The organism is Gordonia aurantiaca (genome assembly GCF_039939235.1).
Lineage (GTDB): Bacteria > Actinomycetota > Actinomycetes > Mycobacteriales > Mycobacteriaceae > Gordonia.
On sequence record NZ_JBDUUF010000010.1, the window covers coordinates 57672 to 171908 of the forward strand.

The 114237-nt window shown below is 69.4% G+C and carries 110 protein-coding genes and 1 pseudogene (2 of these 111 running past the window's edge); 69 read left to right on the forward strand and 42 right to left on the reverse strand.

Annotated features, from left to right (window positions below; genetic code table 11):
* The 4 genes from dtd to ABFT43_RS18185 all read right to left on the reverse strand — a co-directional run.
* On the reverse strand, positions 1 to 297 hold the 5' portion of the coding sequence (gene dtd / locus ABFT43_RS18170) for a D-aminoacyl-tRNA deacylase (RefSeq protein ID WP_347961702.1). It extends 153 nt beyond the left edge of the window; the window shows 297 of its 450 coding nt (coding positions 1-297); the start codon lies at positions 295 to 297; its stop codon lies off the left edge, out of view.
* A 69-nt stretch (positions 298 to 366) separates the two neighbouring features.
* Positions 367 to 873: a hypothetical protein gene (locus ABFT43_RS18175; protein WP_347961809.1), complete on the reverse strand. Its 507-nt coding sequence runs from the start codon at positions 871 to 873 to the stop codon at positions 367 to 369.
* Between the two features lie 190 nt (positions 874 to 1063).
* The gene (locus ABFT43_RS18180) at positions 1064 to 1822 is read right to left on the reverse strand and encodes an SIMPL domain-containing protein (protein ID WP_347961703.1); all 759 of its coding nucleotides are present in this window, start codon (positions 1820 to 1822) and stop codon (positions 1064 to 1066) included.
* Positions 1819 to 2211 (reverse strand): phage holin family protein, encoded by a 393-nt coding sequence (locus tag ABFT43_RS18185; protein WP_347961704.1) that lies wholly within the window; start codon positions 2209 to 2211, stop codon positions 1819 to 1821. The genes ABFT43_RS18180 and ABFT43_RS18185 overlap by 4 nt, the downstream gene beginning before the upstream one ends.
* Before the next feature lie 133 nt (positions 2212 to 2344).
* Here ABFT43_RS18185 and ABFT43_RS18190 point away from each other — a divergent pair, with 133 nt between their 5' ends.
* The 9 genes from ABFT43_RS18190 (at position 2345) to truA (ending at position 7770) form a co-directional block, all read left to right on the forward strand.
* Positions 2345 to 2701, forward strand: coding sequence for a hypothetical protein (locus tag ABFT43_RS18190; RefSeq protein ID WP_347961705.1), 357 nt, complete (start codon positions 2345 to 2347; stop codon positions 2699 to 2701).
* A 302-nt stretch (positions 2702 to 3003) separates the two neighbouring features.
* Positions 3004 to 3225 (forward strand): translation initiation factor IF-1, encoded by a 222-nt coding sequence (gene infA / locus ABFT43_RS18195; protein WP_005170487.1) that lies wholly within the window; start codon positions 3004 to 3006, stop codon positions 3223 to 3225.
* Between the two features lie 114 nt (positions 3226 to 3339).
* Positions 3340 to 3453: a 50S ribosomal protein L36 gene (gene rpmJ, locus ABFT43_RS18200; protein WP_005207978.1), complete on the forward strand. Its 114-nt coding sequence runs from the start codon at positions 3340 to 3342 to the stop codon at positions 3451 to 3453.
* 200 nt (positions 3454 to 3653) lie between these two features.
* Complete coding sequence (gene rpsM, locus ABFT43_RS18205) at positions 3654 to 4022, forward strand: 30S ribosomal protein S13 (RefSeq protein WP_347961706.1); 369 nt, start codon at positions 3654 to 3656, stop codon at positions 4020 to 4022.
* Complete coding sequence (rpsK, locus tag ABFT43_RS18210; RefSeq protein ID WP_006899651.1) at positions 4022 to 4429, forward strand: 30S ribosomal protein S11; 408 nt, start codon at positions 4022 to 4024, stop codon at positions 4427 to 4429. The genes rpsM and rpsK overlap by 1 nt, the downstream gene beginning before the upstream one ends.
* 24 nt (positions 4430 to 4453) lie before the next feature.
* Positions 4454 to 5059 carry a 30S ribosomal protein S4 gene (gene rpsD, locus ABFT43_RS18215; RefSeq protein ID WP_347961707.1) on the forward strand — a complete coding sequence of 202 codons (606 nt, stop codon included), beginning with the start codon at positions 4454 to 4456 and terminating at the stop codon, positions 5057 to 5059.
* A 94-nt stretch (positions 5060 to 5153) separates the two neighbouring features.
* Complete coding sequence (locus ABFT43_RS18220; RefSeq protein WP_347961708.1) at positions 5154 to 6206, forward strand: DNA-directed RNA polymerase subunit alpha; 1053 nt, start codon at positions 5154 to 5156, stop codon at positions 6204 to 6206.
* Between the two features lie 81 nt (positions 6207 to 6287).
* Positions 6288 to 6875 (forward strand): 50S ribosomal protein L17, encoded by a 588-nt coding sequence (gene rplQ / locus ABFT43_RS18225; RefSeq protein WP_347961709.1) that lies wholly within the window; start codon positions 6288 to 6290, stop codon positions 6873 to 6875.
* Positions 6876 to 6891: 16 nt separating this feature from the next.
* Positions 6892 to 7770 (forward strand): tRNA pseudouridine(38-40) synthase TruA, encoded by an 879-nt coding sequence (truA, locus tag ABFT43_RS18230; RefSeq protein ID WP_347961810.1) that lies wholly within the window; start codon positions 6892 to 6894, stop codon positions 7768 to 7770.
* 37 nt (positions 7771 to 7807) lie between these two features.
* Here the strand turns inward: truA and ABFT43_RS18235 are convergent, their stop codons facing one another.
* The 3 genes from ABFT43_RS18235 to ABFT43_RS18245 form a co-directional block, all read right to left on the reverse strand.
* Positions 7808 to 8578, reverse strand: a complete 771-nt coding sequence (locus ABFT43_RS18235; protein ID WP_347961710.1) for an NINE protein — start codon at positions 8576 to 8578, stop codon at positions 7808 to 7810.
* Positions 8579 to 8644: 66 nt separating this feature from the next.
* Entirely contained in the window at positions 8645 to 9175 is a 531-nt protein-coding gene (locus ABFT43_RS18240) for a hypothetical protein (RefSeq protein ID WP_347961711.1), read from the reverse strand.
* A 52-nt stretch (positions 9176 to 9227) separates the two neighbouring features.
* Positions 9228 to 10292 (reverse strand): alpha/beta fold hydrolase, encoded by a 1065-nt coding sequence (locus tag ABFT43_RS18245; RefSeq protein WP_347961712.1) that lies wholly within the window; start codon positions 10290 to 10292, stop codon positions 9228 to 9230.
* A gap of 190 nt (positions 10293 to 10482) precedes the next feature.
* On the opposite strand from ABFT43_RS18245, the pseudogene ABFT43_RS18250 reads away from it, so the two are divergent.
* Positions 10483 to 11084, forward strand: a pseudogene (locus ABFT43_RS18250) (DedA family protein); the annotation flags it as partial.
* 17 nt (positions 11085 to 11101) lie between these two features.
* On the opposite strand, the gene ABFT43_RS18255 reads toward ABFT43_RS18250, so the two are convergent.
* Positions 11102 to 12739, reverse strand: coding sequence for a MinD/ParA family ATP-binding protein (locus ABFT43_RS18255; protein WP_347961713.1), 1638 nt, complete (start codon positions 12737 to 12739; stop codon positions 11102 to 11104).
* 440 nt (positions 12740 to 13179) lie between these two features.
* On the opposite strand from ABFT43_RS18255, the gene ABFT43_RS18260 reads away from it, so the two are divergent.
* From ABFT43_RS18260 to ahcY, 12 genes are all read left to right on the forward strand, one after another.
* Positions 13180 to 13566: a hypothetical protein gene (locus ABFT43_RS18260; protein WP_347961714.1), complete on the forward strand. Its 387-nt coding sequence runs from the start codon at positions 13180 to 13182 to the stop codon at positions 13564 to 13566.
* A gap of 8 nt (positions 13567 to 13574) precedes the next feature.
* Positions 13575 to 13889, forward strand: coding sequence for a YbaB/EbfC family nucleoid-associated protein (locus ABFT43_RS18265; RefSeq protein WP_347961811.1), 315 nt, complete (start codon positions 13575 to 13577; stop codon positions 13887 to 13889).
* A gap of 57 nt (positions 13890 to 13946) precedes the next feature.
* Positions 13947 to 14255 carry a type VII secretion target gene (locus ABFT43_RS18270; protein WP_347961715.1) on the forward strand — a complete coding sequence of 103 codons (309 nt, stop codon included), beginning with the start codon at positions 13947 to 13949 and terminating at the stop codon, positions 14253 to 14255.
* Positions 14252 to 15634, forward strand: a complete 1383-nt coding sequence (locus tag ABFT43_RS18275) for a hypothetical protein (protein ID WP_347961716.1) — start codon at positions 14252 to 14254, stop codon at positions 15632 to 15634. Before ABFT43_RS18270 ends, ABFT43_RS18275 begins: the two co-directional genes overlap by 4 nt.
* Positions 15631 to 15942 (forward strand): PE family protein, encoded by a 312-nt coding sequence (locus ABFT43_RS18280; protein ID WP_347961717.1) that lies wholly within the window; start codon positions 15631 to 15633, stop codon positions 15940 to 15942. Before ABFT43_RS18275 ends, ABFT43_RS18280 begins: the two co-directional genes overlap by 4 nt.
* Positions 15943 to 16015: 73 nt before the next feature.
* Positions 16016 to 17089, forward strand: coding sequence for a PPE domain-containing protein (locus tag ABFT43_RS18285; protein ID WP_347961718.1), 1074 nt, complete (start codon positions 16016 to 16018; stop codon positions 17087 to 17089).
* Positions 17086 to 17874 (forward strand): ESX secretion-associated protein EspG, encoded by a 789-nt coding sequence (locus tag ABFT43_RS18290; RefSeq protein ID WP_347961719.1) that lies wholly within the window; start codon positions 17086 to 17088, stop codon positions 17872 to 17874. The genes ABFT43_RS18285 and ABFT43_RS18290 overlap by 4 nt, the downstream gene beginning before the upstream one ends.
* Before the next feature lie 121 nt (positions 17875 to 17995).
* Positions 17996 to 18394: a hypothetical protein gene (locus ABFT43_RS18295; protein WP_347961720.1), complete on the forward strand. Its 399-nt coding sequence runs from the start codon at positions 17996 to 17998 to the stop codon at positions 18392 to 18394.
* A gap of 29 nt (positions 18395 to 18423) precedes the next feature.
* A complete protein-coding gene (locus ABFT43_RS18300) occupies positions 18424 to 18729 on the forward strand; it encodes a WXG100 family type VII secretion target (protein ID WP_347961721.1) in 306 nt (101 codons plus the stop codon).
* A gap of 213 nt (positions 18730 to 18942) precedes the next feature.
* Entirely contained in the window at positions 18943 to 20523 is a 1581-nt protein-coding gene (locus ABFT43_RS18305; protein ID WP_347961722.1) for a sodium-dependent transporter, read from the forward strand.
* On the forward strand, positions 20520 to 20699 hold the full coding sequence (locus tag ABFT43_RS18310; RefSeq protein WP_347961723.1) for a methionine/alanine import family NSS transporter small subunit: 180 nt from the start codon (positions 20520 to 20522) through the stop codon (positions 20697 to 20699). The genes ABFT43_RS18305 and ABFT43_RS18310 overlap by 4 nt, the downstream gene beginning before the upstream one ends.
* A gap of 145 nt (positions 20700 to 20844) precedes the next feature.
* Positions 20845 to 22320 carry an adenosylhomocysteinase gene (gene ahcY, locus ABFT43_RS18315; RefSeq protein ID WP_347961724.1) on the forward strand — a complete coding sequence of 492 codons (1476 nt, stop codon included), beginning with the start codon at positions 20845 to 20847 and terminating at the stop codon, positions 22318 to 22320.
* 126 nt (positions 22321 to 22446) lie between these two features.
* Here the strand turns inward: ahcY and ABFT43_RS18320 are convergent, their stop codons facing one another.
* Positions 22447 to 23202, reverse strand: coding sequence for a hypothetical protein (locus ABFT43_RS18320; protein ID WP_347961725.1), 756 nt, complete (start codon positions 23200 to 23202; stop codon positions 22447 to 22449).
* A gap of 282 nt (positions 23203 to 23484) precedes the next feature.
* Positions 23485 to 24117: a dTMP kinase gene (locus ABFT43_RS18325; RefSeq protein WP_347961726.1), complete on the reverse strand. Its 633-nt coding sequence runs from the start codon at positions 24115 to 24117 to the stop codon at positions 23485 to 23487.
* Positions 24118 to 24214: 97 nt separating this feature from the next.
* On the opposite strand from ABFT43_RS18325, the gene mtrA reads away from it, so the two are divergent.
* From mtrA to lpqB, 3 genes are read left to right on the forward strand one after another with little or no spacing between them, the layout of a single operon-like run.
* Positions 24215 to 24892 carry an MtrAB system response regulator MtrA gene (mtrA, locus tag ABFT43_RS18330; protein WP_006899673.1) on the forward strand — a complete coding sequence of 226 codons (678 nt, stop codon included), beginning with the start codon at positions 24215 to 24217 and terminating at the stop codon, positions 24890 to 24892.
* Positions 24889 to 26652: an MtrAB system histidine kinase MtrB gene (mtrB, locus tag ABFT43_RS18335; RefSeq protein WP_347961727.1), complete on the forward strand. Its 1764-nt coding sequence runs from the start codon at positions 24889 to 24891 to the stop codon at positions 26650 to 26652. Before mtrA ends, mtrB begins: the two co-directional genes overlap by 4 nt.
* Before the next feature lie 5 nt (positions 26653 to 26657).
* A complete protein-coding gene (gene lpqB, locus ABFT43_RS18340) occupies positions 26658 to 28415 on the forward strand; it encodes an MtrAB system accessory lipoprotein LpqB (protein ID WP_457590180.1) in 1758 nt (585 codons plus the stop codon).
* Positions 28416 to 28451: 36 nt separating this feature from the next.
* On the opposite strand, the gene ABFT43_RS18345 is transcribed toward lpqB, so the two are convergent.
* Positions 28452 to 29144, reverse strand: coding sequence for a ComF family protein (locus ABFT43_RS18345; RefSeq protein WP_347961728.1), 693 nt, complete (start codon positions 29142 to 29144; stop codon positions 28452 to 28454).
* 388 nt (positions 29145 to 29532) lie between these two features.
* Here ABFT43_RS18345 and hpf point away from each other — a divergent pair, with 388 nt between their 5' ends.
* From hpf to ABFT43_RS18390, 9 genes are all read left to right on the forward strand, one after another.
* A complete protein-coding gene (hpf, locus tag ABFT43_RS18350) occupies positions 29533 to 30348 on the forward strand; it encodes a ribosome hibernation-promoting factor, HPF/YfiA family (protein ID WP_347961729.1) in 816 nt (271 codons plus the stop codon).
* A 188-nt stretch (positions 30349 to 30536) separates the two neighbouring features.
* Entirely contained in the window at positions 30537 to 33350 is a 2814-nt protein-coding gene (gene secA / locus ABFT43_RS18355; RefSeq protein WP_347961730.1) for a preprotein translocase subunit SecA, read from the forward strand.
* Positions 33351 to 33467: 117 nt separating this feature from the next.
* Positions 33468 to 34133, forward strand: coding sequence for an Rv3235 family protein (locus tag ABFT43_RS18360; protein ID WP_347961731.1), 666 nt, complete (start codon positions 33468 to 33470; stop codon positions 34131 to 34133).
* Between the two features lie 73 nt (positions 34134 to 34206).
* Entirely contained in the window at positions 34207 to 35778 is a 1572-nt protein-coding gene (locus ABFT43_RS18365; RefSeq protein ID WP_347961732.1) for a wax ester/triacylglycerol synthase domain-containing protein, read from the forward strand.
* A gap of 57 nt (positions 35779 to 35835) precedes the next feature.
* Positions 35836 to 36408 (forward strand): DUF6912 family protein, encoded by a 573-nt coding sequence (locus tag ABFT43_RS18370; protein ID WP_347961733.1) that lies wholly within the window; start codon positions 35836 to 35838, stop codon positions 36406 to 36408.
* Positions 36409 to 36575: 167 nt separating this feature from the next.
* Positions 36576 to 37691, forward strand: a complete 1116-nt coding sequence (locus tag ABFT43_RS18375) for a ferredoxin reductase (protein ID WP_347961734.1) — start codon at positions 36576 to 36578, stop codon at positions 37689 to 37691.
* A 136-nt stretch (positions 37692 to 37827) separates the two neighbouring features.
* Positions 37828 to 38946, forward strand: coding sequence for a GNAT family N-acetyltransferase (locus ABFT43_RS18380; RefSeq protein ID WP_347961735.1), 1119 nt, complete (start codon positions 37828 to 37830; stop codon positions 38944 to 38946).
* Positions 38947 to 39181: 235 nt separating this feature from the next.
* Positions 39182 to 40513 (forward strand): fatty acid desaturase family protein, encoded by a 1332-nt coding sequence (locus ABFT43_RS18385; protein WP_347961736.1) that lies wholly within the window; start codon positions 39182 to 39184, stop codon positions 40511 to 40513.
* Positions 40514 to 40666: 153 nt separating this feature from the next.
* Positions 40667 to 41875 (forward strand): fatty acid desaturase family protein, encoded by a 1209-nt coding sequence (locus ABFT43_RS18390; RefSeq protein ID WP_347961737.1) that lies wholly within the window; start codon positions 40667 to 40669, stop codon positions 41873 to 41875.
* Here the strand turns inward: ABFT43_RS18390 and rsgA are convergent.
* The 5 genes from rsgA to ABFT43_RS18415 form a co-directional block, all read right to left on the reverse strand.
* On the reverse strand, positions 41817 to 42863 hold the full coding sequence (gene rsgA / locus ABFT43_RS18395) for a ribosome small subunit-dependent GTPase A (RefSeq protein ID WP_347961738.1): 1047 nt from the start codon (positions 42861 to 42863) through the stop codon (positions 41817 to 41819). The genes ABFT43_RS18390 and rsgA overlap by 59 nt on opposite strands.
* A gap of 60 nt (positions 42864 to 42923) precedes the next feature.
* Positions 42924 to 44189: a 3-phosphoshikimate 1-carboxyvinyltransferase gene (gene aroA / locus ABFT43_RS18400; RefSeq protein ID WP_347961739.1), complete on the reverse strand. Its 1266-nt coding sequence runs from the start codon at positions 44187 to 44189 to the stop codon at positions 42924 to 42926.
* Positions 44190 to 44238: 49 nt separating this feature from the next.
* Complete coding sequence (locus ABFT43_RS18405; protein WP_347961740.1) at positions 44239 to 44622, reverse strand: VOC family protein; 384 nt, start codon at positions 44620 to 44622, stop codon at positions 44239 to 44241.
* The gene (locus ABFT43_RS18410; RefSeq protein ID WP_347961741.1) at positions 44622 to 44879 is read right to left on the reverse strand and encodes a hypothetical protein; all 258 of its coding nucleotides are present in this window, start codon (positions 44877 to 44879) and stop codon (positions 44622 to 44624) included. Before ABFT43_RS18410 ends, ABFT43_RS18405 begins: the two co-directional genes overlap by 1 nt.
* A gap of 71 nt (positions 44880 to 44950) precedes the next feature.
* A complete protein-coding gene (locus ABFT43_RS18415; protein ID WP_347961742.1) occupies positions 44951 to 46648 on the reverse strand; it encodes a nucleobase:cation symporter-2 family protein in 1698 nt (565 codons plus the stop codon).
* 76 nt (positions 46649 to 46724) lie between these two features.
* On the opposite strand from ABFT43_RS18415, the gene ABFT43_RS18420 reads away from it, so the two are divergent.
* Positions 46725 to 47222, forward strand: a complete 498-nt coding sequence (locus ABFT43_RS18420; protein WP_347961743.1) for an NUDIX domain-containing protein — start codon at positions 46725 to 46727, stop codon at positions 47220 to 47222.
* A gap of 156 nt (positions 47223 to 47378) precedes the next feature.
* On the opposite strand, the gene ABFT43_RS18425 is transcribed toward ABFT43_RS18420, so the two are convergent.
* The 10 genes from ABFT43_RS18425 to ABFT43_RS18470 form a co-directional block, all read right to left on the reverse strand.
* Entirely contained in the window at positions 47379 to 47996 is a 618-nt protein-coding gene (locus tag ABFT43_RS18425) for a TetR/AcrR family transcriptional regulator (RefSeq protein WP_347961744.1), read from the reverse strand.
* Between the two features lie 39 nt (positions 47997 to 48035).
* On the reverse strand, positions 48036 to 49892 hold the full coding sequence (locus ABFT43_RS18430; RefSeq protein WP_347961745.1) for a hydroxysqualene dehydroxylase: 1857 nt from the start codon (positions 49890 to 49892) through the stop codon (positions 48036 to 48038).
* A 145-nt stretch (positions 49893 to 50037) separates the two neighbouring features.
* Positions 50038 to 51567, reverse strand: a complete 1530-nt coding sequence (locus ABFT43_RS18435) for a PH domain-containing protein (protein ID WP_347961746.1) — start codon at positions 51565 to 51567, stop codon at positions 50038 to 50040.
* Positions 51554 to 52087 carry a PH domain-containing protein gene (locus ABFT43_RS18440; protein ID WP_347961747.1) on the reverse strand — a complete coding sequence of 178 codons (534 nt, stop codon included), beginning with the start codon at positions 52085 to 52087 and terminating at the stop codon, positions 51554 to 51556. Before ABFT43_RS18440 ends, ABFT43_RS18435 begins: the two co-directional genes overlap by 14 nt.
* Positions 52088 to 52146: 59 nt before the next feature.
* Complete coding sequence (locus ABFT43_RS18445; RefSeq protein WP_347961748.1) at positions 52147 to 52908, reverse strand: SDR family NAD(P)-dependent oxidoreductase; 762 nt, start codon at positions 52906 to 52908, stop codon at positions 52147 to 52149.
* Between the two features lie 65 nt (positions 52909 to 52973).
* Complete coding sequence (locus ABFT43_RS18450) at positions 52974 to 54749, reverse strand: acyl-CoA dehydrogenase (protein WP_347961749.1); 1776 nt, start codon at positions 54747 to 54749, stop codon at positions 52974 to 52976.
* 317 nt (positions 54750 to 55066) lie between these two features.
* Positions 55067 to 56206 carry a LuxR C-terminal-related transcriptional regulator gene (locus ABFT43_RS18455; RefSeq protein WP_347961750.1) on the reverse strand — a complete coding sequence of 380 codons (1140 nt, stop codon included), beginning with the start codon at positions 56204 to 56206 and terminating at the stop codon, positions 55067 to 55069.
* Between the two features lie 32 nt (positions 56207 to 56238).
* Positions 56239 to 57621 carry an FAD-binding oxidoreductase gene (locus tag ABFT43_RS18460; protein WP_347961751.1) on the reverse strand — a complete coding sequence of 461 codons (1383 nt, stop codon included), beginning with the start codon at positions 57619 to 57621 and terminating at the stop codon, positions 56239 to 56241.
* Positions 57622 to 57892: 271 nt separating this feature from the next.
* The gene (locus ABFT43_RS18465; protein WP_347961752.1) at positions 57893 to 59104 is read right to left on the reverse strand and encodes a methyl acetate hydrolase AcmB; all 1212 of its coding nucleotides are present in this window, start codon (positions 59102 to 59104) and stop codon (positions 57893 to 57895) included.
* Positions 59105 to 59142: 38 nt separating this feature from the next.
* Positions 59143 to 60369, reverse strand: a complete 1227-nt coding sequence (locus tag ABFT43_RS18470; protein WP_347961753.1) for an aminotransferase class I/II-fold pyridoxal phosphate-dependent enzyme — start codon at positions 60367 to 60369, stop codon at positions 59143 to 59145.
* A gap of 121 nt (positions 60370 to 60490) precedes the next feature.
* Between ABFT43_RS18470 and ABFT43_RS18475 the strand changes: the two genes are divergently transcribed.
* The gene (locus tag ABFT43_RS18475) at positions 60491 to 60964 is read left to right on the forward strand and encodes an NUDIX hydrolase (RefSeq protein ID WP_347961754.1); all 474 of its coding nucleotides are present in this window, start codon (positions 60491 to 60493) and stop codon (positions 60962 to 60964) included.
* Between the two features lie 111 nt (positions 60965 to 61075).
* Positions 61076 to 61273 (forward strand): hypothetical protein, encoded by a 198-nt coding sequence (locus tag ABFT43_RS18480; protein ID WP_347961755.1) that lies wholly within the window; start codon positions 61076 to 61078, stop codon positions 61271 to 61273.
* Between the two features lie 7 nt (positions 61274 to 61280).
* On the opposite strand, the gene ABFT43_RS18485 is transcribed toward ABFT43_RS18480, so the two are convergent.
* The gene (locus ABFT43_RS18485) at positions 61281 to 61946 is read right to left on the reverse strand and encodes a hypothetical protein (protein WP_347961756.1); all 666 of its coding nucleotides are present in this window, start codon (positions 61944 to 61946) and stop codon (positions 61281 to 61283) included.
* Between the two features lie 262 nt (positions 61947 to 62208).
* Between ABFT43_RS18485 and ABFT43_RS18490 the strand changes: the two genes are divergently transcribed.
* From ABFT43_RS18490 to malQ, 7 genes are all read left to right on the forward strand, one after another.
* Complete coding sequence (locus ABFT43_RS18490) at positions 62209 to 63582, forward strand: oxygenase MpaB family protein (protein WP_347961757.1); 1374 nt, start codon at positions 62209 to 62211, stop codon at positions 63580 to 63582.
* A 153-nt stretch (positions 63583 to 63735) separates the two neighbouring features.
* Entirely contained in the window at positions 63736 to 64602 is an 867-nt protein-coding gene (locus tag ABFT43_RS18495; RefSeq protein WP_347961758.1) for a ParA family protein, read from the forward strand.
* Positions 64603 to 64736: 134 nt separating this feature from the next.
* Entirely contained in the window at positions 64737 to 65174 is a 438-nt protein-coding gene (locus ABFT43_RS18500; protein ID WP_347961759.1) for a lipoprotein LpqH, read from the forward strand.
* Between the two features lie 193 nt (positions 65175 to 65367).
* Complete coding sequence (locus tag ABFT43_RS18505) at positions 65368 to 65640, forward strand: GlsB/YeaQ/YmgE family stress response membrane protein (protein ID WP_347961760.1); 273 nt, start codon at positions 65368 to 65370, stop codon at positions 65638 to 65640.
* 140 nt (positions 65641 to 65780) lie between these two features.
* Positions 65781 to 66434 (forward strand): SDR family oxidoreductase, encoded by a 654-nt coding sequence (locus tag ABFT43_RS18510; protein ID WP_347961761.1) that lies wholly within the window; start codon positions 65781 to 65783, stop codon positions 66432 to 66434.
* Between the two features lie 4 nt (positions 66435 to 66438).
* Positions 66439 to 67869, forward strand: coding sequence for an FAD-binding oxidoreductase (locus ABFT43_RS18515; RefSeq protein ID WP_347961762.1), 1431 nt, complete (start codon positions 66439 to 66441; stop codon positions 67867 to 67869).
* Positions 67870 to 67980: 111 nt separating this feature from the next.
* Positions 67981 to 70113 carry a 4-alpha-glucanotransferase gene (malQ, locus tag ABFT43_RS18520; RefSeq protein ID WP_347961814.1) on the forward strand — a complete coding sequence of 711 codons (2133 nt, stop codon included), beginning with the start codon at positions 67981 to 67983 and terminating at the stop codon, positions 70111 to 70113.
* Between the two features lie 27 nt (positions 70114 to 70140).
* Here malQ and ABFT43_RS18525 read toward each other — a convergent pair whose 3' ends face one another.
* A complete protein-coding gene (locus ABFT43_RS18525) occupies positions 70141 to 71358 on the reverse strand; it encodes an MFS transporter (protein WP_347961763.1) in 1218 nt (405 codons plus the stop codon).
* Between the two features lie 132 nt (positions 71359 to 71490).
* Between ABFT43_RS18525 and ABFT43_RS18530 the strand changes: the two genes are divergently transcribed.
* Both ABFT43_RS18530 and ABFT43_RS18535 read left to right on the forward strand, forming a co-directional pair.
* The gene (locus ABFT43_RS18530) at positions 71491 to 72681 is read left to right on the forward strand and encodes an ATP-grasp domain-containing protein (protein ID WP_347961764.1); all 1191 of its coding nucleotides are present in this window, start codon (positions 71491 to 71493) and stop codon (positions 72679 to 72681) included.
* A 192-nt stretch (positions 72682 to 72873) separates the two neighbouring features.
* The gene (locus ABFT43_RS18535; protein ID WP_347961815.1) at positions 72874 to 74385 is read left to right on the forward strand and encodes a flavin-containing monooxygenase; all 1512 of its coding nucleotides are present in this window, start codon (positions 72874 to 72876) and stop codon (positions 74383 to 74385) included.
* Between the two features lie 41 nt (positions 74386 to 74426).
* Here the strand turns inward: ABFT43_RS18535 and ABFT43_RS18540 are convergent, their stop codons facing one another.
* From ABFT43_RS18540 to ABFT43_RS18550, 3 genes are all read right to left on the reverse strand, one after another.
* Positions 74427 to 75044: a TetR/AcrR family transcriptional regulator gene (locus ABFT43_RS18540; protein ID WP_347961765.1), complete on the reverse strand. Its 618-nt coding sequence runs from the start codon at positions 75042 to 75044 to the stop codon at positions 74427 to 74429.
* 87 nt (positions 75045 to 75131) lie between these two features.
* Positions 75132 to 75803, reverse strand: a complete 672-nt coding sequence (locus tag ABFT43_RS18545; RefSeq protein WP_347961766.1) for an ABC transporter ATP-binding protein — start codon at positions 75801 to 75803, stop codon at positions 75132 to 75134.
* Entirely contained in the window at positions 75800 to 76924 is a 1125-nt protein-coding gene (locus tag ABFT43_RS18550; protein ID WP_347961767.1) for an ABC transporter permease, read from the reverse strand. The genes ABFT43_RS18545 and ABFT43_RS18550 overlap by 4 nt, the downstream gene beginning before the upstream one ends.
* Positions 76925 to 77066: 142 nt before the next feature.
* Here ABFT43_RS18550 and ABFT43_RS18555 point away from each other — a divergent pair, with 142 nt between their 5' ends.
* Positions 77067 to 78095, forward strand: coding sequence for a zinc-binding alcohol dehydrogenase family protein (locus ABFT43_RS18555; protein ID WP_347961768.1), 1029 nt, complete (start codon positions 77067 to 77069; stop codon positions 78093 to 78095).
* Between the two features lie 46 nt (positions 78096 to 78141).
* Here ABFT43_RS18555 and ABFT43_RS18560 read toward each other — a convergent pair whose 3' ends face one another.
* Both ABFT43_RS18560 and ybaK read right to left on the reverse strand, forming a co-directional pair.
* Positions 78142 to 78909, reverse strand: coding sequence for an SOS response-associated peptidase (locus ABFT43_RS18560; protein ID WP_347961769.1), 768 nt, complete (start codon positions 78907 to 78909; stop codon positions 78142 to 78144).
* A gap of 31 nt (positions 78910 to 78940) precedes the next feature.
* Positions 78941 to 79435, reverse strand: a complete 495-nt coding sequence (gene ybaK / locus ABFT43_RS18565; RefSeq protein ID WP_347961770.1) for a Cys-tRNA(Pro) deacylase — start codon at positions 79433 to 79435, stop codon at positions 78941 to 78943.
* 194 nt (positions 79436 to 79629) lie between these two features.
* On the opposite strand from ybaK, the gene ABFT43_RS18570 reads away from it, so the two are divergent.
* Positions 79630 to 80511 (forward strand): sigma-70 family RNA polymerase sigma factor, encoded by an 882-nt coding sequence (locus ABFT43_RS18570; protein ID WP_347961771.1) that lies wholly within the window; start codon positions 79630 to 79632, stop codon positions 80509 to 80511.
* Positions 80508 to 80819 carry a mycothiol system anti-sigma-R factor gene (gene rsrA / locus ABFT43_RS18575; RefSeq protein ID WP_347961772.1) on the forward strand — a complete coding sequence of 104 codons (312 nt, stop codon included), beginning with the start codon at positions 80508 to 80510 and terminating at the stop codon, positions 80817 to 80819. The genes ABFT43_RS18570 and rsrA overlap by 4 nt, the downstream gene beginning before the upstream one ends.
* A gap of 157 nt (positions 80820 to 80976) precedes the next feature.
* On the opposite strand, the gene ABFT43_RS22710 is transcribed toward rsrA, so the two are convergent.
* The gene (locus tag ABFT43_RS22710; protein ID WP_109239415.1) at positions 80977 to 81051 is read right to left on the reverse strand and encodes a 50S ribosomal protein bL37; all 75 of its coding nucleotides are present in this window, start codon (positions 81049 to 81051) and stop codon (positions 80977 to 80979) included.
* Between the two features lie 266 nt (positions 81052 to 81317).
* Between ABFT43_RS22710 and ABFT43_RS18580 the strand changes: the two genes are divergently transcribed.
* Both ABFT43_RS18580 and ABFT43_RS18585 read left to right on the forward strand, forming a co-directional pair.
* The gene (locus tag ABFT43_RS18580) at positions 81318 to 81545 is read left to right on the forward strand and encodes a biotin/lipoyl-binding carrier protein (RefSeq protein WP_347961773.1); all 228 of its coding nucleotides are present in this window, start codon (positions 81318 to 81320) and stop codon (positions 81543 to 81545) included.
* Between the two features lie 59 nt (positions 81546 to 81604).
* Complete coding sequence (locus ABFT43_RS18585; protein ID WP_347961774.1) at positions 81605 to 83110, forward strand: sensor histidine kinase; 1506 nt, start codon at positions 81605 to 81607, stop codon at positions 83108 to 83110.
* Positions 83111 to 83231: 121 nt separating this feature from the next.
* On the opposite strand, the gene ABFT43_RS18590 is transcribed toward ABFT43_RS18585, so the two are convergent.
* Positions 83232 to 83486: a WhiB family transcriptional regulator gene (locus tag ABFT43_RS18590; protein WP_006899723.1), complete on the reverse strand. Its 255-nt coding sequence runs from the start codon at positions 83484 to 83486 to the stop codon at positions 83232 to 83234.
* A gap of 439 nt (positions 83487 to 83925) precedes the next feature.
* On the opposite strand from ABFT43_RS18590, the gene ABFT43_RS18595 reads away from it, so the two are divergent.
* Positions 83926 to 85239 (forward strand): MFS transporter, encoded by a 1314-nt coding sequence (locus ABFT43_RS18595; RefSeq protein WP_347961775.1) that lies wholly within the window; start codon positions 83926 to 83928, stop codon positions 85237 to 85239.
* On the opposite strand, the gene ABFT43_RS18600 is transcribed toward ABFT43_RS18595, so the two are convergent.
* Positions 85158 to 86093: a diacylglycerol/lipid kinase family protein gene (locus tag ABFT43_RS18600; RefSeq protein ID WP_347961816.1), complete on the reverse strand. Its 936-nt coding sequence runs from the start codon at positions 86091 to 86093 to the stop codon at positions 85158 to 85160. The two genes, ABFT43_RS18595 and ABFT43_RS18600, sit on opposite strands and share 82 nt — an antisense overlap.
* Positions 86094 to 86237: 144 nt before the next feature.
* Between ABFT43_RS18600 and ABFT43_RS18605 the strand changes: the two genes are divergently transcribed.
* Together ABFT43_RS18605 and ABFT43_RS18610 are read left to right on the forward strand one after the other, a co-directional pair.
* Positions 86238 to 86690, forward strand: a complete 453-nt coding sequence (locus ABFT43_RS18605) for a hypothetical protein (RefSeq protein WP_347961776.1) — start codon at positions 86238 to 86240, stop codon at positions 86688 to 86690.
* A gap of 120 nt (positions 86691 to 86810) precedes the next feature.
* Complete coding sequence (locus tag ABFT43_RS18610) at positions 86811 to 87605, forward strand: ParA family protein (RefSeq protein ID WP_347961777.1); 795 nt, start codon at positions 86811 to 86813, stop codon at positions 87603 to 87605.
* Positions 87606 to 87608: 3 nt separating this feature from the next.
* Here the strand turns inward: ABFT43_RS18610 and ABFT43_RS18615 are convergent, their stop codons facing one another.
* Positions 87609 to 88883 carry an Rv3212 family protein gene (locus ABFT43_RS18615; RefSeq protein WP_347961778.1) on the reverse strand — a complete coding sequence of 425 codons (1275 nt, stop codon included), beginning with the start codon at positions 88881 to 88883 and terminating at the stop codon, positions 87609 to 87611.
* A gap of 12 nt (positions 88884 to 88895) precedes the next feature.
* Positions 88896 to 90566 (reverse strand): DEAD/DEAH box helicase, encoded by a 1671-nt coding sequence (locus ABFT43_RS18620; protein ID WP_347961779.1) that lies wholly within the window; start codon positions 90564 to 90566, stop codon positions 88896 to 88898.
* A 315-nt stretch (positions 90567 to 90881) separates the two neighbouring features.
* On the opposite strand from ABFT43_RS18620, the gene ABFT43_RS18625 reads away from it, so the two are divergent.
* Entirely contained in the window at positions 90882 to 91574 is a 693-nt protein-coding gene (locus ABFT43_RS18625) for a ferritin-like fold-containing protein (protein ID WP_347961780.1), read from the forward strand.
* Between the two features lie 124 nt (positions 91575 to 91698).
* Positions 91699 to 91929, forward strand: a complete 231-nt coding sequence (locus ABFT43_RS18630) for a DUF3107 domain-containing protein (protein ID WP_347961781.1) — start codon at positions 91699 to 91701, stop codon at positions 91927 to 91929.
* A 120-nt stretch (positions 91930 to 92049) separates the two neighbouring features.
* Here the strand turns inward: ABFT43_RS18630 and ABFT43_RS18635 are convergent, their stop codons facing one another.
* Positions 92050 to 92748: a TetR/AcrR family transcriptional regulator gene (locus ABFT43_RS18635; protein WP_347961782.1), complete on the reverse strand. Its 699-nt coding sequence runs from the start codon at positions 92746 to 92748 to the stop codon at positions 92050 to 92052.
* Between the two features lie 66 nt (positions 92749 to 92814).
* On the opposite strand from ABFT43_RS18635, the gene ABFT43_RS18640 reads away from it, so the two are divergent.
* The 8 genes from ABFT43_RS18640 (at position 92815) to ABFT43_RS18675 (ending at position 102829) form a co-directional block, all read left to right on the forward strand.
* The gene (locus ABFT43_RS18640) at positions 92815 to 93858 is read left to right on the forward strand and encodes a DUF3152 domain-containing protein (RefSeq protein ID WP_347961783.1); all 1044 of its coding nucleotides are present in this window, start codon (positions 92815 to 92817) and stop codon (positions 93856 to 93858) included.
* Positions 93859 to 93944: 86 nt separating this feature from the next.
* The gene (moeZ, locus tag ABFT43_RS18645; protein ID WP_347961784.1) at positions 93945 to 95123 is read left to right on the forward strand and encodes an adenylyltransferase/sulfurtransferase MoeZ; all 1179 of its coding nucleotides are present in this window, start codon (positions 93945 to 93947) and stop codon (positions 95121 to 95123) included.
* A gap of 66 nt (positions 95124 to 95189) precedes the next feature.
* The gene (locus ABFT43_RS18650) at positions 95190 to 96044 is read left to right on the forward strand and encodes a TIGR02569 family protein (RefSeq protein ID WP_347961785.1); all 855 of its coding nucleotides are present in this window, start codon (positions 95190 to 95192) and stop codon (positions 96042 to 96044) included.
* A gap of 243 nt (positions 96045 to 96287) precedes the next feature.
* The gene (locus ABFT43_RS18655; RefSeq protein ID WP_347961786.1) at positions 96288 to 97781 is read left to right on the forward strand and encodes a nitrate/nitrite transporter; all 1494 of its coding nucleotides are present in this window, start codon (positions 96288 to 96290) and stop codon (positions 97779 to 97781) included.
* Between the two features lie 60 nt (positions 97782 to 97841).
* Positions 97842 to 100439, forward strand: a complete 2598-nt coding sequence (nirB, locus tag ABFT43_RS18660; RefSeq protein ID WP_347961787.1) for a nitrite reductase large subunit NirB — start codon at positions 97842 to 97844, stop codon at positions 100437 to 100439.
* Positions 100436 to 100843, forward strand: coding sequence for a nitrite reductase (NAD(P)H) small subunit family protein (locus ABFT43_RS18665; protein ID WP_347961788.1), 408 nt, complete (start codon positions 100436 to 100438; stop codon positions 100841 to 100843). The genes nirB and ABFT43_RS18665 overlap by 4 nt, the downstream gene beginning before the upstream one ends.
* Before the next feature lie 8 nt (positions 100844 to 100851).
* Complete coding sequence (locus ABFT43_RS18670) at positions 100852 to 102042, forward strand: uroporphyrinogen-III synthase (RefSeq protein WP_347961817.1); 1191 nt, start codon at positions 100852 to 100854, stop codon at positions 102040 to 102042.
* A gap of 25 nt (positions 102043 to 102067) precedes the next feature.
* Complete coding sequence (locus tag ABFT43_RS18675; protein WP_347961789.1) at positions 102068 to 102829, forward strand: sirohydrochlorin chelatase; 762 nt, start codon at positions 102068 to 102070, stop codon at positions 102827 to 102829.
* Positions 102830 to 103524: 695 nt separating this feature from the next.
* Here the strand turns inward: ABFT43_RS18675 and ABFT43_RS18680 are convergent.
* Both ABFT43_RS18680 and ABFT43_RS18685 read right to left on the reverse strand, forming a co-directional pair.
* Positions 103525 to 103824 carry an MGMT family protein gene (locus tag ABFT43_RS18680; protein WP_347961790.1) on the reverse strand — a complete coding sequence of 100 codons (300 nt, stop codon included), beginning with the start codon at positions 103822 to 103824 and terminating at the stop codon, positions 103525 to 103527.
* 14 nt (positions 103825 to 103838) lie between these two features.
* Complete coding sequence (locus tag ABFT43_RS18685) at positions 103839 to 104633, reverse strand: alpha/beta hydrolase (protein WP_347961791.1); 795 nt, start codon at positions 104631 to 104633, stop codon at positions 103839 to 103841.
* A gap of 125 nt (positions 104634 to 104758) precedes the next feature.
* On the opposite strand from ABFT43_RS18685, the gene ABFT43_RS18690 reads away from it, so the two are divergent.
* The 4 genes from ABFT43_RS18690 (at position 104759) to nudC (ending at position 113697) form a co-directional block, all read left to right on the forward strand.
* Entirely contained in the window at positions 104759 to 108166 is a 3408-nt protein-coding gene (locus tag ABFT43_RS18690; RefSeq protein ID WP_347961792.1) for an ATP-dependent helicase, read from the forward strand.
* A complete protein-coding gene (locus ABFT43_RS18695; RefSeq protein ID WP_347961793.1) occupies positions 108159 to 111560 on the forward strand; it encodes an ATP-dependent helicase in 3402 nt (1133 codons plus the stop codon). The genes ABFT43_RS18690 and ABFT43_RS18695 overlap by 8 nt, the downstream gene beginning before the upstream one ends.
* A 60-nt stretch (positions 111561 to 111620) precedes the next feature.
* On the forward strand, positions 111621 to 112700 hold the full coding sequence (locus tag ABFT43_RS18700) for a potassium channel family protein (protein ID WP_347961794.1): 1080 nt from the start codon (positions 111621 to 111623) through the stop codon (positions 112698 to 112700).
* A gap of 73 nt (positions 112701 to 112773) precedes the next feature.
* A complete protein-coding gene (gene nudC, locus ABFT43_RS18705) occupies positions 112774 to 113697 on the forward strand; it encodes an NAD(+) diphosphatase (protein WP_347961795.1) in 924 nt (307 codons plus the stop codon).
* Positions 113698 to 113787: 90 nt separating this feature from the next.
* Here nudC and ABFT43_RS18710 read toward each other — a convergent pair whose 3' ends face one another.
* Positions 113788 to 114072, reverse strand: a complete 285-nt coding sequence (locus ABFT43_RS18710) for a mycoredoxin (protein ID WP_347961796.1) — start codon at positions 114070 to 114072, stop codon at positions 113788 to 113790.
* Between the two features lie 116 nt (positions 114073 to 114188).
* Between ABFT43_RS18710 and ABFT43_RS18715 the strand changes: the two genes are divergently transcribed.
* On the forward strand, positions 114189 to 114237 hold the 5' end (the start) of the coding sequence (locus ABFT43_RS18715; protein WP_347961797.1) for an ATP-dependent DNA helicase UvrD2. The gene runs 2072 nt beyond the window's last position; only the first 49 of its 2121 coding nucleotides appear in the window; the start codon lies at positions 114189 to 114191; its stop codon lies off the right edge, out of view.

Genomic DNA, 114237 nt, shown 5'->3' on the forward strand with positions numbered 1-114237 from the left:
GGCGTTCCACGACGGCCGACGCCCCTTCTGGGTGTTCGCATACAGCGTGAACTGGCTGATGACGAGGATCGGGGCGTCAACGTCCGCTGCGGCCTTCTCGGGGCCCTCGTCGCCATTGAAGATCCGCAGGCGCCAGATCTTGTCGGCGAGTTTCGCGGCGTGTTCGGGGGTGTCGTCGTGGGTGACGCCGACGAGCGCGACGATGCCCGACCCGCCGTCCGGGATGTCGAGCTCACCGACGACCTCGCCGTCGACACTCACGCGGGCTTGGCTGACTCGCTGGATGACGGCTCGCACCGATCCAGCATGCCAAAACCGACCGGCGTGGCCGAGCGGGAGGTGAGGTCGCCGGATGCCGGTCGCCCGCTACTTGATCTCGATGTCGCCGTCGAAGTCGAAGGGGGTGGCCGCGGGCTTGCAGCCGTCGAAGGAATCGGTCGGGGCCGGTCCGTTCACGCCGACCTTGTCCTGGACGCCCTTGCGTACGGTGATCTGCACGGCGAACGCGTCCTTCAGCGCACCGGGCACGAGGTTCGGCACCGTGGAACTGATCGGGTAGACCAGCGATGCGACGTTCTCGCCGGTGTGGATGCAGGTGATCGGGCCCTTGACCTTGACGGGCAGTGGGTTGTCGTCGTCGCCGGCCAGCAGGGTCGCCTCGTAGGTGCCCGTGGTCTTGCCGTCCGCGTCCGTCGTTGCATCGGCCCTGATCTCCAGGATCTCGAGATCAGGGGCGATCTCCAGTTCACCGGAGATCTCGAGGGCCACCGGTTCTGCGGCTCCCGCCGGGGCGGTCACCCCGAGCCCTGCGAGAACCGCGGCGGCAGCGAGGCCGGAAGCGGGCAGGGTACGTGTGCGGGTTTGTCTGGTCATCTTGTTCTTCGACACCGGTCCGTCTCCTTCTGATCGTCCCCCGTACGGTCACCCCGACCGGGTCACCATAGGTCCGGCATTGCCCCGCGACGAGGCGTTGAAACCCAGTCGTTGTGGGTCTGTGGCGAACAGGGTTCGCGCTCCGGGCAATTCAGGCGCGGTGTCGGAGTGCGGTGCGCGGGTGCGCCGCTCAGTCGAGCGCGAAGGTGACCGTGACGGTGAAGGTCAGCTGTTGTTCGCCCGGTTCGACCGGCACCGGCGCCGCGGCGACGTCGCGTTCGTAGGCGCCGGGTGCGGCCGGCTGCTCCTGGCCACTCGTCGTCTCCTTGATGGTCAGCACCTTGCCGAGGGAATCGCCTGCCAGCGAGGCGTACTGCCCGGCCCGGCCACGTGCGTCGTCGAAGGCGGCCTCCCGGGCCTGTTCCAGTAGCTCGGAATTGTCGTCGATCGCGAACGAGACGTTGCTGATGCGGGTGCTGTCGCCGCCGGCGGTCGCGGCCGCGGCCAGCACCTGCGAGGCATCGGAGATGTCGCGGATGGTGATCCGGACCGAGTTCGTGGCGACGTACCCGCTGATCTGGCCGGTGCCGCCTGGTGCGGGGCTCGAGTACTGCGGGGACACCGACACCTGCCGGGTCGCGATGTCCTTGCGCTCGACGCCCGCGGCTACCACCGCGTCGGTGACGGCCTTCACCTTCTCGCTGGTCTCGTCGAGTGCGGTCGTGACGTCTCCGGCGGTGGCCTCCACCCCGACCTCGGCGCGAAGCGTGTCGGGCACCCCGCTGACCTGCCCCGTTCCGACCACCGTGACCGATCGCTGCTGGTCGACGGGGTCGTCGTTGCCGCACGCGGTGAGGGCCAGGGCGATCGCGGAGACCAACGCCGCGAGGACGGCGAGGCGCCGGAACCGGGGCTGTACGCGCGCGGGGACGGCGCCGTGCCCGCTCATCGGTCCGCCGGTTCGCGCATCACGAGTGCCAGCAACCAGCCGACGACCGAGACCACGATCGCGCCGAAGATCGCCGACCACCAGAAGCTCTCGACCTCCAGGCCCCAGTGGGTGGTGTTGCGGGTGATCCACGCGGTGAGCTCGAGCATCAACGCGTTGATGACGATGTGCACCAGGCCCAGCGTGAGGATGTAGAAGGGAATCGAGACGAACTGGACGATGGGCTTCACGAAGGCGTTCACCAGGCCGAAGACCACCGCCACCACCAGCGCGATCCCGATCTTCTGCGCGGTGTTGTCGCCGCCGACGAAGTCGATGCCCGGGACGATGAGCGTCGCCACCCACAGCGCCACCGCGGTGCTCGCGGTGCGGACGAGAAATGCCACCATGCGACCAGTCTGCCAGTACGGCCGTCCCGGGAGCCGCCTTCACCATGACCCGGGCACGGCCCCCCACCACAGTTTGATATCTGGTATCAATCCTTGCGGATGCCAAATAGGGGGGGCGATGATGCGACGAGCCATGTCCAGGGCGGCGCAAGGACTGGTCGACGCCGGGGTCGCGGGCGTGCTGTATCCGCTGTCGTGGGTTCTTCGGCCCATGGCCTGGGTTCGCCGCCAGACCGGCATACCGCTGCGGTTTCAGTTGTTCACGGTGGCATTTCTGTTCGGGTGGGTGGACTACGTCTTCGTGGAGGCGCCTGACGGGTGGTCCGACTGGTTGTGCTTTGCCGGGTACTCCTTCTGGCTGGGCCTGATGGTCATCCAGGTCCTGTATGCGCTGTGGCAGGGGTGGGCCGGCCGGCTGCCGGACGAATCCGGCCCGCAGAAACCCGGATCGGTGGGGGTGCGGTCGAACGAATCGGGTCCGGGTGAGTGAGACTCGTGTCCGGTGACGACGGACGAGCGTTCCGACTGACACCGCGGCAGTGCCGAGCTTGACACCGCGGCAGTGCCGAGCTGCGGGGATTTGGCCTGTCCTGCAGATTCCCGTAACATAGAACGTCGGTGCGCATCGCGTACCCGGTCTTCGCGTGTCGTCACGCAGGTCCGGATCGCTCGCACCGGGCGCGGGTCCTCGTCGGACCGGTGCAAACACGATAACGGACAGACACGAATTCAACCGGGTCTACGCCGCCGCACCAACCGGGTGTCGCGGACACGACCAGGATCGCGGAGGACATGGCGAAGAAGGACGGGGCCATCGAGGTCGAGGGTCGAGTGATCGAACCCCTGCCCAATGCGATGTTTCGTATTGAGCTGGAGAACGGGCACAAGGTTCTCGCCCACATCAGCGGCAAGATGCGGCAGCACTACATCCGCATCCTGCCCGAGGACCGGGTCGTCGTGGAACTCTCGCCCTACGACCTCGGTCGTGGGCGGATCGTGTACCGCTACAAGTGAGACTTTCCCGGCCCGGCCGGGACAAGACTTCCCGGACATCCGTCTGGGAGGAGACCGACACCCACGTGCCGTGTAGAGGCGTGCGCGCGGGCGAGCTGATCAGGAGAGATTGACGTGAAGGTTCAGCCGAGCGTCAAGCCGATCTGCGAGAAGTGCAAGGTGATCCGCCGCAATGGCCGGGTCATGGTGATCTGCGAGAACCTGCGCCACAAGCAGCGCCAGGGCTGATCACGCGCACCCATCCGGGTCGCTTGAATCACAGACAACTGAATAGTCGGAGAAGACCTCCCAGCACCAGCGGCGACAGACGCGTCACCGCCTACCTCCGGATCAGAGGCCGGAGCCCGCGAGGTGTGGACACACGGTTCACACGCAACTCGCGGGACGGACTGGGAGCAGACCTCTGAGAACCGAAAAGGAAACGCCACATGGCACGTGTTGCTGGTGTGGATCTCCCCCGCGAGAAGCGGCTGGAGATCGCACTGACCTACATCTACGGAGTTGGACGCACCACCTCCAAGCAGATCCTCGAGGCGACGGGCCTGAGCCCCGACCTTCGTGCGAAGGATCTGACCGACGCAGACGTCGCGAAGCTGCGTGAGTACATCGAATCCTCGGTGAAGGTCGAGGGTGACCTGCGGCGCGAGGTGCAGGCCGACATTCGTCGCAAGATCGAGATCGGTTGCTACCAGGGCCTCCGCCACCGTCGTGGCCTGCCCGTCCGCGGACAGCGCACCAAGACCAACGCCCGCACTCGTAAGGGCCCGAAGAAGACCATCGCCGGGAAGAAGAAGTAATGCCTCCGAAGTCACGTAGCGCAGGCCCGAAGAAGGGCACCCGCCGTCGCGATAAGAAGAACGTCCCGCACGGCCACGCACACATCAAGTCGACGTTCAACAACACCATCGTGTCGATCAGCGACCCCAACGGGAATGTCATCTCCTGGGCGTCGTCCGGCCACGTCGGTTTCAAGGGCTCGCGCAAGAGCACCCCGTTCGCGGCCCAGCTCGCGGCCGAGAACGCTGCGCGCAAGGCCCAGGAGCACGGCGTCAAGAAGGTCGACGTGTTCGTCAAGGGACCGGGTTCGGGTCGTGAGACCGCCATCCGCTCCCTGCAGGCTGCCGGCCTCGAGGTCGGCACCATTTCCGATGTCACCCCGCAGCCGCACAACGGTTGCCGTCCGCCCAAGCGGCGTCGGGTCTAGCGGGAAAGGGAGGAACAGAGAAACATGGCTCGTTACACCGGCCCCGCAACCAAGAAGTCTCGTCGTCTTCGCGTCGATCTGATCGGCGGAGACGCAGCGTTCGAGCGTCGCCCCTACCCGCCCGGCCAGCACGGCCGCTCGCGGATCAAGGAGAGCGAGTACCTGCTCCAGCTGCAGGAGAAGCAGAAGGCCCGTTTCACCTACGGCGTGCTCGAGAAGCAGTTCCGCCGCTACTACGAAGAGGCCAACCGTCGTTCCGGTAAGACCGGCGACGAGCTGCTGAAGATCCTCGAGACCCGTCTCGACAACGTCGTGTACCGCGCCGGCATCGCGCGCACCCGTCGTCAGGCCCGCCAGCTGGTCACCCACGGACACTTCCTCGTGAACGGTGTTCGCGTGGACGTCCCCAGCTACCGCGTCAGCCAGTACGACATCATCGACGTCCGTCCGAAGTCGCTGCAGACCGTCCCGTTCCAGATCGCCAAGGAGCTCATCGGCGAGCGTCCGGTCCCGGGCTGGCTGCAGGTCGTGCCCTCGACCCTGCGCATCCTCGTGCACAACGTGCCCGAGCGTGCCCAGATCGAGGTCCCGCTGCAGGAACAGCTCATCGTCGAGTTCTACTCGAAGTAGTCACTCGAGCACGACAAACCCCGGCAGCCACCTGGCTGTTCGGTTCACCCTCGAGGCCGTCATATAGCGGGCGGCCAAAGGAGAAAACGAAGAAATGCTCATCTCACAGCGACCCACCCTCACCGAGGAAGTCATCGCCGAGAACCGCTCGAAGTTCGTCATCGAGCCGCTCGAGCCGGGCTTCGGCTACACCCTCGGTAACTCGCTGCGTCGTACCCTGCTCAGCTCGATCCCGGGTGCTGCGATCACCAGCATCCGGATCGACGGTGTCCTTCACGAGTTCACCACCGTCCCCGGGGTCAAGGAAGACGTCACCGACATCATCCTGAACCTCAAGGGCCTGGTCGTGAGCTCCGACGAGGACGAGCCGGTCACCATGTACGTGCGCAAGCAGGGTCCGGGCACCGTCACCGGCGCCGACATCGTGCCCCCGGCCGGTGTCACCGTGCACAACCCCGATCTGCACATCGCCACCCTGAACGACAAGGGCAAGCTCGAGATCGAGCTCGTCGTCGAGCGGGGCCGCGGCTACGTGCCGGCCGTGCAGAACAAGGCGTCGGGTGCCGAGATCGGCCGTATCCCGGTCGACTCGATCTACTCGCCGGTGCTCAAGGTGACGTACAAGGTCGAGGCCACCCGTGTCGAGCAGCGCACCGACTTCGATCGGCTCGTTCTCGACGTGGAGACCAAGAACTCGATCAGCCCGCGCGACGCGCTCGCGTCGGCCGGCAAGACCCTGGTCGAGCTGTTCGGGCTCGCCCGGGAGCTCAACGTCGAGGCCGAGGGCATCGAGATCGGACCGTCTCCGGCGGAGGCCGACCACATCGCGTCGTTCAGCCTGCCGATCGAGGATCTCGAGCTGACCGTCCGTTCGTACAACTGCCTCAAGCGCGAGGGTGTTCACACCGTCGGCGAGCTGGTTGCCCGCACGGAGTCGGATCTGCTCGACATCCGCAACTTCGGCCAGAAGTCGATCGACGAGGTGAAGGTCAAGCTGCACGCGCTCGGTCTGTCGCTCAAGGACAGCCCGGCCAGCTTCGATCCGTCGCAGGTCGCCGGTTACGACCCGGCCACCGGTACGTGGTCGGATGACGCGTCGTTCGACGCCGATTCCGGTGAGGATTTCGCCGAAACCGAACAGCTGTAGTCGCTCGTCGCGGCAGCTGTCACGCTCGCCCAAACCCTGACTTCCGTATCGAGTGATCGGGAGTCCTCCTAGGAGAAGACAATGCCCAAGCCCACCAAGGGTGCCCGCCTCGGCGGGTCGGCCAGCCACCAGAAAGCGATGCTGGCGAACCTCGCCACCTCGCTCTTCGAGCACGGCCGCATCACCACCACCGAAGCGAAGGCCAAGCGCCTGCGCCCCTACGCGGAGAAGCTCATCACCCACGCCAAGGCCGGCAAGCTGGCCAACCGTCGTGAGGTCATGAAGGTCATCCGCGACAAGGACGTCGTGCACACGCTGTTCGACGAGATCGGCCCGTTCTTCGCCGATCGCAACGGTGGCTACACCCGCATCATCAAGACCCTGCCGCGCAAGGGCGACAACGCCCCCATGGCAGTGATCGAGCTGGTGCGTGAGTCCACCGCGTCGGCAGAGGCCTCTCGCGCGACCCGCGTCGCCGCCTCCAAGAAGGCCACTGCCGAGAGCGAAGGCGCCGACGAGCAGAACGTGGTCGAGGCCGCAGAGGCCGAGGCCACCGACGCCCAGGTCGAGAACGCCGAAGCAGTCGCCGAGGCCGTCGACGACGAGTCGACCGCCGCCACCGCCGTGGAGGCGGAGGAGGCCAAGGCTTCGTCCGACGAGGAGAAGTAGTCGACTGAGTCGAGAACTGCGTGACGAGCCCGTCGGCACCGATCCCGGTGCCGGCGGGTTCGTTCGTCTCCGCTTCGACCTCGGATACGACGGCACCGACTTCGCCGGTTGGGCGCGGCAGGTCGGACAACGCAGCGTGTGCGAGGAACTCGAGAAACGTCTGTCGACGATCCTGCGCGTTCCGGTCCGGCTGACGGTGGCCGGGCGGACCGACGCCGGGGTCCACGCGACGGGTCAGGTGGCCCACGCCGACGTCCCGGAGTCGGCGTTGCGGACACGGTCGATCGCCGGCGATCCGTCGACCCTCGTCGGCCGGCTGGCGAAGATGTGCCCGGACGACATCCGGGTGAAGTCCGTGCGGATCGTGCCGGACGAGTTCGACGCGCGGTTCTCCGCGCTCCGACGCCACTACCGGTACCGTCTCGATGACCGGAAGTGGGGGCCGGAACCGATCGTCGCGCGGACCACGGCGTCGTGGCGCCGGCCGCTCGACGTCGACCGGATGAACGAGGCGTCGGCGCAGCTGCTGGGCCTCAACGACTTCGCGGCCTTCTGCCGGCGCCGCGAGGGGGCGACGACGATCCGCGATCTGCAGCGATTCTCGTGGACGCGGGACGCCGACGGTGTGCTGGTCGGCGAGGTCAGCGCCGATGCCTTCTGCTGGTCGATGGTTCGGTCCCTGGTGGGCGCCGTGGCCACCGTCGGTGACGGCCGCCGAGACGCCGCCTGGTGCCGGGGGCTGTTGGAGGAGAAGGTCCGCAGCGCCCAGGTGCCCGTCGCCGAGGCTCGGGGATTGTGCCTGGTCGGCGTCGACTACCCCGCCGACGAGGAACTCGCCGCCCGCAACGCGGTGACCCGCGATGTGCGCGGGTCGACCGGTTGCTGCGGCGGCTAGAACCGCTGCCTGCGGGCGGAGAGCTCGCGGGCGGCCGTCAGGTCCGGAGCTTGAGTCCGTTGCCGTCGCGGACGTTGCCGGTGAACATGACGATCGCGTCCACGAGGGCCCAGATGCTGACGATCAGCAGCGGGATGAGCCCGATGAGGAAGATCCAGATCGTGAGGAACCCGATGACGGTCAGGGCCAGCTGGATCGCGCCGGTGGTGTTGTCGCCGATGTAGAAGCGGCCGATTCCGAGCCCGCCGAGAAACAGCTGCAGCAGGCCCGCGACGACCTTGGACTTGTCCGACAGCGGTTCGCCGGTCATCGGATCGCGACCGAAGGGTGCGGTCGGGTCGGGAGCTCCGGGGTACACGCCGTAGGGAGCGGCCGGGTAGGTCGGCTGCGCTCCGTAGGGCTGAGCTCCGTAGGGCTGCTGCGCACCGTACGGCCCTGCGCCGTAGGGCTGAGCTCCGTAGGGCTGGGACGAGTAGGACTGCGCGTCGTACTGCGGGGCCGCGCCGTAGGGGGCCCCGGTGCCGAAGGGCTGTGAGTCGTACGACCCGGCGCCGTACTGCGCAGGTGCGTCCTGCGGCGTACCAGAGGCCGGGGTACCAGGTTCCGGGCTGCTGGAGGACGAGGTGGCGCCGAAGGTCGGCGTGGTCGGCGTCGGATCGGTGGACGGATCTGCAGACGGGGCCGGATCGGCGGATGGCGCCGAATCCGCGGCCCGGGCCGCCTCCGCCGGCAGGGTCTTCTTGAACAGATCCGGCTTCTCGGCGAACGGATCCTGCGGCTGGTCGCCGGGGCTGTCCGGGTTGGTCACGGTGTCCTCTCGGTCGTGGGTTGTGTTGTCGGAGAGCGTGCTTCGAATCGGTCAGGCCGGCCCGGATCAGGCGGGAGCGGCCAGTGAGCGTGCGTAGTTCACACGACCGGTGACGTCGGCCATGGCCAACGGCGAGTGTGCCGGGATGTTGGTGACGTGCACGAAGCCGCCGGGTCCGCGGACCACCACCTGGATGTGGCCGGTGGTGACGCGGTCCTTCATCAGCAGAAAGAGCAGACTGAGGACGCAGACCAGGAAGAACCCCAGGAGCGCGAGCACGAGACCGGTCTGCGAGATGCGTTCGGTGGTGTGCGACATGTCGGTGACCGCCCACTGTGTGCCCTGGACGGGGCAGGTGCCCGACGGGGTGATCACGAAGTTCTGCGTGCAGGTGATGTCGCCGATGACCACCAGCGGCTGTTCGGGGATCGGTGGCGCGCCGTACGGCACGCTGGCGGGGTGCGGAGTCTGGAACTGCGCCGGGTACGGCTGGACGGCCGGGTATCCGGGCACGGCGAAGCCGGGACTCGAGTCGTGGTCGGATGGCTGCGAAGGGAACGGCGTGGTGCCGTCGTGTCCCTCCCCCGGGTAGGTCATGGGCCTTATCGTGGCACACGCCACCGACGGGCGCCGCGGGCGCGGGTGCGTGTCAGGTCGCGTTGCGCTCGTCTTCCAGGGCGTCGCGCACCATCTCCAGGGTGTCCGCGTCGTCGATGAAGTCTCCCGGACGGGCGCCCTCGGACAGCAGTTGTCGCCACACCTTCGCGTCGAACACCACCGGTTCGTGTCGGTTGATGAAGTCGATGACCACCCGGCAGAACCGCTCCGGATCGTCGTGGAACGGGAAGTGTCCTGAGCCGGAGAAGGTCTCGAGTTCCGAATGCGGCATCGCGGAGTGTGCGAGCTCGGCGTGGTGGTAGGGGATGACGATGTCGTCGTCCCCCCAGACCAGCAGCACCGGCAGATGGGACGTGAGATAACAGCGGTCGAGCATGGTGACCGACTGACCGCGCCAGTCGACTACCGCGCGCAGGGTGCGCAGGAAGGCGGCGAAGGCGGTCGGGTCGGCGAGTCCGGCGAGGACCCGTGTCAGGTCCTCGTGGTCCGCGAGCAGACGTCTGGGCATCCACGCCGCCGGCACCCCGGGGGGTGTCGGCGCCGCGGCGAGCAGCCTGGCACCGAGTTTGAGTCCGGGGAGCACGCCGGGCACACGCAGCGCCGAGAGGGCCTGGTTGACGACCGGCAGCGAGATCAGGCGCAGCGCTGCGTTCACCTCACGCGTGACGCCGCCCGCGGCGACGAGGACGAGCCGTTCGACGAACCGCGGGAACTGGTAGCAGAACTGCATCGCCACACCGCCACCGAGCGAGTGACCGACGACGGTGACCTTGCTGTGGCCGAGGACGACGAGCAGGTCGCGCATGCCGTTCGCGAACGCCGGCACCGAGTAGTCGGCGCGCGGTTTGTCGGATTCACCGTGGCCGAGCAGGTCCGGTGCGATGACCGTGTAGTGCTGGGCGAGGATCGGGATGACCTCGTCCCAGGTCGACGAGTTGTCGCCGATGCCGTGGATCAGCAGCAGTGCCGGGCCACTGCCGGCGATGCGGTAGGCGCGACGGTAGCCGTGGATCGTGCGGTACTCGATGCGCACGTCGTTGTCGGAGACCGGGCGCAGCGCCGGGTTCTTCGACGGAGCGGGGGCCTTGGACGGCACTGTGCTTCCCCCTTCGCTCGGGTGTACGGCAGGTCAAGGTGAAGTAAACCGCAACTCGCGGGACTTCGCCTGCCGGCCGTCGGTCCCAACGTCGACCCGGGTGGCCGGCGAGTGATGCCTTGGTGACGACTCGTCGGCCGCGCCCTTCCGGATCGGGTCACAGTGGACGTCGAGAACTACGCTTGCCCTGATGAATCCGTTCGACGTCGAGTCCTTCGTGGCCACCGGTGGGCTGGTCGCCCTGTGCGTGCTGGTCTTCGTCGAGACCGGCCTGCTCGTCGGCGTCGTCTTCCCCGGGGACTCGCTGTTGTTCACCGCGGGTGTGCTCGCGGCGCAACCGGACCCGTTCGCGCCGCTGTGGCTGCTGTGTGTCCTGGTCCCGTCGGCGGCGATCGCGGGCGATCAGTGCGGCTACCTCATCGGACGCCGGCTCGGGCGCAGGGTGGTCGAGGGGCGGATGATGCAGCGGGTCGGGCCCGGGTACGTGGCCCGGACGCATGCCTTTTCGAACGCTTCGGCCCGCTGACGGTGTTCTTCGGCAGATTCATCGGGATCGTGCGCACGATGACCCCGCTGATCGCCGGATTCAGCGGTATGTCGCACCGGGTGTTCACGTTCTTCAGCGTGCTGGGCAGCTTCGCGTGGGCCGCCGGGCTCATCGCGCTCGGTCACCTGCTCGGCAACGTGCCGGTCATCCGGGACAACATCGAACTCTTCATCGTCGCCTCGGTGCTCACCGTCGCGGTACCGATGGCCGTGCACCTGGCGCGGCGCCGGTGGTCGGGGCGGCGGCCGGCCCCGCCGAACGCCTAGCCGCCGTAGAACGGCTCCTCACGGGGGATGTCGGGGCCCGAGAAGTCGTCGGCGATGGTCGCCGCGAGCTCGACGAAGGAGCGGCGCGTCGACTTCGACATCAGGTCGAGGTCCACGTCCGCGCCCTCGGCGAGATGGTCGTCGAACGGGATCTTGTGCACTGCACGGCATCTCGTCAGGAAGTGCTGCGCGAGCTGGTCGGTGTCGATAGTCGAGGAGCCGGGCCGCGACGAGCTGAGCACCACGACGGCCCGCGACGCCAGATGGCCGAAGCCGTGAGCCTCGAGCCAGTCGAGGGTTGCGCCGGCGCTGCGCGCACCGTCGAGGGCCGGGGAGCTCACCAGGATGATCGTATTGGCAAGTGCGAGAACGCCGTTCATTGCCGAGTGACTCAACCCGGTACCGCAGTCGGTGATGATGATGTTGTAGAAGCGCTGGAGGATCGTGATGACTCCGCGGTACTCCTCCTCGTTGAACGCCTCGGCCATCGCCGGATCACGTTCGGAGGCGAGGACCTCCAGGCGGCTCGGCGCCTGCGAGGTGTGCGCGCGAACATCCGAGTAGCGGTACACGTTCTGGTCGGCGAGCAGGTCGCGGACCGTCGAACGCGTCTGCTGCGGGACACGTTGGGCGAGCGTGCCGAGGTCGGGGTTGGCGTCGACGGCGATGACACGATCTCCGCGCACCGACGCGAAGGTCGAGCCGAGGCCGACGGTGGTCGTCGTCTTGCCGACACCGCCCTTGAGGGACAGCACCGCGATCCGGTAGTCGCCGCGCACGGGTCGGTTCACCCGCTCGAGCAGCTGCTGATAGGCGAGATCGCTCTGCGATTCACCGGGGTTGATGGCGCCGGCCGAGAGCGTGTGCACCGCGCGACGCCAGCCGCGGCTCGGCGCACGCCGAGCCTTGCGGATGAGTGCGACCTCGTCCAGCGACGGCCCGTTCTGGGGTCCGTATACGGGCATCTGCTGCCCCGGATACGCGGGCGCGGGACCGCCCGGCGTGAACTGTGTCGGTGGGGCCTGGGTTGGTGGGACCTGGGTTGGTGGGATCTGGATCGGTGTGACCTGGTTCTGGACCGCCGGGCGTTGCGGTGCGGCGGTGGGCGTGGTGGCCTCGGGTCCCTGAGGCTGCGGGCCATGGTCGGGCGGGGCCGGGAACGCGGGAGCCGGGCCCGTCGGTGCGTGCGGCCCATGCGGGCCGACTTCGGGCGGCGGGGGCGGGAAGGCGCCGGGGACCGGCGGCATCTGCGGTCCCTGGGCGCCGGCCGGGAATCCCGGTGTCCCCGGGGTCGGGGGCACCGGCCCCGGTTGGGGCCAGGGGTGCTGGCCGGGCGCGGGGATCCGGTCCTGGTGTGGCCCGGCGCCGGTGGCCGACGGCATCGGGCCGTCGGTGAACCAGGCGGGAAGCTCGTCGCCTCCGGTCGCGGGGAGGTGCTCGTCCGCCGGGGCCTGCGAGGACTGCGGCGCCGGCGGGACCGGGGCGCCGGGGGCGGGGACGGACGGCGGGATCGGCGGGGCCGGCGGCGCGCCCTGTTCGGGCGTCGCGTGCGGTGGCGGGAACTGCAGCCAGGGCGGCGGCGCGGGCGCGTCGGGAGCTGCGCCGTCGGGCGTCGTCGGGTTTTCGTGCGTCATCACCGATTCCTCTGGTCGTGCGGCCGGGCCGACCCGTCGATCGTGTTCATCGATCGTGATCTGCGGACTGCGAGATCACCGGCAACATGCGACGATCGAAGGGATCGATCCGCGGTGCGACGACCTGTCACACCCTGACCAACTCCGGCAGCGTCGAGCGGGAGTCTACCGAAGGGTAGGAGGGGCTTCCGGACGAGATCCCACACACGCGTGACCGGCGATCGTCCGACATGCCGGATCGGGCGTGTGGTGGCGTTGATGGTGGTATGGCAGGATCGGGCATTCGAACCCAGGTGCGTGGCGGGGCGGCGCCGCGGCGGTGACGAGATCACGGCCACGGCGATCCGGTACCTGAGGCGATATCCGTCGAACAGGAATTCGATGGAACCGGAAGGGCCCCCGCCTGCGTCTAATTCGGCGTGAAGGGGGGTTCGACTTCGATGAGCTACATCGACGACGCATCGGCGCATCTCGACGATGCGCGTGACGGTGACGATCCGTGGACGCCGCTGCATCAGTACTCGCACGCGCGTTCGCGCACGGGCGCACTGGCCGTCCGGACCACCGCGCAGGGACTGCCGGTGGCCGTCCGCATCGACCCCGCCGAACTCCGCAAGCATCCCGATGTCCTGGCCGCGGACATCCTCCGCTTGTGCCGACAGGCCGCGATGTCGGCGGGAATCCGCTTGCGCGAGAACCTCATCGCCGCCGGCGTCGACCGCGATGTGATCTCCACGCTGCGACTCCCGCGTCCCGATGATCTGGCGGCCGAGGAAGAGCGCGCCGACTCCGAGGCCGACGAGATGACGTCGTGGTTGCGCCGATGAGCTGGGGGATGGACGAACTCGAGGCACGCGCGCAGCGTCAACTCGACGGGCTGCGCTCCTTCGAGGAGAAGCTGACGGCGATCTCGGTGCGCGTCACGTCGCCGGACGGTCTGGTCACCGCCGAGGTCGACGCCAAGGGCGCGCTCGTCGACCTCCGGCTGGAACACGGGGCCAACGACCTCGGGGCCGAGCGGCTCGGCGAACAGGTCGTGGCCACGGCAGCGCTGGCCGCGCAGAAGGTCTATGCACGCATTGCGGCCGTGACCGAGGAATTCAACGAGTCGTTCGGCGACCTGCTCGCCGCGCGGCCTGCAGGGCAATGACATGACCGAGCTCGTGGCCGACGGCCCGACGAGAACCGATCGTACAAGGGGGTTGTGATGGACCACGTGAAGGTGACACCCGAAGCGCTCGAGGGCTTCGCCGCGACCAACGCCGCGATGGCGACCGCGATCGGCACCGCCGGATCGATCGACGCCGCCGCCAACACCGCGGCCATGGTCCCGGTGTTCGGCCTGATCGGCCAGGAGTTCCTCGCCGCCTTCATCGTCGCGCAGGCCAACCACCTCATGTCCGTCGGACAACTGGCGGCCGTGCATGCCGCGACGGCGTCGACCACCCTGCAGAGCCTGGCCGAGTTCGAGGCCGGTGACGCGGGCAGCGCGGCGGTCTTCCGGGCGGTTCGGTGACCCCACCGCCGCCGATGCCGGGGCAGCCCCTGCCCGGCGTTCCCGACGTGCCCGCCCTCACCCACATGACGGTGCAGGAGATGATCGAGGCCACCCCGCTCGGTCCGATCCTCGATCGGATGGTCGCCGATGTCCTTGCAGGACTGGGGATTCCGCCACTGCCGGTGTTGCCGGCGCTGCCCCCGATGCCGGGTCTCCCGCCCATCCAGCCGCCGAACCTCGACATGTTCATCAAGCCGATGACCGACCTCCTCGGCGGTTTCGGCACCGGCGACCTCAGCGGCGCCGGATTTGACCCCACGATCATCTTCGAGAGCCTCACCAAGGTGCTCGAGACCGCGATGTCGATGGGGCAGGGTGCGCTCAAGCTCGCCGACCAGTTGTGGGTGGGCGACACCGCGACGGCCGCGGCCGTCAAGACCACGGAGGCCGGGGCGAACAGCACCGCGCTGGCCGCCCAGGGATCAGGCATCTCCACCGACACCAAGACCGCCGCCGCGATCGTCGCCAAGGGATTGGCGATGGTGCAGGCGATCATCGCCGAGACGGTCGCCAAGATCTCGACGTGCATCCCGGTGATCATGGGTCCGATGATCGGTGGCGGCCTCGCACTGGCGGCCACGTTCGCATCCGAGGGGCTGGCGAAGGCCACCGCTGCGGTCGCGGTGACCCGCGCCGAACTCCTCGCACCCACGACCGCGATGACCGTCAACGGTGCGCCCGTCGCAGTCACCGGCGCTCCGACCGGCGTCGCCGGGCAATCGCCGTTCTCACTGGCCAGCTCCGTCCTCGACACCGTCTCGCCGGCGGTCAACACCGCGATGGAACTGCCGAGTTCGCTCGTGCAGCCGATCAGCAAGATGCTCAACGTCACCGAACCCGGGTCCGCGATCGCCGGCGGCGGGGGTGCGCCGCTGTCGGCTGCATCCGCCTCGAAGTCCAGGGCAGGCTCCGGTGGCGGCGGAGGCGGTGGCGGCGGTGGCGGCGGTGGAGGCATCGGCGGAGTCATGACACCGCTGGGTGCCGCGCGCCCGACGGTCCCCACCGGCGTACCCATGGCCGAACCGGGCCTGGGTGCGGCCTCGGGCGCGCGACCGGCCGGGATGACGCCCGCCGCGATGCCCATGGGCGGCGCCCCGATGGGTGCGGCCGGTGCGGGTGCCCGCGGGGCCGGCGGAGGGGAGGGGCAGCACACCGTGCCCGACTACCTGGTGACCGAGGACAACGGGCGCGCGGTGGTCGGTGAGGACCCGCAGGTCGCGCCCGCGGTGATCGGGCACGACGAGACCGCCGATGCCGACACGGGCCCGGAACCGTACATCGAACTGCGTCTCGACACACCGTCACCGTCCGGCTCGAAACGAATCGAGGAAGCATGAGCAACACTCACCTCCGCGTCCAGCCCGCCGAACTCGCCGCGGCTGCAGGAGAACTCGACAAGATCGCGGACCGACTCGAGCTCGCGCTCGCCGGCGCCCGGGACTCGCTGTCCGTTCCCGCGCAGGGGCGGGACGAGGTCTCCGTCGCCGCTGCCGCGAGCTTCACCACGGTGGCGGAGAAGTTCGGCCAGGACACCGCGTCCGGGGTTCTCGAACTGCGCAAGATCGCCGCCACCTTGCGCGCCCAGGCCTCCGGTCTGATCGACACCGACGCCGAGGCTGCGTCGGCCTTCAAGGTGCAGCTCTGACCGACCGCTCGACGACCCCGACGGTCGACCCCGAGCCCACGTTCACCCGCGACCCGGCCGAAGGGAGGGACCCATGACCGGCACGCATGTACCGGGCACCGGATTCACCGGTGTCGACTGGGATCTGCGGTCCAGCGAGCAGCTGGCCACCGACCTGGGGACGGGTCCCGGTCCCGCCCCGCTGGCCGAGGCGGGACTCGCGTGGGCGCGGCTGGCCACCGAGATCGGCGAGGCCGGTGTCGAGTACGCGGCGGTGCTGGCCAGGCTGGGTCTGCACTGGCGGGCCGCCCACACCAGCACGGTTTTCGACCGGCTCACCCAGTTGGTGCCATGGTTCGCCGAGACCGCGTCCGAGGCCGCCGAGAACTCCGCGCGCGCCGAGGCCCAGGCCGCGGCGACGACCGTCGCTCGACTGAACATGCCCGATCTCGCCGAGGTCGACGTCGTCGAGCGGCTACACGAGATCGCCGCCGGCGCAACCGCGGTCGCCCCGATCATGGCGGGTGCGGCGGCGGAGGCCGAACGCGCCGTGGTCCAGCAGCGCATGCGTGCCGCCCGGGTCATGCAGGCCTACGAGAACGCCACCGAACCGGTCGGGAAGCCCTGGCCCTCGTCGCGGAGGGCGCCCGAACTCGTCTCGGGGCAGGCACTCGCCGCCGAGAAGGCGGCGGCCGCGCGCGCAGCGGCACCGCGGCCCGTCGCCGCCCCGCACATGCCCGTCGTCCCACCGCTGATCGGTGGGGTCGGCGGCGGCGCCGCGTACACGCCGCCCATCGAGAAGATCCGGCTCGCACCGACCGTCGCGGCGGGTGCGACCCCGCAGGCGGTTGCATCGGCGACGTCTGCCGCGGGCGCGACTACGTCGGCGGGTGCCGGGATGCCGCCGCCGATCGCACCCGGTGTCGCGGCCGCAGCAGGCGACCGCGGGGCCTCGGCCCGATCGGTGTCGGTCGAGTCCGGTGCGGCCGTCGACGACATTCCCGAGTCGCGCGCGACCGAACACCTCGACGGTCCGGTCTCCTGGGCCGATGTCGAGGCAGCGGACAAGCCTGTCGTCCACCATGTCTCGGATTCGGCGCCGCGGACCGTCGACCCGCGTTACCTGGAGGAACGGTTCCTCCTCGGAAACCCGGGGGATCGCCCATGATGCCGACCATCAACGACGCACCGGTCGTCCTCGGTGTGAGCGAACTGCGCGGCCTCGGTGAGCGTTTCGGGGTGCAGACGTGGCCGGTCGTCCTGGATCCGACCCTCCGGTCCGATCGGGCGGATGACGCCGTGGAACCGGCGACCGTCGCCTCGGAACTGATCGACCACGACGAACCGGTCCCGTGGCTCGCGACGGTTCTGAGGGTGCTGTCCAAGCCCGACCGCGAGATCGAGATGCGTTCCTTCGCGCAGAACGGGATCCGCCGGGTCTGCTTGGCGCGCAGGGGATATGAGCATGTGCTGGCGGAGCGGAATGGCGATCGGGTCGCGCTCACGGTCCTCGAATCCGCCGACCTCGACACCGTCGCCGGCACCATCCGCGCACGGTTCGAGGACGTGCCGGCATGTGAGTTCACGGCGTTTTCCGCGCCCACCGACGAACTCGTCGATCGACTCGGTGAGTGCCGCACGAGCACCGAGATCACCGACGCGCTCTTCACCCTCGGCGCACCCTTCGCCGACGCCGCGGTCGCCGGGGCCGCGCTGGCGTCGTGCCGGGTGCGCACCGAGATCGTCGCGACCTCCGACGAGGACGGACGATTCGCACAATCTTCTGGGGCCGTAGCAGTTTTCGACACCGCAAGGGGGCGGGTCGTGTCGAGTCCCAGCAAGTCTCCGGACGGTCGGGTGTGGACCACCCTCTCCCCGGGATCGGGTCATCGGATCACGCAGGCCGTGCGTCTGCTCGTCGAGACCCTCCCGACAGGGACGTGGTCGACGTGATCGGCGTCGGGGGGATCCCGCAGGCGGTGCAGCCGCGGGAGGCAACTGTCAGGGGAATTCGTGTCACGGATCCCGCACCAGACATCGCCATCGATGTCGTTACACACCAGGAGGATTCATCGTGGAGGGACAATCTTTGCTGAACTTGCCGGGGGCGAATGACGTCCTCGGGTCGTCTGCGAGCGGCGTGGGCGGGGACGGCAGCTACCGGATCGAGACCGTCGAGGCGAAGTCGGCGGTGTCCTCGATCAAGGGCCTCGTGGCGGACATGCAGGCGGCCGTCGATCGGATCGCGCGGGCCACGGACAACTCGACGGCGTCGAAGCAGGATGCCGACGGCAAGTGGGTCCTGGCGCTGCTCAACGCGCACGGGGACTGGAACGGCGACGCCGTGCGGATGAATCAGCTGCTCGACGAGATCAGGAACGCGCTCGGCTTCAACTTCAACGACCGCGAGGACGCGGACGCGGTCGCCGGCAACGCGTTCGGCTCTGCCCCCGGCGCCGGCACCCTCGCCTGACCCGTACCACTCGAGAAAAGGACCACCACATGTCAGCAATCGCCGTCAATCACGCGGTCATCGCCCAGCTCAGCGGGGAGTTGCGGAGCGCCTTCGAGGAGCTCGAGCGTCTGAACACCCAGCTGAAGAATCAGGTCGACGCACTGAACACCACGATCTGGCAGGGTCAGGACCCGGCCAAGGACGCCTTCTACCGGGCTCACGAGTCCTTCAACCAGATCTTCCAGAAGAACCATTACGCGCTCGAGGCGCTGAACGGCGGCGTGCTCAACGTCAGCCGCGCCTTCAACGACGCGGAGGAAGCCGGCCGACGCGCCTTCGGGAGCATCGGCTGACCGATCCCGGAAGGGGACTCTGCCCGCCCACCGCAGGTGCGCGGGCCGGGTCCCCTTTTTCATGTCCGCTTTTTCATGTCCGCACTGTGCGCCGAGGCCGATCCGCCACGCCGGGCCGAACCGCCCCAAGACGGTTCCCCGGTGCGCTAGCGTCGGCATCGGAGAGTCTGGGGTGACCGGGGTCTCGAGTGCACACGCGACGAGGAGGTAGCAGTGACATCTGCGAGGGCGGTCGGAGAACACCGGGACACCTTCACCCGGAACTCGGGCTTCATCTTCGCCGCGATCGGGTCCGCGGTCGGACTCGGGAACATCTGGAGGTTCCCCGGCGTCGCGTACGAGAGCGGCGGCGGTGCGTTCCTCATCCCGTACCTGATCGCGCTGCTGACCGCGGGCATTCCGATCCTGTTCCTGGATTACGCGGTGGGACACCGTTTTCGGGGTACCGCGCCGCTGTCCTTCCGGCGGATCAAGAAGCCCGTCGAGGCGCTGGGATGGTTCCAGACCGGGCTGCTGTTCGTCATCGGCGTCTACTACGCAGCGGTCATCGCCTGGGCGCTGAGCTACTTCTTCTTCTCGTTCAAGCAGAGCTGGGGCGACGACACCGCGACCTTCTTCACCGAGGACTACCTGCAGGCCGGCGAGCCCGGGGTGTCCACGACGCTGGTCGGCGGGGTCGCGATCCCGCTCATCGTGGTGTGGCTGGCCGTGCTCGTCGTGCTCGCCCTCGGCGTCGCGAAGGGCATCGAGAAGGTCAACGTCGTGTTCATCCCGCTGCTGGCCGTGGCATTCGTCGCGCTGGTCATCCGGGCGGTCACGCTGCCCGGCGCCGCAGAGGGGCTGAACGCCCTGTTCACCCCGCACTGGGACGCGCTGACAGACCTCGACGTCTGGATCGCCGCCTACAGCCAGATCTTCTTCTCGCTCTCGATCGCGTTCGGCATCATGATCGCCTACGCCTCGTTTCAGCGACGCAAGGCCAACATGACCAGTTCCGGACTGGTGGTGGCGTTCGCCAACTCGTCCTTCGAGATCCTCGCCGGCATCGGCGTGTTCTCCGCGCTCGGCTTCTTCGCCTACCAGCAGCAGATCGCCGTCGGCGATCTCGAGGGTCTCACCGGCCCGTCGCTCTCGTTCATCACGTTCCCCGCGGTCATCTCCGAGATGCCCGGATCCGCCTTCTTCGGCGCGCTGTTCTTCGGGTGCCTGGTCATCGCGGGCTTCACCTCGTTGATCTCGCTGATGATCGGTGTCTCGGCCTCGATCCAGGACAAATGGGGGCTGTCGCGCAGAACTGCGGCGGTGAGCGTGTCCCTCGTGTGCGGCATCATCTCGATCGCCCTGTTCTCCACGACCTCGGGGCTGTTCACCCTCGACACCGTCGACAACTACGCGAACAACATCGGCGTCGTCACCTCGGCCATCCTGATGACGGTCATCCTCATCTGGGTCCTGCGGCGCGGTGAGATGCTGCGGCACCACCTGAATGCCGTGTCGACGTTCAAGGTCGGCCGGATCTGGCTCTTCCTCGTCGGCGTCGTGGCCCCGGTCTTCCTGACCATCATGCTGGTACAGCGGGCCCACTCGGTGATCGTCAACGGCTACGAGGGCTACCCGACCTGGTACACCACCGTGTTCGGGTGGGGCAGCGTCCTTTTGATCCTGGTGGTGGCGGTGCTGCTCACCCTGCCGTCGTGGAAGGGCCGCGACGATCCCGATTTCCTGCCGTGGCCGCCACTGCCCGAGAAGGTGCGCGGCTCCGGCCCGCATCCGCGAAAGGAGACCGTCCGATGAGCGCGACCGCGATCGTCATGCTCCTCGTCTCCATCGGCATCGTGTGGGGAGGGCTCATCGCGAGCATCATCTTCCTGCGCCTGCGTCCCGAGGTCGGGGATCTGATCGAGGACCCCGACCTGGTGCGCGAGGACGAGGAGCGGGCGGCCCAGCCGCACCCGTTCCGGGATACCTAGAGCGCGGCCTGACCTGCGGCGGACCGCCGTTTCGGCAGGTCCGTGCACCTGACCATGGGATCTGCGGGCGTGGTCGGATAGCCTGGATCGAACGCATTCCGCGCCACACGTCCGTGGCGCCCGACGCGAACGACAAGGGGATCAGATGACCACTGCTCAGGACGAGCTGAAGGCCGACAGCCGCAACGGGATCGACTACAAGGTGGCCGATTTGTCCCTGGCGGACTTCGGCCGCAAGGAGATCGAGCTCGCCGAGCACGAGATGCCCGGACTCATGGCGCTGCGTCGTGAGTACGCAGATGTGTTGCCGCTCAAGGGTGCTCGGATCTCGGGCTCGCTGCACATGACCGTGCAGACCGCGGTCCTCATCGAGACGCTCGTCGCTCTCGGTGCCGAGGTGCGCTGGGCGTCGTGCAACATCTTCTCGACCCAGGATCACGCGGCCGCGGCCGTCGTCGTGGGTCCGCACGGCACCCCGGACGAGCCGAAGGGCGTGCCGGTGTTCGCATGGAAGGGCGAGACCCTCGAGGAGTACTGGTGGGCCGCCGAGCAGATGCTCACCTGGCCCGACGCCGACAAGCCCGCCAACATGATCCTCGATGACGGCGGTGACGCGACCATGCTCGTGCTGCGCGGCGCGCAGTTCGAGAAGGCCGGGGTCGTCCCGCCCGCCGAGGACGATCACCCCGCCGAGTACAAGGTCTTCCTCGACCTGCTGCGCAAGCGTTTCGAGACCGACAAGAACAAGTGGACGAAGATCGCCGAGTCGGTCCAGGGTGTCACCGAGGAGACCACCACCGGCGTGTTGCGCCTGTACCAGTTCGCCGCCGCCGGCGAGCTCGTCTTCCCGGCGATCAACGTCAACGACTCGGTCACCAAGTCCAAGTTCGACAACAAGTACGGCACCCGCCACTCGCTCATCGACGGCATCAACCGTGGCACCGATGTCCTCATCGGCGGCAAGAAGGTGCTGATCTGCGGCTACGGTGACGTCGGCAAGGGCTGCGCGGAGTCGCTGGCCGGCCAGGGCGCCCGCGTCCAGGTCACCGAGATCGACCCGATCAACGCGCTGCAGGCCCTGATGGACGGTTACGACGTCGTCACCGTCGAGGACGCCATCGGCGACGCCGATATCGTCATCACGGCGACCGGCAATCTCGGCATCATCACCATCGACCACATGCGCAAGATGAAGCACCAGGCGATCCTGGGCAACATCGGCCACTTCGACAACGAGATCGACATGGCCGGCCTCGAACGTTCGGGCGCCAAGCGCATCAACGTCAAGCCGCAGGTCGACCAGTGGATCTTCGAGGACGGCAAGTCGATCATCGTGCTGAGCGAGGGCCGTCTGCTCAACCTCGGCAACGCGACCGGCCACCCGTCGTTCGTGATGAGCAACAGCTTCTCGAACCAGGTCATCGCGCAGATCGAGCTGTGGACCAAGAACGACGAGTACGACAACGAGGTCTACCGCCTGCCGAAGCACCTCGACGAGAAGGTCGCCCGCATCCACGTGGAGGCCCTCGGCGGCAAGCTGACCAAGCTCACCAAGGAGCAGGCCGAGTACATCGGCGTCGATGTGGAGGGTCCGTACAAGCCGGAGCACTACCGCTACTGAGCCGAGCCGAATGGTCCGCACACCCACCCTTCATGGACAGAATCCTCCACCCCGAGAGGCGGAGGATTCCGTCCGGAAGCGGTGGGTGTGCGGCGTTTTCAGGCCCCGGTTCTCAGACCCCGGTTCTCAGGCACCGATGTCGGGTTCGGCGTCGGGGCAGTAGATCCATGAACCGCGCTCCTTGAGGAAGCGCTCCTTCGACAGCTCGGGGGCGGTCCGGCGGTCGCCCTTCTCCAGGTGTGCGACCACCTCGGCCTGGGCGACGTTGCCGTCGAAGATCGTCTCGCGGAATCCGTCGATGACGATGTTGCCGGTCTCCGGCCCCGGCGGCGCCGAGATGCGTTCGCGGGACTGCGTGCACACCGAGGCGCGCATCTGCTCGATGTTCCGCGCGTTGCGGGCGTTGATGTAGTTGAGCATCGCGGCTCGGATCTGCCCGACCGCGATGTACTCGGAGGCCCCGGATTCGGTCGGTCCGCCGCCGGTCGTCGGGCTCGGCGTCGTGCTCGACCCGTCTTCCGGCACGGTCTTCGACGACGTGCTGGACCCGGACGCCACCGCCGCGTCGCCCGACCCCGACGAGTTCACCGCCGAGAGCGTCGCGGTCAGCGCGATGAGCGCGACGACCACGACCCCGCCGACGACCCATCCGACGATCGCGCCGGTATTGCGGCGCGGGGGAGGCGGACCGTAGGGGCCCGGATGCCCGCCCACACCCCCACCGGGGCCGCCGGGGCCCGGGCCGTACGTCCCGGGCGGCGTCGGGTAGGGACCTGCGCCGTACGGGCCGGAGCCCTGCGGGTTCTGTGGCGGGGGGTTCTGTGGCGGAGACGGTCGGGCCTGCTGCGGGGGCATCGCCGGGTACGCCGGAGTCGGCGTCATCGGTCGCGGGGGCACCTGCCCGGGCGGGAAACCCCCGGGAGTCGGCTGCCCGGCGTACGGGCCTGCCGGGCGTGGCCCCGTCGGGCCGGGTCCGGGGCCGTAAGGTGGTGGAAACGTCATGTGGCCCCCTCCGCAATCATTGACCCAGGCTATCGAAGGGAATCCGCGGCGGCAGCGCGCGGGCACCGGCGTGCCGATCGTTCACATGACCCGGCGTCACCCGTACTGGGGACCGTTCCCGGGGCCATCGTCCCCTGCGCCGCGACGAGATCGACGCCATGCTCAGCGGACGAGTCGCTCGGCCAGTGCGTCGATGTCCTCGCCGTCGTAGAGGTGCCACGGTGAGGTCCAGCCGATCTCCGCGAGACGCCGGTACACCGCGTCGACGCGCAGTTGCAGTTCGCTGTCGCGTTCGTAGGCGTCGCGGGCCCTGCTCGCGTCCGTCTCCGCACGGGAGCGCGCACGTTGCATCGCGACCTCGGCCGGCACCCCGAGCAGCACGTGGCGGTCGGGGACCGGCAGGCCGAAGCGTCCGTACTCGAGGTCGCGCACCCAGCGGACCACCTCGCCGTCGACGTCCTGTTCGAGACGCGCCGCGTTGTAGGCGGCGTTCGACGCGACGTAGCGGTCCAGGACCACGATGTCGTTGGCCTCCCGCGCGGCGACGATCTCGCCGGCGGCGTCGGCGCGGTCGAGGGCGAACAGCAGGGCCATCGCGTAGACGCTATCACGCAGGTCCCCGTGCGCGCCGTGCAGCGCCTCGGACGCGATGTCGGCGGTCGCGGACCGTCCGTAGCGCGGGAACGTGAACGTCGCCACGCCGAGCCCGGAGGCGGTCCACCGGTCCACCAGACCGGTGACCAACGTGTTCTTACCTGCACCGTCGAGGCCCTCGACGGCAATCAACTGACCCACCCGGGGGAGTCTAGGGCGTGCGACGGAATGGGCCAGAACGTCCGGTCCGGCGCGTCGATGACGACGCTTTCATCACGATGGTGTCACCATTGAATGCATGAAGCCTCGCATCCTGGTCGTCGACGACGACGCCGCACTCGCCGAGATGCTGACGATTGTGTTGCGCGGCGAGGGTTTCGAACCCTTCGTGGTCGGCGACGGAACGCAGGCGCTGACCGCGGTGAGGGAGATCCGGCCCGACCTCGTGCTGCTCGACCTCATGCTCCCCGGCATGAACGGCATCGACGTCTGCCGGGTCCTTCGCGCCGACTCCGGCGTGCCGATCGTCATGCTGACCGCGAAGTCCGACACCGTCGACGTCGTCCTCGGCCTGGAATCGGGGGCCGACGACTACATGGTCAAGCCCTTCAAGCCGAAGGAACTCGTCGCGCGTATCCGCGCCCGGCTGCGCCGCACCGACGAGGAACCGGCCGAGCTGCTGTCCATCGGTCCGGTGGAGATCGACGTGCCGGCCCACAAGGTCACCCGCGACGGTGTGCCCATCTCGCTGACCCCGCTGGAGTTCGACCTCCTGGTGGCCCTGGCCCGCAAGCCGCGCCAGGTCTTCACCCGCGACGTCCTGCTCGAACAGGTCTGGGGTTACCGGCACCCGGCCGACACTAGACTCGTGAACGTGCATGTCCAGCGGCTACGCGCCAAGGTCGAGAAAGACCCGGAGAATCCCGAGGTCGTGCTGACGGTGAGGGGGGTCGGCTACAAGGCCGGCCCGCCGTGATCGGTCGTTCCAGACGGCGGGTCAACAGCACCTTCGGGCGCATCACCCGTGCTGCCGGCGCTGTCGGAGGTGCCTTCGGGCATCTCTGGCGGCGCTCGTTGCAGTTGCGGGTCGTCGCCTCGACGCTGCTGTTGTCGGTCGTCGTGCTGCTCATCCTCGGTTTCGTACTGATCTCGCAGATCACCGACCGGCTCCTGGACGTCAAGCTCGCCGCGGCCACCGAGGAGATCGAACGCGCGCGGACCTCCGTCGAGCGCGACCTGTCCAGCGGTGCGGGCAACATGTCGGTGCAGAACCGCCTGCGCCAGACCCGGTCGCTGCTCACCGACCGTGACGCCGACACCGGCCAGTCGTCGGGCACCGTGGGCGCCTTCGACACCGTGCTGCTGGTGCCGGGTACCGAGGGCGGCACGTCCAGCGGGGTCGGCCCGACCGCGGAGATCCCGCAGAACCTGCGGGACATGGTCCGCGGCGGCCAGGTCGCCTACCAGTACACCCGGGTCCCCGACGGGTCGGGCGGCCAGGCGCCGGCCCTGATCGTCGGCACCCCGACGAACGCGTCGGTGCCGGGTCTCGAGCTGTACCTGGTCTTCCCGCTCACCGCCGAGCAGAACACCGTCGACCTGGTGCGCGGCACCCTGCTCACCGGCAGCGTCGTGTTGCTGGGTCTGCTCGCCGCAATCGCCTGGATCATCTCCCGGCAGGTGGTCATACCCGTGCGGTCGGCGTCGCGCATCGCCGTGCGCTTCGCCGACGGCCGTCTCAAGGAGCGCATGCCGGTCCGCGGCGAGGACGACATGGCCCGCCTGGCGATGTCGTTCAACGACATGGCGGAGAGCCTGTCCAAGCAGATCACCCACCTCGAGGAGTTCGGCTCGCTGCAGCGTCAGTTCACCTCCGATGTGAGCCACGAGCTGCGGACGCCGCTGACCACGGTCCGCATGGCCTCCGACGTGCTCTACGAGGGCCGTGACGAACTCGATCCGGTGCGCAAGCGGTCGGTGGAGCTGCTGGACAAGGAGCTCGACCGTTTCGAGACGCTGCTCAACGAGCTGCTCGAGATCTCCCGTCACGACGCCGGCATGGCCGAACTCGCCGCCGAGCGCATGGACATGGCGATCCCGATCGACGCCGCGCTCGACACCGTCCGGCATCTCGCCGAGGAGACGGGCACCGAACTCATCCTCGACCTGCCCGCCGAGCCCGTGATGGCCGAGATCGACCCGCGCCGCGTCGAACGCATCCTGCGCAACCTCCTCGCCAACGCGATCGACCACGGAGAACGGAAACCCGTGACACTCACGATGCGCTCCGACGGCGACGCCGTCGCGATCACCGTGCGCGACCAGGGCATCGGTCTGCGGCCCGGTGAAGAGAAGTTGGTGTTCAACCGGTTCTGGCGATCGGATCCGTCCCGGTTCCGCCGCTCGGGCGGCACCGGTCTCGGTCTGGCCATCAGCATCGAGGACGCCCGCCTGCACCAGGGCCGGCTCGAGGCGTGGGGTGAACCCGGCAAGGGCGCCTGCTTCCGGCTGACGCTGCCGCTGGTCCGCGGCCACAAGGTGCTCGGGTCGCCGTTGCCGCTGAAGCCGGTCGGCTCGACGCCGCGGTCGAAGTCGGCGCGCACCCAGAACGGCGCGGAGGGCGTGCGGCCGCAGGACGCCGCCGAGTCGCCGGCCCCGGTCCCGCAGGCCGCGGCCCAGGCCACCGTCGAGACGACCACGCCGGAACGGCCGAACGCGGAAGCGGACGACGAATGAGCGGCATGGGCACAACGGACCGCGCCCGCGGGGGTGTCCGGCGATCGGTGGCCGCGGTGGCGACGATGCTCGCGGCGCTGCTGGTGATCGCCGGCTGCGGATCCATCCCCGACGACTCGTCCCCGCAGCCGATCAAGTCCTTCCAGCGCGAGGGCGCCACCAACGCCGCCCCGGTCCCGCAGGCCGACATGGATCCCGAGGCGCTCGTCCGGGCGTTCCTGAAGTCGACCGTCGACCCGGACTCCGGGCACGATGCCGCCCGGGCATTCCTGACCCCGGTCGCGTCCCAGCAGTGGGACGACCGCGGTGACGCCCTGATCCTCGACGAGATCAGCATCTTCGTCGACCAGCGCGACGAGGACTCGGTGCGGTTGCGCCTGATCGGCGACAACGTCGGCACCCTGAAGTCCGACGGGCAGTTGCTGCCGGCGTCGGGTCGCGTGGAGACCTCGATCAGCCTGACCCGCCAGGGCGACCAGTGGCGCATCGACGGGCCGCTGCCGAACGGCACGATGATCGACCGCGACCAGTTCGACATCACCTACCGGCCGGTGTCGCTGTACTTCAGCGACCGCACCGGCCGCCACCTCGTGCCCGATCCGCGCTGGTTCTACGCCGGGCAGGCGACCGATCCGACAGTCCTCGTCAACCGGCTCGTCGCGGGTCCGGCCGCGGACCTCGCCGCTGCGGTCGACAGCGGATTCCCCGCGGGGGCGACGCTGCGCGTCCCGGTCGTCGGTCTGACCGGGGGAGGGGTGCGGATCGATCTCAGCGGGATCGGCAACGCCTCCAACCGCGACCGCACGGTGCTCGCGGCGCAGATCGTGTGGACCCTCGACGGCGCGGACATCTCCGGCCCCTACGTCATCGACGCCGACGGCGCGCCGCTCGCCGCCGAGCGCGCGTCGGGCTGGCAGCCCGCAGACGTCCGTTCGTTCGACCCCAACGCGGTGCCGTCCACCGACGTCGGCCTGAACATCGTCACCGGTGGTGCACTGCGGGCGGTCACCGACACCGCGGCGGTCCCCGTCCGCGGGCCCCTCGGGACGTCGCGCGACGTGCGGTCGGCCAGCATCTCCGAGAATGGCGCCCGGGTGGCCGCGGTGCGTGCGGTGGGGTCCGGCCGACGGCTCGAATGCGTCATCGGCGACTACGGCGGCGACGTCGGACCGATCGTCGAGGGCTCGTCGATCACCCGTCCGTCCTTCGGCGCCGACGAGAACACCGTCTGGGTCGTCGTCGACGGTCGCCCGGTGCAGTGGCAGCGCGACGACGACGGCACCCAGACCGTGCCGGTGGAGGTCTCGTCGATCCCGACCGTGGCGCGTGGAGCGATCACCGAGATGCAGATCGCCCCCGACGGTGTCCGGGCGGCGCTCGTCGTCGGCGGCCAGGTGGTTTTCGCGGTGCTGTCGACCAACGCGGAGGGGAGAGTGTCGCTGACCAGCCCGCGCATCGCCACATACAACATCGGCAATCGCGCGGTGTCGCTCGACTGGGCGTCGCCGACGACCCTGGTGATCGCGCGCGAGGCCCCCGAGTCGCCGGTCGTCCAGTTGTCCATCGACGGCACCCCCGCCGTCGGCCTGCTGAGCGGCAACGTGTCGCCGCCCGTGCGGGCCGTCGTCGCCAACTCGTCGACGATCTATCTCGGCGACCAGCGCGGCGTGCTCCGTCTCGGCAGCGACAACGGACAGCCCGACCAGTACTGGACCGAGGTCGAGCCGGCGATGATCCCCGGCGCGATCCCCGTCCTGCCGTAGTCCGACCGGGATCGACGGGCCTTCGGTCCGACGGACTCATGCCGCCGCGATGACGACGACGGCCACCACGTCGACACCCGCCCGACGCAGGACCCGCACCGATTCGGCGGCGGTCGCGCCGGTGGTCATCACGTCGTCGACGAGTACCGCCGTGATCGGCTGTGCCAGAGGACGTCTCGATCCACGTAGCCGGATCGCCCCGGCGAGGTTGCGCGCCCGCGCCCGCGCGTCGAGTCCGGCCGAGTCGCGTGCCGTCGTGGCCGTCACCAGGATCGGCGCGGCGCACACCCGCGGTCCCAGGGCCGCCGCGGCGTGCTCGGCGAACGCCGTCACGCGGTCGCCGCCGCGTCGCCGGGCGCTGAGACGCCGTGTGGGAGCGGGGATCAGGGTCAGGCCCGGCACGTCCGGGAGCTCACCCCAGCGGGCCAGGACGCGGATGCCGTGCGCCAGCGCCGTACCCATCGGCGAGATCAGATCACGACGATCATGCTCCTTGACGGCGAGCACGGCCTGGCGGTGCACGCCCCGGTAGCGGCCCAGCGCCCAGACCGGCGCACCGGGAAACACTCGCGGCCGCACCGAGATCGGTGCATCGTGCAACCATCTGTCGCAGCGCGGGCACCACGGGGTTCCGGGGCGGCCGCACCCGCCGCACACCAGCGGGAACACCAGGTCCGCGCCCGCGCGCGACACCCGGAGCCCCCACGCGAGAGAACGCGATCGGGACATGCGCGCACCGTAGACGGGCCACGGCCCGGCGAGTGCCGTACGGCGAGCGCTGTGGACGGTTCGGCGCACCGATCCCCAGCCGGGCGGGACCTTGTGTTCATCCGGTCGGAGCATTCCTGCCCGACTTGTCCCGACCCGTGCCACGCCCGTGGGCGAAAACGTGGCCGAGACCCGAAGTTGAGGCTACGGTCGTGGGTACAACGGGTTGCCGGAAGACGACCACGAAGGTCTGGAGTCCGCGGCGGCCGTTCTTCGGGAGGTGATGCCCCTGTCGGTGAGTGTCAGCTGTCAGCTGGCATGGACACATCCTCGGTGCCGAGCAAATCATCAGTGCGACAACAGATCACGATGATCCAACGCTGCCGGGAATACTTCAGGAGGTAGTTGAATGTCCACAGTCATCCACCGCAAAGGCCAGCGCGAACCGAAAATCGCGGACCCGAGGCCGACCGTGGAGAAGGGCCTTGAGCCCGATACCGAATCAACCCAGACCGACTCCTTCGACCCGGAGTTCGCGTTCGTCCGTCCGCCCGGAACCGAGGACGCCGACGAGCCTGCCGAGCCCAACGCGAAGATCGTGTTCAGCGGTCGCAACGTCGTGATACCCGACCACTACCGCATCTACGTCGGCGACAAGCTCGCGCGCCTCGAGCGATTCGATCCGACGATCTTCGAATTCGACGTCGAGCTGAAGCACTATCGCAATCGGAGGCAGTCGAAGGTCTGTCAGAAGGTGGAGATCACCGCGAAGGGCAAGGGCCCGGTCGTCCGCGCCCAGGCATGCGGGGAGAACTTCTACGCCGCACTCGAGAACTGTCTCGACAAGCTCGAGTCCAGGTTGCGTCGCGTGAAGGACCGCCGTCGTGTGCACCACGGTAACCGCCGGCCGCAGTCGGTCGCCGAGGCCACCGAGATCGGTGCGCCGCCGCTGCGGGACAACCAGCTCTCGGTCGACGGCTTCGTCGGCGACGGCTATCAGAGGCCGGAGTCGGAGGAACCGTATGGCGATGTGGAGGACCACACCCCCGGCCAGATCGTCCGTGTCAAGGAGCACTCCGCGGTGCCGATGACCGTCGACGACGCGCTCTACGAGATGGAACTCGTCGGGCACGACTTCTTCCTGTTCCACGACAAGGAGACCGACAAGCCGTCGGTGGTCTACCGCAGGCACGCGTTCGACTACGGCCTCATCCGCCTCGTCTGACGAGGCGATCGGCCGGCGAGTGGCCCTGATCGTTCGGTCAACCGGACGAACCCGCCGCGAGAGCCCGGGCCGGGATTCACCTCCGATCAGGGTCCACTCAGCTCACACGGCTACCATGGGATCCGGTCTGTGCTGTCGCACGGGCCGGATTCCGTGTGTTTTCTATCAGGTGAGGAACTCGATCCACGGTGCTGAACAAGCTGTTGCGTGTCGGCGAAGGCCGCATGGTCAAGCGACTCGACGCGATCGCGTCGCACGTCGAGGCGCTGTCCGACGAGTTCGAAGCGCTCTCCGACGCCGAGCTGCGTGCGAAGACCGACGAGTTCAAGAAACGCCTCGCCGACGGTGAGACGCTCGACGAGCTGCTCCCCGAGGCCTTCGCGACGGCCCGCGAGGCGGCCTGGCGCGTCCTCGACCAGAAGCACTTCCACGTGCAGATCATGGGCGGCGCGGCCCTGCACTACGGCAACATCGCCGAGATGAAGACCGGTGAGGGCAAGACCCTCACCTGTGTGCTCCCGGCCTACCTCAACGCCCTGACCGGTGAGGGCGTCCACGTCGTCACCGTCAACGACTACCTCGCCAAGCGCGACTCGGAGTGGATGGGCCGCGTCCACCGCTTTCTCGGTCTCGACACCGCGGTGATCCTCACCGGGATGAGCCCGGCGCAGCGCCGCGAGGCCTACGCCGCCGACATCACCTACGGCACCAACAACGAGTTCGGCTTCGACTACCTGCGCGACAACATGGCGCATTCGCTGGCCGACCTGGTCCAGCGCGGCCACCACTACGCGATCGTCGACGAGGTCGACTCGATCCTCATCGACGAGGCCCGCACCCCGCTCATCATCTCGGGCCCCGCCGAGGGTTCGAGCAAGTGGTACGTCGAGTTCGCGCGCATCGCGCCGCTGCTGGAGAAGGACGTCCACTACGAGGTGGACATCAAGAAGAAGACCGTCGGCATCCACGAGGCCGGCGTCGAGTTCGTCGAGGACCGCCTCGGCATCGACAACCTGTACGAGGCCGCCAACTCCCCGCTGGTCAGCTACCTGAACAACGCGATCAAGGTCAAGGAGCTGTTCCACCGCGACAAGGACTACATCGTCCGCAACGGCGAGGTCCTCATCGTCGACGAGTTCACCGGCCGCGTGCTCGAGGGGCGCCGCTTCAACGAGGGTCTGCACCAGGCGATCGAGGCCAAGGAAGGCGTCGAGATCAAGGCCGAGAACCAGACCCTCGCCACGATCACCCTGCAGAACTACTTCCGTCTCTACGACAAGCTCGCCGGCATGACCGGTACGGCCGAGACCGAGGCCGCCGAGTTCGACCAGATCTACAAGCTCGGTGTCATCCCGATCCCGACCAATCGTCCGATGATCCGCAAGGACCAGGGCGACCTGATCTACAAGACCGAGGAGGCGAAGTTCGCCGCGGTCGTCGACGACATCGTCGAGCGTCACCGCGCCGGTCAGCCGGTCCTGGTCGGCACCACCAGCGTCGAGCGGTCGGAGTACCTGTCGCGCCAGCTGAAGAAGGCCGGGATCCCGCACAGCGTCCTGAACGCGAAGTTCCACGAGCAGGAGGCCCAGATCATCGCCGAGGCCGGTCGCCTCGGCGCGGTCACGGTCGCCACCAACATGGCCGGTCGCGGTACCGACATCGTGCTCGGCGGCAACCCCGACATCATCGCCGACACCCGCCTGCGCAAGGCCGGCCTCGATCCGGTGAACACCCCCGAGGAGTACGAGGCCGCCTGGGACGAGGCCATCGCGATTGCGCGCAAGGAGGCCGCCGAGGAGGCCGAGGAGGTCCGCAAGGTCGGCGGCCTCTACGTCCTCGGCACCGAGCGCCACGAGTCGCGCCGCATCGACAACCAGTTGCGTGGCCGCTCCGGCCGCCAGGGTGACCCGGGCGAGTCGCGGTTCTACCTGTCGGTGGCCGACGAGCTGATGCGCCGGTTCAACGGTGGCGCCCTCGAGGCCATCATGAGCCGCCTGCCCGACGACGTGCCGATCGAGGCGAAGATGGTCACCAAGGCCATCCGCAGCGCTCAGACGCAGGTCGAGCAGCAGAACTTCGAGATGCGCAAGAACGTCCTCAAGTACGACGAGGTCATGAACCAGCAGCGCAAGGTGATCTACGCCGAGCGCCGCAAGATCCTCGAGGGCGAGGACCACCGCGAGCAGATCAAGCAGATGATCGACGACGTGGTGAGCGCCTATGTCGAGGGGGCGACCGCCGAGGGGTACGCCGAGGACTGGGATCTCGACGAGCTGACCACCGCGCTGCGTACGCTCTATCCGATCGAGCTCGACCTGCGCGAGGTCGTCGGCGAGACGGAGTACGGCGAGCGCGACGACATCTCGGCCGCCGAGCTGCGCGAGATCCTTGTCGCCGACGCCCAGGCCGCCTACGACAAGCGCGAGAAGGCCATCGACGAGCTCGCGGGCGAGGGCGCGATGCGCCAGCTCGAGCGCAGCGTCCTGCTGAGCGTCCTGGACCGCAAGTGGCGTGACCACCTCTACGAGATGGACTACCTGCGCGAGGGCATCCACCTGCGGTCGATGGCCCAGCGTGATCCGGTGGTCGAGTACCAGCGCGAGGGCTACGACATGTTCCAGGGCATGCTCGAGGGCCTCAAGGAGGAGGCGCTGAGCATTCTCTTCAACGCGCACGTCCAGACCGAGCAGCCGACACCGCAGCCGACGCTGCCGAACGCCGCCGAGTTGCGTGCCGCGGTCGCCGGGGGAACCCCGGCACCCGCGCCGGCCGCGACCGGCTCGCCGGTTCCCGCCGCACTGCGCGGTTCCGGCGCACCCGAGACCGACGCAGCGGTGACGTACTCGGGCCCGGGCGAGGGCGGCGGCACTGTCGTGCACTCGGAGGAAGAGGAGCTGTCGGGCGCCGCGGAGTCCGCGAGCCGCCGCGAGCGCCGCGCCGCGGCGCGGGCCAACAGCAAGGGCAACCGCGCCAAGCCGCCGAAGTCGAAGAAGCGCCGCTGACGACGCCGCCGCAGGGGTTACACCGCCCCCTGCGGCGTGAGTGCCCTGCGGCGTAGGTCACAGAAAAAACTCCGGGGGAGAGGGAACCGCACAGGGGAGTGGCTGCGTCCAATCCTCATGCAGCCGCTGATCACCGCTCCGGCCGAGTCCGCGTCAGCCCCCGGGCCAGACACCCCGACCGAATCCGGGGCGGAGTCCGTCGTCCGCACGCCCCGGGTCCGCGTGCGGCCCGCACCCGCCTATGAACCGGGTGGGAGCGGACCGGTCGTCTACCCGCTGCGCCGGACGTCCGGGGTCGGGACGCTGCGGGTGCGGCATCTCCCGGACGAGGGATCCGCGCCGTCGCGGAAGGTGCTCGCCGCCGCGGTCGAGGCACGCCGCTTCACCATCGCCACCTCCCGACTGCTGTTCGAGGTGATCGATCGCCGCCGGGGAACCGCCCATCTGCACGACACGGTGGCGCCGGCGCTCGTCGATCAGGTCGCGGCGCTGGTCCGGCACGACGCGTTCCGAGTCGCCGAGCCCGTCGGGCCGCCGTCGTCGGGACCGGTGCGGACCTCGGCGCCGGGCACCGTCCTGCAGCGCGTCCACGTGCAGCTGTGCGACACGAGCGCCGCCGAGGTGTTCGGTTCCTACACGAGCGGCGGACGCATCCGCGCCTTCGCCGGCCGCATCGAACGCAAGCCGTGCCGCACGCGCGTCACCGTCATCCCCGGAACGGCCCGTCCCGCGCTCGGCCGGGTCGAATACCGCTGGCAGCTCGTCGCACTCGAGTTCCACTGAACGCACCCGCGGTCCGGCTCACCGTGTCGCGCGAAGCCGACCCGAACGTCTGCAGGCGGCTAGGATCGGCGGCGTGGTCACCCGTTTGTCGCCGCGCGACGCGATGTACTACTTCCTCGACGACTCCCGCTCGACGACCCATCTGGGTGCGTTGCTGATCGTCGATCCCGCTGCGGTCCCGAGGCCTGATTCCCCGAGCGCTCCCGCCACGGATGCCGGGGCCGGGGGCAACGGGCAGTCGGGGAAGACATCCGGTCGACACGGAACTGCCCGTCCGAAGGGTGCCGGGCACGATGGCACCGGACCGAACGGCACCGGACCGGCGGTCTCCCCGCGGCCGCTGGATTACGTGTCGTTGGTGTCGCTGGTCGAGAACCGCTTGCAGCGCGTGCCCCGCTACCGGCAGCTCGTCCGGGAGGTCACCTTCGGCCTGGCGCGTCCGGTGTGGATCGACGATCCGGACTTCGACATCAACTTCCACATCCGCCGGGCCGGGCTCCCGCGGCCGGGCGGCCCCGCCGATCTCGCCGAACTCGTCTCCCGCGTCATGTCTCGCCCGCTCGACCGCACGCGCCCGCTGTGGGAGATGTACCTGATCGAGGGGTTGGCCGACGGACGCCTGGCGATCCTCACCAAGTCCCATCGCTGCCTCATCGACGAGCATGAGGGGCATCCGGAGATCAGCGAGGTCATCTGCGATGCCACCGCGCAGCCCGAGGTCCTGCCGGAAGAGCTGTGGATGCCGGGCTCCCCGCCGGGCGGCACGAGTCTGGTGATCGGTGCGCTCGCCGAGGCGCTGGCCCGGCCGGGCGACCTCGTCGAGACGGTGATCCACGGCAACGGCGTGGTCGCCGAGGCCCGTTCGGTGGTCAGCGGGACCCTGCGCCGCATCGGCGACGTGGTCGGGCAGCTCACCGATTCGGCCCCACGCAGCCCGCTGAACAACTCGGGCACCACCACCCGCAGCTTCATCACGAGCTCGGTGCCGCGCCGGGAGTGCGCGAAGATCGCCGAGCACCACAACTGCACGGTCAACGACGTCGAGCTCGCGATCATCTCCGGGGTCATGCGCAAGTGGCTGCTGTCGGTGGACCCGGCCGCCGCGCCCGCCGACACCGTCCGGGTCGTGGTGCCGCTGTCCACGCGCGACCCGGGTGTCGAGATAGAGGCCGGGGCCGAACCGAGTTGGATTCCCGTGGGCAAACCCAGCTTCGTCACGGATCTGCCCGTGGGGGAGGCGAATCCGACGGTGCGGCTGGCGCAGGTCGCCGGCCTGGCCGATCGGTACGCGCAGTCGTCGCGTCGCATGAGCACAGGTCCGAGCCCGTGGTTCCCCGAACTCGGCGTCGTGCCGTTCCCCGACATCAGTTCGCGCGCTTTCCGTTCGCTCGACAGCCGCTCGTACAACGTGCCGGTCGCGATGAGCACGGCGCCGATCTCCGATCGCTACGTCCTCGGTGTCCCCGTGCGAGAGCTGTACTTCGTGCCGGTCCTGGTGTCGCAGCGCGCGCTGTCGATCAGCGTCGTCGAGTACGGCGATCGCCTGCAGTTCGCCTTCGTCGCCGACCGCGGCGTGATCGGCGACCTGCCCGCCATGGCCGACTACGTCCTCGAGTCGTACGAGGAGTTGCTGACCACCGACTGACCCCGCACCCGGCTAAGGTGAGCGGGTATCGGTCGAACCGCAAGGGAGCGAAGTCGAATGAGGGTCTATCTGCCGGCGACGTTGGCGATGCTGGTGCAGTTGAACTCCGACGGGGAGTTCCGGCCGGTCGGCGGCACCGGGTTCGCCCTGACCCCGGCGCTGCGCGAGTCGTTCCTCTCCGGCGATGACGAGGAGCTCTCCGAGGTCGCCATGCGCGAGGCGGCCCGGGCGTCGCTGCGAATGCTCGCCGGTGAGGCGCCCGAGCCCGGCGACGACGACGCCGAGAAGGACCTCGCCGCCGACGAGCGGGTCACCAAGCCGGGCATCACCCCGGACCTGCCGCCGCGGCGCGTCGTGATCGCCGCCGACGTCGACGACTCCGCGGTCACCCTGCGTCCCGACCTCGACGACGCCGTCGTCAAGGTGGCCGGGACGATCCCGCTCGAGGCCATCGCGTCGGTGCACGTCGACGTCAAGGAGGCCGAGGACAAGGTGCGGGCCGCGGTCGTGGTGATCGACGCCGCCGACCTCGGTGACCTCGACGCCGAGCTGGCCGTCGGCGACGTCGAGGACTTCGACCTCGCCTGGTACGCGACCCAGGAGCTGCCGTTCCTCCTCGAGCTGCTCTGACCTTCTCGAGCTGCTCTGACCTCCGGCCCGGACCGGCCGGCCCGACGCACGAACCGTGACGAAAACCGCGGCCTCAGGGTGACCCGGACAACTGTGGGCGACCAACCTACGGTTGCGTAGGTTAAGGTGACTCCGCGGTACACATCAGAGTTGAAGGCGGTTGTCAGATGGGTTTCCTCGAGCGATTCGAAGAGCCGGTTGCCGGGGTCGCGGCGCGGAGCCGGGGGGCCAAGTGGGCTCGTGCGGCGCTGACCCGCATCACCACCCCGTTGCTGCCCGACGACTATCTGCACCTGGCCAACCCGCTGTGGTCGGCCCGCGAGCTGCGCGGCAAGGTCGTCTCGGTCACCCGCGAGACCGACGACTCCGCGACGATCCGCATCCGCCCGGGCTGGGGATTCTCCTTCGACTACGTGCCCGGCCAGTACGTCGGCATCGGCGTGCTCATGGACGGCCGGTGGACGTGGCGGTCGTACTCGCTCACCTCGACCCCCGACGCGTCGGCGAACGACAAGACCATCGCCATCACCGTCAAGGCGATGCCCGAGGGATTCCTCTCCACCCATCTCGTCAACGGACTCAAGCCGGGCACCGTCGTGCGTCTCGCGGCGCCGCGCGGCGAGTTCGTGCTGCCCGAGCCGCTGCCGGAGAAGATCCTGTTCGCGACGGCCGGTAGTGGCCTGACGCCGATCATCTCGATGCTGCGCATGGTCCGCCAGCGCAAGCAGCACACCGACATAAAGCTCATCCACTCCACGCCGACGCCCGCCGACCTGCTGTTCGCGCAGGAGCTCGAGGAGATGGCCGCCTCCGGCCTCATCGACCTGCATGTCCAGTACACGCGGGCCCAGGGCAAGGTCACCCCGGACGTGCTGCCGACCCTGTGCGAGGACTGGCGTGAGCGTGAGGTGTGGGCCTGCGGTCCGGGCGGTTTCCTCGAAGGACTGAACAAGCTCTACTCCGAGGCGGGCCTCGAGGGCCGCCTGCACATCGAGCGCTTCGCGCTCGAGCGCGGCGCGGTCGGCGCCCAGGGCGGCACCGTGACCTTCAAGCGGTCGGAGAAGACCGCCACCGTCGACGGTGCGACCACGCTTCTCGAGGCGGGGGAGGCGGCCGGTGCGATCATGCCGTTCGGCTGCCGCATGGGCATCTGCCAGAGCTGCGTGGTCATGCTCGACAAGGGCTGCGTCCGCGATCTGCGGACCGGCGCCGAGCACGTCGAGGGCGAACGCATCCAGACGTGCATCAGCGCGGCGGCCGGGGACTGCACCCTCGACGTCTGACCTGCCACTTCGCTGCGACCAGGGCGCACCCGTGGCATAGCCGGTACGCTCGGACACGTGCGTGGTCACAGTCGCAGGTACCCGTCCGACCGGCCTCACGGCCGGGTGTCGAGGCCGAGCGTGAGGGCCTGACCCCGTGAAGGCCTCGGTCCCGATCCCAGACGAGATCCCCGTCCTGAGCGACGGCGGGGTGACACTGCGGCCACACGAGCCCCGGGACCTCGACCGCATGGTCGAACTCGCGGCCGATCCGGCCATGATGCGGTGGACGCCGATCCCGGCACCCTACAGCCGCGCGGCAGCGGAGAGATTCGCCCTGGACTACGCGCCCCGGGCCTGGGCGGCCGGTGACCGGATGGTCTGGGCCGTCGAGTTCGACGGCCGGTTCGTCGGAACCGTCGACATCGCCGGGCCCGGCCCGCTGACCCAGCTGAGTTTCGACCTCCACCCCGACGCCCGTGGTTGGGGCGTGATGAAACGAGCCGTGCTGCTGGCCGTCGACCACGCCTTTGCCGAGGCCGGCAAGGAGGTCGTCCGATGGACGACGGTGGCGGGCAACATCGACGCACTCCGCGTCGCCCACGCCTGCGGGTTCCGGCTCGACGCCGCGGTGCCCGACGGCGTCGAGGTGCGCGGGCAGATCCGGGACGCCTGGGTCGGGTCGCTGCGGGCGGATGATCCGCGTGAGCCACGGACTCGGTGGCGCACCGACGTCTTCGAGACCGAGCGGTTCCGGTTGCGGCCGCTCGCCGAGTACGACGACCCGCGCATCCGTGAGACGCTCGACGACCCGATCTCGCGGAAGTACCTGTTCGCCCGGCCCGATCCGCTGGAACTCGAGCACGCCGCCGCCGAACGGCTGCGCAAGTGGTGGACCGCAGCGCAGGGCCTCAGCTGTACGTGGGCCGTCGCCGACCGGGAGACCGACGAATACCTCGGTGACATCAGTCTGCTGCACATCAACGAGGTGACCGGCGCCGAGGCGGGTTTCTACACCCATCCCGACGCGCGCGGGAAAGGCGTTCTGGGAGAAGCTTTTCCGGCGTCTGTCCAGTACGCCTTCGAGAAGTTCGGGTTCCGGCGGCTGACGCTGTTCGCCGCCGACAGCAACACCGGTAGCAAGAAGCTGGCCCGGGCCGCGGGCTTCCGCGAGGTGAGCCGTCAGAAGCTCGCCGCCCGTTCCGCCGGGGTGTACGAGGACCTCATCGGCTACGAGCTGTACGTCGACGACTACCGGGCCGACCACGCCGGCTGACCGAGATCGACGCGCCGGGGTTCGCCCGTTCGTGTGAAATCCCCGTGAAATTCCGTGCCCTCACCGGGGGATGGCGCTGGACACACGCGCGCCACGTAACCTACGCTTGCGTAAGTTACGCAGACGTAAGGGTGAGTAATCCGACACTGCGCCGTCGGGTCGTCCGGTTTGTCTCCACCCCTGATGGCGACCGGCACCCACGGCAGTCCACACCACCGCCAGAAGGGACACACGTATGGCGATCACCGACATCCCCGAGTACGCGCATCTGACCGACGCCGACATCGAGGAGCTCGGCCGCGAGCTCGACGCCATCCGCGCCGACATCGAGGCGAGCCGGGGTGAGCGCGATGCCCGTTACCTGCGCAACACCATCCGCTTCCAGCGCGGCATGGAGCTCCTGGGCCGTGCCCTGCTCTTCGGCTCGACCAAGAAGAGGTACTGGTGGGCGGGCGCCTCCGCGCTCGGGCTCGCAAAGATCGTCGAGAACATGGAACTCGGCCACAACGTGATGCACGGCCAGTGGGACTGGATGAACGATCCCGAGGTGCACAGCTCGACGTGGGAGTGGGACAACACCGACCCGTCGGCGCACTGGAAGCACACCCACAACTACATCCATCACAAGTACACCAACGTGCTGGGTCTGGACGCCGACGTGGGTTACGGCCTGCTGCGCGTCACCCGTGACCAGCGGTGGCGGCCGTTCAACTACGGCAACCTGCTCTACAACACGATCCTGATGCTGGCCTTCCAGTACGGTGTGGCGATCCAGAAGCTCGAGCTGGGCAAGAAGAATCGCACGCCCGAGGAACAGGAGATCTTCGAGCGTGACAAGAAGGACGTCCTGACCAAGATCACCAAGCAGGTGACCAAGGACTACCTGGCCTACCCGTCGCTGGTGGCGGCCACGACCGGACACAAGGTCGGCTACGGGCGCGCCTACGCCAAGACGTTCACCGCGACCATGCTCGCGAACGTCATCCGCAACATCTGGTCCAACGCCGTCATCTTCTGCGGACACTTCCCCGACGGCGCGGAGAAGTTCACCAAGCAGGACGTCGACAACGAGACCCAGGCCGAGTGGTATCTGCGTCAGATGCTCGGCAGCGCGAACTTCAACAGCGGCTTCATCCTCGCCTTCCTGAGCGGCAACCTGTCGTACCAGATCGAGCACCATCTCTACCCGGACCTGCCGAGCAACCGGTACCGCGAGATCTCCGAGCGGGTGCGGGTGCTGTGCGACAAGTACGACCTGCCCTACACCACCGGGCCGCTGCTGCTGCAGTACGCCAAGTCGTGGCGCACCATCGCCAAGCTGTCGCTGCCGGACAAGTACCTGAAGGCGACCGCTGACGACGCGCCGGAGACCGCGTCGGAGCGACGTTTCAAGCAGGGCCTTCCGGAGGACGCCCGGCTCCGGGCGACGATCGACGAGCGGACCGGCCGGCGGCGTGGCCTGCGGACGGCCCTCGAGAACCTGCGCGCGCGCCGTCGCTCGAGCCGCGGCGCCAAGGCGGTCGTCACCGAGCTGCGGGGCGGGCGTGACTCCGAGGCGGCCGCCTGATCGGGGCTACACTGATCGAAGACCCGGAGGGGGTCGGACGACGTGCGTTCGGCCCGCGGGTGTTCATCCGACAGACCCGGCCCAGACCGGCCCGGTGCCGAGCGATCGTCCCCGGGCGCCCCGGCACTGACCGAACCGGCACAATGGAATTCAATGGCCATCACTGACATCAACGAGTACGCGCACCTGAGCGATGCCGACGTGGAGGCGCTGGGTGCCGAACTCGACGCGCTCCGCCGTGAGATCGAGGCGGACCGCGGGATGCGGGACGTCACCTATCTGCGACGCACCATCTTCGCCCACCGGCTCCTGGAGGTGGCCGGTCGCCTCGCGTTGCTCGGCAGCCGTTCGCGTCCGCTGTGGGTTCTGGGCACCGGTGCCCTCGCGCTGTCGAAGATCATCGAGAACATGGAGCTCGGGCACAACGTGATGCACGGGCAATGGGACTGGATGAACGACCCGGAGGTCCACTCGACCACCTGGGAATGGGACATGGTGTGCGCGTCGCCGCACTGGAAGCATTCCCACAACTACATCCATCACAAGTACACGAACGTGGTCGGGATGGATCACGACGTGGGTTACAAGATCCTGCGCGTGACCCGTGACGAGCCGTGGGAGCCGCGTCGGCTGTTCCAGCCGTTGTTCAACGTGATGCTGGCCGCGACCTTCGAGTGGGGGATCGGCCTGCACGACCTCGAGCTCAAAGAGGTCCTCAAGGGCGAGAAGCCGAAAGAGATCGCGATCCCGCAGATCAAGGAGTTCGGCCGCAAGATCGCCAAGCAGGTCGCCAAGGACTATGTGCTGTTCCCGGCACTGTCCGGTCCCAACTTCAAGCACACGCTGACGGCCAACCTGACCGCGAACCTCATCCGCAACCTGTGGGCGTACGTGGTCATCTTCTGCGGCCATTTCCCCGACGGCGCAGAGAAGTTCACCGTCGACTCGCTGGAGAACGAGACGCAGGGCCAGTGGTACCTGCGGCAGATGCTGGGCACCGCCAACTTCGACGCGGGGCCGGCGCTGGCGTTCCTCAGCGGAAACCTCTGCTACCAGATCGAGCATCACCTGTACCCGGACCTGCCGAGCAACCGGTATGCCGACATCGCGGTGCGCGTGCGGGAACTGTGCGACAAGTACGACATCCCCTACACCACGGGGTCGCTCGCGAAGCAGTACTTCCAGACGCTGCGCACCATCAACAAGCTCGCCCTGCCGGACCGGTTCCTGTGGGCCACCGCCGACGACGCGCCGGAGACGGCGTCGGAGAAGCGGTTCGCCGGCATGCCGCGGGCGACCGGGCTCAGGACGGCAATTCGTCAGGCTCGACAGCGGCGTCGTCGGCGGCTGTTCCGCCGCTGACCGCCGCGAGCAGGTTCCGCACCGCCATGCCGCGCCGGTAGGAGTGGCCCTCGAGATCGTCGAGGGCGCACTCCGGGTCGGCCGGTGGGCCGAGATGCGTACAGCCCCTGGGGCATTTCTCGATGGCCTCGCGCAGGTCGTCGAACGCCGCGATGATGTCGTCGGTCCCCATGTGGGCCAGACCGAACGACCGGATGCCGGGTGTATCGATCACCCAGCCGAGTGGCGCGGCGTCGTCGCCGGGCAGCGGCAGCGCCACCGACTGGGTCGACGTGTGCCGTCCCTTGCCCACCCCGGACACCTCGCCGGTCGCCCGATCCGCTTCGGGGACAAGACGATTCACCAAAGTGGACTTTCCGACGCCGGAGTGTCCGATGAGTGCGGTGATGTGGCCGCGCAGAACGCCGAGCGCCTCGTCGAGCGGGTCGTCCCGGCCCGCGCGGACGATCGGCAGTTCGAGATCGGCGAAGGCCGCGGTGAACTCCGCCGGGTCGGCGAGGTCGGACTTGGTCAGGCACAGGACGGGGTCCAGTCCGCCGGCATAGGCGGCGGCGAGCGCGCGTTCGACGAAGCCGGTGCGCGGCGGCGGGTCGGCCATCGCCGTCACGATGAGCAGCTGATCGGCGTTTGCCACCACGATTCGTTCATACGGGTCCGAGTCATCGGCGGTGCGGCGCAACACCGTTCGGCGATCGGCGACGCGCACGATACGAGCCAGGGTGTCCGGCTTGCCGGACAGGTCGCCGACCACCGCCACCTCGTCGCCGACGACGATCGGGGTACGGCCCAGTTCACGTGCCCGCATCGCGACGACGCGTCGTGACGGGTCGCCGCCGAGGACCACGCCCCAGCGGCCGCGGTCCTTCGAGACCACCATGCCCTCGACCGCGTCGTCATGCGCGGGGCGACGCTTGGTGCGGGGTCGGGTTCCCTTGCCCGGACGAACCCGGACATCGGATTCGTCGTAGTTGTCGGCCCGCCGGCTCAACGGCGGACCCCGGGGGAGGCGAACCGTGACGTCATGCGCATGGCAGTCATGGGCGTGTGATCACCCCTGTCCCAACATCTTCTGCCACATGCCGGGGAAGTCGGGCAGGGTCTTGCCCGTCGTCTCGATGTCGTCGACCACCACGCCGGGGGTGACCAGCCCGACGATCGCGCCGGCGGTCGCCATGCGGTGATCCGCATACGACTCCCAGGTGCCGCCGTGCAACGTGGTCCCGGTGATGCGCAGGCCGTTCTCGGTCTCGGAGCAGATGCCGCCGAGGCGGGTGATCTCCGTGGTCAGCGCGGCCAGCCGGTCGGTCTCGTGACCGCGGAGGTGCGCGATGCCGGTGAGCTCGGATTCGCCGTCGGCGAGCGCGCACAGCGCCGCGATGGTCGGGGTCAGCTCGCCGATGTCGCGCAGGTCGAGGTGTACCGCCTTGAGCACCTCGGGTCCGCGGACGCTCAGCGTGCCGTCGAGCAGTTCGACGGTGCAGCCCATCGCGGCGAGGACGTCGGCGATGCGGGCGCCGGGCTGGGTCGTGACCGCGGGCCAGTAGGGGACGCGCACGGTACCGCCGGTGACCGCGGCCGCGGCCAGGAATGCCGCCGCGTTCGACAGATCGGGTTCGACGGTCCAGTCGACCGCGCGGATCGGGCCGGGCGCGACCTTCCACGTGTCGGGTTCGGAGGTGTCCACCTCGACGCCGGCGGTGGCGAGCATGTCGACGGTCATGTCGATGTGCGGGGTCGACGGGACGGGCGGTCCCTGGTGGCGGACGACCAGCCCGTCGTCGAACCGGGCAGCCGACAACAGCAGCCCGGAGACGAACTGCGACGATCCGGAGGCGTCGATGGTGACCTCACCACCCCGCACGTTGCCGGTGCCGGAGATGGTGAACGGCAGCCGGTCGCCGGTGACCTCGACCCCGAGGCCGCGCAGCGCGTCGAGGATCGTGGTCTGGGGGCGCACCCGGGCCTGCGGGTCGCCGTCGAACCGGACCTCGCCCCGGGCCAGCGCGGCCAGCGGGGGCAGGAAGCGCATCACCGTGCCGGCCAGGCCGCAGTCGATGTCGGCGCCGTGCAGTGGACCAGGGGCCAGCGAGACGGTGGTGTCGGAGGCCGGGTCGACGCGCACCTGCACGCCGAGCGCCTCGAGGGCGCCGAGCATGAGGTTGGTGTCGCGGCTGCGGAGGGTGCCGCGGACCGTCGACGGGCCCTCGGCGAGCGCGGCGAGGACGAGCGCACGGTTGGTGATGGACTTGGAACCGGGCAGCTCGACGGTGGCATCCAGGCCGCCCGTGCAGGTCGGCGCGCTCCAGGAACTCATGGTGTCCAGTTTGTCATGGGGGTTGGGCGCCGTTCGACGCCGCCGGGTGCTACCGGGTGTCCTTGCGCAGCGGGTGATCGGCGGGGATCTCCACGACGATGATCCGTCGTCCGTCGGGGTCCTCGGCGTGCATCTCGATCAGGCCCCAGGGCTCCTGGCGCGGTTCGCGCAGGACGGTCACCCCGCGGTCGCGGAACTGCTTCTCGGTGGCCTCGGCGTCGCGGACCTGCAGCCACAGCACCGCGTCGCTCGTCGGGTTCGGCGCATCGGCCTTCAGGTGCGACGAGATCTCGATGAGCCCGTTGCCGGCGAAGAAGACGACGCCGCCGGGGTATTCGCGGTGGATCGGCAACCCGAGCCGGTCCCGGTAGAACGCCTGCAGGCCCTCGGGATCGGCCGAGAGCAACAGCACCCGGCTGGACAGGACCTCCATCAGCGCCCCTCGGTGCTGCCTGCGGAGCCGCCGACCGCGTGGCCCGGATGGCGATCGGCGGGGCCGGCCGCCTCGTAGGCCGCGCGTTCCCGGGCCAGGCGCTCGGTGACGCCGATGGGGGTGGCGTCGCCGAAGGCGAAGGCCGATTCGTGCGGGTATTCGTGCGGCAGATCGGGATCGGCGATCAGACCGTCGTCGTCGACGGGCAGGTCGTCGGGTTCCTCTCCGAGGGGACCGGGTTCGAGTCTGGAGGACATGCACCCCACGATAGGCCGATTTCGGGTCGGAGAGGGGATGGTCGCGCCGGTCGGCCGCGGGGTTTGTGGGGTCACGAACCCCGCTGGGAGAACTTCCCCGCGGTCTTGCCGTCCCAGGCCTCGATCACGCGCATCACCTTGGGGTCGCCGAGATCGGTGATCTCGTCGCACAGGTCCTTCGGTGCCGACGGGTTGGTGACGATGAACCGGTGCAGCGACGGGTCGTGATCGGCCAGGTAGCGCAGGGTCTCCGGCGGGGTGTCGGGGTCCGCGGCGGCCAGCGCGTCGCGCGGGTCGAAGGCCGGGGCGCGGACGCCGTCGGAGGCGGAGGTCGTCGGGTCTCCGACGACGGCGATGTCACCGGTGTTGTGATAGTCGACCGGGTCCGACGACACGCTGCGGGAGTTCAGCAGCAGGTTCAGCAGGATCGCGGTGATCGCGCCGGCGGAGATACCGGAGTGGAAGATCGTCTGGAACCAGTCCGGGAACTTCGCGTAGATGTCGAGGACGACGTTCACCGGCGCGTTGCCCAGGGTGCGGTCGGTGTAATAGATCTTGGCCTCGGTCAGCATCGCGACGCCGACGGAGATCGCGACGACCAGCACGTTGACGTTGTCGAACTTCACCTTGGCGAGGGTCCGGATGCCGCTGGCCGCGACCATGCCGAACAGTGCGACGCCGGCGCCGCCGAGCACCGGCTGCGGGATGCCCTCGACGATCGCGGCCATCTTCGGCAGCAGGCCCAGGACCACCAGGATGACGCCGGCGCACGTCGCGACGTGGCGGGTGCGGACCCCCGTGATGGCCACCAGGCCGACGTTCTGCGCGAATGCCGTATACGGGAACGTGTTGAAGATGCCGCCGAGCAGCGTGCCCATGCCGTCGGCGCGCATGCCGTCGGCCAGGCGGCGCGGCGTGATCTTCTCGTCGACGATCTCGCCGACCGCGACGATGTCGCCGGTGGTCTCGGTCATGATCACCAGGCCGACGATGATCAGCGAGATGATCGCGCTGACCTCGAAGGTCGGCATCCCGAACTGGAACGGCTGCGGCACGCCCACCCACGGGTACTCGCCCAGCTTGTCCCAGTCGGTCATGCCGAACGGGATCGAGATCACGGTGCCGATCACCAGGCCGACCAGGATCGACACGCGCCGGATCGCGTCGGGGGCGAATCGTTCGAGGAGCACGATGATCGCCAGCGTCAGGAAGCCGAAACCGATGTTCTCGGGGGCGCCGAAGTCGGGTCCCGACGCGGTGCCGCCACCGAACCAGCCGGCCGCGACGCGCATCAACGAGACGCCGATGATGAGGATGATGGTGCCGGTGACCAGCGGCGGGAAGAACCTGATGAGCCGTCCGACGATCGGGGCGACCGCGATCATGAACACGCCGCAGGCGATCACCGAGCCGTAGATGGCGGTGATGCCGTAGTTGGTGCCGATGGTGATCATCGGTCCGACGGCGGCGAAGGTCACGCCCTGCATCAGGGGCAGCCGGACGCCGAACCGCCAGAAGCCGACGGCCTGCAGGATCGTCGCGATACCCGCGACGAACAGATCGGCCATGATCAGATGCACGATGTCGCCGGACTCGAGGTGCCCGGCGCCGACCATCGCACCGCCGACGATCAGCGGGACCGCGACCGCGCCGGCGTACATGGCGAGCACGTGCTGGAGGCCGAGCGGGAAGAGTTTGACGAAGGGCGGGATCTCGTCGACCGGACGTGCACCGGTCTTCCCGTTCCTGAGCACACCGAGGACCGACATGCCTCGTTTTGTACGGACCCGGTATTTCCGGGAAGGCGCATCCGTGTGTCCGCGACGTTTCCGCGAAGATATATCCGTGACCCCGCGATCCTCGTCGACCCCACTCAGCGCCGGAATCCTGTTGTTCCGCCACGCCGACACGAACCCCGACGGCGTGGAGATCCTCCTCGTCCACCCGGGCGGCCCGATCTGGGCGCGCAAGGACGAGGGCGCCTGGTCGGTGCCGAAGGGGCTCGTCGACCCGGGCGAGTCGGAGTGGGATGCCGCTCGGCGCGAGTTCGCCGAGGAAGTCGGTTCCCCGGTGCCCGACGCCCCGCATACCGACCTCGGCGAGGTGCGGCTCAAGAGCGGCAAGCGCGTCGTCGCCTTCGCGGTCGAGGGCGACCTCGACGTGTCCGAGGTCGTCAGCAACACCTTCGAGATGGAGTGGCCGCCCCGGTCTGGCCGCACGAGGTCGTTCCCGGAGGTCGACCGGGCCGAGTGGTTCGACCCGGAGACCGCGCGCACGAAGCTGAACCCCGCGCAGGTCGCGTTCGTGGACCGATTGCTCGAGGGGCTCCGACACGCGTCGTGACCGGGCCGGAGCGTCCGAGGGACAACTCCTCTCGGGGGCGGATGTTCCGCGGGAGCGTTTCGGTTCCCGCGTCGCGCCGACGCCCGCGGGAACCGACCGGTCCCGCGCAGGGCAAGCGCTCCCGCGGCGAGCGGGTGGCCCGCGGCGCAGCGTGTGTCACCTGTCGAGGAGGTAGATCCGCGTGAGTTCCTTCCATCGCGGCAGATTCGGGTCCGACCGGGGGTCACGGCGGTCGATGAGGTAGGTCATCGCGGCGCCGCGCATCGACGTCAGCAGGATCGGGTACAGCTCGGCGTATCTCGGCGACGACGTGAGTTCGGGGCCGAGGAAGCCGGCGACGGCCTCGCGCACGGTCGTGCCGATCTCGCGTTCGGTCGGCAGCATCGCGATGCGCAGGTTCTCGTTGGTGCGCGCGGCGATCCACAACTCCATCGACGCCACGAAGTACGGCTGGTGGAACGTCGACCAGCCGACGTCGGTGGCCAGGGAGATCCGCGCGATCGGGTCGTCGGGCCAGTCGACGCGATGCGGCAGTTCGGTGATCCGCGTCGTGGCGAGATGCCCGACGGCGGCCAGCAGCAGCGCCTCCCGCGACGGATAGTGGTGTAGCAGGCGTCCGCGGCTGACGCCGGCCTCGTGCTGGATCGCGACCGTGCTGGCGCCGGAGTACCCGCGTTCGACCAGCACTCGGATCGCCGCGTCGAGGATGCGTGTCCTCGTCACGCCGCTGCGGTGCTGGACGGCGGGTCGTGCGGCGTCGGCGGAGGCGCTCACCTCCGGATGCTCGATCTGCCGGTCACGCGGCCCTGCCGGTCACACGTCGAGGATGTGCGGTAGGCCTGCACGGTAACGGTCCCGGTCGAGTTGCTTGAGCGGTTCGAGCAGCGGCAACTCCCACAGCGGGAAGATCTGTGCGCTCGGCGCCGGACTGTCGGCGGCGGCGATGATCGCATTGGTGACGCGCCGCCCGGATTCGTTGGCTCCCTCCATCGTCGCCAGATCGATGTTGCTCCGGACGTGGTCGCCGCCGATGAAGAGATTCGGGATCTTGGTGTACGCGTTGGGCCGGTTCTCGTACGAACCCTTCGTGTTGACCATCAGCGGTGTGGCGTTGAAGGTCCGGTTGCCCGACCAGGTGATGCCGGGATCGAGAGACCACGTCACGATGTCCTCGGAGCGCAGGATCTTTCGCCCGCCGGCGTTCATCGCCCTGCTCATCTGTGCCCAGACCTCGCGGGCGATCTCCTGCTTGGTGCATTGTTTGGCCGGCTTGCCGTAGAGGATACCCGGCTTCTCCCATTCCGAGATGTCGATGGACAGGCAGTCCTTGACCGTGCCGTCGCCGTAGGTGCGGGTGAAGTCGACGTTCCACGGTGCGGCCTGGAACAGTCCGGTGAGCGCCCAGGGGGTGCCGAGAGCGGCGATGTGGCCGGGCGGGAGGTCGGATCTGCGGCGTAGGAAGTACTGGATGCCGACCATCCAATCGTCTTGCAACGCATGGATTCCGGCGAGCGACGGATCGGCGTCGAGCAGCGCCGGCGACAACAACGGCTTGAGGCGGTCGATCGGCATGGCCGCGACGTACCAGTCGGCCTCGACCGTCTGTCCGGTGTCCAGACGAGCACCGGTGATCCGGCCGCCACCGACGTTCAGCTGCGCGAGGCCCGACCCCATGACGAAGCGCACGCCGCGGTTGCGGAGATGTGCGACCCAGGGGTTGATCCACGCATGATTGGTGGGCCGGTTGAGGATTCGGTCGACGTCGCCGCGGATCAGGTCGGAGCGGTACTGCGGGATCAGGCCGCTGGCGGCGGTGGCCAGGGCCAGGCCGATCTGCCCGATGGTCCGCGCCGACGCGGTGTCGGGTTTCGCCGCGACCAGCGCGCGGGTGAGGGCGCCGACGAGATACCGCTGGTACGACCGGGATTTGCCCTTCGCCTTCACGAACTGCATCCACGACTGGTTCTCCCATTGGCCGAGCCGGCGCTCGGTGCAGCTGGTCGCCATCACGAGCTCGCGGGAGACGAAGTAGGTGAGTTCGGTGAGCGGGACGTCGACGACGAACTTCAGCCCGGTGATCATCGCGTTGCGCAGGTTGTCGAGGGTGGCGATCTGGTGCGCATGGTCGGCGAACCCGATCAGCGACGCGGGCGCGGTGGTGGGTGCGTACCCGGATTCGTCGAACGCGATCATCGCCGACTCGACGCTGATCAGGTGGCGGTCGCGAACGTTGCTGCGACCCACCGGGATTCGCTGCATCATCTCCGGCACGTGCTGATAGCAGCTGGGGTAGAAGCGGAATCCGTGCTCGCCGGGCAGGCCGGAACGCCCGCCGCTCGCGGTGCCGGGGACGTCGAAGCTGCGGGCCTTGCCGCCGAGATAGGCCGGTTCGTAGACGGTGACCTGGAAACCGCGCTCGCTGAGCTCGTGGGCGGCCGCGAGTCCGGCCATCCCGCCGCCGAAGATCGCGACGTCACGTCCGCGTCCGACCCCGGGCCGCGGCACCGCCCCGGCCGACGGCACCTGCGCATGGGGAAGCGCCACCGCCGTTCCGGCGAGCACCGCCGCGGCGGCCGAACCCCGCAGAACCGCGCGACGGCTGGGGCGCTCTCGCGAACCCCCTCCCGGCTCCCCGCTGGTGCGCACGGCGGCGCGCTGTTCACCCGACATGATTCCGACCCTTCGTCGACCCCAGAACAGTCAGTGCTGACTCAACTGAGTGTGATGTCTACCACAGCCGCTCGGGCGGTCGGACCGGAATCGCGGAACGTCTCGGTCGGTCGTCGGGGCGCGCCGGCTGTGACGTGGCAGCGTTTCAACGCACCAGGAACGGCGCCACCCACTCCGGTGTCACGTCGTCGGCGATGGCGGCAGCGGTGGACTCGTCGACATCGACGAGCGAATAGTGCTCGGCGCCCGCGGCGGTCGCGACGATCAGCGTGCACACCCCGGCGCGGCGCTGGAATAACGACGCCCGACTCGCCCAGCCGACGACTCCGTCGCGGTCGACGACGATGCGCTGGCGTGCGACGGTCGGCGGTGCGATGACCACCGCCCGTGTGGTCAGGCGATGACCTAGGTGTCGCGCGCGCACGGCACCGAGCGCTGTCGACGCGACGACCAGGAGCACGCCCACCGTGATCCATCCGACGGGGATGGCGCGCGCGATGACCGCGGCCGCGATCGCCACGAAGGCGATGAGACCGGTGAGGAATCCGCGGTTGAGCCGTCGGACGAACGCGGGACGGCCGTGTCCGCCGAGCGGCTCCCTCGGTTCGGCCTGCTCGTGCGTGACCAGTCCGGCCACGCGCATCGCCTCGTCCACCGGTGCGGGCGGCAGGAGGAGTGGATGCTTGTGCGCGCCGATCGCGATGGCCTGCAGCCGGGCGCCCCTCAGCGGCCGCATCAGGAGCGGTTCGATCAGGTGCGACCCGCGGATCCGCCTCTCGTCGAAGCTGATCGCGTTCGTCGTGAGGAGCCCGCGTTCGGTGCGCAGCGTTCCGTCGGGGTGCCGGGTGAGCCGAAAATCCGAGTAGGCCAACACGTAACCGATCGCCGAGAACATCGCGCCGACGACGATCACCACGACGATCGCCGCCGCGACGATCAGTGCGAGCGGGAACCCGCGCACGGTGTCGTAGGTGTCCCGGACCGCGCCCGCCGTCTCCTCGAACAGCCCGAGGTCGTTGGCGATCTGGAGACCGAGGCCGCCGATGGCCGCCGCGATCGCGAGGCCGCCCATCGAGAACGGGGAGTACCGCAGCCAACTCGACCGGAACCGCGTCAGGATCCGGGGCGGGGCAGCCGGCGCCGGCGGCGTTCCGGTCTCGGTCGCCGGCGTCGCGCCGGAGGGGCCGGTCGGCATGACCTCGTCGTGCAGGGCCAGTGCCTCGGCCAGTGTGACGGCACGCAGCTTGACCTGAGACGACTCGTCGTCGCCGCCGGTGCCGATGGTGACCTTCTGGAGGTTGAGCACCCGGTGGACCAGGGAGGCGGTCAGATCGACGCTACGGATGCGGTCACGCCGTGCGGTGGCCACCTTCTTGTTCAGCAACCCGGTTCGCACGCGGACGTGTTCGTCGGTCACCTGGTAGAAGGTCGTCCACCACGGGACCACTGCCACCAACGGCACGATCACGACGGTCACGATCAGGGTCGGCAACGGCGCGGACCGGCCCGCGAAGACCAGGGCGATGAGCACCGGGACCAACGACGGCAACGCCTCGACCAGACCGACCGCCATCAACCACGGCGACAGGCGATGCCACTCGTCCGGCGCGTCGACGTGCAGCCGCGACCCCTGGTCCGGATGGGGCGGTGGGGGGACCGGATCAGGTTGCGTCATCGGTGAACGCCTGGGTGCGGATGGTCAGATCTGAGGCGGTGGCGCGCGCCAGGTCGGCGTCGAGCCCCGCGATGTGGATCGTGCCGGCCGACGACGCGGTCGTCACCGTCAGCTTCGCGAGGTCGAGCAACTGCTCGAGCGGGCCCGCCTCGGTGTCGACGACCTGGATACGGGCGATCGGGATGATCACCCGATGCCGCAGGAACCAGCCCGACTGCGAGTACACCGCGTCGTCGCTGACCTCCCAGCGGTGAAAGCGGTACCGCCACAACGGTACGACGGTGGTGTAGAAGGCGGTCAGCACTGCGGCCGCAAGGGCGGCACCGACCGCATACCAGCGGGCGTCGGGAGCGACCACCGCGACCACGACGGCCGCGATGGTCGCCGGAACACCGACGATCAGCGAGGGCAACCGCCACAGCGTCTTGGCACGCGGATCGACCTGATTGACCGGTTCGCGCAGCGTCGGGTGAACCGAGGACGCTGCGCCGGTGCGCTGTGGGGCAGATGCGGGGTCCATTGCGGCCAGTCTAGGACCGACTTCCGTCAGCTGTTCGCTTTGCGAACCACGAGCCCGGATCAGGTCAGCGTCACGCCGCCGTCGACCGCGATGGTCTGGCCGGTGACGTAACCGGAAGCGGCCGACGACAGCCAGATGGCGGTGGCCGCCAGCTCCTCGCCGTGACCGGTGCGGCCGAGGACCACACGCGGCATCTGCGACTCCAGATAGCCGGGCTTGTAGTGGTCGGTCATCTCGGTCTCGAAGAATCCGGGCGCGATCGCGTTGACGCGGATGCCCTTCCGTGCGCCCCACTGCTGGGCGAGATCACGGGTCAGGCCGATGACGCCGGCCTTGCTCGCGGCGTACGCGGCCTGCGGCAGGCCGGCGGTGGTGATGCCGAGGATCGACGAGATGTTGACGATCGCCGACCCCGGCTGCATGACCCGGCCGCACGCCTGCGCCATCCAGTACGAACCGTTGAGATTGATGTCGATGACCTCGCGGAACTGTTCGGGGGTCTCGCGCGTCGCGGGATGAGCGGTGCCGATGCCGGCGTTGTTGATCAGCACGTCGACCTTGCCGAAGGTCTCCATCGCGGCATCGACCACGCGTTGGCACGCCTCGGGATCGGCGACATCGGCGGGGACCGCAAGTGCCTTGCGCCCCAATGCCTCGACGGCGGCGGCGGTGTCGGCCAGCTTCTCCACCCGGCGCGCGGCGAGCACCACGTCGGCACCGGCCTCGGCGAAACCCTTGGCGAACGAGACGCCGAGTCCCGAGGACGCGCCGGTCACGATGACCACCTTGCCGGTGGTGTCGAACAGATCCAGAACGGACATCATGGTCTCCCTTACAGCTGGTGCCGGCGCCGCTCACCGTGAGCCGCGCCGCGGGGTGGGGTGCGTCAGAACCAGGACGGTTCGACGTCGAGGGTGGTGCGGTCCAGCGCGGCCAGCAGGTCGAGCTGGGGTCCTGTCTTCGGTAGTTCGTACCGGAAGAAGTACTGCGCCGCAGCGCGTTTGCCGTCGTAGAAATCCCCGGTCCGGCCGTGGGCGGCCAGCAACTGCTCCAACCAGATCCAGGCGATCACGATGTGGCCGGCGGTCTCCAGGTAGATCGTGGCGTTGGCCAGGGCCAGCTTGGGATCGCCCGACGACCAGATGTGCGCGGTCACCTCCACCAGCCGCTCGACGGCGGTTTGCAGGGCATCGGCGTGGCCGGCTGCCCCGGGCACCGCGCGGGCCTTCTCGACGGTCGCCGCGATGGTCTCGGCGAGCAGTGCCAGGGCGGCGCCGCCCTGCATGGTGACCTTGCGGCCCAGCAGGTCGAGCCCGTGAATGCCGTGCGCCCCTTCATGGATGGGGTTGAGGCGGTTGTCTCGGTAGTACTGCTCGACATCGAATTCGCGCGTGTACCCGTATCCGCCGTGTACCTGGATGGCGAGGCTGTTGGCCTCCAGGCACCACTGCGACGGCCAGCTCTTGGCGATCGGTGTCAGCAGTTCGAGCAGCAGGTTGATGCGGGCGCGCTGCTCGTCGGTGGCGGTGGCGGCCTCGTCGACGAGCTTGCTGCAGAACAGCTCGAAGGCCAGCGCGCCCTCCACGTAGGACTTCTGGGCCAGCAGCATGCGGCGGACGTCGGCGTGCTCGATGATCGGCACCGGCTTGGTCGACGGGTCCTTCTGGTCGACGGGGCGGCCCTGGGTGCGGACCCTCGCGTACTCGAGTGACGCCTGGTAGCCGGCGTAACCCAGTGCGGTGGCGAGGAATCCGACGCCGATGCGGGCCTCGTTCATCATGTGGAACATGTAGGACAGGCCGCGATGCTCCTCGCCGACGAGGAAGCCGACCGCGCCCGGTTCCGCTGCGGGGGAGAAGGTGCCGTCGCCGAAGTTCAGCAGGCAGTTGGTGGTGGCCCGGTTGCCCATCTTGTGGTTCAGGCCGACGAGCGCGACGTCGTTGCGGGTGCCGTCCGGCAGGAACTTCGGGACGATGAACAGCGAGATGCCCTTGACGCCGGGGCCGCCGCCGGGGACCTTGGCGAGCACCAGATGCACGATGTTCTCGGTCAGTTCGTGATCGCCGGCCGAGATCCACATCTTGGTGCCGGTGATCCGGTAGGTTCCGTCGTCGGCCTTGACCGCCTTGGTGGTGATGTCGGCCAGCGACGACCCCGCCTGTGGTTCGGACAGGCACATGGTGCCGGAATAGCGGCCCTCGATGAGCGGCCGCACCCAGGTGTCGATCTGTTCCGGGGTGCCGTACTCGGCGAGCAGGTTGGCGTTGCCGACGGTGAGGAAGCCGTACGACGACATCGCGGCGTTCGCGGCCTGGAACCACACGGCCGACGCCTGTCGGATGACGGTCGGTAGCTGCATGCCGCCGAGTTCCTCGTCGAACGACGCGGCGATCAGACCGGCCTTGCGGAACTCGGCGAGGCCGTTCACGATCTCGTCGGGCAGTACGACCTTGCCGTCGTCGCCGATGTACGGCTCGTTCGCGTCGCCGATCTTGTTGGCGGGGGCGAAGCACTTCATCGCGAGGTCGGCGGACAGCTCCAGCACCGCGTCGAAGGTGTCCCGGGAGTGGGCGGCGAACCTGTCCCGCGAGGTCAGTGACTCGACGTCGAGCCATTCGTACAGCAGGAACTCGAGGTCCCGCCGGGACATGGGTGTGGCCATCGCACTTCCTCGTGATCGGACCGGATGCTTGCGATGCCCGCGGGCGGGCACCCGAACATCATGCCCGGCCGATCGTCCGCTCGGTAGTGACCCCGGCCATGGCGGGTCGCCGGGGAGGGCCCGCCTCGCGAGCCTGTGCACCTGTTACGAGGGTCACACCTTGCCATGTTTGCTTGTAAAGGTGGTGCCCTTGTGTTGGACTACAGGAGGTTCACGATCGTGAATAACCCAGGTTATGGCGTGAATTTTCTCGTGGACGACCGGGGTACGGTGCCATGCGGCGGGGGTGGCATCGTCCCGGTCTCCGCCGCCCAGGGTCACTCCGTCGCGGCGAACGATCCCGACGGGGTCAACCGATCGCCGATGCGGTTCGCGTACTGATCGAAATACACCCGGGCGATCAGCTCCCGGCGGCTTCGTACGCCGGCCTTGTCGAAGATCGACTTCAGATGGTCCTGGACCGTATAGGCGGACACGTGCAGCGCCGCGGCGATGTCCTTGGTGGCCACGTTCTGCAGCACCATCTGCGTCACGTCCCGTTCGCGGGCGGTCAGTCCGAACGCCTCGACGACGAGCGGGATGATCTCCGGCGGTCGTGCTTCCTCGATGGTGACGACGACGTCGGCGGTGCGCCCGTCCGCCGAGGAGAGCGGCGAGGCGTTGAGGACCAGCCACATCCCCGACTTCCCGCGCACCCGCAGGCGCGGTGGTACATCGGTCTCGCCTGTGCCGTAGCGGCGGGCCGCGCCGATGAGACCGAAGATGGGGTTTATGGCCGAGGCGCTGTTCGGTCCGGCGGTCAGGTCCTCGATCCGCTCCTCGCTGCCGGCGGACATCTGCACGACCTCGTTGTTGCGGTCGATGATCAGCACCGCGGGGCCGTGCGCGATCGAGTCCCGGGGTTCGGTGATGACCGCGCTGAGCAATCCGATCCGGACGCCGTGGGCGAGTGTCTGCGAGAGCGACGCGAGGAATTCGATCTCGTCCTCGTCGAACGGGCGGCATCCGGCGCCGCTGCGGAACATCGCGATCCCGGCCCACAGTCGATCGCCGTCGCGAATCGACAGCCTGGCCTCGTCGTGGAAGCAGTACTCCGGAATCATCAACTGGGACATGCGTTCCGACTGTTTCACCTGTCCCCGTGTGAACAGGTTCATGCCGACCGCGTCACACTTGCGCGTCGCCAGCTCCCGGTAACTGGAGGGTTCACAGCCGCCGTACTCGAGGAGGCCGAAATCGTGGTCTCGCTCGTCGCGGCCGAACAGGTCGCCGTACTTGCGTGCGGAGGTGAGCATCAGTGTGTTCGGGTCGAACGTGGCCACGCATGCCGCGTCCACGGGCACCGCGCGCCGCAGTGACTCCACCGTCTCCGCGAAGAACTCGTCGAGACCGAGACCAGCGTGCGCCACGACGTCGATGTCGCGGCGCACGCGCTCGGACGTCAGGCTCGAGATCATTGATCAATGATGGGCCTGAGCTGCACCGATGTCTATCCCAGAACGCTGGGGTCATTCGCCCGGAGTACGCCGGTCGGATCGTGGCGGCGGCGGATCGACTCCAGCCGCATCCGGTCCTCGGTGCCCCACAGCCCGGCGCGCTCGGCCGCGGGGAGCCCGCAGAAGTTGAGCAGGGCGCCGCAGCGCCACGGCGACACCGCGTCGGTGACGGCCTGCAGATGCGGACCGACCTGGTCGGCGAGGGGACCGGCGGGAACGCCGATCGCGATGACGTGGAAGGCGCCGTGACGGCCGGCGACCGCATTGGCCGTCCGCTGCGGACGGGTGAGGCGGCCACCGAGCAGGCGCACCTCGACGATGGCCAGCGGGCTCGCGACCTGCGGCCCCGCCGCCGCGAGCAGCGCTTCGGCGGTCTCGGCCGAGAAGTCGTCCAGCAGCGCTCCGCGCTCGGCGCTCGGCATCGGACCGGGCGGGTCCATGTGCACGGCGTCGAGGGCCGCGGTCGGCAGGATGTCGACGTTCTCCAGCAGGATCGGGCCGGCGGTGCGCATCGGGGCGAGCAGCGCGGCCGCCGTGGCGGGATCACCCGTATGGGTGTACCGCACGTGCACCGCGAGCCGACCCTGCAGCGGGGCGGGCAGGTTCGGGTCCGGTGGGAGACGCAGGACGGCGATCGACGTGCCCGCCTCCTCCGGCAGGGACGGGGCCCATTCGCGCCAGGCGTGCAACACATCTCGCGCCGCCGAGCCGGCGAAGAAGATGCCGCCGCCGTAGATCGTGGGGAGATCGAAGAGTTCGAATTCGATCGCGGTGACGATGCCGAAGCCGTCCCGCCCGCCGCGGATCGCCCAGAACAGGTCCGAGCCGGCCGAGGCGTCCACCGTGCGGATGTGGCCGTCCGCGGTCGCCAGCTCGATCGAGCGGACATGGTCTGCGGCCCAACCGAACTGGCGGCCGAGCGGGCTGAGCCCGCCGCCCAGCGTGTAGCCGACGACGCCCACCGACGACGAGGACCCGACGACGCCGGTCAGTCCGTGCGGCGCCGTGGCGGCGATGACGTCGCGCCAGCGGACACCGGCGCCGACACGTGCGGTCCGGGCGACCGGGTCGACCGTCACCTGGTTCAGGCGAGAGGTCGTGATCACCACGGTGCCGCGTCCTTCGATCGGCAGGCCGTGCCCGGTGGCGCGGGCGCCGACGCGCAGGCCGTTGGCCCGTGCATACCGGACCGCGGCGGCGACGTCGTCGGCGCTCTCGGCGGCGACGACCACGTCCGCGGCCGGGGCGGCGATGAGGTTGAAGCCGCTGAGTTCGCCGGCGTAGCCCTCGTCGGCCGGCGTGAAGACCGGACCGGAGACGGCCGACAGCAGGGAGTCGAACGACGCGGACTCGAGGGGTTCGGAGGTGATGGACACGGGATCTTCCTTCCGGGAGCGGGATTTCGGACAGGCGGGGTGGAGGGGAGGGGTGGAGCGGGGGAGAGCCGCGCACAGCGGGTCACCGGCCCGCGCGGCGCTGATCGGTGTGTTCATGGCACCCAGACTCGCCGAGCGCCTCTTGTTCCCGCCATCCCTCGAAAATCGGAGATGTTCCGACGGCGGTGCTGGGATCGGGGGTGTCCCAGAAATCTGGGATGCGGTGTGCCGTGGGCCTTTCGCGATGGTGTCCGCGACGTGCCCGTCGTTCTCAGACGCTCAGTGCGCGATACACCGCGGTCTCGAAGTCGAGATAGGCCGCCACCGCGGCGGGGTCGAAGAACGGCAGGATCTGGGTGGCCCAGAAGCCGCCGATCCGGTTCAGCGGGTCGATCCAGTAATAGAGGTTCGCCAGCCCGGCCCAGCCCTGCGAACCGGCCGGACGTCCGGCCGGGGCGTCGGACTCGTTGATCATGAATGCGTATGACCAGGATTTCGGTGTGCCGGGGAAGAATTCGGCGTCGTTGGTGAGTCGTGGATCGAGCCCGGGCAGCTTGTGGACGCGCAGCTCGCCGAGTTGATCGCGCAATGCCAACTCGACCGTCTCCGGCGCGAGAACACGGTCGCCGGAATCGGATTCGCCGTTGCGCAACCACATACGCAGGAACTTCAGGTAGTCGCCGACGGTGGAATAGAGTCCCTGTCCGCCCATCTGGACCTCCGGGTCGGGCGGCCGCTCCCAGCCGGGATCGGCGACGAGGCCGTCACCGTGCCGGTGGTGCAGAATCGCGCGCCGGTGCCGGGTGTCGCCGGAGAGTCCGAATGCGGTGTCGGACATGCCGAGTGGGGAGAACACCCGGTCGCTCATCACCTCGCCGAGGCGCTGTCCGGTGATGCCCTCGACGACCTGGCCGACCCAGTCGATGTTGGAGCCGTACTCCCACTGCGTGCCCGGGTCGAACAGCAGTGGTGTGCGCAACGCGGCCATCGTCGCGGTGGAGATCGGGGGCTGCCCGTGCTCGGTCTCGAGCACGTGGTAGGTCTCGTTGAAGAACGAGTAGCCGAAACCCGCTGTGTGCGTGAGGAGGTGGTGTGTGGTGATCGGCGTCGTCGGCGGCCGCAGGCGTGGGCTGCCGTTGTCGTCGAAGCCGGCGATCACCTGCAGGTCACCGATCGCCGGGGCGTATTCGGCTGCCGGCGCGTGTAGGTCGAGTTGTCCCTTCTCGACGAGCTGTAGCGCGACGGTCGCGGTGATCGCCTTGGAGGTGGAGAACAGGACGAACACCGAGTCGGTGGTCATCCTAGCGTCGCCGTCGATCGATCGGACGCCGACGGCGTCGAGGCAGGCGGTCCGCCGATCGGTCGTCACCCCGGCGACGATCCCCGGGATCCGCGGTGCGCCCTCGATGCTCGCGCGGAGGACCCGGCCCGTCTCCCGTTCGATCCGCCCGGGGTCGACGGTGTCGAGATCGGCCGTGCTCATTCGCTGCTCCCGGCTCGACGAGTGGTACGGATCACACCCTATCGGCCCGGTGGCGAGGTCACGCGCCTTTCACCGGGGTTTCGCGCGCCCACGAACTCACCGAGCCGTTCGATCGCGAGGGTCAGGTCCTCGGTCGACGCCGCATACGACAGCCGCACGTACTGCTCGGCGCCGGCGACGCCGAAGTCCTTGCCCGGGGTGAGCGCGACGTGCGCCTCGTGCAGGACCCGCTCGCAGAACTCCGACGACGTGAGTCCCGTCGAGCCGACGTCGAGGTAGACGTAGAACGCGCCGTCGGGCACCACCGGCACGTCGAGCCCGATGCGCGCGAGACCGTCGACGACCAGTTGCCTGCGCCGCGCGAACTCGCGCCGGTTGTCCTCGGCGACCGACAGCGACTCCGGGGTGAAGCATGCGAGCGCGGCGAACTGCGACGGCGTCGGCGGGCACACGTAGAAGTTCTGTGCCAGCCGCTCCAGCACGCCGACGAGTTCGTCGGGCACGATGCACCAGCCCAGGCGCCACCCGGTCATGCCGAAGTACTTGGAGAAGCTGTTGATCACCACCGTGCCGGCGGCCGTGCCGGGGGAGGAGGTCGCCAGCACGCTGCGCGGTGGGCGTCCGTCCGGGCCGGGATCGGACAGGCCGAGGTAGATCTCGTCGACGATCGACCACCCGCCGCGCTCGGCGACGAGATCGGTCATCGCGATCAGCTCGTCGTATGGCATCGACGTGCCGGTCGGATTGGACGGGGTGGCCACGATGACGCCGCGGGTGGCGTCGGTCCAGGCCCGGGCGACCGTCTCGGCGGTCACCTGGAAACGGGTCTCGGCGGTCGTCGGCAGCAGCGTGACGTCGGCGCCGAACGCGGTGGCGAACTGCCGGTTGCACGGATACGACGGGTCGCCGATCAGCACCCCGTCACCCGGATCGATGAGTGCCGCGCACGCCAGCAACAGCGCGGCCGACGCCCCGGAGGTGACCGCCACCCGGCGCGGGTCGACCTCGGCGCGGAAGTGCGTGCCGTAGAACTCCGCGATCGCCGACCGCAGTTCCGGCAGGCCGAGCGCGCCGGTGTAGGCGAGGGGGCGGCCGTCGCTGACCTCGCGCGCTGCGGCGAGGACCTCCGGCGGCGGCCCGAAGTCGGGCTCGCCGATGTTGAGCTTGACGATGTGGTGGCCCTTCGCCTCGAGCTCCGCGGCATCCCTCGCGACTTCCATCGCATAGAACGGCGCGATCTGTTCGGCTCGGCGGGAGATCTTCATGGTTGACATTCTGCTCGTCGCCGAGGTGCGCCGGGCTGTCGCGTCCGGGGTTCGCCGGCGCGGGATGTGAGCCGGGGCGCCCGCATCGCCGCCCGCCATGCCGTCGGGAGAGGATGTGGGGGTGCCCATTCCCGAATTCATCCGCGAGTTGCGTGCCCAGGTCGGTCACCGTGAGCTCTGGCTGTCCGGCGTGAGCGTCGTCGTCCTCGACACCGACGGGCGGATCCTGCTGACGCGGCGCGTCGACAACGGCCGGTGGGCGGTGGTCTCCGGGGTGCTCGAACCCGGTGAGGAACCGGCACGCGCGGCGCTGCGGGAGGTGGCCGAGGAGACCGGGGTGACCGCCGAGATCGTGCGGCTCACCAGTGTCGACGTCACCCCGCCGATCACCTATCCGAACGGCGACCGGGCGCGGTATCTCGACGTCTGCTTCCTGGCCCACCACGTCGACGGCGAGCCGCACGCCGCCGACGACGAGAACTCGGCGGTCGGGTGGTTCACGCCGGACGCACTGCCCGACGACCTCGCCGACACGTCACGGCTGCGGATCGCCAAGGCTCTGAGCAGCGACCCCGAGGCCTGGTTCCGGCGCTGACCGGATGTGCGCCCGCCGCGTTCGGGGTCGCCTCAGGGAACCCCCTGAACTTCGCCCCATATACGCGCTGACCTGTGGATTTCCGGTTCCCGGCGGCGGAGACTCGCTGACATGAACACAACAACGAACTCCTCCAACACCCTCTGGAAGATCCTCGGCGTCGTCGTCGTGGTGCTCATCGCCCTCGCCGTGATCGGCCCGCTGCTCAAGGGCCTCTTCTGGATCGCGCTCATCGGTCTCGCGCTCTACGGTGGCTACGTGCTGCTGTTCCGGTCGAGGTCGAAGGACAAGCACCCGACGCCGCTGTAGCGGCCGATCAGGGGAGCGACGCCGGCGGCAGCGGGACGCAGTTGTCCGTGCCGCACAGTTCCCAGATGTAGTCGGGGATCGTGAGCTCCGGGATGCCCGGGATGGCCGATCTCCCCGGGGATTCCGGCCTGTCCTCCGCCGGCTTCTCGGGAGCCGTGCCCGGCACCGTGACCCGGACCGGCTCGGCGGTCGAGGTCGCCTGTGCCAGTGGCGGAGTGGTGCCCCAGTACTCGTCGGCCGTGCCCGCGGGCAACGTCACCGATGCGCAGGCCCAGTGGATGTCGTACGTGCCGGCGGGGATCGTCGTCGACCCGTTCGGCTTCGGCGGCGTCCCGGTCGCGGTCCGCAGGGTCACCGTCTTCGACGAGCCGGGGCCGATGAGTGCGCCGGGTTTCTCGGGCGTCTCGTAGCCGAACCCCACACGTTCCGCGGAGGGGGCGGTGTCTGCCGGCACGCCGAAGACCTCGCAGCCGACCGGCTCGGCCGCCTTGCTGGCGATGGTGAGCGTGATCGTCTGCCCCGACACCGACGGCGACACCGTGACGTCCGACGGGGCGGCCGAGGCGCCCGGTGCCAGTGCGGTCGTGAACGCCGCCACGGTAAGGGCCAGTCCGGCGGTCAGCTTCCCGGCGGTCGTCGTCAGGGTTGAGATCTCTGGCGGGCGAATGGTCATGGCTGTCCTTTTCTCGCGGAGTTCGGGCGCAGTCGGGCTTTTCCGACACATCGCAGAATCGCGACCTGCTCGGAGGATCGCGGGAAGAATCCGCCCCGCGATTCTGCCGGGAGCCCGCGATTCCTGTCTGTCCTACGGGTGGTCGATCGTGATCGAGTTGTCCAATCGAGATACACGATCCGGCGACCAACGCGGTAAGGTAGGTAACCAAGATAACTTGGTTGTCGACCTCTCCGGTCGACCCGACCGCATGGAGACCGCCATGACGACCGCGCTCGACGACTACGACCTCCTCGCGCCCCCACCGCCGCCGGACGCGCCCGTCGATCCCGTGCTGGGGCGCCCACTGCGACCGGCGCCCCCGAAGCGGCCGAGGTTCAACCCGGACTGGACCCCGGCCCGTCACCGCCTGCTGGACGGCTGGGTCGACGTGCAGGACCGGCTCCCGGAGACCGACGGCATCGTGGCCCGCGCCAAGGACCACCTGTGGATCGGCGACCCGGAGATGGACGCGGTCGTGCAGATGTTCCGCCGACTGCCTCCGCGCAAGGGCCGCGAGATGTTCGAGCGTGCGCTGAACTTCGGCCTCGACACCCTCGACGACCCGCCGCATGAGCTCGTCCGGTTGTACGAGCACATCGACAACCCGCCCTCCTGGATCACCCGGGAGCGCGTCGACCGCGGTGCGATCGTCGCCAACAGCGTGACCCCGGCGGGCAAGGCGTCGCTGATCTTCCTCAACACCCTGGCCACCGTCCAGGGCGGGTCGGTCGGCGACGCGGTCGGCACGATGGGCCGGATGCAGCGCCACATGATCAACCGGTCCCTGGAGTCCGCCGAGTTCTGGGTGCACCTCCCGGCGCCGGGCGCGCTGGATCGGTTCGGCACGGCGTTCAAGAACGCGGTCCGTGTCCGTCTCATGCATGCCCAGGCCCGCATGATGCTCCGGAAGAAATGGGGCGAGGAGTGGGTCGCCGAGCACGGCGTGCCGATCTCCAACGCCGAGATGTCCGGCGGCATCCCGTCGTTCGGCGTCGCCAATCTCATGTACGACATCAACTACGGCCGCCGCTACGAGTACCGCGACCTCGAGGACCTCAACATCTTCTGGTCCTACATCGGCCACATCCTGGGCATCCGCGAGGCGATGATCCCGCGCACCTTCGGCGAGGCGGTGGAGTTGCTCGACTACGGGTACGCCGTGATGGAGCCGCCCTCGCAGTATGCCGAGGCGCTCAACGACGTCTCCGAGATGATGCTCGGCACCCTGATGGACAGGGTGCACGTCCCGCTCGTCGACGCCGCGGTGAAGTCGGCGATCCACCAGGCCCTGCACGGCCTGTACTTCTTCATCGGCGGACAGTTCCTCGGGCCGCGCATCACCGGCACTCCCGAACCGACCCGGATCGGGCGCCTCGCGCCGAAACTCATCACCGCGCAGGCACGGCTGGCCAACATCGACCGGCGCATCCCGGGGTACTGGAAGCGCGCCGACAAGCGTCGGGCCAAGGGCGACACCTACTGGGCCGTCATGCACGACGCCTTCTCCAGGCTCGCCGCCGAGCAGGACGGCGGCCGCGGACCCACCTTCGCCGGTCACGACCGCCGGGTCGAGGCCCTCGGCAAGACCGGCTGATCGACACGGGGGGCGCACCTGCGGGGACGGCCGGCGGGGGCGGCTCCCCGGGCTCGGCAACATCGCAGGTGAGGAGGCGTGACCTCGGCTAATCTGATCGCGGACGGTGCCAGGAGAAGAGAGCACCCGGAGACGAGCAGACCGAGGACTCCCATGCCGACGGTGATCGCGACCATCAGCCTCAAGGGCGGGGTCGGGAAAACGACGCTCACGGCGGGTCTCGCCGACTTCCTCGCCGGGGTGTTCGGCAAGAAGGTGTTGCTCATCGACCTCGATGCCCAGACGAGCCTCACCACGATGATGATCGGGGAACAGCGCTGGGACGCGCTCAACAGGCGCGGGCACACCGTCGCCACCCTGTTCGCCGACGTCCTCGACGGCACACGCCGGTTCGACCTCGAGCGCACCGTCCAGCGCGATGTCTCGTCGATCGACGGTCTCACCGGGATCGACCTCGTCCCGTCGTCGCTGGATCTCATCGACCTCCAGGAGGAGATGAGTGCGCGGCGGGTCGTCCTCGACGACCACCTCGCCGCGGTCGACGTGCTGCGCCGTGCGCTCGCGCCGATCCTGCCGCGCTACGACTACGTGCTGATCGACTGCCCGCCCAACGTCGGGCCGTTCAGCCTCAACGGACTCGCCATGGCCGGCGGGTACCTCATCCCCACGATCCCGGATGTGTTGTCCACCTACGCGATTCCCCACATTCAGCGGCAGGTGGCCGACTTCTCCGACGAGATCGGCCGCCACATCGTCGAATTGGGTGTCGTCGTCACCAAGTACCGGGCGTCGTCGACGTTGCATCGGGAGACCGTGCACCGGCTCCGGCGGGACCCGACCATCCAGAACATCCTGCCGGTGTACGTACACGAGTCCAACGCGATCGGCGCCGCCGCCGAACACGGCCGCCGGCCCAGCCTGCACGCGAAGTACGGCTACCACGGCCACTACGACCAGTTCCGGGACCTCACCCGCGCGGTCATGATCGAGGCCGACGTCAAGCTCGCCCCGACCGGTTGAGAACCCCGACCTCCCAGCGGCTTCGCCGGCACATCGTCGTTCCGGCGATCCGGCGGCGGACCGGAGCCGGGCGGGCTAGGTTCATTCACGGGTTCGCCGACCGGCGGCGCTCCACGACCTCCCAGGAGTTGCTCATGAAGAAGGTGCACATCGCCTCGGTACTCGGCGCGGCGGCACTGGCCGTGGCGGTCTCGGCCTGCGGTTCCGACGAGGCGGAATCGCCCGGCCAGGCGTCGGTGACGGTCGACGGCCAGAAGCTCGAGCTGTCCGACGAGACCGTCGGCTGCACCGAGGCCGATGGCAAGGTCACGATCGGGATCGGCGCCGGAACCGGGACATCCGGCGTGGGCGTGGTGTTGACGACCGGCGACGATCCGGAGGTCGAGTCCGTCGGGCTGGGCTCGGTGGACGGCGTGACCCTCGGATTCCGGAAGGGGCTCGGGGGCGGGAGTGCCGAGGCGGCCAAGGACGGGGACACCTACACCATCACCGGCGAGGCGACCGGCGTCGATCTCACGAGGCCGGCCGAGCCGGTCACCAAGGGATACGAGATCAAGGTGACCTGTCCCTAGGGCGGAATCGATCCCCCATGCCCGATCAATGTCTCGGGATGATGGTCGCGGCGGTCTCGATGTGCACACGGATCTTCTCGGCCGGGTTTGAGTATGTCCCGCGTGGGTAACTTGAGTTTTGTGGCAAATCGCACGATCTCGACGATCCGGACGATCTCCACGCTCTAGACCATTGGCGACATAGGAGGCAGACATGCTGGGAATCGGCATCATCGCGTGGATCATCATCGGCGGACTCGCAGGCTGGATCGCCTCGAAGATCATGAAGACCGATGCTCAGCAGGGCATCCTGCTCAACATCGTGGTCGGTGTGATCGGCGGTCTGATCGGCGGTTTCCTGCTGAAGGTGTTCGGCGTCGACGTGGAAGGCGCCGGATGGATCTTCAGCTTCATCACATGCCTGGCGGGCGCGTGCATCCTGCTCGCGATCGTCAAGGCGGTCACCGGGCGACGCACTCACGTCTGACACCGAGATCCACCGCCCCGGCCCGTGCGCACCGCGTGCGTGCCGGGGCGGTGTCATGTCCCGGTGCGGTGCCGCCGGGGTGGGTACGTTGGGACGCAACCGCTTGCGACCCCTCAAGAGCGACCGAAAGTGAGCAACCAGTGACTCGAGTGGCCATCATCGGAGGACACGGAAAGATCGCGCTGCGCCTGGCGAGGATCCTGAGCGACCGGGGCGACGACGTGACGTCGATCATCCGCAATCCCGAACACGTGCAGGACGTCGCCGAGACCGGCGCCGAACCGGTCGTCGCCGATGTGGAACACCTGGACGCCACCGGCATCGCCACCGCGATCGCCGATCACGACGTGGTGGTCTGGTCCGCCGGCGCGGGAGGGGGGAACCCGGCCCGCACCTACGCCGTCGACCGCGACGCCGCGATCCGTTCGGTCGACGCCGCGGCCAAGGTCGGGATCAAACGCTACATCATGGTGTCCTACTTCGGCGCAGGCCCCGATCACGGTGTCCCCGAAGACAACTCGTTCTACGCCTATGCCGAGGCGAAGGCCGCCGCCGACACCTACCTCAAGGCGAGCGACCTCGACTGGACGATTCTCGGACCGAGTCGCCTCACCGACGAGCCCGGCTCCGGCAAGATCGCCGTCGGCGGGGCGCGCACGGCGGGCGACGAGGTGAGCCGCGACAACGTGGCCGCGGTCGCCGCCGAGGTCCTGAACCACCCGAACGCCGTGCACAAGGTCATCGAGTTCAACGACGGCGACACCCCGATCCCCGACGCGGTGGCACAGGTCTGACGCCATGGGGTCGCCCGACGACACCCTGCTGACGACCCTGCGCACGGTCGTCGGAGACGCCAACGTCCTCGCCGAACCCGACGCGATGGCGGGATACCTCGTCGACTGGACCGGGCGCCATCGTGGCGCGGCCGATGCCGTCGTCCGTCCGCGGACCACCGACGAGGTGTCGCAGGTCGTCCGCGCGTGCGCCGATTCACGGGCGAGGATCTGCGTGCAGGGCGGCAACACCGGGCTCGTGGGCGGATCGGTGCCGCCGTCCGAGAAGGACCCGGGCCGTCCGACGATCCTGGTGTCGACGGCCCGGATGACCGACATCGACGAGGTCGACACCGTCGGACGCTGCGTCGGCGCCCAGGCCGGTGCGACGGTCGACGCGATCGATGCACGTGCCGGGCGGGTGGGGCTCGCGTTCCCGATCGATCTCGCATCCCGGGAGTCCGCGACCGCCGGCGGCGTGGTCTCCACCAACGCCGGCGGTACCCGCATGATCCGCCGCGGCAACACCCGATCGCAGATCCTCGGCCTCGAGGCGGTGCTCGCCGACGGCCGCATCCTGCGGCGCTGGACGTCGCTGGTGAAGGACAACGTCGGCTATGACCTGCCGGGACTGCTCGCCGGCAGCGAGGGCACGCTCGCCGTCGTAACCCGCGTCCTGTTCCGGCTGGTGGTGCCGCCGTCGTCCGCGATGGTCGCCGTGGCCGCCATCGAACACGTGGAGACCGCGGTCGCACTGATCGGCGCGGCATCGGCGCGGGGTCTGACCGTCGAGGCGGCCGAGCTCATGACCGAGGCCGGCATCGCGCTCGTGCACGAACACGGGCAACGACGCCCCACCGCAGAACCCGGCCCGTTCTACGTCCTGCTCGAGGTCTCCGGACCCGGCGACGTCGAGGCCGCGACGGCCGAGTTGCTGTCCGACGCCGAGGGGCTCATCGACGCGGCGCTCGAACCCGCACCCGCCCGCGCACTGTGGGGAGCCCGCGAGAGCCACACCGAATCGATCGCGCGGTCGTCGGCGACGCCGGTGGTGAAGCTCGACATCTCCGTCCCGATCCGCGCGCTGCCCGAGGCCTTCGCCGAACTCGCCGCGGTCGGTGAGGTGAGCGACTTCCCCTGCCGCCCGATCCTCTTCGGTCATGTCGGGGACGGCAACATCCACGTGAACCTGCTCGACGTACCGGTCGAGCGCGCCGACGACGTCACCGCGCGGGTCTTCGGGATCGTGACCGCCAACGGCGGGTCGATCAGCGCCGAACACGGCATCGGCCGGGCCAAGACCGCGTGGACCCACCTCGGCCGCTCCGACGTCGACCTGGACACCATGCGGGCGATCAAGGCGGCGCTGGACCCACAGGGGCTCCTGAATCCCGGGGTCCTCTTCGGGCGGCCGCGCCATCCGGTCCTCCTCCGGCGGTGCTCCGAAACCCCCTGAGGGAAGCCGGTTTCGGTCGCGAGTACCGAAGCCGACGCGCGAAGGCCGGAAAACCTGTGCCGCAGCCCTGCGGGTGGCCGGAAATCCTGAGACGATGCAGTCGTGTCCGACGTGAACCCCGAGCGACTGACCGAACTCGCGCGACGGTCCGGCGTGGCCACCAACTATGTCGGCTGGGACGAGGAGCGCCACGAGGTCGGCCGGGAGACGCTTGCCGCCGTGCTGGACGCGCTCGGGGTCGCGGCGGATTCGGCGGAGGCGATCGAGGAGTCGATCCGCGAGCTCGATGATCGGCCGTGGCGGCAGTTCGTCCCACCCGTCACCGTCGTGACCGAAGGACCGGGCCACACCTTCTGCGTCCACGTCCCGCACGGCGATCCGGTGAAGGTCGGGATCGTCACCGAGGACGGCCGTGACCTCACCCCCCGGCAACTCGACGTCTGGGTGAACCCGCGGGAGATCGACGGCGAACTCGTCGGCCGCGCGACCTTCGCGGTGCCCGCCGATCTCGAACCCGGCTACCACTGCATCGTCGCCGTCGATCTGGCCACCTCGCAGTCGGCCGGTGCGCCTCTCATCGTGACGCCGCGGCGGCTGGAGACCGCCGACCGTCTGCTGGGCGAACAGCGGTGGGGCCTGGCGGTGCAGCTGTACTCGGTCCGGTCCGCGGACTCGTGGGGCGTCGGGGACCTCGCGGATCTCGCCGGGATCTGCGAGGCCGCGGGCAGTATGTACGGCGCGGACTTCGTGCAGGTCAATCCGCTCCACGCGGCACAACCGCAGCCGCCGATCGAGGCGTCCCCGTATCTGCCCGTGACCCGGCGCTACCTCAACCCGCTGTACATCCGCGTCACCGACATCCCGGAGTTCGAGGGGCTGACGAAGTCGCAGCGGAAGTGGGTCGGCAAGGTGGCGCGCGACTTCCTGGCCGAGAACACCGCCACCGACAAGATCCGGCGCAACAAGTCCTACCGCGCCAAGATGGAAGCCCTCGAACTGATCTACGGCGTGCCGCCCACCCGCGAACGCAAGGCCGCGCTGTGCGAGTTCCGGCGCCGAGAGGGTAAGGGGCTGAAGCGATTCGCCACCTGGTGCGCACTCGCTGAGCGCTATGGTGCCGACGACCCGCGCTGGCAGGGCAAGTTCCTCGATCGCGCGTATGTGAAGAAGAAGCGCCGCAAGCTCTCTCGCCGTATCGACTTCTACATCTGGTTGCAGTGGATCTGCGACCAGCAGCTGGCCGCCGCCGCGCACGCCGCGTCGTCGGCGGGGATGTCCATCGGCGTGATGGTCGACCTGGCGGTCGGCGTCGGCCGGCACAGCGCCGACGCGTGGGCGCTCGGCGACGTCCTCGCCCCCGGGGTGTCGGTGGGTGCGCCGCCGGACGGATTCAATCAGCAAGGCCAGGACTGGGATCAGCCGCCCTGGCATCCGCATCGCCTCGCCGAGGCCGGGTACGAGCCGTACCGGGACATGATCCGGACGGTGTTGCGTCACGCCGGCGGCGTGCGCGTCGACCACGTCCTCGGACTGTTCCGGCTCTGGTGGATCCCCGACGGCATGAGCGCCGCGCAGGGCGCCTATGTCCACTACGACGCCGACGCGCTGATCGGCATCCTCGCGCTCGAGGCACGACGCGCCGGCGCCGTCGTGGTCGGGGAGGACCTGGGCGTTTTCGAACCCACCGTCCGGGACACGTTGCGGGAGCGCGGGATTCTCGGGACGTCGATCCTGTGGTTCGAACAGGACCGTGACGGCGCGATCCCGCCGGAACGGTACCGGGAGCTGTGCCTGACGTCGGTGACCACCCATGACCTCCCGCCCACCGCCGGCTATCTCGCCGGTGACCACATCGGCCTGCGATCAGAACTGGGCATCCTCGAGACGACCGAGGAGGCCGAACGCGCACGCAGCGAACGCGAACGCGACGCCGTCCTCGATCTCGCCCGCGAACGCGGCCTGCTCTGTCGGGACACCCCGCCGACCGACCCGTCGGTCGTCGAGGCGATGTACGCGCTCATCGCCCGGAGCCCGTCGGTGCTGCTGAGCGTTGCGCTCGTGGATGCGGTGGGGGAGCGGCGGATTCAGAACCAACCCGGCACGAACGCGACACAATATCCGAACTGGTGCACCCCGCTCGCCGACGCCGACGGCAACGTGGTGCTCGTCGAGGACCTGGTCAGCAGCGCCCGGTTCCATGCCCTGGTCGACGTCCTCGGGGCAGCGGGGGTGCCGCGCGTCTGAGCGCGACGGTGGGCGGACGCGTCGGGGTCAGTCGCGGGCGCGCCGGACGGCGACGACCGTGAGGATCAGCGAAACCAGCGCCAGCACCGATGCGCCGGCGTTGAACACGATCCCGGCCTCCTGCAGGCCCCAGCCGCGTGCGGTGAGTCCCTCGCCGACGATGGGCAGCGAGATGCCCACATAGGCAACGACGAAGAAGGTGGAGGTGACCTCGGCCCTCCGGTCGTGTGGGGCGGCGGCCACCACCGATGCCAGTCCCTTGGAGAACGACATGCCCTGCCCGACACCGGACACCACGGCGCCGGCGAACAGGGTCGCGGCCGACGCGGCGACCAGACCGGCGATGGTCAGCGCGGTGCCGCCGATCAGGATCGCGCACCCGGCGATCAGTGCCATGTCGGTCGGCATGTGGCGCACCACGATCTGTGTCACAGCGCTCGACGCGAACAGCACGAACACCACGAAGCCGGCGAACGCGTGATCGTCGATGCCGATGATCGACGACAGGAACGTCGGCGCGACTCCGGTGAAGGTGCCGGTCACCGCGAACCCGGCGAACGCCGCGATCGAGGCGCGGACGAACACCGGGCGCATGTCGGCGGGTACCGACAACCGTTGAATACTCAGCCGCGCGCCGGGTTTCACGTCGACGGTCTCGGTGAGCCGCCAGACCCCGGCGAGGGCGAGGCCGAGCAGGACGAGGTCGACGAGGAACGGGGTGTGCAGTGGGCCGGGGGCGTACTGGGCGAGCAGTCCGGCGATCAACGGTCCGAGACCGAGGCCGCCGATGTTGGCGGCGGTGGCGATCGCCGGCGCGCGGCCGCGCCACGACGGCGGGGCCAGCTCGATGATCGCGGTGGTCGCCGCGCCGGCGTAGATTCCGGCCGACATCCCCGATATGACGCGTCCGATCAGCATCTGCCACACGGGACCCGCGGTCAGGAACACCACCGCGCTGATCGCCGACAACACCGCTCCGGCGATGAGCAGGCGTCGTCGGCCGACGACGTCGGACCATCGTCCGAAACAGATCAGCGCCGCGATGACGCCGGCCGCGTAGACGGCGTAGATCACCGTCGTCGTAGCGACCCCGAAGCCGAGCTTCTCGCCGTAGATCGAGTAGAGCGGCGTCGGCATGGTGGTGCCCAGCATGATCACCGCGAACGCGTAGACCGCGGCGACGAAGGACCTGGCCGTCGAGGTCGCCGCACCGGTGTGCGCGGGGGTGTTGGCTCGTGAAGTCATGAGACTGCCAAACTACCTCCGCGCGTGGACGGCCGCGGTTTCGGGCCTGGGGACGGCAATCCTTCGCCAGGATCGGGGCAATGCCCCGATTTCACGCAATGGGGCGGCTTTTCGTGCTCTATTTTCGGTCACATGCAGAGCCCTGAACCGCGCATTCTGGTCACCACCTCGCGGATGCCCTTCGCCGTCGACGAGATCCACAAGCTCGGCGAGGCGGGTCGCGACGTCACCGCCGCCGACACCTTCGCGTCGGCCCCGGGCAGCCATTCGCGTGGCGCGCGCCGCCATCTCGTGGTGCCGCCGCCCACGCAGCAGACCGAGGCGTTCGTCGACGCGGTGATCGACGCGATCGCCGAGTACGACATCAACTGGCTGCTGCCGATGTTCGAGGAGGTCTTCTACCTCGCGCGGCATCGCGACCGCATCTCCGCGGCGCACCCGGACACGCACCTGTTCTTCCCCGACTTCGACACCCTCGCCCGGGTTCACGACAAGGTGTCGTTCACCGCGCTGTGCCGCGACCTCGGACTGCCCGCGGCCGAGTCGGTGACCGTCACCAGCCGCGACGAGCTGCGCGACGCCACGCAGCACTGGCCGCACTGGTTCGCCCGCGCCGCCTACGGTCGCGGCGGGCTCGACATCCTCACCAACACCGGTCCGCTGGCGGGAGAGTCGTCCGTCGACGACGTCACGCCCACGCCCGACGATCCGTGGTTGGTGCAGGAGTACCTCTCCGGGGTCGACCGGTGCAGCTGGAGCGTCGCCCACCACGGCGAGATCGTGTTGCACTCCTGCTATGAGCACCCGCTGGCCATCGACGACCGTGGCGGCATCGTGTTCCGGTCGGTCGACTCGCCGGAGTCCCTCGAGGCGGCGCAGACGATCGCGCGGGAACTGAACTGGCACGGCCAGATCAGTTTCGACTACCTGGTCACCGAGGACGGCGTCCACCACATGGTCGAGTGCAATCCGCGTCCGACCGCCGGCTGCACGGTTGCCACCTCCGAGGAATTCGACACCGCGCTGTTCGCTCCCGGCGACCTCGTCGTCGTGCCGGAGGGACGCAAGAAGATGATCAAGGCGGCCGTGCTGCGTGACGCGCTCAAGCATCCGTCGCACGTGCGCCGGAATCTGGCGGCCGCCAAGGGTGCGGGCGGCGTGTACGACCAGCCGCACGACCACCTGCCGTTGATCTACTCGGCGCTGTCGCTGCAGCACATCCTGGCCTACCGCCGCGAGCTCGGACTCGACCGCAACAAGAGCGAGGAACTGATGGCCACCCAGTTCTTCGACGTGCTGTGGGACGGCACGCAGATCGCCTGACCCGTGATCCGAGCCCCAGCGGACCCGAGGTCGCGGACCCCGAGCCCCGCAGAATCGCGCCCTCCCCACCGAATCGCGAGTTCGAACGTGCGACTCTGCGGGGCAACCCGCGATTCCTGACGTGAGCTACTGACGGCCTGGAATGTGTGCTAGATTACAGTAACTGCTGGTTACAGTTATTGGGGGATGGCCATGCAACCCGCACGCCAGGTTCCCGGACATGACATTCCGGAACACGAGGTGCTGATCGTCGGCGCCGGCTTCGGTGGGATGGGAGCCGCGATAGCCTTCAAGCGCCTCGGCATCGACGACATCGCTATCGTCGAACGCGAGGACGACCTCGGCGGCACCTGGCATGTCAACCACTATCCGGGTCTGGCCGTCGACATCGCGTCGGTCACCTACTCGTACTCCTTCGAGCCCAATCCGGATTGGTCGCGGCTGTTCGCGCCGGGTCCCGAACTCAAGCGATACGCGCACCACGTCGCCGACAAGTACGACCTCAAGCGGCACATGGAGTTCGGCACCTCGGTGGAGTCGGCGGTTTGGGACGACGTCGAGCGGATCTGGCGGGTCCGCACCGCCGACGGCGCCGAGCGCACCGCCCGGTACCTGGTCACCGCCACCGGGTTCCTGTCGCAGCCACACATCCCGGATTTCCCCGGCATCAACACCTTTCGGGGCAAGATCCTGCACACCGCGGCCTGGGAGGACGACTTCGACCTCACCGGCAAGAAGGTTGCGATCGTCGGTACGGGCGCGACCGCGGTGCAGCTGATCCCCGAGGCCGCCGGGGTCGCCGAGTCCCTCACCGTCTTCCAGCGCACCCCGATCTGGGTGGTGCCCAAGGTCGACTTCCCGATCCCACCTCCGGTGCAGCAGTTGTTCCGTCGCGTCCCGCTGACCCAGCGGGCGGCCCGCGTGATCAACACGTCGATGCTCGAACTGCTGATGGTGGCCGGCGTGCTGCACTTCAGGCAGCTCAAGCCGGGCAACAAGCTGGCGGCGCTACTGGCCAAGGCGCACTTGCGCTTCCAGGTCCGCGACCCCGAGCTGCGCCGGAAGCTGACCCCCGACTACGACTTCGGCTGCAAGCGTCCGACCTTCTCCAACACGTACTTCGCCAGCTTCGACAAGCCGAACGTCACCCTGCAGACGAGCGGCATCGCGCGGCTCGAACCCGACGCCATCCTCGCCGCGGACGGCACCCGGACCGAGATCGACACCCTGGTCCTGGCAACCGGGTTCAACCTCTGGGACGTCAACTTCCCGGCCTTCGAGATCATCGGCCGCGACGGGCGTGAGCTCGGAAGGTTCTGGCGCGAGAACCGCTTCCAGGCATACGAGGGCGTCGCGGTGCCGGGGTTCCCGAACTTCGTGTCGCTCAACAGTCCGTACTCCTACAGCGGGCTGTCGTACTTCACGACCATCGAGGGCCAGATGAAGCACATCACCCGGCTCTTCGGGGAACTCCGCCGCCGTGGATGCGACACCTTCGAGGTCACCGAAGCGGCGAACGACGCCTTCCTCGACGAGATGACCGACCGGTTGCAGTCGTCGGTCTTCTACAACGGGAACTGCGCGACGTCCCGTAGTTACTACTTCAACCAGCACGGCGAGGCCACCCTGCTGCGCCCGTCGTCGACGCTGCGCACACTGCGTGAGATGGACTCTTTCCCGTTGAGCGACTACGAGTTCCGGTAGCGGGCCGTGACCGGTGGCCGACGACCGGACAGGCTCGGCGGCTAACCGGACAGCCCGAGATAGCCGCCGAGCAGCCGGCGGATCATCGCGAGGATCTCCTCGGCGTCCGCGTCGACCGGGGCCTTCTCCTGCGCGCCCGGCTCGGAGTGTTCGGCGCCGAGAGTCCGACACGCCTGCAGGACGACCGTGTCGATGAGTTGCGCGACCTCGCGCGGGCGCGACTCCCCGTGGGCGACGAGGGCCTCGACCAGCGGTTCCTGTAGTTCGGCGTGGAACCGCTGCATCGGTTCGTGGAGAACTCTCGGATCGACGACACGGGCCAGGGCGTTGGCCACCGCCTGCTCGGAGGAGACGAACAACTCGACGTTCGCGCAGATGTACGCCCAGATCCGTCGGCCCGGCTCGCTCTCGGCGTGCACGCGATCACCGACGAAGCGACCCCAGCTCGGGAAGAGGTCGGCGACGACCGCCGCGAGCAGTTCGTCGCTCGACGAGAAGTACTGGTAGACGCTCGAACGGGCGAGGCCGACGCGTTTCCCGACGGCGGCGAGGCTCGGGGCCTCGCCGGTCTCGGCGAGGACGGCCTTCGCGCCGTCGAGGATCGCCCGGATCTGCTGCCTCCGGTGTTCGGCGACGGTGGGCGCCTGGATGCGTGGCACGTCGCCCACCTCCTCAGCTCATGGCGGCCGGTACTGCACCGGTCATGGCAACACCTGCTACGGCAACACCTGTCACGGCGACACCCGTTACGGGGACACCTTTTTCAGGGTTCCGTCGATCATCTCGTACACCTTGTCACAGTGTACGAGCACGTCCTGGTCGTGGGTCACCATCACGGTGGCCACGCCGTGCTCGTGCGCCTCGCGGGCGAGGAGTTCGACGATCTCGTGGCTGCGCCGGCGGTCGAGCGCGGCGGTGGGCTCGTCGACGAGCAGGACGTCCGGCCGGGTCATGAGGGCCCGCGCGATGCCCACCCGCTGCCGCTCGCCGCCCGACAGCTGATGCGGGCGACGCTTCGCCTTGTGCGACATGCCGACGCTTTCGAGCAGGTCCGCGGGAGAGCGCGGGTCGTCGACCTTTCCGAAGGTGAGGGGCAGGCGCAGCTGGTCCTCCACGGTGAGGGCACCGAGGAGGTTGCCGCTCTGGAACACGAAGCCGATGTGCTCGCGCCGGATGCGGGTCAACTCCTTCTTCGACGCCTTCCCCAGGTCGACGCCGCCGACGGTGACGGTGCCCGACGTGGGGCTGGTGAGCGCGCCGGCCACCGCGAGCAGGCTCGACTTGCCCGACCCCGACGGGCCGACGATCGCGACGAACTCGCCGGGGGTGACGTCGATGCTCACGTCATCGAGCGCGGTGACGACGTCCTCGCCGTCGCCGTGGACGAGGGTGACGTTCTTCAGTGACAGGGCGCTCATCGGTTGCCTCCCAGCGCGGTCAGGGGGTCGACGCGGGTGATGCGGAGAACCGCGACGGCGGCGCCGATCATTCCGAACAGGACCAACAGGGTGCCGGCGACGGCGATCGAACTCGCCTCGAGTGCGAAGGGCATGGGGGTCGAGCCGATGGCGGCACCCATGCCCACGCCGATGCCGATGCCGACCAGGGCCGAGACGAGCAGCAGGATGAAGGACTGTGCGAGCGAGTCGCGCAACAGGTAGCCGGTGGAGGCGCCCATGGCGCGCATCACCGCGATCTCCTGGCGGCGCTGGATGGTCCAGACGGTGAAGAAGGCGCCGACGACCAGGGCCGAGATCGCGTAGAGGAACGCCTGGATCAGCGACAGGGTCGAGGTCTCCGCGGTGTAACCCGGTGAGGCGCCGAAGGATTCGTCGAGGGTGAGCGAGGTGGTGCCGGCCGCGGCGTCACCGGCCGCGAGGTCGACGTCCTTGCCCTTCACCGCGACCGCGGTGATGTCTTCGTATACGCGCGGCGGGACCGGCTCGCCCGGGCGTGCGCCGGAACGGATCTCCTGCCACGTCTTCAGCGGAACGTAGGCGACGTCGACGTGGCCGAAGGTGCTCTGGCCGTCGAGGACACCGACGACGCGGAGCTGGGTGCCGAGGGGCTCGACCGTCACGGTGTCGCCGATCGACAGCCCGTTCTCCTCCGCGGTCTCGCTGATGACGAGCTCGCCGGGAGCGCCGGAGAGGGACTCGCCCTTCGCGGCCTTCGGGTCGACGAACGATCCCGGCTCCACGCCGAAGAGGGCGAGGTCGATCTCGACGCCCTTCTCGGTGCGGCCGTTGATCAGCGTGTTGCCGAACGGCGCCGCGGCCTCGACGCCCGGCTGCTCCTTCCAGGTCTCGACATCGGAGATCGGGACCAGCGAGCGGGAGAAGGCGGAGTCGGTGGCGACGTCCTTCTGGAACGCGAAGGAGGTCACGGGCAGCTTCTTCAGCCCGGAGACGCCGTCGTTGACGAGGCCCACGGACAGGCCGCTGAGCAGGACCATCAGGATCGCGATCAACGCGACCACCGATCCCATCAGGGCGAAGCGTCCGCGGGCGAAGGACAGTTCACGGAGTGCGAGGAACATGTCACTGCCCCCGCAAGTTTGCCGACAACATGTCGGGAACGATACCGACATGGTGTCGGAAACCGGAAATCTCCCCGCGCGGTTTGAGACGAGCGTCACGAGGGCCGTCGCCGGGGCCGTGCAGCGGAGCTAGCCTGAGGGCATGCGTGCATGGGCGGTGACGCAGCCGGGCCCGATAGAGTCCCGGCCACTGCAGCTCGTCGACAAACCCGACCCCCGCCCCGGGCCCGGTGAGATCCTGGTCCGGGTCCGTGCCTGCGGGGTCTGCCGGACGGACCTGCATGTCGCGGAAGGCGACCTCCCGGTTCATCGCGAGGATGTGACGCCCGGACACGAGGTGGTCGGCGAGGTTGTCGAACTCGGGCCGGGCGCCGAGGGATTCGCGCCCGGCGACCGCGTGGGCGTCGCGTGGCTGCACCGCACCGACGGCACCTGCGATCGATGCGCCCGCGGTGCCGAGAACCTCTGCGAGGCATCGCTGTACACCGGCTGGGACGTCGACGGCGGTTACGCCGAATACGTCACGGTCCCCGCGGCGTTCGCCTACGCGCTGCCGTCCGATGTCGACGACGTCTCGATCGCACCGCTGCTCTGCGCGGGCATCATCGGTTTCCGCGCGCTACGGCGGACCGGGCTGCTCGACGGCACCGGCATCGGCCCGGACCGCCCGAAGCGTCTGGGCCTCTACGGATTCGGTGGCAGCGCCCACCTCTGCGCCCAGGCGGCGGTCGCGCTGGGCATCGAGGTCCACGTGATGACGCGCGGTGAGCAGTCGCGCAGGCTGGCCACCGAGCTCGGGGCCGCGTCGGTCGGGGATGCCTACGACGCCCCGCCGGTCCCGCTCGACGCCGCGATCACCTTCGCCCCGGTGGGCGAGCTGGTCCCGGTGGCGATGCGCGCACTCGATCGCGGCGGGGTCCTGGCCATCGCGGGCATCCACCTCAGCGACATCCCGGCCATCAACTACGAGCGAGAGCTGTTCTACGAGAAGGAGATCCGCTCGGTCACCGCGAACACCCGCGACGACGGCCGGCAGTTCCTCGAACTCGCGGCACGGCACGGGGTGCGTGCGACGACCCACGAGTACCCGCTGTCGAAGGCCGACGAGGCGCTCGCCGACCTGAAGGCGGGCCGCTTCGACGGTGCCGCGGTGCTCGTCCCCGACGCCTGAGGAACCGATTGGCGAAGCGCCTCGCCGGTCCGCGGCGAGCCGGGGTCTACACCGGTTCGAGCAGCTCCGGCTCGTTGTTGGACACGCGGTTCACCAGAGGCGCGACCTCGCGGATCTCGATCGACTCGGCCAGCGGCTCGGTCGGCGGGGCGAACAGGTCGCCGGGTGCGGGATGATCCGGATCGAGCCAGGCATCCCAGTTGTCGTACGGCATGATCAGAGGCATCCGGTCGTGGACCTCGCGTAGCTTGCCGACCGCGTCGGTGGTGAGGATCGTGCAGCTCAGCAGCGGGGGAGCATCGGGATTCCCCGCACCGCCCTTCGGATGCCAGACCGACCAGAGGCCGGCCATGAACAGCCGGGTGCCGTCCTGCGGCGACATGAAGTAGGGGATCTTGGTGGGCTTGCCCTTGGAGTCGAGCGGGCCCTTCTTCCACTCGTACCAGCCGTCCATCGGGACCAGGCACCGCTTGGACCTCACCGAGGCGCGGAAGGAGCTCTTCTCCGCGGCGCTCTCGGCGCGGGCGTTGAACAGCAACGGCCCCTTGCCGGGTTCCTTGGTCCACGGCGGCACGAGTCCCCAGCGCATCGCACGAATACGCAGGAGCGGATCGTCCTCCGGGTCGTCGGGAGAGTGCCGCTTCACGACGGTCATCACCGTGGTGGTCGGGGCGACGTTGTAGTTCGGGCCGAGCGCCCGTGGTTCGGGGGCGTCGAGGTCGGCAGGCCTCTCCGGTTCGGGTACCTCGTTGACGGCGTCGAGCTCCGCCGCGAGCTTCGCCGGATCGGTGGTCACCGCATAGCGTCCGCACATGCCTCCATGCTGCCTCAGCGGTGCGACACCCTCACACCGCGATGTCCGCCACCACCGCGTCGGTCGCCGCGACCAGGTCGGCGGGGGCCAGCGCGATCTCGAGGCCCCGCTTCCCGGCGCTGCACAGGACCCGGTCGAACTCCAGCGCCGATGCGTCGAGCACCGTCGGGAGCCGGGTGCGCTGTCCGACGGGAGAGACGCCGCCGAGGACGTAACCGGTGCTGCGGGTGACGGCCTTCGCCTCGGCCATCTTGGCCTTCGGGGCACCGAGAGCGGCCGCGGCCGCCTTCAGCGACAGCTTGCACGGGACCGGGACCACCGCGACCGCGAGGCCCGGACGGTCACCGCCGGCCAGTTCGACGACGAGCGTCTTGAACACCTGCCCGGCGACGATCCCGAGCTCGTCGGCGAGCGCCTCGACCGCCTCGGTGCCGTAGGACTCCGAACGGGGGTCGTGGTCGTAGCGGTGCACGGTGTGCGCGATCTGCGCGCGTTCGAGGGCAGCGATCGCCGGGGTGGCCGCCATGGTCGGATCTCCTCGCGGGTCGAACGGGGTCGGGACGGGGGAAGCGTATTCGAGGCACGCCGGGTCACCGCGCTATTTTCCGGCAGTCGTCCGACGAGGCGCTGCTCACGTCGGGAACAAACGTCCGGTTCCGTCCTGTTGTGAGTGTTTGCGACGTGATGATCGTGAGCATCCGAGGAGAGGTAGGCACCGACATGAGCGACACGGCTGTCCTGGACCGCGAGCCGCTGGTCGACGTGAGGCCTCTCCGCGATCGGGTGGGGTCGGTAAGCTTGACCGGCAACGTCCCAGTGACGCCTCTGATCGAAGGGATCGTAGTGGCCGAACCCCGAGCCGACGCAGAATCAGCCGACGCAGAGCCGACCGGCACGGAACCGACGCCCCCCGCCGACGCGGGAACCGTCGAGGATGTGGCCTCGGCCGGCGCCGCCGCTGACGATGCGTCCGCCGACAAGGGCGCGCCCCGGCGCGCCGACCCCGCCGAAACCGCCGAGCAGCTGACCGAACGCTTCGAGCGTGACGCGCTGCCGCTGCTCGACCAGATGTACGGCGCGGCCCTGCGGATGACCCGCAACCCGTCCGACGCCGAGGATCTGGTGCAGGAGACCTACATCAAGGCGTTCACGGCATTCGCGTCGTTCCGGGAGGGCACCAACCTCAAGGCGTGGCTCTACCGGATCCTGACCAACACCTACATCAACGGCTACCGCAAGAAACAGCGTCAGCCGGCCCAGTACCCGACCGACGAGATCACCGACTGGCAGCTCGCGGCCACCGCCGAACACAGTTCCCAGGGACTGCGCTCGGCGGAGCTCGAGGCCCTCGACGCCCTGCCGGACGACGAGATCAAGGCCGCCTTGCAGGAACTTCCGGAGGACTTCCGGATGGCCGTGTACTACGCCGACGTCGAAGGCCTGCCGTACAAGGAGATCGCCGAGATCATGGACACCCCCATCGGCACCGTCATGTCCCGACTCCACCGTGGACGCCGCCAGCTGCGTGAACTGCTGGCCGACGTCGCCCGGGATCGGGGGTTCAACCGCTCGAAGACCAAGGGTGCGGAGGTGGCGCGATGAGCGACCTCGATCCGGAACTCACCCAGCTCGACTGCTCGGCGGTCATCGCCGACGTCTGGTTGCTGCTGGACAACGAGTGCGACGAGAACGCGCGCAGGCGTCTGCAGGGGCACCTCGACAACTGTCCGTCGTGCCTGGCGCACTACGGCATCGAGCGGCAGCTCAAGCAGCTCGTCAATCGCAAGTGCGGCGGCGATCAGGCCCCTCAGGGCCTGCGCGAGCGCCTGCGCGTCGAGATCCGCAAGACGGTCATCGTCCGCGAGTTCGGCGACCAGCACGTCGATCCCCGGTCGCCCGGCGACCGCTGAGGGCCGCGGTCGCCCGGCGACCGCTGAGGCGAGTCGTGCACGGCGACAGACCATTCCGAGACATGCATCCCGAGACACGAAAAAGCCCGGGCGGCCGAGAGGCCGTACCCGGGCGTTTTTCTGTCGCTCGCTAGCCGAACTCGCCGAACGGCGAAGATCAGGCGTTGGGGCGCTTGCCGTGGTTGGCTGCGCTCTTCTTACGAGCGCGCTTCTTGCGTCCGCGCTTTCCCATGACGCATTCTCCTTTGTTGCCGAATGGTGACATCACAGTGTCTCAGGCATTCTCCCACGTGCCAAAATCGCCTCCGCGGTCGCCCTGGGCGTAGGCCGGTGGTGCTCTGCGGTAGAGCGTGGTGGAGTTCTGCCGTGGCCGTGGTGGGAGTCCTGGACGCGGCTCGCCACGACCGCGTAGGACGGCCCGCCGGTGGTGCCCGGCCATCGGGTGCGCGACCGACCCGAGCGGTCGAAGGTCCCCGACGGGTGGGCTAACTTATGTCCATGGCAGATGACGTGGTGGCAGAGATCGTCGCGAGTGTCCTCGAGGTGCGCGTCACCCCCGGGCAGGAGGTCGAGGCCGGAGACACCGTCGTCCTGCTGGAGTCGATGAAGATGGAGATCCCCGTCCTCGCGGAGGAGGCGGGCACCATCGCCGACGTGCGGGTCAACGTCGGCGACGTCATCCAGGCCGGCGACGTCATCGCCACCTTCGAAGAGCCCACCGCCTGACCGCCGTCCCTCCCACCGGCCCAGAAGCCGCGTAGGTTCCCCGAACCGGGAGCATCCTCATGTCGACCCTTGCCGACCTCCTCGCCGAGCACACGACGCTCTCCGACGCGGCCGCGGCCCATCTGCAGCGCCTCGTCGCGGAGTGGCAGTTGCTGGCCGACCTGTCATTCGCGGATTTCCTGCTGTCGGTGCGCACCGACGAGGGAGCGGTCGTCACCGTCGCCCAGTGCCGGCCCAACACCGCGTCGACGGTCTTCCCGACCGATGAGGTGGGTCGTGTCATCGACACCACCATCCATCCGCAGGTGCTGCGGGCCTTCGAGTCCGACCGCATCCTGCGCGACGAGGACCCGACCTGGTTCGGTGCCACCGCGATGCGTCAGGAAGCGGTCCCGGTCGGGTTCGACGGTGGCGTCATCGGAGTGCTGACCCGGGCCGTCGATCTCACTCATCCACGGCTGCCGTCGCCGCTGGAACTCGCGTACCAGGACTCTGCGGACGACCTGTGCCAGATGGTCGCGGACGGGACCTTTCCGCACGAGGAGGGCAATCCGCGGGGTCTGTCGACGCCTCGTGCGGGTGACGGGTTCATCCGGCTCGACGCCAACGGCATCGTCACCTACACCAGCCCCAATGCGCTGTCGGCGTTCCACCGCATGGGCTGGACCGCCGAACTCAACCACACGCGGCTGTCCCATGTGGTCAAGCAGCTGATCACCGAGCCGTTCGAGGCCGACGACGTCGCGATGATGCTCGACATCGCCGCCGGCGTGCTGCCGGTACCCACCGGCCCGTACCGCGATGTGGGGATGCGTGTGGAGGCCGATGCCCGGCGTGCGACGGTGCTGATCCGGGCAGTGCCGCTGCGGCCGCGCGGGGAGGTGTCCGGGTCGGTGGTGCTCATCCGCGACGTCACCGAGGTCAAACGCCGGGACCGGGCCCTGATCAGCAAGGACGCCACCATCCGGGAGATCCATCACCGGGTGAAGAACAACCTGCAGTCGGTGTCGGCGTTGCTGCGGCTACAAGCCCGGCGCACCGCCAACGCGGACGCGCGCGAGGCCCTCAACGAGGCGGTGCGTCGCGTCGCGTCGATCGCCCTCGTCCACGAGTTGCTGTCGGGCAGCGTCGACGAGGAGGTGGATCTCGACGAGGTCGTCGACCGACTCGTCCCGATCCTGGTCGACGTCGCGTCGAGCGAGTCGCCGGTGACGGTGCGTCACCGCGACCGTCTCGGCGTACTGACCGCAGAACTCGCGATGCCGCTCGTGATGGTGCTGACCGAGCTGATCCAGAACGCGATCGAGCACGGGTTCCAGGGTGCTCCGAAGCCGGACGCCGAAATCGCCGTGATCTCCGAGCGTGACGTGCGAAACCTGCGGATCGCGGTGCGCGACAACGGTTCCGGACTTCCCGATGACTTCGATCTGACCACCTCGGACCATCTCGGCCTGCAGATCGTCAAGACGCTGGTCTCCATCGAACTCGGCGGTGAACTCGAGGTGCGTCCGAATCCCGAAGGGGCGGGAACCGAAGTGGCCGTGGACATTCCGCTGCGATCCTGACCAGTACCGCTGGGGCAGGGGCCGTTTCGTCTGGGAATGGTCGACGGCAGACGGTGAGGGCACGAAAAAACCCGGCCGGAGCCGGGTTTCTTCGAGTCCGGTCGTACCCGGATCAGACGAGCTAGACGCTGCTGCGGGTGCGCGTCCGAGCGGTGCGGCGCTTCAGTGCGCGACGCTCATCCTCGCTCATGCCGCCCCAGACGCCTGCGTCCTGGCCGGTCTCGAGGGCCCACGACAGGCACTCGGCGGTGACGGGGCACCGGGCGCAGACGAGCTTCGCGTCGGCGACCTGCGCGATGGCCGGACCGCTGGTTCCCACGGGGAAGAACAGCTCCGGATCCTCGTCGCGACAGATGGCCTTGTGACGCCAGTCCATTCCACTACTCCTTCAGGCGCGGCTGAGCGCACCACTCGATCAGTTGGTTGCTTGCTGCTGGTTGGCTTAACTCTCAGTTCACGCGGGCGCACCGAATGTTTCCGCGCTGTTGCTTGTGAATACTTTCACGAATCCAGCCGAAGTCAATGGTTCTTGGTTAACACGTGGGCAACATCACGTCATGCGCCTACCACTTCGGCTCTGGCTGAACCCAAGGGGGGTACGGACAGCAGGGCGGCTGCCCGTGTAGTAGCCTACGCGACACTTGACAGGGATGTCGACGAATTTCTGCAGGTAGGGGCGATTTGTCCCATAAAAAGGCGCTGGTGGGCGGAGGATCGGGGAGCGTATATTCGGCCACATGCGTCGACGATGTTGATCCAGACCACAACCTTCGGGCCGTGTACCCGCGTCGTCGCGCCGACTGGCGACCGGCGCGGTGGGCGCCGCGTTCTTCGAGGACCTGATCCCGCTCTACCCGCTGTACGCACTCCTCTTCGCCGACCCCTCGATCCCCGGCGCCGGGCTCTCCGGCGCGCAGGTCTCTGCGCTGTTCGCGCTCTGGTCGCTGTCCACGGTGATCGTCGAGGTGCCCAGCGGGGTGATCGCCGACCGGTTCTCCCGCCGTCGCCTGGTGGTCGTCGGCCCCTGCATCACCAGCGCCGGTTTCGCGCTCTGGACCCTCGTGCCGTCGTTCGCCTCGTTCGCCGCCGGATTCGTGCTCTGGGCGATCGGGGGTTCCCTCCGGTCCGGGACGACGCAGGCGCTCGTCTACGACGAGCTCGTGCACCTGGGCCGGTCCGAGGACTACGCCCGGCTGGCCGGCGCGATGCGCGCGGCCTCCGCGATCGGAGTCGTCGCGGGCACGGCTCTCGCCGCGCCGCTGTTCGCGTGGGGTGGCTACCCGGCGGCGGGTGTCGCCAGCGTGGTGTCGTGCCTGATGTGCGCGCTGGCCTCGTCCACCCTCCCGGAGACCGACGGCTCCGGCGTCGGCGATCCGTCCACGGAGCCGGTGCTGTCGGAGAAGGCGCTTTCCGATCCGGCGCCATCCGATCCGGCGCTGACCGACGCCGGGCATTCCGAGGCCGGCCTGTCGGTGCTCGGCATCGTGCGCAGCGGCGTGCGCGACCTGCGCACCCAGCCCGCAGCATGGGGCCTGCTGCTGCTCGTCGTCGCGTTGACCTGGGTCGCGGCGCTCGACGAGTACCTGCCGCTGCTCGTCGAGTCGTTCGTGAGCAATTCCCCGGGCGGTGCGGACGACGGCGTGAGCCGCACCGACATCCCGCGGACGGTGGCCGTGCTGATGGTGGTCGTCTCGCTCGGCGACGTCGTCGGAGCACTTGCCGCCGGGCGGTTCCGTCGACCCGCGGCGATCGGTCCGGTCGTGGCCGCGGCTGCGCTGGCCCTGATGGCGGCGTCGCTGTGGGCGCGGCCGGTCGCGGTGATCGCGGTGGCGGTCGCGTTCGGGGCGTTCGGTTGGGCGCTGGTCGTCGCCGACGCCGCGCTCCAGGATCGGCTGGGGTCGCGGTCCCGGGCGACGGTCACCTCGCTGGCCGGGGTGGGGGAGGAGGTCGTCGCGCTCCTCGCATTCGCCGGGTGGGCGGCGGGATCGACGCGGTTCGACCCGCCGACGCTGTTCGCGCTCGCGGCGATCCCATACCTGGTCGTGCCCTACCTCGCCTCGGCGGGTGCGACGACCGTGAGTGCATCGCGGCGGTGGCGGAACCGGATGTCGCGGAACGCGCCGATGTAGTCACCGTCCATCTGGACGTCGATCGGGGTCTCGGCGACGAACCGGACCTCGTTCACATCGTCCTCACGGAAAAGGTGTCCCGCCTTCGGATCTGCTTGCGCCAGAAGGCGAGTGGCGAGCGGTAGGTTCCGCAGCACGCCGGTGGAGGTGGCCACGAAGACTCCCAGCCCGGTGTCGAATCCGGTGGTCGGGTTGGTGCGGATCTCCCGTGGGCCGAGGTACGTCCACGGGCTCGTGTTGGACACGAAACCGAATCGGGCGCCCGTGATCCGGTCGTGCCCGGGGATCTCGACGTCGAAAGTCGTCGATTTCCCCGCATTCTTCAGGAAGCTGCTGACGGTGGTCCACAGATACCGTGCGGGTGTCGCCGACTTGCCGGCGTGCCGCTTGTCCTCCATCGCATGCACGACGATCGCGTCGATGCCCATCCCCGCGTTGAAGAGGAACCACCGGTCGTCGGTGTGGCCGAGTCCGATGCGGCGGCCCTGCCCGGCGTCGAGGAGTTCGATGATCTGCTGCGTGGCGAGCAGGGGATCGGGGTCGATGCCCAGTGTGCGGGCGAACACGTTCGCGCTGCCGCCCGGGATCACCGCGAGCGCCGGCCGCGCCGCCGACGGGTCGGACGAGCCGGGCTTGTCGAGCAGCCCGTTGGTCGCCTCGTTCACCGATCCGTCGCCGCCGTGCACGATGACGGTGTCGAAGCCCTCGGCGGCCGCGCGGGCGGCGAGTTCGAAGGCGTGCCCGCGGTGCGTGGTGAGTTCGACGTCGAGGTCGAAGTGCGCGCTCAGGGTGTGGACGAGGGCGTCACGCCCAGCCGGACTGGTCGCGGTGGCGAACGGGTTGACGATGAGCATGACGCGCACGACTCCCGAGGATATGGGGTCGTGGCGCCGTCGGCGTAATCTGCCCGTCGTGAAGGTCGCTGGAGGACGTCGTGGACGGAGGATGTCGCGGGGTGCGGAAAGGTTCCGCGGGCCCGACCAAATACCCTGGATCGGGTGAGCACGGAGAAGGATCGCCGGAAGAAGGACGTCACCGCCCCGGCGGCGGCATCGTCGGAGCCGGCCCCGCCGCGCCAGATCAGGATCGCCGGCGCGGTGACCCTGGCGCAGGGGCTGATCGGCATCGTCATCGCGATCGTCCTGGTCATCCGTGCCCTCGCCGGCCACGAGGAGACCGCCATCAGCGGATACGGCACCGCGGCCTGGTTCGCGATCATCTTCGGCGGCGTGGCCGTCGGCGGCGCGGCCCTCTGGTCCGGGCGCCGCTGGGGCCGGTCGATCGCGATGGTCGCCCAGATCCTTCTGCTCCCGGTCGCGTATTACCTGTACACGAGCCACGTCGCCGTCGCGTCCGTCCCGGTGGCCCTGGTGGCGGTCTTCGTGTTGGTGATGCTGTTCAGTCCGCCGTCCGTGCGCTGGCTCGCCGGTGACATCGGGCCCGATCACTGACCCGGCCCAGGTGCCCCGAAGCGGAGTCCGGGGCGGCACCCTGAGCAGTTGACCCAGTTTTTACCGCGAGGCCGACTCCAAACGTTCGACGAGCCCGCGACCGCCCGTACAGTAGGCGCCATGACGCGCATCCTGGCGATTGCCAATCAGAAGGGTGGGGTCGCCAAGACCACCACGGTGGAGTCCCTCGGAGCAGCGCTCGCCGATCTCGACGTGTCGGTGCTCGTGGTCGATCTCGACCCGCAGGGGTGTCTCACCTTCTCCCTGGGGCACGATCCGGACCAGTTGGAGACCTCGGTCCACGACGTGCTGCTCGGCGACGAGGAGATCGCCGACGTCCTGCTCGACACCGAGGACAAGGTGACCCTGCTGCCGGCCACCATCGACCTGGCCGGGGCGGAGGCGCTGCTGCTGATGCGCCCCGGCCGCGAATACGCGCTCAAACGCGCCCTCGCCGAGGTCGCCGAGGACTTCGACGTCATCCTCGTCGACTGCCCGCCGTCGCTCGGTGTGCTCACGCTCAACGGGCTCACCGCCGCCGACGAGGTGATCGTGCCGCTGCAGTGCGAGACGCTCGCGCACCGCGGCGTCGGGCAGTTGCTGCGCACCGTCCGCGAGGTGCAGCAGATCACCAACCCGAATCTGAGGATGCTGGGCGCGGTGGCCACGCTGTTCGACGCCCGGACCACCCACAGCCGCGACGTGCTCGCCGACGTCGCCGACCGCTACGACATCCCGGTGCTGAGCCCGCCGATTCCCCGCACGGTGCGCTTCGCCGAGGCGTCGGCATCTGGGTCGTCGGTCATGCGGGGACGAAAGAACAAGGGCGCCACCGCATATCGCGAACTCGCCGAGAACCTCTGGAAGCACTGGGACGCGGGCGAGGACGTGCGCACGTTCGATCTCACGCCGTAGGGGTCAGGCCGGGCCGTACGCCTCGACCATCCCGCCGCGCTGTTCGAGGACGGTGTCCCCGAGGACCTTCAGGCTCACCACGCCGTCGGGCGCGGAGCTGCGGGGCAGGGGGATGGACCGCAGCTCGCGGCCGGTGGCCACGTCACGCGCGCTGATCCCGGCCCGGCTCGGCAGCAGCAACTGCCCGGCCATCACCTGTCCGGGACCGAGGGTGCCGGGTACCTGGTAGATCGGCCGCAGGCTCTGGGCATCGAGCACGACCGTCGCCTTGCCGGTCCAGTACGTCACGATGCCCTCGCCCTCGAGCGGGACGCTGCCCGCGGGCGGGAACGCGTCACCGGAGACGGTGTTGGACCCGACCGCCACCGCCGAGGTGTCGAAGCGGCGGATGGCCGGTCCGCTGTCGCCGCCGATCGCGGGAGGCTCGGCCGGGCTCGCGCCGCCGTCGTAGACGGCGATGCCCGATGACGACATGCCGATCAGCACCGGGGGAGGGCCGCTCACGTCGCCGGTGATCAGCGACGACCCGTACTCCTCGACCCGCTCGTCGTCGTCGAGGATGGCGCCGATGACCGTCAGCCGGTAGCCGGGATCGTTTTCGCAGCGTTCGACGATCGCGACCCGGTCGCCGCTGATCGCCGCGGAGAACAGCCGGCAGTGTCGGCGCTTCGGGTCGTCCTCGGGGCGTACGCGGGCCTCGATCCGGCCGTACTCGATGCCGCGCACCAGGTTCGATCCCCAGGTCTCGAGACGTTCGGGCCCCTGCGCGACCACGTAGCCGTAGTCGCTCACGAGGTGGACGGTGGGATCGGCGTCGGCGGTGCGGGAGCCCCGGCGGGCGCCGGTCGCCGCGTCGAGCGCGGTCACCTCCGAACATCCCCGCGAGTTGCGGTACACCGCCAGTGCGGCGTCGATGCTCGACGTCCACGCGGTGTCGACCGCGCAGAGCTCGAGATCCCTCGAGTACCTCCAGACCTCGGAGCCGGAGCGGGGATCGCGGCCGACCACGGTTCCCCCGTCGCCGGTCACCACCAGCGCCTTGCCGACCGCCGGGGTCGCGGTGGCGGCGGATTCCGCGCGCCAGCGCACGGCGAAGGCCTCGGGTACCGAGGCGGCCGAGGCGACCGCGGGAGGTTCGGTGGCCGCCTGCGTGCTCTTGGTCGCCCGGACCGGGCTGACCAGCCAGGCGACCAGGCATGCGACGGCGACGACCACGACGATGATCGCGGAGATCACCAGGTCGATCGGCCGTCGCCGTTCGGGTCGGACGCGTGCCACGCGCGCGGAGGGCTACTCGGCGGCCGCCGTGGCGGACTGGGCGGCGACCGGGGTCGCCGCGGCGGACTGGGCGGCGACCGGGGTCGCCGCGGAGTCGGAGCCGCTCTGCTCGCCGGTGGTCTTACGGCCGCCACGACGACGGCGGCGACGGCGCGGCTTGCTGCCGCCCTCGCCGGTGCCCGCCTCGCCGGACTCGGCCTTCTCGCGGGATTCGGCCTTCTCGCCGGTGGAATCGGTGTTCGCGGCGGCGTCGGTGTCCTCGCCCGAGCCGCTGACCTTGGCGTCGTCGTCGATCGGCTTGCCGCCGCGGGTACGACGACGGGTGCGGGTGGTGCGCTTGCGCGGGGTGCGGGCCTCACGGGTCTCCCGGACCTCGCTCGGGTCGCGCTCCGGCTTCGGGGCGACGATGCGGCCGGTCGCCGACTCCGGGATGTTCAGGTCGCTGCGCAGGTGCTCCGATGTCGAGTAGGTCTCCACCGGCTCCGGCATGCCCAGGCCGAGGGCCTTGTCGATGAGCTCCCAGCGGTGCAGCTCGTCCCAGTCGACGAGGGTCACGGCGATACCGGTGCGACCGGCGCGGCCGGTGCGGCCGATCCGGTGCACGTAGGTCTTCTCGTCCTCGGGACACTGGTAGTTGATGACGTGGGTGACGTCGTCGATGTCGATGCCGCGGGCCGCGACGTCGGTGGCGACCAGCACGTCGATGGTGCCCTCGCGGAACTTCTTCAACGCCTTCTCGCGCGCCACCTGGCCGAGGTCGCCGTGGACGGCGCCCACCTTGAAGCCGCGCTCGGCGAGGTCGTCGGCGACCTTCTGCGCGGTGCGCTTGGTGCGGGTGAAGATCATCGTCGCGCCGCGCCCCTCGGCCTGCAGGATGCGGGCCACGAGCTCGGCCTTGTCGAGGGCGTGCGCACGGTAGGCGTACTGCTTGGTGCGGTCGTGCACTGCCGAGTCGTTGGCGTTCTCGGCCCGGATGTGGGTGGGACGGTGCAGGAAGGTGCGGGCCAGCGTGACAATCGGGCCCGGCATGGTCGCCGAGAACAGCATCGTCTGGCGCGGCGTCGGCAGCGCGGCCATGATGCGCTCGATGTCCGGTAGGAAGCCGAGGTCGAGCATCTCGTCGGCCTCGTCGAGCACCAGGATCGAGACCTTGCCGAGCACCAGGTGGCCCTGTTGTGCGAGGTCGAGGAGCCGGCCCGGGGTGCCGACGACGACGTCGACGCCGGACTGCAGCTCGGCGATCTGCGACTCGTAGGGACGGCCGCCGTAGATCGCGGTGATCTTCAGCATGCGGTTGGTGCCGTCGGCGAGGGTGACGTCGGTCTTCTTCGCCGCGATCTCGAGGTCGCTGGTCACCTGGATGCACAGCTCACGGGTGGGCACGATCACCAGGGCCCGCGGGGTGTTGTCCAGCGGGCGGATGCCCGACGCCTCCGCGTTGGCGAGGCGGTGGAGCAGCGGGATTCCGAAGCCGTAGGTCTTGCCCATGCCGGTGCGGGCCTGACCGATGAGGTCGTCTCCCTGAAGGGCGAGGGGGAGGGTCAGTTCCTGGATCGCGAAGGTCTGGGTCTTGCCGTCGTCGGCGAGGGCCGAGACGATACGCTCGTCGACGCCGAGTTCGGCGAAGGTCGGGGCGGTGTGGGTCTCGTCGACGATGGTCGTATGCACGGACGAATCGGTCATGTGCGGTTGTTGCCTTTCTGGCCAGTCTCTTGCGCGCACGGTTGGTTCCTGCGCGCACGAGGAAAGCTCGAAAGTGCGCGCGCAATGTCGTAGTGGCACCGGGGATTCGGCCGGGGTGTCGCGATCCGGACTAGTCGATCTCGCGATGTGTGTACGCGAGTGGTCTCAATCACATCCACACGGCCGCATCCACACGCTCGCGCCGGCAAGCACGCGTGGTCACGCGGCTTCGCGGGCAGGCGCCGGGGGGTCCCGTCGGAGTGCACCGCCATCCAGTGTACTTGGTGTGGCGCGATGGGCCGCTACCATCACCTCATGGCGCCTGCATCCGACCCCTCCGAACAGACCCCGGTAGTCGCGATCGAGAACCAGGATCGAGCGGTCGGGAAGCTGTTCGCGGTGCTGCTCGCCGGTGAGTTCGCGGCTTTCCACCGCCTCATCGAGGAGTCGGCGATGGCTCCCGACGTCCCCAGCAAGATCGCCATCGCGCGCATGGCGGCGTCCGAGGTCGGGCACTTCGACCGGCTCGCCGAGCGCGTCGAGGCGATGACCGGCCTCACCGCGGCCGAGGCGGTCGAGCGCTACCGCTCGGTCTTCGACCAGTACCACCGTGCGACGACCCCGAAGACCTGGTACGAGGCCCTGGTCAAGGCCTACGTCGGCGACGGCCTGGCCGCCGACTTCTACGTCGAGCTCGCCGACATGCTGCCCACCGACTCGCGGTCGGTGATGGCCGAGGTGATGGCGGAGACCGCCAATTCGCAGTTCGCCCGCGAGCAGGTCCGTGCCGCCGTCGAGCGCGACCCGTCGCTGAAGTCCCCGCTGGTCCTGTGGGGGCGTCGCCTGCTCGGCGAGGCCATCACGCACGCGCAGTGGGTCCTCGCCGCCGAGGAGGAGGTCACCGACCTGCTCTTCTCCGGCGCGTCGTCGCTGTCGGGCATCGCGACCTTCTTCGACGCGGTCGCCGCCAAGCACGCCGAGCGCATGGCCGACCTCGGACTCGCCTGACCAGCGCTTCCGGCCCCCGTGTGACCGCGGGCTTTTCGCTGTCAGCGGAGCGGATGGGTGCCGCCGAGTCGGCTGGACTAGCCTTGTGCGGCAAGCGTTGTTGAGACTCTGAGGAGGGCCGCACATGGCCGTGGAAGTGAAGATCGGCATCACCGACAGCCCGCGGGAGCTGACCGTCGCGACGCCGCTGACCAGCGACAAGGCCTACGCCGAGGTCGAGGCGGCACTCAGCGGCGGCCAGCAGCTGCTCAGCCTGGTCGACGAGAAGGGCGCCCGCTACATCGTCCCGGTCACCAAGATCGCCTACGTCGAGGTGGGAGCGGCCGAGAACCGTCGCGTCGGCTTCGGGGTCTGACACCCCGCCGCCACGTCGCGGCCGCCGTCACGAGACAGACGACGAGGGTCCTGTGCGGGACCGGTGATCCACCGGCCGGCACAGGACCCTCGTCGTGTGAAGTGGGAATCCGTGGGAGGTTCAGGCCTCGCCGACCGTCGGCTCACCCGCCGGCTGCTCGGTGTCCGGTGAACCGGCGGCCTCGCCCTCGGGCGGATTCTGCCGCGGGAAGTGGGACAGACCGCCCCACAGCAGCGCGACCGTGGTCTCCACCGCGGTCTGCTTGTCGACCGGACGCTTCGCCTCCAGCCAGTAGCGGGCGTTGACCTGGCTCGCGCCGACGAGGCCGGAGGCCAGCATGCGCGAGCGGTACGGGTCCAACCCGGAATCGTGCATGACCAGGCCGTACACGGCGTCGACGCACGCCTCGGTCGCTCCCTCGACGCGCCGGATCACGGCCGGGTCGGAGGCGTCGGAGGAGAAGATCAGCCGGTAGCCGGAGTTGTCCTGGTCGATGAAGTCGAAGAACGCCTGCACCGCGGCGCGCACACGCTGGTGGTTGTCGGTGGTGGTGCGCAGTGCGGTGTTGACGTCGTTCACCAGCTTCTCGGCATGCGAATCGACGACGGCGATGTAGAGGTCCAGCTTCGACGGGAAGTGCTGATAGAGGACGGGCTTGCTCACTCCCGCGTGCACGGCGATCTCGTCCATGCCGGCGGCGTGATAGCCGCGCTCGACGAAGATCTCGCTGGCCGCGTCGAGCAACTGCATGCGCCGTGCGCTGCGGGGCAGGCGCGTACTGCGTCCGGGAACGGCGGACGCGTTGGTTGCGGTCGACATGCCCAAGAGAGTACTCGGAAGACCTTCCTCCGCAGTATCGGCCGTCCGCTGTGAGAAAGTAGGTCCGTGAGCCGCACTCAGGATGGTGGCCCCGCCCCGGACACGGGCCGGGTACGCACCAAGGATGCCGGCCCGAGATCGTCGGGACGCCCCGGTCCGGACCAGCCGCTGCGCGCGCGGTGGGACCCGACCGACGACAGCGGCCGTCCCCGCGTCGACCGCGACGCCCAGCCCGGCTACAGGAAGCAGTCGGCGGTCGGCCGGTTCGTCTCGACCTACGGCTGGCGCGCGTACGCGATCCCGGTCCTCACCATCCTGACCATCGCGCTGATCGTGGTCACCGTCCGCGACGCCCGCGGCGACGGGCTCGCCGACACCGAGGCGGTCAATCCGGACTCGGCCGCCCGCAACACCGACATCAGCACCGAAACCCGGCCCATCGGCGCCCCGACCGGCGACATCCAGGCCGCGGCGCTGCCCGCCGGGACGCTGCCGCAGGGCGGGCCCTTCACCGAACAGGGCCGCAAGACCTTCCGGGTGTTGCGTGGCGCCGGTCAGAAGGTCGGCACCGGCGGACAGGAGTACACCTACACCGTCGAGGTGGAGAACGGCCTCAACCCGCAGGACTACGGCGGCGACCCGACCTTCGCCAAGATGGTCGACATGACGCTCGCCAACCCGCGCAGCTGGATCGGCGACGGGCGCGTCGGCTTCCGGCGCATCGACAGCGGCGAACCCGACCTCCGCATCACGCTGGTCTCGCCCGGCACCACCCGCGAGCTGTGCGGGTACCAGATAAAACTCGAGACGTCGTGCTTCTACCCGCCGCAGGCGCGGGTGGCGCTCAACGAGGCGCGCTGGGTGCGCGGAGCGCTGTCGTACCAGGGCGACGACGTGGCGTACCGCCAGTACCTGATCAACCACGAGGTCGGCCACGGCATCGGCTACGCAGAGCACGAGCCGTGCCGCGAGAACGGCGCGCTGGCACCGGTGATGATGCAACAGTCGTTCGGCGTGGACAACTCGCAGATCATGGCGCTCGACCCGGACATGAAGGCCGACCGCACCTTCGTCTGCCGGCCGAATCCCTGGCCGTTCCCCAGCCGCTAGGGGAATGCGCGCCGGACTACGGTGGTTGTCCCAATGGTCCGTGTACACCCCGAAGGTTCTGGAGGCATCAGGTGTCGCAAGGTTCGGTGACTGGGTCGCTGCCACCGCTGGTGGAGCCGGCGGCGGAACTGAGCAACGAAGAGGTGGCTCGCTACAGCCGTCACCTGATCATCCCGGATGTCGGGATGGACGGTCAGAAACGACTGAAGAACGCCAAGGTCCTGGTCATCGGTGCCGGTGGCCTGGGCTCACCCACGCTGCTCTACCTCGCCGCGGCGGGTGTGGGCACCATCGGCATCGTCGAGTTCGACATCGTCGACGAGTCCAATCTGCAGCGCCAGGTCATCCACGGGCAGTCCGATGTCGGGCGCCCCAAGGCCGAGAGCGCGCGGGACTCCATCCGCGAGATCAACCCGTACGTCACGGTGAACATCCACGACCAGCGGCTCGAACCCGAGGGTGCGGTCGAGTTGTTCTCGCAGTACGACCTCATCCTGGACGGCACCGACAACTTCGCGACCCGCTACCTCGTCAACGACGCCGCGGTCCTCGCCCACAAGCCCTACGTCTGGGGTTCGATCTACCGCTTCGAGGGTCAGGCGTCGGTGTTCTGGGAAGACGCCCCCGACGGCCGAGGCATCAACTACCGCGACCTCTACCCGCAGGCCCCGCCTCCCGGCATGGTCCCGTCGTGCGCCGAGGGCGGCGTGCTCGGCATCCTGTGCGCGTCGATCGGGTCGATCATGGGCACCGAGGCCATCAAGCTCATCTGCGGCATCGGTGAACCCTTGCTCGGCCGGCTCATGGTCTACGACGCCCTCGACATGACCTACCGGACCATCAGGATCCGCAAGGACCCCGACCGCGAGCGCATCACCGAGCTCATCGACTACGACGACTTCTGCGGCGTGGTGTCCAGCGAGGCCGCAGAGGCCGCGGCCGGGTCGACGATCACCGCCGTCGAGTTGAAGGAGAAGCTCGACGCGGGTGAGCGGCTGGCCCTCATCGACGTCCGCGAGCCCGTCGAGTGGGACATCGTCCACATCGACGGCGCCACGCTCGTGCCGAAGGCCGAGATCCTCTCCGGCGAGGGCCTGGCGAAGATCCCGCACGACCGCCCGACCGTGCTGTACTGCAAGACCGGTGTCCGCTCCGCGGAGGCCCTCGCAGCCCTCAAGCGGGCCGGTTTCGCCGATGCCACGCACCTGCAGGGTGGTGTGACGGCCTGGGCGAATCAGGTGGACAAGACCCTCCCGGTCTACTGACGCCGATTCGCGCGCGACACCGCGTGCCTCGCCGGTGAGCCCGGCGCCGCTCGGTAATCTGGCCTGGTGAATACCGTCGAGCCGCCCGAGCACGTGCTGAACACGTTCGGGCTCACCGCGCATCCGCCCGTCGCCATCGGCGACTCCTGGATCGGTGGGTGGCGCGTCGGTGAGGTCGTGCTGTCGCTGGTCCCCGATCACGCCCGCGCCGCCTGGTCGGCGTCGGTGCGCGAGACGCTGTACGTCGAGGGGCTGCGCATCGCGCGACCGTTCCGCGCCACCGACGGCCGCTACGTCGTGTCCGGGTGGCGGGCGGACACCTACATCGCCGGGACCCCCGAGCCCCGCCACGACGAGGTGGTGCTCGTCGCGGACCGCCTCCACGAGGCCCTCGCCTCGCTGGAGCGTCCGCGCTTCCTGCTGCAGCCGCCCGCCCCGCCGCACACCGACGTCGACGTGTTCACCGCCGCCGATCGCGCCGCCTGGGAGGACGTGCCGCTGCGATCTGCGCGCGCCGCGGGCATGGCCGACCCGACCGCGCCGGACGGTGTGCAGAGCGTCGAGATGCTCAAGACCCTCGCGAAGCTGCGCAAGCCGGTGGACCTGCCGTCCCAGGTGGTCCACGGCGACCTGTTCGGCACCGTCCTGTTCGCCGGGGCGGCGGCGCCCGGCATCACCGACATCGTCCCGTACTGGCGGCCGGCGCCCTGGGCGGCCGCGGTGGCCGTCGTCGACGCCCTGGCGTGGGGCGGCGCCGATGCCGAACTCATCGACCGCTGGTCCGATCAACCGGAGTGGCCGCAGATGATGCTGCGCGCGACGATGTTCAGGCTGGCCGTCCATGCCCTGCATCCGCGGTCCACCGCGGGCGCGCTTCCCGGCTTGCAGCGCGTGGTCGAACTGGTACGTTTGCTCGTATAACCGCAGTTCACAGCGGTATTCAGGGTCTGCAAGAGTTCTCACATCGCCGGCGTGGCGAAGTGAGGACAACGTGACCACGAGGTCACCTGGCAGCAAATCCCCGCAACACGCTCCCCACATGCTTGGTGTCGAGTCGCACGACATCGGTGTCGGCGGCGCATCGGCAGCCACCCGGCCGTCGAGTCGCACTGCCGGCCCGCACTGCACGTGCAGTGACCACCAAGCCACGGAAGACGGGGACGCATGGTTTTCGCAGACCTCAAAGCGCAGCTCACACGTGACCACACCATCACCGACTGGGATCCCGAGGATCGGGTCGCCTGGGACAACGGCAACGCCGAGGTCGCCAAGCGCAATCTCGTCTGGTCGGTGATCTGCGAGCACATCGGATTCTCCATCTGGTCCCTGTTCTCGGTGATGGCCCTGTTCATGGGCCCCCAATACGGCATCAGCCAGGACCAGAAGTTCGTCATCGCGGCGACCGCGACCCTCGTCGGCTCGTGCCTGCGCATTCCCTACACGCAGGCCACCGCGCGGTTCGGCGGTCGCAACTGGGCCATCTTCTCCGCCTTCGTGCTGGTCGTCCCGACGGTGATGACGATGGTGTTGATGATGAACCCCGGCGAGTTCGGCTTCGGCTGGTTCCTCGCGGTCGCCGCGATCACCGGGTTCGGCGGCGGCAACTTCGCCTCGTCGATGACCAACATCAACGCCTTCTACCCGCAGCGGCTGAAGGGGTGGGCGCTCGGCCTCAACGCCGGCGGCGGCAACATCGGCGTTCCCGCGGTCCAGGTCATCGGCCTGCTGGTGATCTGGCTCTTCGCCGACCAGCCCGAGATCGTCTGCGCGATCTACCTGGTGGCGCTGGCCATCGCGGGCGTCGGCGCGGCGCTCTACATGGACAACCTCGACCACCAGACCGCCAGCGGCAAGGCGATGGTCGACTGCCTGAAGTACCGCGACACCTGGCTGATCTGCCTGCTCTACGTCGGCACCTTCGGTTCGTTCATCGGTTTCGGTTTCGCGTTCAGCCAGGTCCTCAACATCAGCTTCACCTCGGCCGGCGCGTCCAAGCCCGCCCTGGCGGCCGCGCAGATCGCCTGGATCGGCCCGCTGCTCGGCTCGCTGGCCCGCCCGTATGGCGGCAAGCTCGCCGACCGCATCGGCGGCGGCAAGGTCACCCTGTACTGCTTCGTCGCGATGGCCGCGGCCGCGTCGATCCTGGTGGTCGCGGGCATGTCGGCGGATTCCAACGGCAAGGTCATCACCGGTGGCGTGCTGGCCGCCTTCATCACCGGCTTCATCCTGCTGTTCCTGCTGTCGGGGATCGCCAACGGCTCGGTCTACAAGATCATCCCGACCATCTGGGAGCACAAGGCCCGGTCGCTGACCGGTCTCACCGCCTTCGGCAAGACAACCTGGTCGCGCAGCATGTCGGGCGCGCTGATCGGCATCGCGGGTGCCGCCGGCGGCCTGGGCGGAGTCGGCATCAATCTGGTCCTGCGGGACAGCTACAAGTCGAATCAGTCGGCCACACAGGCGTTCTGGGTGTTCCTGATCTTCTACGTGGTGGCCGCGGTGGTCACCTGGTGGTTCTACGCACGACGCCCGATCGTCCTGGCCGAGAAGGAGACCACGGACCTGCCGGTCCTCGCGGACGCGGCGGACGGGAGCACCGTCGCGGACGTGGAGAGCGGTTCGGACAACGCGGTCGCGACCGCGCCGGCGATCAAGTAACCAACCGCCGGAAACAGCCTCGGGCACAACCCGTCGCAGCAAGGCATAGGGAGTAGAGAAGTGAGCAACGGAACCAACGCGGGCCACAGCACCGTCGTCGTGGTGGGTCACGGCATGGTCGGACACCGCTTCGTCCAAGAGCTGCGCAGGCGCGACATCGACGGCTCCTGGCGCGTGGAGATCGTCTGCGAGGAGGCCGAACCGGCCTACGACCGGGTGGGACTCTCCTCCTATGTCGGTTCGTGGCAACGGGGTTCGCTGGCGCTGGACGGCAACACCTACGACGGCGACGAGCTCGTCGTGACCCACCTGGGTGAGGTCGTCACCGCCATCGATCGTGCGGCCAAGCGGGTCGTCACCTCGGCCGGACGCGAGATCACCTACGACGCGCTGGTTCTCGCCACCGGGTCGTACGCCTTCGTGCCGCCGGTGCCGGGGCACGACAACGAGAAGTGCTTCGTCTACCGCACGCTCGACGACCTCGACGCGATCCGGGCGGCCGCCGAGGCAGCGGGGCCGGGCGCGTCGGGCGTCGTGGTCGGCGGCGGTCTGCTCGGGCTGGAGGCGGCCAACGCCCTCAAGCTGCTCGGCCTCAAGCCGCACGTCGTCGAATTCGCGCCGCGGCTGATGCCGATGCAGGTCGACGAGGGCGGCGGGTCGATCCTGAAGAATCTCGTCACCGATCTCGGGCTCGAGGTGCACACCGGCGTCGGCACCTCCGAGATCGCCGACGCCGAGAACGGGAACCTGCGGGTCACCCTGTCCGACGAGTCGGTGATCGACGCCTCGCTGGTCGTCTTCTCCGCGGGCGTGCGGCCCCGCGACCAGCTCGCCCGTGACGCCGGTCTGCCGGTCGCCGAGCGAGGCGGTGTGCTGGTGGACGCGAGCTGCGTCACCGAGGACGACAGCATCTACGCCATCGGCGAGGTGGCCGCGGTCGAGGGCCGCTGCTACGGCCTCGTCGCCCCGGGCTACTCGACGGCCGAGGTGGTCGCCGACCGCCTGCTCGGCGGGTCGTCGAGCTTCCCCGGCGCCGACCTGTCCACCAAGCTCAAGCTCCTCGGCGTCGACGTCGCCAGCTTCGGCGACGCGTTCGCGACCACCGAGAACGCCCTGGAGATCACCTACCACGACGCGGTTGCCGGCAGGTACGCCAAGATCGTCGTCAGCGACGACGCCAAGACGCTGCTCGGCGGCATCCTGGTGGGCGACGCCTCGGCCTACGCGATGCTCAAGCCGATGGTCGGCCGGGAGATCCCGGGCGATCCGGCCGCGCTGATCGCACCCGAGGGCGGCGCCGGCGTCGGCATGGACGCGTTGCCCGACGAGGCGGAGATCTGCTCGTGCAACGGTGTCACCAAGGGCAGCATCTGTTCGGCCATCACCGAGGGTGCGTGCGACGTCGCCGCGATCAAGGGCTGCACGTCGGCCGGCACCACCTGCGGAGGCTGTGTCCCGAGCATCAAGCAGTTGCTCGAGGCCTCCGGCGTGGAGCTCAGCAAGTCGCTGTGTGAGCACTTCGGCCAGTCTCGTGCCGAACTCTTCGAGATCGTCGCGGCCACCGGCATCCGCACCTTCTCCGAGCTCATCGAGCGCTACGGCACCGGTCTCGGTTGTGAGATCTGCAAGCCGACGGTCGCGTCGATCCTCGCGTCGACCTCGAGCGACCACATCCTCGACGGTGAGCAGGCCGCTCTGCAGGACACCAACGACCACTTCCTGGCGAACATGCAGAAGAACGGCTCGTATTCGGTGGTACCGCGGATGCCCGGCGGTGAGGTCACGCCCGAGCAGCTCATCGTCATCGGCGAGATCGCCCGCGACTTCGGGTTGTACACCAAGATCACCGGCGGTCAGCGCATCGACCTGTTCGGCGCCCGCGTCGACCAGCTGCCGGAGATCTGGCGCCGCCTCGTCGACGCGGGCATGGAGTCGGGCCACGCGTACGGCAAGAGCCTGCGCACGGTGAAGAGCTGCGTCGGCTCGACCTGGTGCCGCTACGGTGTGCAGGACTCGGTCGGCATGGCCGTGTTCCTGGAGAAGCGCTACCGCGGCCTGCGCTCCCCGCACAAGCTGAAGTTCGGCGTCTCCGGCTGTGCCCGTGAGTGTGCGGAGGCCCGGGGCAAGGACGTCGGCGTCATCGCCACCGAGCACGGCTGGAACCTGTACGTCGGCGGCAACGGCGGTCAGAGCCCCAGGCACGCGCAGCTGCTGGCCAGCGGGGTGGATGACGAAACCCTGGTCGCCTACATTGATCGGTACCTCATGTTCTACATCCGGACCGCCGATCGATTGCAGCGCACGGCCCCGTGGCTGGAGTCCCTCGAAGGCGGGTTGGACCACCTGAAGGCGGTCGTCTGCGAGGACAGCCTCGGCATCGCCGCCGAGCTCGAGGAGGCGATGGAGCGCCATGTCGCCGGCTACCGGGACGAATGGGCGGCGGTGCTCGACGACGAGGAGAAGCTCAAGCGGTTCGTGTCGTTCGTGAACGCCCCCGATGTGGTCGACCCGACGATCCGATTCGCCGAATACGAACGTAAGGTTCCGGTTCTGCTGGACATGCCGCAGGTGCGTCCGGGGGCCTCGACGCCGGGCGACTCCCGGACCGAGGCGAACGGACCGGTGGACGAGCCGGTGAAGGAAGGAGTGCCGACATGACGATCGCACCACACGAGACCGCCCCCGCTCCGGGGCCGGTCGCGGGCGCCTGGGTGCGGGCCTGCCCGCTCGACGACCTCATCGTCGGCCGCGGCGTCGCGGTGTTGGGGCCGGCCGGGGAGCAGGCCGCGCTGTTCCGGATGCCCGCCGCCGAGACCGACCGGGAGGCGGTCGGCCGCAGCCGGCTGTATGCGATCGGCAACATCGATCCGTTCGGCCGGGCCGCGGTCCTCTCGCGCGGTCTCGCCGGCGACCACAGCGGGGAGCCGACCGTGGCCTCGCCACTGGGCAAGCAGCTGTTCTCCCTGCGCACCGGTGTCTGCCTCGACGACGAGACGGCGTCGGTGCCGAGCTACGGGGTGCGTGTCGTCGACCGGATCGTCGAGGTGTTCTTTCCCGCGTGAACACCAACATCGATCACGCCGGCGAGCCGACCGACGCCGGTTCCGAAACCACCGACACCCCCGGCGCCCTGCCGCTCACCGGGTTCACCATCGGCGTGACCGCGGCCCGGCGGGCGGAGGAGTTCGCCGCGCTGCTCGAACGACGCGGCGCGGCGGTCATGCACGCCCCGACCATCCGCATCCTGCCGCTGGTCGACGACACCGAGCTCGAGCGGGTCACCGAGGAGATCATCGCCTCGCCGCCGCAGATCATGGTCGCGACCACCGGCATAGGTTTCCGCGGCTGGATCGAGGCCGCCGACGGCTGGGGCAACGCCGAGGCCGTCCTGGGTGCGCTGTCGCAGAGCCGGCTCATCGCCCGCGGCCCCAAGGCCAAGGGCGCGATCCGGGCGGCGGGCCTGCGCGAGGAGTGGTCCCCGGAGAGCGAGTCCTCCTCGGAGGTACTCGACCACCTGCTGGCCGAGGGCGTCGAAGGGGTGCGGATCGCGGTGCAGCTGCACGGAGCCACGAGCGAGTGGGAACCGCTGCCCGACTTCTGCACGGTCCTGCGCGCCGCCGGCGCCGAGGTCGTCCCGATCCCGGTGTACCGGTGGAACATGCATCCCGACGTCGCCCGCATCGACAAGATGATCGCGTCGGTGCTGCGCGGCGACCTGGACGCGATCACATTCACCAGCGCGCCGGCCGCGGCGTCGATCCTGACCCGCGCCAAGGAACTCGGCAAGCTGCAGCAGTTCGTGCACGCGCTGCGCACCACGGTGCCGGTGATGTGCGTCGGTTCGGTGACGGCGAGTCCGCTGGAGGCGCTGCAGATCCCGACGCTGTACCCGCGCCGCTTCCGCCTCGGCGCACTGGCGCGGCTGATCACCGACGAACTGCCGCGCCGGTCGCACGTACTGCGGGTGGCCGGCCACGACACCGCGATCCGCGGCCAGGCCGTCGTCGTCGACTCCGAGCTCAAGGAGCTCTCGGCGACCGGCCTGATGCTGCTCAAGCTCTTGGCCCGCAATCCCGGCCGCGTGGTATCGCGGCAGGAGATGCTGGCCGTTCTGCCCGGCGACAGCTCCGACACCCATGCGGTGGAGGTCGCGGTCGCCAGACTTCGTGCCGCGTTGGGGGATTCGAAGATGGTGCAAACCGTCGTCAAGCGCGGCTATCGTCTCGCCGTCGACCTCGAGTACGACGGCGAAGACGAGTGACGCGACCAGGGGAGGTCGACACAAGATGCGAGACAACACTTTCGTGAGCGGCGACGACGTCCGGTTGCCGTACGGCGACCGCCTGCGCGACGTCAGCCCGGTCATCGTCGCTCACGGGACCCGTAATCCACACGGCGTCAACGTCATCGCCGAGATCGCCGAGGCCGTCGGCAAGCGGATCGGCGTCACTCGCACAGCCTTCGTCGATGTGTTGGGGCCGACGCCGAGCGAGGTGATCGCCGACCTCGACAAGCCCGCCGTCCTGGTGCCCGCCTTCCTGGCGTCGGGTTACCACGTCCGCAAGGACATCCCCGAGCACGTCGCGCTCGCCGGGCGATCCGACACCGTGGTCACCCGCGCGCTCGGTCCGGATCCCGCGATCGCCGCGGTTGCGCGCCTTCGCCTGGCCGAGGCCGGCTGGGAGCCCGGCGACGCCGTCGTTCTCGCAGCCGCCGGGTCGTCCGACGAGAGTGCCTGTGCTCAGGTGTATCTGGCTGCGCGACAACTGGAATCACTGATCGGTGGCCGGGTGGAGGTCGGGTTCATCACCACCGCGCGGCCGTCGGTGCCCGAGGCGATCGAACGCGCACGGCGCACCGGCCGTCGGGTGGTCGTCGCGAGCCACCTGCTCGCACCGGGGCTGTTCCACGAGCGCCTGGGGACCTACGGTGCCGACGCGGTGGCTGCTCCGCTCGGACCCGACCGGCGCATCATCGACCTGATCGTCACCCGGATGCGCGCGGCGATCAGTCCGTACCGGCGCAGGTCGGTCGCGCGGACCGCCTGAGGGCTGGGGACTGGTCTCGATACGCCCTCTTCAGGCTCCGGATCACTCGATCGGCAGGAGGCGCGGGACCGAGTCGCTGCCCGAGGTACGAGGAGTTCGGGCGACGAGCCTCGAAGGCCGGGGGATACGACGTCGAGACCCCGGTGAGCCGGCGGGCCACCACGCCTGTCCGGCGAGTGGGGAGGCGTCGAGGTGGCGTCGACATGAACGCCTCACGAGCGGTCGGCGCCGACGACGGCGCAGCGACCTTCTGGATCTTCAACCAATTTTCAGTTGCTCACGCCGAGCACGGATTTCGCTCGGCGACCCGGGGTCGCCGAACCACCAGCGGGATGCAACGTCGCCGCCTTGACTGTCGCCGTCACCGCCGTGTCGCCAGGCTCGCTGGGTGACGGATTCGCCGCCGGTACCATCGATGCGCCGCCGGGCCATCAGCGCGGCTTCGTCACCGACGACGGACGGAAGGCGACCATCGCGGCCACCAATGAGAATGGCGGCGAGTCGTTGTCGCGCACCCGGATGACGTCGACCCGGACGACGTCGTGGAGCACTGGGCGCAGGCCAGGGCTGAGTGGTATCCACCAAAGCCATCGCTCGGCACGGGAGTTGTCCAAGACACCGTGCGCCGGCGGCCAGGGAAGACCGGGCGACGACGAATTCGTGCCGACGACGTGGAGCAGTGGCGGCAGAAACGCTCATGGGATCTCCCACCGGCACTGCCGCAACCGGATCCGTCCATCGGTGATCGGAACCCCCTCGGCAGCAAGGAGTTCCAACTGTCTCGTGGCGAGATGAGGTGCGGGACGCCCACTCGCGGTCACCACGCGATGCCACGGGAGGTCCGCGGTGTCGGTCCGCATGATCCAGCCGACGATCCGTGGACTCGACAGCCCGGCGGCCGCGGCCAGGTCGCCGTACGTGCTGACCCGGCCGACGGGGATGGCGGCGACCAGCGTCCGGACCGCCTCGACCTGTTCCTCGGTGATCGCCGCCATCGTGGGAGACCCCGCTAGAGCAGCGAGCGGATCAGCGACGCCGACAGTTCCGGTTCCAGGAACGGCACCATGTGCTCGCAGTCGGCGTGGTGGACGGTGACGGTGTCGGCGCGGTCGCTTGCGCAGGCCTCCAGGAACGCGGGCCGCACGAACGGCGGCTGCACCCGGTCGGCGACCACGATGTGCGTGCGGATGCCCGGAGGCGGCAGCACGGCGGGGCGGGCCATCTCGCTCCACGACGCCGCGGCCGCCGGGGCGCTCACGCGCCAGCCGACCCGGCCGTGCGGCCGGGGGATGAGATGTTCGGCGATCTCGGCCTCGAGGATCTCGTCGGGTACGGCTGCCCAACCCTCGGACCGCTTCGCGGTGCGGGCCGCCTCGACGTCGGGGTAGTCCCAGTTGTCGAGGCTGTCGCCGGCGACCTGGAGCGCGAACTCCGGGTCGAGACCCTGCGCGGGATCGAGGAGCACCAGGCCCTTGACGTCATCGGGCCGGCGGTTGGCCAGGTGCAGGGCGAGCGCCCCGCCGTAGGAGTGGCCCACGACGACGACCGGCCGGCCGGCGGGGACGTGATCGTCGATGACCTGCGACAGCGCGCGCACGTGGTGCTCGATGCTCCACGGCGGTCGCCAGGGTGACCGGCCGTGACCGAGCAGATCCGGTGCGACGATGCGCACACCGTCGAGATGTCTCGCGAGCGGCGCCCAGCGTTTCCCGTGGCCGGTGAGGCCGTGGATCGCGAGGACCGTCGGCGTCTGCCCCGCGGAGGGTGAATTCCCGTTGAAGACATGGGTGTTGAGAGCTGCCACGCGTCCATCGTGCCGGATCACCCGGACAGCCGCCCACCGCACCCACGCGCATCACACCGGCCCGCGAGGTGGACCCGGGACTCGCCCGGTCCGGGTCGTCGGTGGCACATGCTTCGATGGAGTCCATGAGTCGCATCCGGGGCACCCAGACCCCTCGCAGCGCCCTGCGGGCGCGGCTGGTCGCGGCACCCGAGGCCGCCGACGCGCCGCGGCAGTGGCCCGCGCACATCCGGCGCGTCATCGACCCCGCCGGCCCCACGACTCCCGGCGGAGAACAGCAGGCCTGGCGCCCGATCCGCGTCCACGGCGGACCGGGCAGCGGCAAGACCGCACTCATCGTCGACGCCGCGGTCGCGCGCCTGCTCGACCCGGCCACCGACCCCGAATCGGTCCTCGTCCTCGCCTCGAGCCGGCGCGCCGCGATCGCGCTGCGCGAGGAGATCACCCGCCGGGTGCTGTCGGCCAAGGCCGGCGGCAGGCGCGTCCTGGGCGGGGCCTTGCGCGAACCCCTCGTGCGCACGGTGCACTCCTATGCCTTCGCGATCCTGCGCCTGCAGGCCAGTGCCCACGGCAACCCGCCGCCGCGGCTGATCACCGGCTCCGAGCAGGACGTCGTGCTGCGCGAGCTCCTCGCCGGCGACATCGAGGACGGCGCCGAGTATTGGCCCTCCCACCTGCGGCCCGCGCTCGGCACCGACGGCTTCGCCCAGGTGTTGCGCGACCTGATGATGCGCGCGGCCGAACGCGGCGTCGGCCCGGAGGAGCTCGCCGCGCTCGGCAAGAAGCACAAGAGGCCCGAGTGGGTGGCGGCGGCGCGTGCGTACGCGCAGTACGAGCAGAACATGCTGCTGCGCGGCGCGGTCGGACTCGAGACCCCGGGTGCCTCGGCGCCCGCGGTCGACGCCGCCGAGCTGATCGGGTCTGCGCTGTCGGCGTTCGCCACCGACCCGGAGCTGCTCAGCGGTGAGCGCCGCCGCATCCGGCATCTCCTCGTCGACGACGCCCAGCACCTCGACCCGCAGGCGGCGCATCTGATCCGGCTGGTCGGCACCGGCACGATCTCGACGATCATCGCCGCCGACACCGACCAGTCCGTGTTCGGGTTCCGCGGCGCGAGCCCGCGCTTCGCCGACGGTCTGGCCGACCCGGGCTCTGACCGCGACATCGTCCTCGAGCACGACTTCCGCGCGCATCCCGACATCGCGCGGCTCGGCCGGGCCATCGCGGCCCGCCTGCCGGGCGCCCGGCCGCACCCGTATCCGCAACCGGTGTCGTCCGTCGACGCAGACCGCGACGCGGACATCCCGGGGGACGTCGCCGCCGTGCGGATCTACGGGTCGGCCGCCAAGGAGGCCACCGCGATCGCCGACATGTTACGCCGCGCCCACCTCTTCGACGGAGTGCCGTGGTCGCAGATGGCGGTCATCGTGCGGTCGGTGTCGCTGGCGCTGCCACCGCTGCGCCGCGCGTTCCGGTCCGCGGGCGTACCGGTCACCACCCCGGCCGGCGACCTGCCGCTGCACCGGCAGCGCGCGGTGATCGCGCTGATGCTGGTGCTGCGCGTGGTCGCCGCCCGCCGCCACGACCCGACCACGCACACCGACGACTCGCAACTGTTCACCACCGAGGACACCCTGACCCTGCTCTCCGGGCCGATCGGCGGCGCCGACCCCGGCGCGATGCGTCGCCTCCGCCGCGGCGTGCGCCGGATCGACGAGGCGAAGGACCCGTCGGGTCAGCAGGATTCGTTGACCTCGCTGACCCGCGCCATCATCGACCCGGAACTCGGCGCGCGCTACCGTCGGACCCTCACCGAGACCGAGGCCGCACCGCTCGCACGGGTGCTCGACGTGGTGCACGCGGCGCAGAAGGCGCACGATGCCGGCCGCGGCATCGAGGAGACCCTCTGGGCCGCGTGGCAGGCCACCGGCCTCGAACGGCGGTGGGCCGCTTCGGCGGTGCGCGGCGGACCGGCAGGCGAACAGGCCGACCGGGACCTCGACGCGGTGATGGCGATGTTCGAGGCCGCGGCCGACTTCGCCGACACTCTTCCGGCCGCCGGACCCGCCGGTTTCGTCCACTACCTGTCGCAGCTGCAGATCCCGCGCGACAGCCGGACCCCCACCGCCGCCGCCGAATCCGTGACCGTGCTGTCGGCGCACGCCGCCGTGGGCCGGGAATGGGAGGTCGTCGCGGTCGCCGGCGTCCAGGACGGACTGTGGCCGTCGCTGCGCAGCCGGGGCGGTGTGCTCGGCACCGCGGCGCTCATCGACCTGCTCGACGGCATGGACGCCGAGGCGGTCGACACGGTGGCCCGTGGCGCCACCGCGCTGGCCGACGAGCGGCGCCTGTTCCTCGTCGCGTGCACCCGCGCGCGACGTCGACTGCTTGTCACCGCGGTCGAGGACGGCAGCGGCGACGCCTCCCCGTCGCGCTTCATCACCGAACTCGCCGACCTCGTCGCGAACGGCGCCGACCCCGACGACACCGAACAGCGCGCCGAACCTGCCCTCGACCCCGGCGTCGACCGCGTCCTGTCGCTGCCCTCTCTCGTCGCCACGCTGCGATCGGTGGTGGTCGCCGGCGCCCACGACCCCGACGAGCGGACCCGCGCCGCGGCCCGGCTCCTCGCCGAGCTGGCCGACTCCGACATCCCCGGCGCGCACCCGCGGGACTGGTTCGGTCTCGCCGAACCCAGCACCGACGCCCCGCTGTGGACGCCCGACCAGGGGCCGGTCGTGCTGTCGCCGTCGAATGTCGAAGCGCTGAACCGGTGTTCGCTGCGGTGGGTGCTGGAACGCAACGGCGGCCGCGACGGCGACGGTGCCCCGGCCCTCACCGGCAGCCTGGTGCACACGCTCGTGCAGGCCGTCGCCGGACAGATGGATCCGGACGAGGTCACCGCGGCGTTGCGCGCGATCTGGGACCGCGTCGACACCGGCGCGGGCTGGTACTCCGCACGGGAGCTCGAGCGCGCCGAGAACATGCTCACCCACTTCCGCGAATGGCTGCGCATCTCGAGGTCCGAGCTCGACGAGGTGGGCGTCGAGTTGCCCATCGACGCAACGATTCCCGCCGGCCCGGTGGAAGGGGAGGACGCCGATGCCCCGCCGGTGCGGCTGCGTGGACGGGTCGACCGGCTCGAGGTGGATGCGCAGGGGCGCCCGGTGGTCGTCGACGTCAAGACCTCCAAGAACCCGGTCACCAAGGCCGAGGCCGACGAGCACGCCCAGATGGCCGCCTATCAGGTCGCCCTCGCGCACGGCGGCGTGCCGCAGTTCGGCGAGACCAGCCCGGGCGGTGCGCGCCTGGTGTACGTGTCCAAGGCGCACCGGGATTCGGGTGCCACGGAACGGGTCCAGTCGCCGCTCACCCCGGAGCTGCTCGACCAGTGGATCGGAGAGGTGCGCCGCGCGGCCCGCGCCAGCATCGGCCCGACCTTCCACGCGACCCCCAACCCCGGCTGCCAGCACTGTTCCCTGACGACCAGTTGCCCGGCCAAGATCCCCGGAAAGGCGGTGACCGATGACTAGCGACGCGCAGGAGACCACGACCGGCCGGCCGCTGATCGGCGCGAAGACGCTCGCCGCCGCGCTCGGCCTGCCCGAACCGACCCCCGAACAGGTCGCGGTCATCGAGGCGCCCGTCGAGCCGATGCTCGTCGTCGCCGGCGCCGGGGCCGGCAAGACCGAGACGATGGCGTCGCGGGTGGTGTGGCTCGTCGCCAACCAGATCGTCGCGCCCGACGAGATCCTCGGCCTGACCTTCACCCGCAAGGCGGCCAGCGAACTCGGCGCCCGCATCCGGCGCCGCCTGTCGATGCTGTCGGGCTCACCGGCGCTGCGGAACTGGGACCCCGACGGGTCGCTCGCCGCCCGGCTGCGCGGCGCCGATCCCGAGGTCAGCACCTACCACGCCTACGCAGGCCGACTCATCGCCGACTACGGGCTGCTGCTGCCGGTCGAGCCGTCATCGACGCTGCTCACCGAAACCGAGTTGTGGCAGTTGGCGTTCGGGCTCGTCTCGTCGTGGCCGGGGGAGCTGAACACCGCCAAGGTCCCGGCCAGCGTCACCGAATCGGTGCTCAAGCTGTACGGCGAGATGTCCGAACACCTCGTCGACATCGACGACCTGGAGAAGGCGGGATCGCGGCTGTACGAGCTGATCGACACCCTGCCGAAGGGGCCGCGGCAGCGCGACAAGCCGTCGCAGGCGCTGCTCAGGATCCAGGAAGTCATCGACGAGCGGCGTGAGCTGATCCCGATCGTGCGGGCGCTCGCCGAGACCATGCGCGCCCAGTCGGCGCTCGACTTCGGCAGCCAGATGTCGCTGGCGGCACGGCTCGTGGTCGCCAACCCCGAGGTGGTCGCCGCCGAACGCGCCGCCTTCCGCGCGGTGCTCCTCGATGAGTACCAGGACACCGGCCACTCCCAGCGCATCCTGTTGTCGACGCTGTTCGGCGGTCGCGACCCGTCACGGAAAGCGGTGGCGGTCACCGCCGTCGGCGACCCGATCCAGTCGATCTACGGCTGGCGCGGAGCCTCGGCGGCCAACCTGCCGCGGTTCGCGCGCGACTTCCCGCGCCCGGACGGCACACCCGCGCACCGACGCGAACTGCTCACCAGCTGGCGCAACGCGGCACAGGCCCTGCGCCTGGCCAACCAGGTCTCCGAGGAACTACGACGCCGAGGCATCCCGGTCAGCATCCTCCGGCCCCGCCCCGACGCCCCGCACGGCTCGGCCACCATCGCCCTCACCGAGACCGTCATCGACGAGCGCAACTGGGTCGCCGACGCCATCGAGGAGAAGTGGAAGGCCGCCGAGGCCGCCGGCGAGGCGCCGCCCACGACCGCGATCCTGGTACGGCGCAACGAGGATTCGGCGCCGTTGGCCGCCGAGCTGGAACGCCGCGGCATCCCCGCCGAGGTCGTCGGCATCGGCGGCCTGCTGCACGTGCCCGAGGTCGAGGACATCGTCGCGACGCTACGGGTGATGGCCGACCCGATGGCGGGTACCGCGATGATGCGCCTGCTGACCGGCGCCCGCTGGCGGATCGGCGCGAAAGACCTTGCCGCGCTGTGGCGTCGCGCGACGACACTCGCCGCGGAGAGCTATGCCGAATCGGCAGGCGTGGTGACCAGCCGGGAACAGCTCGACGCCGCACTCGATTCCGTGCTGCCCACCGAGATCGTGGACCGCGCGGGCCTCGCCGACGCCGTCGTCGATCCCGGGGATCCGGGCGACTACAGCCCGGAGGGTTACGCGCGCATCCGTGCCTTCGGCGCGCAGCTGGAATCGCTGCGCCGACGCATCGGGCAGCCGCTTCCCGAGCTCGTCGCCGACGTGGAGAACACGATCGGCGTGGGTGTCGAGGCGCAGATCCGGGCCCGCCGCATGCGCGGCGCGATCACCGGTCGCGAGCATCTCGACGCCTTCGCCGACTATGTCAGCCATTACGCCGAACGGCCGGGCGCGAACCTGCCCGGGTTGCTCGCCTTCCTGGACGCCGCCGAGACCATCGAGAAGGGGCTCGAACCGGGCCGGATCGAGGTCGCCGACCAGCGGGTGCAGATCCTCACCGTCCACGCGGCCAAGGGCCTGGAGTGGGACGTCGTCGCCATCCCCCACCTGGCGAAGGGGATCTTCCCCAGCGCCAAGTCGGATTCCACCTGGCTGGGCAGTGCCCGCGAGCTGCCGGCCGAGCTCCGCGGCGACCTCGCGACCCCCGCCGAGTCGGCCGACGGCGCGGCCGAGGGCTTCCCGGTGCTCTCGCTGGACGCACTCGCCGACCGCAAGCAGCTCGAGGAGGCGATCGCCGAGCACAAGGAGGCCATCGCCCGCCGCCGCCTCGAGGAGGACCGGCGTCTGCTCTACGTCGCATTGACCCGCGCCCGGCACGACCTGCTGATCTCGGCGCACCACTGGTCGGAGACCGGTGACAAACCCCGCGGCGGTTCGGAGTTCTTCGACGAACTGATGACCGCCATCGACGAGGCGATCACCGATCCCTCGGTCGACTCGACCGGCCTGTCCATCGCGGTGCGGACCCCGCCGCCGCCCGACGACGCGACCAACCCGCTCGCCGAACGCGTCGTCGCCGAACCCTGGCCCCGGGATCCGCTCGCCGGACGCCGGGACTCGGTCCAGGCGGCCGCCGATCTCGTCCTCGAGGCCATCGCGAAGCGGGATGCCCCCGCGCTGTTCGACGCCCCGGCCGGCGAGCCCGAGCAGGCCGAGCTCGCGTCGCCCGACCGGGACGACGAGATCGCCGCGTGGGAGGCCGAGGTCGCGGCGCTGCTCGACGAGCACCACCAGGCCAATCAGGCACTCGTCGAGGTCACGCTGCCGACCCACCTGTCGGTCAGCCAGCTCGTGGAGCTCGATGCCGACGAGGCCGAGTTCGCCCGCAGGCTGCGACGGCCCACACCGTTCCGGCCGAACCCGATGGCGCGGCGCGGCACCGCATTCCACGCCTGGGTGGAACGGTGGTTCGGCGCGACGCGGCTGCTCGACATCGACGAACTGCCCGGCGCCGCCGACGCGACGGCCAGCCCCGACGCCGACCTCGACGCCCTGCGAGAGGCATTCCTCGCCTCGCCATGGGCCAACCGCAGCCCCACCGAGGTCGAGGTGCCGTTCGAGACGGTCATCGGCGGCATCGTCGTGCGCGGCCGCATCGACGCGGTGTTCGCGGAGAAGGACGGATCGTGGACGGTCGTGGACTGGAAGACCGGCGTGGTTCCCGAACCCGCCAAGCGGGAATCGCTGTTCATCCAGCTGGCCGCGTACCGCATCGCTTGGGCGCAGCTGGCCGGCGTCCCGGTGGAGAAGGTGCGCGCGGCGTTCCACTACGTCCGCGACGGGCACACCCTGCAGGCCGACGACCTCCCCGACGAGGCGACGCTTGCCGCCAAGCTGGCCAAATGAGCTGCCGCCCCGCCGGGTGGGTTACATTTCAGCGTGTGAGCGAACCCCTGTGGCGGAGACGTGGCCGTGCGTAACCGCTTGCGCCGCCGGTTCGGAACCGGGGACGAACTGGCCGGCCGGCCCGACTACGCACTGGTCGGCGTCGTCCGGATCCCGGAGCTCGAACAGAGCCCGGCGCGCGCCATCGGGCGCCGCGTGCTCTGGGCGTGTCTGGCGCTGTTCTTCACCTCGGTGGTCGTCTGGCTCGACCGCGACGGCTACCGCGACGCGCAGAACAGCGAACTGTCCTATCTCGACGCGCTGTACTACTCGGCGGTGACGCTGTCGACCACCGGCTACGGCGACATCACGCCGATCAGCCCGTTCGCCCGATTCATCAACATCGTCATCATCACGCCGCTGCGTGTGCTGTTCCTGATCGTGCTGATCGGCACCACCCTCGAGGTGCTCACCGAACGGTCCCGACAGGCGCTCAAGATCCAGCGTTGGAGGAATACCGTGCGCAATCACACCGTGGTCATCGGCTACGGGACCAAGGGCCGCACCGCGGTCGACGCCATGCGCGGCGACGGGATCAAGCCCTCGGAGATCGTCGTCGTCGACTCCGACCCCTCGGTCCTCGAGGCGGCGGCGGCCGACGGGCTCGTCACCGTGCGCGGGGACGCGACCAAGTCCGACGTACTGCGCCTGGCCGGCGTGGCACACGCCAAGAACATCATCGTCGCACCCAACCGCGACGACACCGCGGTCCTCGCGACGCTGACCGCCCGCGAGATCAACCCGCGCGCCAAGATCGTCGCGTCGATCCGCGAGTCGGAGAACACCCACCTCATGCGCCAGTCGGGCGCAAACTCCGTGGTGGTCTCGTCGGAGACCGCGGGCCGCCTGCTCGGCATCGCCACCATGACGCCGTCGGTGGTCGAGGTGATCGAGGACCTGCTCACGCCCGACGCCGGCTACGCCATCGCCGAACGCGAGGTCGATCCGAGCGAGACCGGCGGATCGCCCGCACACACCCGCGACATCGTGCTCGGCGTGGTCCGCGGGGGAGTGCTCTACCGCGTGGACGACGCCGAGGTCGAGCAGATCGAGGCCGGCGACCGGCTGCTGTACGTCCGCAAGAGCCCAGCCGACGACTGACCCGCCGGGCGCCCGTCCCACCCGGATCGCACCCGCATCGGCCGCGACCATCGAACAAAAGGGAAACCCCGCCGTGCATTTCGAACTGCTCCACACGCCCAAGCTCGCGCGCGCGAACTTCCATCGCGCCGACGAGATCCGTGACGACGCCGAGCGAATGGCCGCGGGCTGGCCGACGGCGAAGGTACTGCTCATCGACCCCAACGGCCGCTATCCGGTCAGCGACTCCGGCGCCCTGCACTGGGTCGACTCGGCCACCGTCGCCGACACGCCGCCCGCCGACGCGGTCTTCCTCGGCGTGGTCGACGGCATCGACCGCTGGACCCGCCGCGTCCATCACATCGACGGCCCCACCGACGACGCCCGCCGCGGCGCCGACCGGCTGAGCGGTGACGAGGCCGGCCTGCTCGTCACCGCCCTGGGCATCCTGAACTGGCATGACACGGCGCGGCATTCACCGGTCGACGGGTCGATCACCAAGCCCGCCCGCGGCGGCTGGGTCCGGCGCAGCATCGACTCCGGCCGGGACGAGTTCCCGCGCACCGACCCCGCGATCATCACCGTCGTGCACGACGGCGCCGACCGAATCCTGTTGGGCCGGCAGGCGGTCTGGCCCGACGGCTGGTACTCGACGCTCGCCGGCTTCGTGGAACCGGGGGAATCCCTGGAACAGTGCGTGATCCGCGAGGTCCACGAAGAGGTCGGGATCGTGGTGCGCGATCCGCGGTACCTGGGCAGCCAGCCGTGGCCGTTCCCGCGGTCACTGATGCTCGGCTTCGCCGCGATCGGCGACCCGGACGACACGCTGCAGTTCCTCGACGGCGAGATCGGCGACGCCCGGTGGTTCCACCGCGACGAGGTGCGTGAGGCACTGTCGCGGGACGGATGGACCCGCGCCGATCCCGGTCCGGACGGTCAGCCCCCGCGGCTGCAGCTGCCCGGCTCGATCTCCATCGCGCGTACGCTCATCGAATCCTGGGCTGCCGCCGGCACATAGGCGGAGCGAGCGACCCGCGCAGACGAAGAACCCGGGCCCGGCGTGAGCCGGACCCGGGCGTCCCTGGAGGCAGTCCGCGCGATGCCGCGATCAGAGGCCGAGCTTGTTCTTGACGTCGGCGATCGACGGGTTGGTGGCGGTGGTGCCGTCGGCGTAGAGCACCGTCGGCACGACGTGGTTGCCGCCGTTGACGCTGCCGACGAATTCCGCGGCATCGGGATTGAGTTCGATGTCGATCTCCTGCCAGCTGATCCCATTGGCCTTCAGGGCCGTCTTGAGGCGACGGCAGTAGCCACACCACGTGGTGGTGTACATGGTCAGTTCGCCGGTGTCGGAGGTGCGGGCGCCGGCCTCGTCGTCGATCACGTTGCTCATGCACCCCACAACACCACGTGGGCGGCCACTGTTCCCGACGACCGACCGGTCGGCCAGTGGCGCCTGTCACCCACCGGTGGGTCGGCGCCCGGAGCGCGTCGGTGGGTGGTGACATAGTGGACCCCGTGCGCCATCCGTCCACTCCCACCAGCCCCCGCGACGCCG

Bases quoted from the DNA above. Each gene is read 5' to 3' on its own strand.
- ABFT43_RS18635 (WP_347961782.1), bottom strand. From the start codon at position 92,748: ATGTCGACCGCAACCAACGCGTCCGCCGTTCCCGGACGCAGTACGCGC.
- ABFT43_RS18680 (WP_347961790.1), bottom strand. From the start codon at position 103,824: ATGGCGGCGATCACCGAGGAACAGGTCGAGGCGGTCCGGACGCTGGTC.
- ABFT43_RS18255 (WP_347961713.1), bottom strand. From the start codon at position 12,739: ATGACGCACGAAAACCCGACGACGCCCGACGGCGCAGCTCCCGACGCG.
- ABFT43_RS18185 (WP_347961704.1), bottom strand. From the start codon at position 2,211: ATGGTGGCATTTCTCGTCCGCACCGCGAGCACCGCGGTGGCGCTGTGG.
- ABFT43_RS18690 (WP_347961792.1), top strand. From the start codon at position 104,759: ATGAGTCGCATCCGGGGCACCCAGACCCCTCGCAGCGCCCTGCGGGCG.
- ABFT43_RS18490 (WP_347961757.1), top strand. From the start codon at position 62,209: ATGACGACCGCGCTCGACGACTACGACCTCCTCGCGCCCCCACCGCCG.
- ABFT43_RS18530 (WP_347961764.1), top strand. From the start codon at position 71,491: ATGCAGAGCCCTGAACCGCGCATTCTGGTCACCACCTCGCGGATGCCC.
- ABFT43_RS18370 (WP_347961733.1), top strand. From the start codon at position 35,836: ATGAGGGTCTATCTGCCGGCGACGTTGGCGATGCTGGTGCAGTTGAAC.
- ABFT43_RS18630 (WP_347961781.1), top strand. From the start codon at position 91,699: ATGGCCGTGGAAGTGAAGATCGGCATCACCGACAGCCCGCGGGAGCTG.
- ABFT43_RS18470 (WP_347961753.1), bottom strand. From the start codon at position 60,369: ATGAAGATCTCCCGCCGAGCCGAACAGATCGCGCCGTTCTATGCGATG.
- ABFT43_RS18500 (WP_347961759.1), top strand. From the start codon at position 64,737: ATGAAGAAGGTGCACATCGCCTCGGTACTCGGCGCGGCGGCACTGGCC.
- ABFT43_RS18410 (WP_347961741.1), bottom strand. From the start codon at position 44,879: ATGTCCTCCAGACTCGAACCCGGTCCCCTCGGAGAGGAACCCGACGAC.
- rpsK (WP_006899651.1), top strand. From the start codon at position 4,022: ATGCCTCCGAAGTCACGTAGCGCAGGCCCGAAGAAGGGCACCCGCCGT.
- ABFT43_RS18620 (WP_347961779.1), bottom strand. From the start codon at position 90,566: ATGACCGATTCGTCCGTGCATACGACCATCGTCGACGAGACCCACACC.
- ABFT43_RS18300 (WP_347961721.1), top strand. From the start codon at position 18,424: ATGTCAGCAATCGCCGTCAATCACGCGGTCATCGCCCAGCTCAGCGGG.
- ABFT43_RS18655 (WP_347961786.1), top strand. From the start codon at position 96,288: ATGGTTTTCGCAGACCTCAAAGCGCAGCTCACACGTGACCACACCATC.
- ABFT43_RS18525 (WP_347961763.1), bottom strand. From the start codon at position 71,358: ATGACTTCACGAGCCAACACCCCCGCGCACACCGGTGCGGCGACCTCG.
- ABFT43_RS18555 (WP_347961768.1), top strand. From the start codon at position 77,067: ATGCGTGCATGGGCGGTGACGCAGCCGGGCCCGATAGAGTCCCGGCCA.
- infA (WP_005170487.1), top strand. From the start codon at position 3,004: ATGGCGAAGAAGGACGGGGCCATCGAGGTCGAGGGTCGAGTGATCGAA.
- ABFT43_RS18450 (WP_347961749.1), bottom strand. From the start codon at position 54,749: ATGGCCACACCCATGTCCCGGCGGGACCTCGAGTTCCTGCTGTACGAA.
- ABFT43_RS18260 (WP_347961714.1), top strand. From the start codon at position 13,180: ATGAGCTACATCGACGACGCATCGGCGCATCTCGACGATGCGCGTGAC.
- ABFT43_RS18665 (WP_347961788.1), top strand. From the start codon at position 100,436: ATGACGATCGCACCACACGAGACCGCCCCCGCTCCGGGGCCGGTCGCG.
- ABFT43_RS18385 (WP_347961736.1), top strand. From the start codon at position 39,182: ATGGCGATCACCGACATCCCCGAGTACGCGCATCTGACCGACGCCGAC.
- ABFT43_RS18280 (WP_347961717.1), top strand. From the start codon at position 15,631: ATGAGCAACACTCACCTCCGCGTCCAGCCCGCCGAACTCGCCGCGGCT.
- ABFT43_RS18435 (WP_347961746.1), bottom strand. From the start codon at position 51,567: ATGACGCAACCTGATCCGGTCCCCCCACCGCCCCATCCGGACCAGGGG.
- ABFT43_RS18545 (WP_347961766.1), bottom strand. From the start codon at position 75,803: ATGAGCGCCCTGTCACTGAAGAACGTCACCCTCGTCCACGGCGACGGC.
- ABFT43_RS18625 (WP_347961780.1), top strand. From the start codon at position 90,882: ATGGCGCCTGCATCCGACCCCTCCGAACAGACCCCGGTAGTCGCGATC.
- ABFT43_RS18610 (WP_347961777.1), top strand. From the start codon at position 86,811: ATGACGCGCATCCTGGCGATTGCCAATCAGAAGGGTGGGGTCGCCAAG.
- ABFT43_RS18220 (WP_347961708.1), top strand. From the start codon at position 5,154: ATGCTCATCTCACAGCGACCCACCCTCACCGAGGAAGTCATCGCCGAG.
- ABFT43_RS18360 (WP_347961731.1), top strand. From the start codon at position 33,468: ATGCAGCCGCTGATCACCGCTCCGGCCGAGTCCGCGTCAGCCCCCGGG.
- ABFT43_RS18600 (WP_347961816.1), bottom strand. From the start codon at position 86,093: ATGCTCATCGTCAACCCGTTCGCCACCGCGACCAGTCCGGCTGGGCGT.
- ABFT43_RS18265 (WP_347961811.1), top strand. From the start codon at position 13,575: ATGGACGAACTCGAGGCACGCGCGCAGCGTCAACTCGACGGGCTGCGC.
- ABFT43_RS18375 (WP_347961734.1), top strand. From the start codon at position 36,576: ATGGGTTTCCTCGAGCGATTCGAAGAGCCGGTTGCCGGGGTCGCGGCG.
- ABFT43_RS18175 (WP_347961809.1), bottom strand. From the start codon at position 873: ATGACCAGACAAACCCGCACACGTACCCTGCCCGCTTCCGGCCTCGCT.
- ABFT43_RS18180 (WP_347961703.1), bottom strand. From the start codon at position 1,822: ATGAGCGGGCACGGCGCCGTCCCCGCGCGCGTACAGCCCCGGTTCCGG.
- ABFT43_RS18430 (WP_347961745.1), bottom strand. From the start codon at position 49,892: ATGTCGGGTGAACAGCGCGCCGCCGTGCGCACCAGCGGGGAGCCGGGA.
- ABFT43_RS18590 (WP_006899723.1), bottom strand. From the start codon at position 83,486: ATGGACTGGCGTCACAAGGCCATCTGTCGCGACGAGGATCCGGAGCTG.
- ahcY (WP_347961724.1), top strand. From the start codon at position 20,845: ATGACCACTGCTCAGGACGAGCTGAAGGCCGACAGCCGCAACGGGATC.
- ABFT43_RS18345 (WP_347961728.1), bottom strand. From the start codon at position 29,144: ATGTCCCGATCGCGTTCTCTCGCGTGGGGGCTCCGGGTGTCGCGCGCG.
- rplQ (WP_347961709.1), top strand. From the start codon at position 6,288: ATGCCCAAGCCCACCAAGGGTGCCCGCCTCGGCGGGTCGGCCAGCCAC.
- ABFT43_RS18480 (WP_347961755.1), top strand. From the start codon at position 61,076: ATGAACACAACAACGAACTCCTCCAACACCCTCTGGAAGATCCTCGGC.
- ABFT43_RS18485 (WP_347961756.1), bottom strand. From the start codon at position 61,946: ATGACCATTCGCCCGCCAGAGATCTCAACCCTGACGACGACCGCCGGG.
- ABFT43_RS18495 (WP_347961758.1), top strand. From the start codon at position 63,736: ATGCCGACGGTGATCGCGACCATCAGCCTCAAGGGCGGGGTCGGGAAA.
- ABFT43_RS18695 (WP_347961793.1), top strand. From the start codon at position 108,159: ATGACTAGCGACGCGCAGGAGACCACGACCGGCCGGCCGCTGATCGGC.
- ABFT43_RS18560 (WP_347961769.1), bottom strand. From the start codon at position 78,909: ATGTGCGGACGCTATGCGGTGACCACCGATCCGGCGAAGCTCGCGGCG.
- ABFT43_RS18310 (WP_347961723.1), top strand. From the start codon at position 20,520: ATGAGCGCGACCGCGATCGTCATGCTCCTCGTCTCCATCGGCATCGTG.
- ABFT43_RS18585 (WP_347961774.1), top strand. From the start codon at position 81,605: ATGTCGACCCTTGCCGACCTCCTCGCCGAGCACACGACGCTCTCCGAC.
- mtrA (WP_006899673.1), top strand. From the start codon at position 24,215: ATGAAGCCTCGCATCCTGGTCGTCGACGACGACGCCGCACTCGCCGAG.
- ABFT43_RS18290 (WP_347961719.1), top strand. From the start codon at position 17,086: ATGATGCCGACCATCAACGACGCACCGGTCGTCCTCGGTGTGAGCGAA.
- ABFT43_RS18405 (WP_347961740.1), bottom strand. From the start codon at position 44,622: ATGGAGGTCCTGTCCAGCCGGGTGCTGTTGCTCTCGGCCGATCCCGAG.
- ABFT43_RS18240 (WP_347961711.1), bottom strand. From the start codon at position 9,175: ATGACCTACCCGGGGGAGGGACACGACGGCACCACGCCGTTCCCTTCG.
- ABFT43_RS18390 (WP_347961737.1), top strand. From the start codon at position 40,667: ATGGCCATCACTGACATCAACGAGTACGCGCACCTGAGCGATGCCGAC.
- ABFT43_RS18190 (WP_347961705.1), top strand. From the start codon at position 2,345: ATGTCCAGGGCGGCGCAAGGACTGGTCGACGCCGGGGTCGCGGGCGTG.
- ABFT43_RS18445 (WP_347961748.1), bottom strand. From the start codon at position 52,908: ATGTCCGTTCTGGATCTGTTCGACACCACCGGCAAGGTGGTCATCGTG.
- ABFT43_RS18535 (WP_347961815.1), top strand. From the start codon at position 72,874: ATGCAACCCGCACGCCAGGTTCCCGGACATGACATTCCGGAACACGAG.
- ybaK (WP_347961770.1), bottom strand. From the start codon at position 79,435: ATGGCGGCCACCCCGGCGATCGCTGCCCTCGAACGCGCGCAGATCGCG.
- rpsM (WP_347961706.1), top strand. From the start codon at position 3,654: ATGGCACGTGTTGCTGGTGTGGATCTCCCCCGCGAGAAGCGGCTGGAG.
- ABFT43_RS18710 (WP_347961796.1), bottom strand. From the start codon at position 114,072: ATGAGCAACGTGATCGACGACGAGGCCGGCGCCCGCACCTCCGACACC.
- ABFT43_RS18505 (WP_347961760.1), top strand. From the start codon at position 65,368: ATGCTGGGAATCGGCATCATCGCGTGGATCATCATCGGCGGACTCGCA.
- aroA (WP_347961739.1), bottom strand. From the start codon at position 44,189: ATGAGTTCCTGGAGCGCGCCGACCTGCACGGGCGGCCTGGATGCCACC.
- ABFT43_RS18440 (WP_347961747.1), bottom strand. From the start codon at position 52,087: ATGGACCCCGCATCTGCCCCACAGCGCACCGGCGCAGCGTCCTCGGTT.
- ABFT43_RS18320 (WP_347961725.1), bottom strand. From the start codon at position 23,202: ATGACGCCGACTCCGGCGTACCCGGCGATGCCCCCGCAGCAGGCCCGA.
- ABFT43_RS18465 (WP_347961752.1), bottom strand. From the start codon at position 59,104: ATGAGCACGGCCGATCTCGACACCGTCGACCCCGGGCGGATCGAACGG.
- ABFT43_RS18580 (WP_347961773.1), top strand. From the start codon at position 81,318: ATGGCAGATGACGTGGTGGCAGAGATCGTCGCGAGTGTCCTCGAGGTG.
- ABFT43_RS18515 (WP_347961762.1), top strand. From the start codon at position 66,439: ATGGGGTCGCCCGACGACACCCTGCTGACGACCCTGCGCACGGTCGTC.
- hpf (WP_347961729.1), top strand. From the start codon at position 29,533: ATGTCCACAGTCATCCACCGCAAAGGCCAGCGCGAACCGAAAATCGCG.
- ABFT43_RS18550 (WP_347961767.1), bottom strand. From the start codon at position 76,924: ATGTTCCTCGCACTCCGTGAACTGTCCTTCGCCCGCGGACGCTTCGCC.
- ABFT43_RS18570 (WP_347961771.1), top strand. From the start codon at position 79,630: ATGAGCGACACGGCTGTCCTGGACCGCGAGCCGCTGGTCGACGTGAGG.
- ABFT43_RS18455 (WP_347961750.1), bottom strand. From the start codon at position 56,206: ATGATCTCGAGCCTGACGTCCGAGCGCGTGCGCCGCGACATCGACGTC.
- rpsD (WP_347961707.1), top strand. From the start codon at position 4,454: ATGGCTCGTTACACCGGCCCCGCAACCAAGAAGTCTCGTCGTCTTCGC.
- ABFT43_RS18415 (WP_347961742.1), bottom strand. From the start codon at position 46,648: ATGTCGGTCCTCGGTGTGCTCAGGAACGGGAAGACCGGTGCACGTCCG.
- lpqB (WP_457590180.1), top strand. From the start codon at position 26,658: ATGGGCACAACGGACCGCGCCCGCGGGGGTGTCCGGCGATCGGTGGCC.
- ABFT43_RS18270 (WP_347961715.1), top strand. From the start codon at position 13,947: ATGGACCACGTGAAGGTGACACCCGAAGCGCTCGAGGGCTTCGCCGCG.
- rsrA (WP_347961772.1), top strand. From the start codon at position 80,508: ATGAGCGACCTCGATCCGGAACTCACCCAGCTCGACTGCTCGGCGGTC.
- ABFT43_RS18285 (WP_347961718.1), top strand. From the start codon at position 16,016: ATGACCGGCACGCATGTACCGGGCACCGGATTCACCGGTGTCGACTGG.
- ABFT43_RS18675 (WP_347961789.1), top strand. From the start codon at position 102,068: ATGCGAGACAACACTTTCGTGAGCGGCGACGACGTCCGGTTGCCGTAC.